The organism is Cupriavidus sp. (genome assembly GCF_057315035.1).
On sequence record NZ_DBHKYV010000035.1, the window covers coordinates 1 to 95,443 of the forward strand.

The 95,443-nt window shown below is 64.7% G+C and carries 88 protein-coding genes; 38 read left to right on the top strand and 50 right to left on the bottom strand.

The window, feature by feature from the left end; genetic code table 11:
• The first annotated feature begins 436 nt into the window (after positions 1–436).
• From ACO550_RS29960 to ACO550_RS29980, 5 genes are all read left to right on the top strand, one after another.
• The gene (locus tag ACO550_RS29960; RefSeq protein ID WP_315598095.1) at positions 437–721 is read left to right on the top strand and encodes a type II toxin-antitoxin system HicB family antitoxin; all 285 of its coding nucleotides are present in this window, start codon (positions 437–439) and stop codon (positions 719–721) included.
• A complete protein-coding gene (locus ACO550_RS29965) occupies positions 718–1,143 on the top strand; it encodes a hypothetical protein (RefSeq protein WP_315598096.1) in 426 nt (141 codons plus the stop codon). The genes ACO550_RS29960 and ACO550_RS29965 overlap by 4 nt, the downstream gene beginning before the upstream one ends.
• A 1-nt stretch (position 1,144) precedes the next feature.
• Positions 1,145–1,450, top strand: coding sequence for a hypothetical protein (locus ACO550_RS29970; RefSeq protein ID WP_315598097.1), 306 nt, complete (start codon positions 1,145–1,147; stop codon positions 1,448–1,450).
• 575 nt (positions 1,451–2,025) lie between these two features.
• On the top strand, positions 2,026–4,647 hold the full coding sequence (gene mutS / locus ACO550_RS29975) for a DNA mismatch repair protein MutS (protein WP_315598122.1): 2,622 nt from the start codon (positions 2,026–2,028) through the stop codon (positions 4,645–4,647).
• The gene (locus ACO550_RS29980) at positions 4,644–5,705 is read left to right on the top strand and encodes a hypothetical protein (RefSeq protein WP_485995057.1); all 1,062 of its coding nucleotides are present in this window, start codon (positions 4,644–4,646) and stop codon (positions 5,703–5,705) included. The genes mutS and ACO550_RS29980 overlap by 4 nt, the downstream gene beginning before the upstream one ends.
• A gap of 146 nt (positions 5,706–5,851) precedes the next feature.
• Here the strand turns inward: ACO550_RS29980 and ACO550_RS29985 are convergent, their stop codons facing one another.
• Positions 5,852–6,385: a peptidylprolyl isomerase gene (locus ACO550_RS29985; protein WP_315598098.1), complete on the bottom strand. Its 534-nt coding sequence runs from the start codon at positions 6,383–6,385 to the stop codon at positions 5,852–5,854.
• Between the two features lie 11 nt (positions 6,386–6,396).
• Between ACO550_RS29985 and ACO550_RS29990 the strand changes: the two genes are divergently transcribed.
• Both ACO550_RS29990 and ACO550_RS29995 read left to right on the top strand, forming a co-directional pair.
• Positions 6,397–7,605, top strand: coding sequence for a cupin domain-containing protein (locus tag ACO550_RS29990; RefSeq protein WP_315598099.1), 1,209 nt, complete (start codon positions 6,397–6,399; stop codon positions 7,603–7,605).
• 199 nt (positions 7,606–7,804) lie between these two features.
• The gene (locus tag ACO550_RS29995; RefSeq protein ID WP_315598100.1) at positions 7,805–8,044 is read left to right on the top strand and encodes a hypothetical protein; all 240 of its coding nucleotides are present in this window, start codon (positions 7,805–7,807) and stop codon (positions 8,042–8,044) included.
• Positions 8,045–8,144: 100 nt separating this feature from the next.
• On the opposite strand, the gene ACO550_RS30000 is transcribed toward ACO550_RS29995, so the two are convergent.
• The 7 genes from ACO550_RS30000 to ACO550_RS30030 form a co-directional block, all read right to left on the bottom strand.
• Positions 8,145–8,933, bottom strand: coding sequence for an MBL fold metallo-hydrolase (locus ACO550_RS30000; protein WP_315598101.1), 789 nt, complete (start codon positions 8,931–8,933; stop codon positions 8,145–8,147).
• A 70-nt stretch (positions 8,934–9,003) separates the two neighbouring features.
• Complete coding sequence (bamC, locus tag ACO550_RS30005; protein WP_315598102.1) at positions 9,004–10,248, bottom strand: outer membrane protein assembly factor BamC; 1,245 nt, start codon at positions 10,246–10,248, stop codon at positions 9,004–9,006.
• Positions 10,249–10,306: 58 nt separating this feature from the next.
• Positions 10,307–11,191, bottom strand: a complete 885-nt coding sequence (gene dapA, locus ACO550_RS30010) for a 4-hydroxy-tetrahydrodipicolinate synthase (protein ID WP_315598103.1) — start codon at positions 11,189–11,191, stop codon at positions 10,307–10,309.
• 126 nt (positions 11,192–11,317) lie between these two features.
• On the bottom strand, positions 11,318–11,875 hold the full coding sequence (locus ACO550_RS30015) for a class I SAM-dependent methyltransferase (protein ID WP_315598104.1): 558 nt from the start codon (positions 11,873–11,875) through the stop codon (positions 11,318–11,320).
• Entirely contained in the window at positions 11,875–12,540 is a 666-nt protein-coding gene (locus ACO550_RS30020) for a site-2 protease family protein (RefSeq protein ID WP_315598105.1), read from the bottom strand. Before ACO550_RS30020 ends, ACO550_RS30015 begins: the two co-directional genes overlap by 1 nt.
• Positions 12,541–12,650: 110 nt before the next feature.
• Positions 12,651–13,286, bottom strand: coding sequence for an L-threonylcarbamoyladenylate synthase (locus tag ACO550_RS30025; RefSeq protein ID WP_315598106.1), 636 nt, complete (start codon positions 13,284–13,286; stop codon positions 12,651–12,653).
• 12 nt (positions 13,287–13,298) lie between these two features.
• Positions 13,299–14,144 (bottom strand): 3',5'-nucleoside bisphosphate phosphatase, encoded by an 846-nt coding sequence (locus ACO550_RS30030; protein WP_315598124.1) that lies wholly within the window; start codon positions 14,142–14,144, stop codon positions 13,299–13,301.
• 121 nt (positions 14,145–14,265) lie between these two features.
• On the opposite strand from ACO550_RS30030, the gene ACO550_RS30035 reads away from it, so the two are divergent.
• Positions 14,266–15,333 carry an FAD-dependent oxidoreductase gene (locus tag ACO550_RS30035; protein WP_315598107.1) on the top strand — a complete coding sequence of 356 codons (1,068 nt, stop codon included), beginning with the start codon at positions 14,266–14,268 and terminating at the stop codon, positions 15,331–15,333.
• A gap of 166 nt (positions 15,334–15,499) precedes the next feature.
• On the opposite strand, the gene ACO550_RS30040 is transcribed toward ACO550_RS30035, so the two are convergent.
• Positions 15,500–16,393 (bottom strand): alpha/beta fold hydrolase, encoded by an 894-nt coding sequence (locus ACO550_RS30040; RefSeq protein WP_315598108.1) that lies wholly within the window; start codon positions 16,391–16,393, stop codon positions 15,500–15,502.
• Positions 16,394–16,550: 157 nt separating this feature from the next.
• Here ACO550_RS30040 and ACO550_RS30045 point away from each other — a divergent pair, with 157 nt between their 5' ends.
• A complete protein-coding gene (locus ACO550_RS30045; protein WP_315598109.1) occupies positions 16,551–18,278 on the top strand; it encodes an acetate--CoA ligase in 1,728 nt (575 codons plus the stop codon).
• On the opposite strand, the gene ACO550_RS30050 is transcribed toward ACO550_RS30045, so the two are convergent.
• The gene (locus ACO550_RS30050) at positions 18,275–19,123 is read right to left on the bottom strand and encodes a DUF455 family protein (protein ID WP_315598110.1); all 849 of its coding nucleotides are present in this window, start codon (positions 19,121–19,123) and stop codon (positions 18,275–18,277) included. The two genes, ACO550_RS30045 and ACO550_RS30050, sit on opposite strands and share 4 nt — an antisense overlap.
• A 119-nt stretch (positions 19,124–19,242) precedes the next feature.
• Between ACO550_RS30050 and ACO550_RS30055 the strand changes: the two genes are divergently transcribed.
• The 3 genes from ACO550_RS30055 to ACO550_RS30065 all read left to right on the top strand — a co-directional run bounded on the left by ACO550_RS30055 (position 19,243) and on the right by ACO550_RS30065 (position 21,297).
• Positions 19,243–19,767, top strand: a complete 525-nt coding sequence (locus ACO550_RS30055; RefSeq protein WP_315598111.1) for a gamma carbonic anhydrase family protein — start codon at positions 19,243–19,245, stop codon at positions 19,765–19,767.
• 36 nt (positions 19,768–19,803) lie between these two features.
• Positions 19,804–20,808: an Hsp33 family molecular chaperone HslO gene (gene hslO / locus ACO550_RS30060; RefSeq protein WP_315598112.1), complete on the top strand. Its 1,005-nt coding sequence runs from the start codon at positions 19,804–19,806 to the stop codon at positions 20,806–20,808.
• Between the two features lie 84 nt (positions 20,809–20,892).
• Positions 20,893–21,297, top strand: a complete 405-nt coding sequence (locus tag ACO550_RS30065; RefSeq protein ID WP_315598113.1) for a hypothetical protein — start codon at positions 20,893–20,895, stop codon at positions 21,295–21,297.
• Here the strand turns inward: ACO550_RS30065 and ftsB are convergent, their stop codons facing one another.
• From ftsB to edd, 12 genes are all read right to left on the bottom strand, one after another.
• The gene (gene ftsB / locus ACO550_RS30070) at positions 21,298–21,639 is read right to left on the bottom strand and encodes a cell division protein FtsB (RefSeq protein WP_315598125.1); all 342 of its coding nucleotides are present in this window, start codon (positions 21,637–21,639) and stop codon (positions 21,298–21,300) included.
• 218 nt (positions 21,640–21,857) lie between these two features.
• Complete coding sequence (gene eno / locus ACO550_RS30075; RefSeq protein ID WP_315598114.1) at positions 21,858–23,147, bottom strand: phosphopyruvate hydratase; 1,290 nt, start codon at positions 23,145–23,147, stop codon at positions 21,858–21,860.
• A 100-nt stretch (positions 23,148–23,247) separates the two neighbouring features.
• Positions 23,248–23,538: a DUF1330 domain-containing protein gene (locus ACO550_RS30080; protein WP_315598115.1), complete on the bottom strand. Its 291-nt coding sequence runs from the start codon at positions 23,536–23,538 to the stop codon at positions 23,248–23,250.
• A 112-nt stretch (positions 23,539–23,650) separates the two neighbouring features.
• A complete protein-coding gene (gene kdsA / locus ACO550_RS30085) occupies positions 23,651–24,520 on the bottom strand; it encodes a 3-deoxy-8-phosphooctulonate synthase (protein WP_315598116.1) in 870 nt (289 codons plus the stop codon).
• A 24-nt stretch (positions 24,521–24,544) separates the two neighbouring features.
• Positions 24,545–26,197, bottom strand: coding sequence for a CTP synthase (gene pyrG, locus ACO550_RS30090; RefSeq protein ID WP_315598117.1), 1,653 nt, complete (start codon positions 26,195–26,197; stop codon positions 24,545–24,547).
• Between the two features lie 160 nt (positions 26,198–26,357).
• Positions 26,358–27,191 (bottom strand): alpha/beta hydrolase, encoded by an 834-nt coding sequence (locus ACO550_RS30095; protein ID WP_315598118.1) that lies wholly within the window; start codon positions 27,189–27,191, stop codon positions 26,358–26,360.
• A 94-nt stretch (positions 27,192–27,285) separates the two neighbouring features.
• Positions 27,286–28,089 (bottom strand): peptidase, encoded by an 804-nt coding sequence (locus ACO550_RS30100; RefSeq protein WP_315598119.1) that lies wholly within the window; start codon positions 28,087–28,089, stop codon positions 27,286–27,288.
• Positions 28,090–28,168: 79 nt separating this feature from the next.
• Positions 28,169–28,990: a transglutaminase N-terminal domain-containing protein gene (locus tag ACO550_RS30105; RefSeq protein WP_315598126.1), complete on the bottom strand. Its 822-nt coding sequence runs from the start codon at positions 28,988–28,990 to the stop codon at positions 28,169–28,171.
• Positions 28,991–29,074: 84 nt separating this feature from the next.
• On the bottom strand, positions 29,075–30,028 hold the full coding sequence (locus ACO550_RS30110) for an alpha-E domain-containing protein (protein ID WP_315598120.1): 954 nt from the start codon (positions 30,026–30,028) through the stop codon (positions 29,075–29,077).
• A 33-nt stretch (positions 30,029–30,061) separates the two neighbouring features.
• A complete protein-coding gene (locus ACO550_RS30115) occupies positions 30,062–31,537 on the bottom strand; it encodes a circularly permuted type 2 ATP-grasp protein (RefSeq protein WP_485995058.1) in 1,476 nt (491 codons plus the stop codon).
• A gap of 225 nt (positions 31,538–31,762) precedes the next feature.
• Positions 31,763–32,281, bottom strand: a complete 519-nt coding sequence (locus tag ACO550_RS30120; protein WP_315598011.1) for a gluconokinase, GntK/IdnK-type — start codon at positions 32,279–32,281, stop codon at positions 31,763–31,765.
• A 190-nt stretch (positions 32,282–32,471) separates the two neighbouring features.
• Positions 32,472–34,370, bottom strand: a complete 1,899-nt coding sequence (gene edd, locus ACO550_RS30125; RefSeq protein ID WP_315598012.1) for a phosphogluconate dehydratase — start codon at positions 34,368–34,370, stop codon at positions 32,472–32,474.
• Between the two features lie 306 nt (positions 34,371–34,676).
• Between edd and ACO550_RS30130 the strand changes: the two genes are divergently transcribed.
• Positions 34,677–35,672, top strand: coding sequence for a MurR/RpiR family transcriptional regulator (locus ACO550_RS30130; protein ID WP_315598013.1), 996 nt, complete (start codon positions 34,677–34,679; stop codon positions 35,670–35,672).
• Positions 35,673–35,679: 7 nt separating this feature from the next.
• Here ACO550_RS30130 and ACO550_RS30135 read toward each other — a convergent pair whose 3' ends face one another.
• The 4 genes from ACO550_RS30135 to ACO550_RS30150 form a co-directional block, all read right to left on the bottom strand.
• Positions 35,680–38,205: a DNA internalization-related competence protein ComEC/Rec2 gene (locus ACO550_RS30135; protein ID WP_315598014.1), complete on the bottom strand. Its 2,526-nt coding sequence runs from the start codon at positions 38,203–38,205 to the stop codon at positions 35,680–35,682.
• A 141-nt stretch (positions 38,206–38,346) separates the two neighbouring features.
• Positions 38,347–39,198, bottom strand: a complete 852-nt coding sequence (locus ACO550_RS30140) for a TatD family hydrolase (RefSeq protein WP_315598015.1) — start codon at positions 39,196–39,198, stop codon at positions 38,347–38,349.
• A gap of 21 nt (positions 39,199–39,219) precedes the next feature.
• Positions 39,220–39,933 carry an ABC transporter ATP-binding protein gene (locus tag ACO550_RS30145; protein WP_315598038.1) on the bottom strand — a complete coding sequence of 238 codons (714 nt, stop codon included), beginning with the start codon at positions 39,931–39,933 and terminating at the stop codon, positions 39,220–39,222.
• Between the two features lie 31 nt (positions 39,934–39,964).
• A complete protein-coding gene (locus ACO550_RS30150; protein ID WP_315598016.1) occupies positions 39,965–41,215 on the bottom strand; it encodes a lipoprotein-releasing ABC transporter permease subunit in 1,251 nt (416 codons plus the stop codon).
• A 102-nt stretch (positions 41,216–41,317) separates the two neighbouring features.
• On the opposite strand from ACO550_RS30150, the gene ACO550_RS30155 reads away from it, so the two are divergent.
• Positions 41,318–42,430 carry a hypothetical protein gene (locus tag ACO550_RS30155; protein ID WP_315598017.1) on the top strand — a complete coding sequence of 371 codons (1,113 nt, stop codon included), beginning with the start codon at positions 41,318–41,320 and terminating at the stop codon, positions 42,428–42,430.
• A gap of 24 nt (positions 42,431–42,454) precedes the next feature.
• Complete coding sequence (gene recJ, locus ACO550_RS30160) at positions 42,455–44,155, top strand: single-stranded-DNA-specific exonuclease RecJ (protein WP_315598018.1); 1,701 nt, start codon at positions 42,455–42,457, stop codon at positions 44,153–44,155.
• A 163-nt stretch (positions 44,156–44,318) separates the two neighbouring features.
• Here recJ and ACO550_RS30165 read toward each other — a convergent pair whose 3' ends face one another.
• Positions 44,319–45,038: a peptidoglycan DD-metalloendopeptidase family protein gene (locus tag ACO550_RS30165; RefSeq protein WP_315598019.1), complete on the bottom strand. Its 720-nt coding sequence runs from the start codon at positions 45,036–45,038 to the stop codon at positions 44,319–44,321.
• A 184-nt stretch (positions 45,039–45,222) separates the two neighbouring features.
• Here ACO550_RS30165 and prfB point away from each other — a divergent pair.
• The 5 genes from prfB (at position 45,223) to ACO550_RS30190 (ending at position 50,887) form a co-directional block, all read left to right on the top strand.
• Positions 45,223–46,327 (top strand): peptide chain release factor 2 gene (gene prfB / locus ACO550_RS30170; RefSeq protein ID WP_315598020.1). Its coding sequence is split into 2 segments (ribosomal slippage): positions 45,223–45,303 and positions 45,305–46,327, totalling 1,104 coding nucleotides; the frame shifts between segments, so codons are not numbered across the junction.
• A 125-nt stretch (positions 46,328–46,452) separates the two neighbouring features.
• Positions 46,453–47,223, top strand: a complete 771-nt coding sequence (locus ACO550_RS30175) for an SDR family oxidoreductase (RefSeq protein WP_315598021.1) — start codon at positions 46,453–46,455, stop codon at positions 47,221–47,223.
• Between the two features lie 46 nt (positions 47,224–47,269).
• Positions 47,270–48,817, top strand: a complete 1,548-nt coding sequence (gene lysS / locus ACO550_RS30180) for a lysine--tRNA ligase (protein ID WP_315598022.1) — start codon at positions 47,270–47,272, stop codon at positions 48,815–48,817.
• A 275-nt stretch (positions 48,818–49,092) separates the two neighbouring features.
• A complete protein-coding gene (locus ACO550_RS30185; protein ID WP_315598023.1) occupies positions 49,093–49,731 on the top strand; it encodes a glycine zipper 2TM domain-containing protein in 639 nt (212 codons plus the stop codon).
• 184 nt (positions 49,732–49,915) lie between these two features.
• Positions 49,916–50,887 carry a hypothetical protein gene (locus tag ACO550_RS30190; protein WP_315598024.1) on the top strand — a complete coding sequence of 324 codons (972 nt, stop codon included), beginning with the start codon at positions 49,916–49,918 and terminating at the stop codon, positions 50,885–50,887.
• Positions 50,888–50,950: 63 nt separating this feature from the next.
• Here ACO550_RS30190 and iscX read toward each other — a convergent pair whose 3' ends face one another.
• The 13 genes from iscX to uvrB all read right to left on the bottom strand — a co-directional run bounded on the left by iscX (position 50,951) and on the right by uvrB (position 62,162).
• Entirely contained in the window at positions 50,951–51,145 is a 195-nt protein-coding gene (iscX, locus tag ACO550_RS30195) for a Fe-S cluster assembly protein IscX (protein WP_315598025.1), read from the bottom strand.
• Positions 51,146–51,148: 3 nt separating this feature from the next.
• Positions 51,149–51,487 (bottom strand): ISC system 2Fe-2S type ferredoxin, encoded by a 339-nt coding sequence (fdx, locus tag ACO550_RS30200; protein WP_315598026.1) that lies wholly within the window; start codon positions 51,485–51,487, stop codon positions 51,149–51,151.
• A gap of 34 nt (positions 51,488–51,521) precedes the next feature.
• Complete coding sequence (gene hscA, locus ACO550_RS30205) at positions 51,522–53,387, bottom strand: Fe-S protein assembly chaperone HscA (RefSeq protein ID WP_315598027.1); 1,866 nt, start codon at positions 53,385–53,387, stop codon at positions 51,522–51,524.
• Positions 53,388–53,396: 9 nt separating this feature from the next.
• On the bottom strand, positions 53,397–53,915 hold the full coding sequence (gene hscB, locus ACO550_RS30210) for a Fe-S protein assembly co-chaperone HscB (protein ID WP_315598028.1): 519 nt from the start codon (positions 53,913–53,915) through the stop codon (positions 53,397–53,399).
• Between the two features lie 103 nt (positions 53,916–54,018).
• Positions 54,019–54,339 carry an iron-sulfur cluster assembly protein IscA gene (iscA, locus tag ACO550_RS30215; RefSeq protein WP_315598029.1) on the bottom strand — a complete coding sequence of 107 codons (321 nt, stop codon included), beginning with the start codon at positions 54,337–54,339 and terminating at the stop codon, positions 54,019–54,021.
• Positions 54,340–54,420: 81 nt separating this feature from the next.
• The gene (gene iscU / locus ACO550_RS30220) at positions 54,421–54,822 is read right to left on the bottom strand and encodes a Fe-S cluster assembly scaffold IscU (RefSeq protein WP_061956036.1); all 402 of its coding nucleotides are present in this window, start codon (positions 54,820–54,822) and stop codon (positions 54,421–54,423) included.
• Between the two features lie 55 nt (positions 54,823–54,877).
• Positions 54,878–56,098, bottom strand: coding sequence for an IscS subfamily cysteine desulfurase (locus ACO550_RS30225; RefSeq protein ID WP_315598030.1), 1,221 nt, complete (start codon positions 56,096–56,098; stop codon positions 54,878–54,880).
• 75 nt (positions 56,099–56,173) lie between these two features.
• Positions 56,174–56,728 (bottom strand): Fe-S cluster assembly transcriptional regulator IscR, encoded by a 555-nt coding sequence (iscR, locus tag ACO550_RS30230; RefSeq protein WP_315598031.1) that lies wholly within the window; start codon positions 56,726–56,728, stop codon positions 56,174–56,176.
• A 97-nt stretch (positions 56,729–56,825) separates the two neighbouring features.
• Positions 56,826–58,916 (bottom strand): site-specific recombinase, encoded by a 2,091-nt coding sequence (locus ACO550_RS30235; RefSeq protein WP_315598032.1) that lies wholly within the window; start codon positions 58,914–58,916, stop codon positions 56,826–56,828.
• A complete protein-coding gene (locus ACO550_RS30240; protein WP_315598033.1) occupies positions 58,916–59,395 on the bottom strand; it encodes an arsenate reductase/protein-tyrosine-phosphatase family protein in 480 nt (159 codons plus the stop codon). The genes ACO550_RS30235 and ACO550_RS30240 overlap by 1 nt, the downstream gene beginning before the upstream one ends.
• Positions 59,396–59,453: 58 nt before the next feature.
• Positions 59,454–59,693 carry a hypothetical protein gene (locus ACO550_RS30245; RefSeq protein WP_315598034.1) on the bottom strand — a complete coding sequence of 80 codons (240 nt, stop codon included), beginning with the start codon at positions 59,691–59,693 and terminating at the stop codon, positions 59,454–59,456.
• A 47-nt stretch (positions 59,694–59,740) separates the two neighbouring features.
• Positions 59,741–59,962 (bottom strand): hypothetical protein, encoded by a 222-nt coding sequence (locus ACO550_RS30250; RefSeq protein ID WP_315598035.1) that lies wholly within the window; start codon positions 59,960–59,962, stop codon positions 59,741–59,743.
• Between the two features lie 106 nt (positions 59,963–60,068).
• Entirely contained in the window at positions 60,069–62,162 is a 2,094-nt protein-coding gene (uvrB, locus tag ACO550_RS30255; RefSeq protein ID WP_315598036.1) for an excinuclease ABC subunit UvrB, read from the bottom strand.
• Positions 62,163–62,373: 211 nt separating this feature from the next.
• Between uvrB and ACO550_RS30260 the strand changes: the two genes are divergently transcribed.
• Positions 62,374–63,570 (top strand): aromatic amino acid transaminase, encoded by a 1,197-nt coding sequence (locus tag ACO550_RS30260; protein ID WP_315598037.1) that lies wholly within the window; start codon positions 62,374–62,376, stop codon positions 63,568–63,570.
• A 272-nt stretch (positions 63,571–63,842) separates the two neighbouring features.
• Positions 63,843–65,081, top strand: coding sequence for a polyhydroxyalkanoate depolymerase (locus ACO550_RS30265; RefSeq protein WP_485995059.1), 1,239 nt, complete (start codon positions 63,843–63,845; stop codon positions 65,079–65,081).
• 105 nt (positions 65,082–65,186) lie between these two features.
• Here ACO550_RS30265 and ACO550_RS30270 read toward each other — a convergent pair whose 3' ends face one another.
• Complete coding sequence (locus tag ACO550_RS30270) at positions 65,187–65,822, bottom strand: TetR family transcriptional regulator (protein WP_315598069.1); 636 nt, start codon at positions 65,820–65,822, stop codon at positions 65,187–65,189.
• A gap of 191 nt (positions 65,823–66,013) precedes the next feature.
• On the opposite strand from ACO550_RS30270, the gene rsxB reads away from it, so the two are divergent.
• Positions 66,014–66,832 carry an electron transport complex subunit RsxB gene (gene rsxB / locus ACO550_RS30275; RefSeq protein ID WP_315598070.1) on the top strand — a complete coding sequence of 273 codons (819 nt, stop codon included), beginning with the start codon at positions 66,014–66,016 and terminating at the stop codon, positions 66,830–66,832.
• Entirely contained in the window at positions 66,829–67,473 is a 645-nt protein-coding gene (gene nth, locus ACO550_RS30280) for an endonuclease III (protein ID WP_315598071.1), read from the top strand. The genes rsxB and nth overlap by 4 nt, the downstream gene beginning before the upstream one ends.
• On the opposite strand, the gene ACO550_RS30285 is transcribed toward nth, so the two are convergent.
• Positions 67,442–68,089 (bottom strand): TetR family transcriptional regulator, encoded by a 648-nt coding sequence (locus tag ACO550_RS30285; protein ID WP_315598072.1) that lies wholly within the window; start codon positions 68,087–68,089, stop codon positions 67,442–67,444. The genes nth and ACO550_RS30285 overlap by 32 nt on opposite strands.
• Positions 68,090–68,163: 74 nt before the next feature.
• On the opposite strand from ACO550_RS30285, the gene ACO550_RS30290 reads away from it, so the two are divergent.
• From ACO550_RS30290 to ACO550_RS30305, 4 genes are all read left to right on the top strand, one after another.
• Positions 68,164–69,681: an NAD(P)/FAD-dependent oxidoreductase gene (locus tag ACO550_RS30290; RefSeq protein ID WP_315598073.1), complete on the top strand. Its 1,518-nt coding sequence runs from the start codon at positions 68,164–68,166 to the stop codon at positions 69,679–69,681.
• Positions 69,678–70,655, top strand: coding sequence for an alpha/beta fold hydrolase (locus tag ACO550_RS30295; RefSeq protein ID WP_485995060.1), 978 nt, complete (start codon positions 69,678–69,680; stop codon positions 70,653–70,655). The genes ACO550_RS30290 and ACO550_RS30295 overlap by 4 nt, the downstream gene beginning before the upstream one ends.
• A gap of 24 nt (positions 70,656–70,679) precedes the next feature.
• Entirely contained in the window at positions 70,680–71,405 is a 726-nt protein-coding gene (locus tag ACO550_RS30300) for a Coq4 family protein (protein WP_315598074.1), read from the top strand.
• A gap of 152 nt (positions 71,406–71,557) precedes the next feature.
• Complete coding sequence (locus ACO550_RS30305) at positions 71,558–72,241, top strand: DUF1120 domain-containing protein (protein ID WP_315598075.1); 684 nt, start codon at positions 71,558–71,560, stop codon at positions 72,239–72,241.
• Between the two features lie 76 nt (positions 72,242–72,317).
• On the opposite strand, the gene ACO550_RS30310 is transcribed toward ACO550_RS30305, so the two are convergent.
• Positions 72,318–72,905, bottom strand: coding sequence for a malonic semialdehyde reductase (locus ACO550_RS30310; RefSeq protein WP_315598076.1), 588 nt, complete (start codon positions 72,903–72,905; stop codon positions 72,318–72,320).
• An 88-nt stretch (positions 72,906–72,993) separates the two neighbouring features.
• Positions 72,994–73,923 carry a DMT family transporter gene (locus ACO550_RS30315; RefSeq protein ID WP_315598077.1) on the bottom strand — a complete coding sequence of 310 codons (930 nt, stop codon included), beginning with the start codon at positions 73,921–73,923 and terminating at the stop codon, positions 72,994–72,996.
• Between the two features lie 92 nt (positions 73,924–74,015).
• Between ACO550_RS30315 and ACO550_RS30320 the strand changes: the two genes are divergently transcribed.
• Positions 74,016–74,447, top strand: a complete 432-nt coding sequence (locus tag ACO550_RS30320; RefSeq protein ID WP_315598078.1) for a DUF1841 family protein — start codon at positions 74,016–74,018, stop codon at positions 74,445–74,447.
• Positions 74,448–74,610: 163 nt separating this feature from the next.
• Entirely contained in the window at positions 74,611–75,951 is a 1,341-nt protein-coding gene (locus ACO550_RS30325; protein ID WP_485995061.1) for a phospholipase A, read from the top strand.
• Positions 75,952–76,023: 72 nt separating this feature from the next.
• Here the strand turns inward: ACO550_RS30325 and grpE are convergent, their stop codons facing one another.
• Entirely contained in the window at positions 76,024–76,584 is a 561-nt protein-coding gene (gene grpE, locus ACO550_RS30330) for a nucleotide exchange factor GrpE (protein ID WP_315598079.1), read from the bottom strand.
• A 284-nt stretch (positions 76,585–76,868) separates the two neighbouring features.
• On the opposite strand from grpE, the gene ACO550_RS30335 reads away from it, so the two are divergent.
• Positions 76,869–77,024 (top strand): hypothetical protein, encoded by a 156-nt coding sequence (locus ACO550_RS30335; protein ID WP_315598080.1) that lies wholly within the window; start codon positions 76,869–76,871, stop codon positions 77,022–77,024.
• A gap of 83 nt (positions 77,025–77,107) precedes the next feature.
• Here ACO550_RS30335 and ACO550_RS30340 read toward each other — a convergent pair whose 3' ends face one another.
• The 3 genes from ACO550_RS30340 to hrcA form a co-directional block, all read right to left on the bottom strand.
• Entirely contained in the window at positions 77,108–77,503 is a 396-nt protein-coding gene (locus ACO550_RS30340; protein ID WP_315598081.1) for an RNA-binding S4 domain-containing protein, read from the bottom strand.
• A 35-nt stretch (positions 77,504–77,538) separates the two neighbouring features.
• Positions 77,539–78,654, bottom strand: coding sequence for a ferrochelatase (hemH, locus tag ACO550_RS30345; RefSeq protein ID WP_315598082.1), 1,116 nt, complete (start codon positions 78,652–78,654; stop codon positions 77,539–77,541).
• Positions 78,655–78,750: 96 nt separating this feature from the next.
• Positions 78,751–79,800 (bottom strand): heat-inducible transcriptional repressor HrcA, encoded by a 1,050-nt coding sequence (gene hrcA, locus ACO550_RS30350; protein WP_315598083.1) that lies wholly within the window; start codon positions 79,798–79,800, stop codon positions 78,751–78,753.
• A gap of 100 nt (positions 79,801–79,900) precedes the next feature.
• Between hrcA and ACO550_RS30355 the strand changes: the two genes are divergently transcribed.
• The 4 genes from ACO550_RS30355 to mprA all read left to right on the top strand — a co-directional run bounded on the left by ACO550_RS30355 (position 79,901) and on the right by mprA (position 84,841).
• Entirely contained in the window at positions 79,901–80,818 is a 918-nt protein-coding gene (locus ACO550_RS30355) for an NAD kinase (protein WP_315598084.1), read from the top strand.
• A 43-nt stretch (positions 80,819–80,861) separates the two neighbouring features.
• Positions 80,862–82,598 (top strand): DNA repair protein RecN, encoded by a 1,737-nt coding sequence (gene recN, locus ACO550_RS30360; protein WP_315598085.1) that lies wholly within the window; start codon positions 80,862–80,864, stop codon positions 82,596–82,598.
• A 45-nt stretch (positions 82,599–82,643) separates the two neighbouring features.
• Complete coding sequence (locus ACO550_RS30365; RefSeq protein ID WP_315598086.1) at positions 82,644–83,087, top strand: hypothetical protein; 444 nt, start codon at positions 82,644–82,646, stop codon at positions 83,085–83,087.
• Positions 83,088–83,221: 134 nt separating this feature from the next.
• Complete coding sequence (mprA, locus tag ACO550_RS30370; RefSeq protein ID WP_315598087.1) at positions 83,222–84,841, top strand: MprA protease, GlyGly-CTERM protein-sorting domain-containing form; 1,620 nt, start codon at positions 83,222–83,224, stop codon at positions 84,839–84,841.
• A gap of 81 nt (positions 84,842–84,922) precedes the next feature.
• Here the strand turns inward: mprA and rrtA are convergent, their stop codons facing one another.
• Together rrtA and glnE are read right to left on the bottom strand one after the other, a co-directional pair.
• Positions 84,923–85,537, bottom strand: coding sequence for a rhombosortase (gene rrtA / locus ACO550_RS30375; protein WP_315598088.1), 615 nt, complete (start codon positions 85,535–85,537; stop codon positions 84,923–84,925).
• Positions 85,515–88,382 carry a bifunctional [glutamate--ammonia ligase]-adenylyl-L-tyrosine phosphorylase/[glutamate--ammonia-ligase] adenylyltransferase gene (glnE, locus tag ACO550_RS30380; RefSeq protein ID WP_485995062.1) on the bottom strand — a complete coding sequence of 956 codons (2,868 nt, stop codon included), beginning with the start codon at positions 88,380–88,382 and terminating at the stop codon, positions 85,515–85,517. Before glnE ends, rrtA begins: the two co-directional genes overlap by 23 nt.
• Positions 88,383–88,615: 233 nt before the next feature.
• Between glnE and ACO550_RS30385 the strand changes: the two genes are divergently transcribed.
• The 3 genes from ACO550_RS30385 to tldD all read left to right on the top strand — a co-directional run bounded on the left by ACO550_RS30385 (position 88,616) and on the right by tldD (position 95,350).
• Entirely contained in the window at positions 88,616–92,935 is a 4,320-nt protein-coding gene (locus ACO550_RS30385; RefSeq protein ID WP_315598090.1) for a YhdP family protein, read from the top strand.
• A gap of 54 nt (positions 92,936–92,989) precedes the next feature.
• Positions 92,990–93,820, top strand: coding sequence for a nitrilase-related carbon-nitrogen hydrolase (locus ACO550_RS30390; RefSeq protein ID WP_315598091.1), 831 nt, complete (start codon positions 92,990–92,992; stop codon positions 93,818–93,820).
• Between the two features lie 69 nt (positions 93,821–93,889).
• Positions 93,890–95,350, top strand: coding sequence for a metalloprotease TldD (tldD, locus tag ACO550_RS30395; RefSeq protein WP_315598092.1), 1,461 nt, complete (start codon positions 93,890–93,892; stop codon positions 95,348–95,350).
• The last annotated feature ends 93 nt before the right edge of the window (positions 95,351–95,443 follow it).

Sequence of the window (95,443 nt, forward strand, 5' to 3'; positions counted from 1 at the left end):
CGGTGCAGTGCCTGCCGCCGCGGCACGCACTGCACCGGCACCCACCCCGCCGCTGCGACCCTCCCCGCCCCTTTTCCCGTCTGGCTGCTTTTCATATGCGACCCGTGCTGTTGCCGGCCTCTGCGTGCCGGTATGGCAACAGTACCCAAGGATCGTGCCAGCGCTACGGGACGAAAAAGTGACAATTTCTGGTTGAAACATCCAGTTACAAACAGCGCTGACTGACAAGTTTGGCGTGGTGGGCCACTGCGACTGACAAATCTCGTCGTTCGGATCGATTCCTTCGGCCCATTTTCAGAATCGGGCACGAGATTTTGCGTTTCAGGTTCTCTAGGATCGGTGGCGACGCTTACATCCGCTTGCGGGCGCCTCACAAAGTGCATCAAGCCACCCTTTAACCACGCATACGTCACTTTTTCCCATTGTCAGCCTGATCATGGAATTCCCGATTGCTATACACAAGGATCCGACCAGCACCTTTGGTGTGACGATCCCCGACTTGCCCGGCTGCTATTCGGCGGGTGAGACCATTGAGGATGCCGTCTGCAATGCGCACGAGGCCATCATCTGCCACTTGCAAGCGCTCCTGTCACGGCAAGAAAGGCTCACGCTGGCGTCCACACCGATCGCCACGCTGGCAACGCAGCCAGAATTCGCCGATGCGATCTGGGCCCTGGCCGGTGTCGACATAAGTGTCCTCAAAGTGAAGCGTCGGAGATGACCGTTTTCTTCTACATCCTCCTCGAGGTGGTGATCCCACTTGCAATGGTTGTTCTAATTTACTGGCCAGGGGGACAGACCTTGTTGCTTGGAGAGCCTCACCTCTACTACAAGATCTTCAGCTCAGGCGACCTTATAGGTATGTGTGTGGCAATCGCGTTGAGCACCTACGTACACCTGGATCAAAGCCCCGTGAAATCCTGGACCTCAGTTGGGAAGGCAATTCTCTTCGCTGGCGGGCTGATCATGATGTTCATGTATGCGTGCATTAAGATCGTAGTGATGAAATACAGCTTCCCCGACGCCACGGGCACTGTCAGCGAAAATATACAGGATTATGCATTGTGGAATTTTTGCACCATTGCCGTCACGGCAATGGTGGGCATTGCAGCCAGAGTAATGACTCGACAAGGATACGAATAAAATGGAAGAACTACTTAGGATTCTATCGATCACCTTAGTTATCCTAGGCGTTATCTTCGTGATCATCGCCACAATGGATCTGGATTTAACGCGCTTTTTTTACAGAAATTCAAAAAACCAATTAAAAAATAAAGCTGCAACAACGCATGTAAAGAACGATGAGGTAGTCCTCGAAGAATTGCTCCAGAAGTTAAAACTTAAATATCCCGAAATTACTACAGAGGGCGGCCCGGTCAATCCGTTCCTGGCGCGGTTCGACGACTATGAAATCCTTGCATTTGTGAAGAAACGAACACGCAACAGTTGAATTTCACACGTTTTTTGCCGATCAGCGTAAGCCCCCGATGTAACGCCTGCCGGCACGGGCCACGGCACGTACTGTACCGGCACCTGCCTTGCCGCCCGACCCTGCACAAGGATCGTGCCGGCACTACAAGACGAAAAAGTGACGAATTCGGGTGCCGCCGACGCCTGAGGCTGCACAAGAAAACGAAGATTCCCACTCAAAAATGAGAATCCGACACCGGGCGACTCGGTGGGCAGGCAGTAAAATGCCGCTTTGCGCCGCCGTCCGAATCTTCAGTGCCGACAGGAAGCCCCTGAGCGACTGAAAGACTGATCGATTGACCGACAGCCCGGCCGGCGGCAACCCATTACACCTGCCACACTGGCGGCCCGAGCGGGGCCGCCCGCGAGGAATGCATGTCCGCTGAAGCCCTTTCCAACCTTTCCACATCGACTACCGCAGATGAACACCAGGACGCCGGCGACGGCGCACTGTCCGTAGCGGCACTGGCCGCCGCGGAAGGCACCGGCGCACCGGCCCGTGCGGGAAAGGCCGACAAGGCTGGCAAAGCCGACAAGAGCGACAAACAAACGCCGATGATGCTGCAATACCTCGGCATCAAGAAGGACCATCCGGACACGCTGCTGTTCTACCGGATGGGCGACTTCTACGAACTGTTTCACGACGATGCGGAAAAGGCCGCACGCCTGCTTGATATCACGCTGACGTCGCGCGGCCAGTCCGGCGGCGTACCGATCCGCATGGCCGGCATCCCGTTCCACTCGGTAGACCAGTACCTGGCGCGACTGGTCAAGCTGGGCGAATCGGTGGCGATCTGCGAACAGATCGGTGACCCCGCCACCAGCAAGGGCCCGGTCGAGCGCAAGGTCGTGCGCATCGTCACGCCCGGCACGCTGACTGACGCCGCGCTGCTGCCGGACAAGGTCGATACCTACCTGATGGCCGTGCACCAGCAGACCACGCGCAGGGGTGTCGGCAAGACCGGCCTCGCATGGCTGAATCTGGCCAGCGGGGAACTGCGTCTGATGGAATGCGATGCCGCGCAACTGTCGCGCGAACTCGAACGCGTGCGGCCTGCGGAACTGCTGTATGCCGACGGCTTCGACCTGCCGGCGATGACTTGTGCCCGCACGCGCCTGCCCGAATGGCATTTCGACCAGGATGCCGGCACGCGCCGCCTGCGCGAGCAGATTGGCGTGGCCAGCCTGGAGCCGTTCGGCTGCGCCGGACTCGGTGCCGCGCTAGGTGCAGCCGGTGCGCTGCTCAACTATGCGGCTACCACGCAGGGACAATCGCTGCGCCATGTACAGGGCCTGACCGTCGAACGCGAATCCGAATTCGTCGGGCTGGACACGGCTACGCGTCGCAACCTCGAACTGACCGAAACGCTGCGCGGCGGCGAATCACCCACATTGTTCTCGCTGCTCGATACCTGCGCGACCACCATGGGCAGCCGCGCCTTGCGTCACTGGCTACATCACCCGCTGCGCGACCCCGCACTGCCCCGTGCGCGACAGCAGGCCATTGGCGCACTGATCGCGCAAGGGCCCGATACGCTGCGGGCAACGCTGCGCAAGCTCAGCGACGTGGAACGCATCACGGCACGGCTCGCGCTGCTGTCCGCACGGCCGCGCGACCTGTCCTCGCTGCGCGACACGCTCAAGGCACTACCTTCGGTACAGGCTTGCATTGCATCCCCGGCCGATTCGCCGCTGCTGGCGCAGACGCTCGAAGAACTCGAAGTGCCGCAAGACTGCCTGGCACTTCTGATCGGTGCGGTGGCCGAAGAACCGTCGACGGTGATCCGCGACGGCGGCGTGATCGCGCGTGGCCATGACGCCGCACTCGACGAACTGCGCGACATCTCCGAGAACTGTGGCCAGTTCCTGATCGAACTGGAAACCCGCGAGCGCGAACGCACCGGCATCGCCAACCTGCGCGTCGAGTACAACCGCGTGCATGGCTTCTACATCGAGGTCACCAACGGGCAAGCCGACAAGGTGCCCGACGACTATCGCCGCCGCCAGACGCTCAAGAACGCCGAGCGCTACATCACGCCGGAACTCAAGGCCTTCGAGGACAAGGCACTGTCCGCGCAGGATCGTGCGCTGGCGCGCGAGAAGCAACTGTACGAAGCGCTGCTGCAGGCGTTGCTGCCTCATATCGGCAGCCTGCGCCGCGTGGCAGCCGGGCTGGCCCGCCTCGATGTGCTGGCCACGCTGGCGGAGCGTGCGCAGACGCTCGACTGGACCCAGCCAGAACGCGTGACGGAGAACGTGATCGACATCTCGCAAGGTCGCCACCCCGTGGTGGAAGGCCAGTTGGCAGCGGAATCCGTCGCATTTATCGCCAACGATTGCCAGTTGACCGAAGCGCGCAAGCTGCTGCTGATCACCGGCCCGAACATGGGTGGTAAATCGACGTTCATGCGCCAGACGGCGCTGATCGTGCTGCTGGCGTGCGTCGGCGCCTGGGTGCCGGCGCAATACGCGGTCATCGGCCCCGTCGATCGCATCTTCACGCGCATTGGCGCGGCCGACGACCTGGCCGGCGGACGCTCGACCTTCATGGTCGAGATGACCGAGGCCGCGGGCATCCTGCACAATGCCACCCCGGCCAGCCTGGTGCTGATGGACGAGATCGGCCGCGGCACGTCCACGTTCGACGGGCTGGCCCTGGCGTGGGCCATCGCGCGGCACCTGCTGTCGCACAATCGCAGCCATACGCTGTTTGCCACCCACTATTTCGAGCTGACCCAACTGCCGCAGGAATTTCCGCAGGCCGCGAACGTGCACTTGTCCGCCGTGGAACACGGTGACGGCATCGTGTTCCTGCATGCGGTGCAGGATGGGCCGGCCAGCCAGAGCTACGGGTTGCAGGTCGCGCAACTGGCAGGTGTCCCGCAACCGGTCATTCGCGCCGCGCGCAAGCATCTGGCATGGCTCGAACAACAGTCGGCCGATGCCACGCCCACGCCGCAGATGGACCTGTTCGCCGCACCGGCCACGCCGCTGGACGACGCGGAGGATTACGCCGAGGGTTATGGAACTGCTGGCGCCAGTGCGGCCGTGTCCGCCGAACAGGTCGCGGCACTCGATGCCCTGGCCGACATTGACCCGGACAACCTGTCACCGCGCGACGCGCTCGAGGCCCTGTACCGGATCAAGGCACTCGCGGAGCCTACGCAAAAGGCATGATGGCACGGCACACCGCCAACTTCGCCGCTCGCATCGTCGCCGCGGCGGCCTTGCTCGCATGCTGCGCCTGGCTTGCGGCGCCGGCTGACGTCCACGCGGCGCGCAGCAGCAAGATCACGCCGCCACCTGTGCCAACCGTAAAGGCCACGCGCATGGCCTTGATTGCGGACGTGCCCCAGTGGCCGGCCGCCGAGGCCAACACCGCGACGCTGTTCGACATGATGAATGCGCAGCAGGTGGCGTTGATCGTTCATGCCGGCGGCATCAAGGGCGATACGGAATCCTGCGGCGATGCGGTGCTTGCCTCGCGGCTGCGCATACTCGACGACTCGCCCGCGCCGTTGCTCTTCGTGCCTGGCGAAACCGACTGGGCGGAATGCCAGAAACCGGTCAACGGGAAGTTCGATGCCGTTGAGCGCCTGAACCGTCTGCGCGAGTTGTTCTTTCCGATCGATGCCACGCTGGGGCGACGCACGTTACCGGTGGTTCGCCAGTCGGACCAGGCAATGTTCCGCAGTTTCCGCGAGAACGTGCGCCTGGTGGCCGGTGATGTGATGGTCGTCGGACTGAATCTGCCCGGCGATAACAACCACTACCGCAGCGAAGGTGGACGCAATGGCGAATTCGAGGATCGGCGCGAGGCCAACAAGCAATGGCTGGGCCGCGCCTTCGCAGTCGCCGGGCAACGCGACCTGCCGGGCATCATGGTGGTTGTGCATGCCGACCCATTGTTCGGCAATGGTTGGGAGAAACGCGGCAAGCCATCGCTGCTCGACGGATTCCTGCGACGTGGTACGCGCGACGGCTATATCGAGTTCAAGCGTCAGCTACGCGATCTGACCGCGAAATATCCGGGCCAGGTCCTGCTCGTCCATGCGAGCGACAACGGCTTCAGCATCGACAAGCCGTTGCGCGATGCAGCCGGCAAGATCGTTGGCAACCTTACCCGCGTGGCGCTGCCGATGGGCTCGCCTTCGCAATGGGTCGAGTTGACCATCACACCCGGCACGCGTTCGGTGTTCCAGGTGGAACTGCAGGACGGCCCCAAGGGAAATTGACTCGCATCATGTACCGGTGATGCATGGCCGCGATCCATGCGACGAGCACGAAAACGAAAAAGCCGGCGGGAGTCACCTCCGCCGGCTTTTCCGTTTTGCGATGACCTGTCGCGTATCGCCCGGATTTGCTTGATTGGCTGTGCCGCTTAGTGCAGCGTGCGCGGGCTTTCGTCCTCGCCGTCTTCGTCTTCGTCAACGACTTCGATACCCGATGCGCCATGTGCGTGACCGTGCTCCACCTCTTCGGCCGTGGCTTCGCGCACTTCGGACACCTTGAGCCAGAAACGCAGCGACATGCCTGCCAGCGGGTGATTGCCGTCGAGCACCACCTTGTCTTCGGCCACGTCGGTCACCGTGTAGATGATCGAATCCTCGTCGTCGCCGTCTTCGGGCACGCCCTCGAACTGCATGCCGACTTCGAGCGGCTCGGGGAAGCGGTCACGCGGCTCCACCTTCACGAGTTCAGCGTCGTAGTCACCAAAAGCTTCTTCGGGTTCCAGCTGCAACTGGGTCTCGAAGCCGGCATCGTGACCGTCCAGCGCTTCCTCGATCTTGGGGAACGTGCCATCATACCCGCCGTGCAAGTAGACCATGGGCTCATCGGACTCTTCAATCAGATTGCCCTGCCCGTCCGACAGCTTGTACACCACGGACACCACCGTGTTCTTAGCGATTTTCAATTCTTGACTCCATGAGCGATTCCGCATTATACGCGCAGGCCCTGCCTGCGGGACCCATCGATCCCGACGCGCCGCTCACGCTGCTCGGGGGCATGACGCCCGCGGCCTTCATGCGTGACATCTGGCACCGCAAACCGTTGCTGATTCGACAGGCCGTGCCCGGAATCGTGCCCCCAGTGTCGCGCGAAGCGCTTTTCGAACTGGCCGACCGCGACGACGTCGAATCGCGCCTGGTGTCGTACTTTCGCAACCGCTGGAAGCTCGAACATGGCCCGTTCGCCGAAGACAACCTGCCGTCACGCAAGACTGGCAAGTGGTCACTGCTGGTACAGGGCGTGAACCTGCATGATCGCGCGGCGGCCGACCTGATGAGCCAGTTCCGTTTCGTGCCCGACGCGCGTCTGGACGATGTGATGATCAGCTACGCCACCGACGGCGGCGGCGTGGGCCCGCACTTCGACTCCTACGATGTGTTCCTGCTGCAAGTATCGGGCCGCCGTCGCTGGCGCATTTCGTCACAAACGAAACTGGACCTGATTCCGGACATGCCGCTCAAGATCCTGTCGGACTTCAGCGCGGAACAGGAATGGGTGCTGGAACCGGGCGACATGCTGTATCTGCCGCCGCAGTACGCACACGATGGCGTTGCCGAGGGCGAGTGCATGACCGCGTCGATCGGTTTCCGCGCGCCCGCGTATCGCGAACTGGCTGGACACTTCCTGGCATGGCTGTCAGAAACGGTGGAAGGCAACGAAGGGCTCGACGGCCGCTATGCCGATGCTGGCGAGACCGCGACCGCATCCCCCGCACAGTTGCCTGCTGGCCTGGCGCGCGCGGTAGCGGACCGCCTGCAATCACTGAAATGGAATGCAGGCATGGTGTCCGAGTTCCTCGGCTCGTATCTGTCGGAACCCAAGCAATCGGTACAGTTCGCGGAGATCGAGGAGATCACGCTGAAGCAATACACGAAGCTTGCAAAGGCGCATGGCGTGGTCCTTGCGCCAGCTTCGGTTGCGCTCTATGACCGCACGCACTTCTTCCTCAATGGCGAAGCGTACGAGCCGCCCGCCGCGCTGGCGCGATGGTTGCGTCGGCTCGCGGACCTGCGTCAGCTCACCGCGGAAGAAGTGGTAGCCTGCGCCTCGCTGCCCGACCTGATGGATACCTTTCATGACTGGGCCATGGAAGGCTGGTTGCAGATTGCGCCGGTACGCGTGTAATTTTGCGTAACAAAATGAACCGACAAATTTCGCCTATACACAAGGCGGGGAAACGCGGATATAATCGCCCGCTGGCTAGTACTGTGGACCACTGCACTGTCGGCACCCGGGAGAGCCTCATATTTGCAGTACAAGAGCGATAATTACCGGTAATTATTCATCGCCAGTTTTCGTTTTATTAAAAGTTAAAGGACGAACAATGAAGAAGTCTCTCCTGATCGCATCCCTGTTGGCTGCTGTTGCTCTGGCCGCTTGCGGCAAGAAGGAAGAAGCAGCTGCTCCGGCCGCTGACACCGCTGCTTCGGCTCCGGCCGCTGCTGCTGCTGACGCATCGGCTCCGGCCGCTGTTGCTCCGGCTGCTGACGCTTCGGCTCCGGCCGCTGCTGCCGACGCTTCGGCTCCGGCTGCTGACGCTTCGGCTCCGGCTGCAAAGCAGTAATCGGATTATTCCGATACAAGAAAGCCGACCTGCGGGTCGGCTTTTTTATTTCCCATTATCTGGATAGCCCCTGCATTAGAGGGGAATGCAGCATTCGCGATTATGGGCGCACCGGCTGCCAGTCCAACCCCTCTTCCTGATCCGCGATCAGGATTTCTTCCGGCGTCACGCCCAGCACCGTCGCCAGCGCACCCGACGCCAGTTCACGCGTATTGTTCTGCTTGCTCAGATGAGCCGCGACCACGCGCGACAACTGCGGATGCGTAACTTGCGCCAGGATACTGGCCGCGATTTCGTTGGCCAGATGCCCGAAATCACCGCCGATCCGACGTTTCAGAGAGTACGGATAGACGGAATTACGCAACATTTCGCGATCGTGGTTGCATTCCAGCACCAATGCGTGCACGCCTTTTAGTCGCGCCGTAACATATGGCGTCTCCATGCCTGCATCGGTCAGCACGCCTAGCCGCGCATCGCCATCGGACAGCACGAACTGCAGCGGCTCGCGCGCATCGTGCGGCACCGTGTAGGGATGAATCTGCAGCCCGCCAATCTCAAATACATGATCGGCGCAACATACGCGCACATCGGCCTGGTCCGCGCCTCGCATATGCGAGGTCGCCAGCCACGTGCCGTGGCTGGTATGTACGGGTAGCTTGTGGCGCGCGGCGAATGCGTAGGCCGAACCGACGTGATCGCCGTGTTCGTGTGTCACCAGCACTGCGTCGAGCTGGCCTGGCAAGACGCCCAACCGCTCCAGCCGCCGTGCCGTTTCCTTGATGCCGAAGCCGCAATCGAGCAGCACCCGCGTCACGGTCGTGCCATCGCCAGCTTCGATCAGCAGCGAGTTGCCCTCGCTGCCACTGCCCAAAAAAGCAAAGCGCATCATCGATGCGCTCGCCTGGCATGATGCCCGACGGCGGGCGCCGTCGGCATCGGTTGACTGCCGCTACCGAACATCAGTGAAGCTGTTCGTCGAGCAGCGACAGGATACGCTTGCTGATCTCAGTGTTCTCCGGTTGGCCGGCATCGTTCTGCACGGTCACCGTAGTGCCCGTACCATTGCCCTTCAACGACACACGGTACTTCTTCGCGGTCTTGCCGTCGTTGGCCTTGGTAAAGAGCTTCGAGAAGAAACCGCGATCATCCACGGCCTGCTTCGGATCGACGTAGCGCACGTAGTACAGGCCCTGCGCACGATCACGATCTTCCACGGTGAAATTCACGCGGTCGAGTCCCAGTCCGACCGAACGCCATGCGCGATCAAACGGCTCCGGCAGTTGCAGCGCCGGCGAACCATTGACCTGCGCCAGGAACGACTTGCTGTCGGCAGCCGATGCCGCGCCGGTTGCGGCGGCAGCACCAATGCCGGTGGCGGCAGCCGAAGGCGCCGGTGCGGCGGCAGCGGCCGAATTGCCGGTCGGCGTCGGATTCTTGGCCATCTGGTTGGCCTGGTCCTTCTGCACGCCCAGGCGTTGGGCCAGGCGCGACAGGAATTCGGCTTCCAGTTCCGGATCGGCCGGACGCGGCGTCCAGACCGTGTTCGACTTGTCCACGCCCGTCAGCTGTTCCTGCGCACCGCGGTGGCTGATGAACACTTCGAGCTGGCCATTCTGCGAACGCTCGACACGAGTGCGGAACTTGTCGCGCTCGGAGGTCGAGTACAGGCCATCGAACACCTTGCCGATCGTATTGCGGATGAAGTCCTGCGGAATCTTGGCGCGGTTTTCAGCCCAGTCCGTTTCCATGATGCCGGTCTGCGGCGAATCCTGCGTCAGCAGGAAACCGTTTTCCTGCCAGAAGCCACGCAGCGACTCCCACAGCTGGTCGGCACGCATGCCGTTGCTGATGACCAGCCAGCGCTGGTTGCCATCGCGTTCCATGCGGATGCCCTGGGCGGACGGCAGCACGTTGGTGGCCGGCTCCGCTTCACGGGTCTTGTTGGCTTGCTGGTAGTTCGACAGCGTCGAGGTGCCAGCGGCGTCAGGCACCGTGTAGCGACGGTCGCCATCGAGCTTGGTCAGATCCGGCGGAATATCCAGCGATGCAGTCTTCTTGCCCTGGGACTTGTAGTCGATCTTGTCAGGCTGCATCGCCTCGTTGATGCTGCTGCAGCCGGCAATCAGCGTCAGCGCCAGCATGGGCGCAACCACGGCGACACGGCGGATCTGCGTCGCGCCGCGACGGTTAAGCTTCTGTTTCATTGACACGTAATCCTGGTTTCAAGAATCGGCGAATAGCCAAACGTTCAGCCGGCGAATCTCAGCCCAGCAGGCCGGCCGCTGCCAGCGCGCGGCGCACGGTTTCGTGCTGGCCTTCCGCCAGCGGGGTCAACGGCAGGCGGATCCCGCCGGCCATCTTGCCCATCTGCTGGAGTGCCCACTTCACAGGGATCGGATTGGCCTCAACGAACATTGCACGGTTGAGGTCGATCAGTTCCATATGCAGGCGGCGTGCGGTCACGACATCGCCGTTACGCGCGGCCACGCACATCTCGTGCATCTTGCGCGGCGCCACGTTGGCGGTGACCGAGATATTGCCATGGCCGCCCAGCAGGATCAGCGCCACAGCGGTGGGGTCATCGCCGCTGTAGATGGCAAAGCTTTCGGGCGCATCCTTGATCAGCTGCGCGGCACGGTCGATATTGCCGGTGGCTTCCTTGACGCCCACGATGCCCGGCACCTGCGCCAGGCGCAGGATCGTCTCGTTGCTCATGTCCGCCACGGTACGGCCGGGCACATTGTAGAGCAGCACCGGCAGTTCCACGGCTTCCGCAATGGTGCGGAAATGGCGGTACATCCCTTCCTGGGTCGGCTTGTTGTAGTAAGGCACGACCTGCAGCGATGCGTTGGCACCCACTTTCCTGGCGAACGCCGTCAGCTCGATGGCTTCGCTGGTGGAGTTGCCGCCGGTGCCGGCGATGATCGGTACACGGCCAGCCGATTGCTCGACGGCGACGCGGATCAGCTCGCAGTGCTCCTCGACGCTGACCGTCGGCGATTCGCCCGTGGTACCCACGATCACGATGCCATCGGTGCCTTCCGCCGCATGCCAGTCGATGAGGTTGCGCAGGGCCGGGAAGTCCAGGCTGCCATCCTCATGCATCGGGGTGACGATGGCCACGATGCTGCCGGTAATCTGTGTCATAGCTCAGGAGAGTCGGAAATTCGAACAAACGGGATTGTACCGGAACCGTCAGGGCCTCCGGCCACCCCATCAATGAGGGAAAACGTTAGCGAGAGTAACGTGTGGCGCCGCCGTCTCGCCGACAGGTCACATTGGCAGCCGGTAGCGCGGCGGCATCGCACCATGTGCGGCAGCGGGATCCTCGCGTACCGCACATATGCGCTGCACGAACGCCACCCGCGGCACCTCGATCATGCCATCCTCGAAACCCACCACGCGCAGCGCGCCACGCGTCACTTCAAGCAATTCCCCGGGACGCAGCAGGAAATCGGGCCGCGATGGCTTGCCGACGGTCTCGTTGCCGGCCGCGAAGGTTTCATAGACCAGCACGCCGCCAGGGCTCAACGAGTCGATCAGGTGCGGCCACAGCGGCCGGTGCAGATAGTTGGTAACCACTACGGCGTCGAACCGGCCCGCATCGGCCAGCGGCCAGTGGCCCTGCTCCAGGTCGGCAACGCAACCGTCGACGCCCGCCGGCAACCCGGCGATGGCCTGCGCGTCACGGTCCACGCCCAGTACCGCAAACCCCTGGCCTGCCAGCCAGGCGGCATGACGGCCGCTGCCGCAGGCCAGGTCCAGCACCCTGCCGCCAGGACGAATCAGGTGGACCCAGCGGGTCAGCCAGGTGGAAGGCGCGCCCAGCATCAGCGCAGCACCATCAGCACCGGACGCAGCATCAGTTCGACGAGCGACAGCAGCGCGGTCATGACCGGCTGCATCCAGATCTGCGTGATCACGCCAGCCGCCACCAGCGCCAGCACGATGAAGATGCCGTAGGGTTCGATCTTGCCAACGGCGTCCGCCATGCGCCGCGGCAGGAACGCAGTCAGTACGCGGCCGCCGTCGAGCGGCGGGATCGGGAACAGGTTGAACGCCGCCACCACGGTATTGACCAGCACGCCGGCGCGCGCCATCTGGCTCCAGAACGGCTCCTGTACCTGGGCCAGCGCCAGCCCCACGGCCACGAGCGCCCAGATAAATGCCTGCACGACATTGCTGGCCGGCCCGGCCAGCGCCACCCACATGCCATGCCAGCGCGGATTGCGCAGGCGGTCGAACGCCACGGGCACCGGCTTGGCAAAGCCAAACACGAACTGTCCCGCGGTCAGGAAATACAGCAGCAGCGGCACCGCCACGGTCCCGATCGGATCGATATGACGGATCGGGTTCAGGCTGACGCGACCGAGCATCCAGGCCGTGTTGTCGCCAAAGTATTTCGCCACATAGCCGTGTGCGGCCTCGTGCAGCGTGATGGCGAACAGGACCGGTAAGGCGTAGACGGCGAAAGTCTGGATGAGCGAGGAATCCATGCGAGCTATTTTATCGGGCTGCCGGCCAACAAAGCTGTCCGGCATGTCCACGGATGTGCGGTATGTATCAGAACCGAAAGAATCTTCGACACGTTATTCGACCGGGCGGCTCAGGCGGTGGCGCGCAACCCGAACCGTTCGATATCGCCACGCCCCGCGCGAACCAGTTCCGGTTCGCCGCTGGTCAGGTCGATCACCGTGGTGGGCTGCGCCGGCGCGGCACCCCCACAAATCACGAGGTCGAGCCGTTTTTCCAGCCGCGCGCGAATCTCGGACGGATCATTCATCGGTGCCTCGTCGCCGGGCATCTGCAGCGTGGCCGAGATCAGCGGCTGTCCCAGCTCGGCCAGCAGCGCCAGCGGAATCGCATGGTCCGGCACGCGCACCCCGATCGTCTTGCGGGCCGGGTGCGACAACCTTCTGGGCACTTCCTTGGTCGCTTCCAGGATGAACACATACGGACCCGGCGTGGCGCCCTTGATCCAGCGGTACTGCCGGTTGTCGACCCGCGCAAAGTTGCCGAGTTCCGACAAATCGCTGCACATCAGCGTCAGATGGTGTTTTTCATCGATCTCGCGCAGGCGGCGCAACTGCTCTACCGCGTTCTTGTCGTCGAGCTGGCAGGCCAGCGCGTAGCTGGAATCGGTCGGCAACGCGATCAGGCCGCCCTGACGCACGATCTGCGCGGCCTGCTTGATCAACCGCGGCTGTGGGTTGTCGGGATGAATGTCGAAAAACTGGGACATGGCGCGCGGCGCTTACCAGTCGTACCAGACCGGCGTGACATCCGACGGCAACGGCGGCAGTGTGCCAAGCTCCACGCGGCCTTCACCAGGCCCATGGAAGTCCGAGCCGCGCGAAGCCAGCAGTCCGTAGTGGCGCGCCACATCGGCGTAGCGGCGAAACTGGTCAGGGGTATGGCTGCCGGTCACGACCTCCACGGCGCGGCCGCCAAGCTGGGTGAACTCGTCGAACAGCGCATCGTGCTGCAGGTCGGTGTAGTTGTAGCGGCCCGGATGCGCCATCACGGCAATCCCGCCCGCCGCACGGATCCAGCCCACGGCCTCCGAGAGCGACGCCCAACGGTGCGGCACAAACCCGGGGCGACCTTCGGACAGGTACTCGCTGAACACATCGCCAATGGTCTTGCAGCGGCCTTCGTCCACGAGCCAGCGGGCAAAGTGCGTGCGCGAGATCAGGTCGGGATTGCCGACGTGGCGCAGCGCGCCCTGGTATGCGCCGGGAATGCCGATCTTTGCCAGCGCCTCGCCAATGTCCTGCGCACGGCGCGCCCGGCCGTCACGCGTCTTCGCCAGGCCATCGATCAGGTCGGGATGGAACGGATCGATCTGCAAGCCGACGATATGCACGGTCTGGCTGGCCCACGTGACCGAAATCTCCACGCCGGGCACATAACGCATGCCCAGGGCCTCGGCCGCGGCGCGCGCTTCGGTCTGGCCGCCCACCTCGTCATGGTCGGTCAGCGCCCAGAATGCCACGCCGCCGGCGTGCGCCCGCGCGGCCACGTCGGAAGGCGCGAGCATCCCGTCGGACACGGTCGAATGGCAATGCAGGTCGGCGTTGATGGCATGGGCATTTTGCATGGGGTTCATTCTACTCCTGACGGGCTTTTTTAGCCCTGCCGTCAAAGGTGGCGTGTCCGGATTGCGAGGTCGTGCAAGGTATGATGGGGGCCTGATTCATCCCGCTTCCTTCCTGCTCGCCATGTCCACCTCCGCCGCCACCCCGCTTCCAGACACCATCAAGACCGACGTGCTGATCGTGGGTGCCGGCCCGGTGGGCCTGTTCGCGGCATTCCAGGCCGGTGTGCTCGGGCTCGGCTGCGAGCTGATCGATGTGCTGGATCGCGCGGGCGGACAGTGCACCGAGCTGTATCCGGAAAAGCCGATCTACGATATCCCGGCCGTGCCGGGGTGCCTGGCGCAGGATCTGGTCGACCGGCTGCTCGAACAGTGCGCGCCGTTCGCGTTTCCGATGCACTTCAACCAACGCGCGGAATCGGTCAGCGAAATTGCCGGCGCGGACCACCATCCGCGCCTGCTGGTGACTACCGACGCGGGCAAGCGCTTCGACGTGGCCGCGGTGCTGATCTGTGCCGGCGCGGGCGCCTTCGCACCGCAGCGCGTGTCGTTGCCCGAAGCCACGGCACTGGAAAACCGGCACGTCCACTACGCGGTGCGTGACGTATCGCGCTTCGCCGGCAAGCGCGTCATCGTGGCCGGTGGCGGCGATTCGGCGCTGGACTGGGCCCTGGCATTGCGCAAGGTTGCCGCGCGCGTGACGCTGCTGCACCGGCGCGAAGGCTTTCGCGCCGCCGACCACACGGTCAATGCCATGCGTGCGGCAGTAGCCGCCGGCGAGATGGACTTCGTGGTCGGCATGCTTGGCAGCCTGCAAACCAACGACTCCGGCGCGTTGACCAGCGCAGGCATCAAGTCGCGCGATGGGGACCAGACGATCGAAGCCGATGAACTCGTGGCACTGTATGGCCTGGTCTCCGAACCGGGTCCGATCGCCCAGTGGGACATGGACATGCGCGCGGGCCGCATCGCCATCGCCGACACCACGACCTACGAAACCTCGCGCCGCGGCATCTTCGCGGCCGGCGACATTGCGGTCTATCCGAACAAGCAGAAGCTGATTCTCTCGGGCTTCCACGAAGCCGCGCTGGCCTTGCGCAAGGCATACCACTATGCGTTCCCGGAAAAAGCACTCGTGCATGTGCATACGAGCAATAACGCAGCGCTGAAGAACAAGCTTACGCACGAGTGAACGAGTAATACTGGCAAACTGTCTGCTCCCCTCTCCCGCTCGCGGGAGAGGGGCTGGGGGAGAGGGCCAGCGGTTCAAGCGGAGACAAGTCGCAATTTGAACCTCAATGCCCTCTCCCCCGCCCCCTCTCCCGCCATGGCGGGAGAGGGGAGTAAACCAAACCCGCTTAGCAGAGGAAGTCCTCAATCATCTTCGCCACTACCTGTGGCTGGTCGTGATGGAGCATGTGTCCTGCGTCATCGACGAACACCTCGCGGAAATCGGGGAATGCGCGGAAGCGTTCCCTGAATTCCTCGAGGTCCTGCTTGTGGGCGATGTGCTTGAGCGTGGCCGAATCGCGTGCCTCCACATGCAGGATCGGCGCGGTGACCTTGGCCCAGATGGCCATGATCTCGTCGATGCGGTATAGCGTCGGGTTGGTCATCTTGTGCGCGGCATCGCCCAGGATTTCCCAGCGTCCATCGTCGTTGCGGCGCGACCAGTGCGCGGCCAGGAATGCCGCGCGGTCATCGGGCAGGCGCGGATTGGTTTTCTGCAGTCGCGCGGCCACCGCTGCCTCGCTTTCGTAGGTCTTGAGCACTGGCGCTTCGCGCAGTTCGTCCAGCCAGCGCGCCAGCCGGCCCGGCGCCTGTTCCGCGCGCGTGCGCGTCAGGCCGAAACCTTCCAGGTCAACCACGCGGCGCACCCGTTCCGGGCGCACGCCGGCATAGATGCACGCCACGTTGGCGCCCATGCTGTGGCCCACCAGGTCGACCTGCCCTTCCGGCTGGTAGTGATCGAGCAAGGCCTCGAGATCGGCCACGTAGTCGGGAAACCAGTACGAACGGGTACCCGGATAGCGGGTCGGGTAATCGCTCTCGCCAAACCCGCGCCAGTCCATGGCGATCACATGCCAGTCGCGCTCGAATGCGTCGACCAGGAACTGGAAGGACGCCGCTACGTCCATCCAGCCGTGCAGCATGAACAGCTTGCGCGCATCGGGTTGCCCCCAGTGCCGCACGTGCGTGCGCAGGCCGCGCAGCGTGATAAATTCGGAACGCGAAGTTTCCGTGATGGTCATGGTGTCTGCCCTCTGTGCCCGGGTCTTCTGATGCGCGCGCAGGCCATGTCTCCATTGCCCGCACGGCAGCCCGGATAAAAATAGAACGATCGTTCGCTTGCTGGATTATAGCCATATTGGCCAGTCCGGCGCAGACGAAAACATTGGAGACAACCGCATGACCGCCTTGCCGGCCACGCGTCGTGACGACTATCACGCGCTGCACGAAGCGTTCCACTGGAACGTGCCCGAGTTCTTCAACCTGGCCGAGGTCTGCTGCGGCCGCTGGGCGCGCGATCCGGCCACGGCGCAGCGCATCGCCGTGTACACCGAGCATGAGGACGGACGGCGCGCCTCTTACACCTACGCGCATATCCAGGCCGAGGCCAACCGCCTGTCGTGCGCGTTGCGTGACCTGGGCGTGCAGCGCGGCGACCGCGTGGCCATCGTGATGCCCCAGCGCATCGAGACCGTGATCGCGGGCATGGCCGTGTACCAGCTGGGCGCGGTTGCCATGCCGTTGTCGATGCTGTTTGGCCCCGAAGCGCTGTCCTACCGCATCGACCACAGCGAGACGCGCGTGGCGATTGCCGACGAAACATCGATCGACAACCTGTTGGCGGCCCGCCCCGAATGCGCGACGCTGAAGACCGTGATCGGCGTGGGCCAGGCCGTGGGCCGGGGCGATCTCGACTGGGACACGCTGCTGGCCGCGCAACTGCCTGAGTTCACGGCGGTGCAGACCAAGGCCGATGAAGCCGCGGTACTGATCTATACCAGCGGCACTACCGGCCCGCCCAAGGGCGCGGTCATTCCGCACCGCGCGCTGATCGGCAACCTGACCGGTTTTGTCTGTTCGCAGAACTGGTATCCGTACGATGACGACGTATTCTGGAGCCCCGCCGACTGGGCCTGGACCGGCGGATTGTGGGATGCGTTGATGCCGGCGCTGTATTTTGGCAAGCCGATCGTCGGCTACCAGGGACGCTTCTCCGCCGAGCGCGCGTTCGAACTGCTGGAACGCTATGGCATCACCAATACGTTCCTGTTTCCCACCGCGCTCAAGCAGATGATGAAGGCCTGCCCCGCGCCTGGGGAACGATACACGCTGAAGCTGCGCGCGATCATGAGCGCGGGCGAGGCGGTGGGCGAAACGGTCTTCACGTGGTGCCGCGATGCGCTCGGGGTCATCGTCAACGAGATGTTCGGCCAGACCGAGATCAACTACATCGTCGGCAACTGCACCGCGCAATACGACGACAGCCGCCTTGGCTGGCCCGCGCGGCCAGGTTCGATGGGGCGCCCCTACCCGGGCCATCGCGTCGCCGTGATCGACGACGAGGGCAAGCCGTGCGCACCGGGCGAGGATGGCGAAGTGGCGGTCTGCGCCACCGATATCCACGGCCATCCGGACCCCGTGTTTTTCCTGGGCTACTGGAAGAACGAGGCCGCCACCGCCGGCAAGTATGCGGAACACGACGGCCTTTGCTGGTGCCGTACCGGCGACCTCGCGCGCATCGATGCCGATGGCTACCTCTGGTACCAGGGCCGTGCCGACGATGTGTTCAAGTCATCGGGCTACCGGATCGGACCAAGCGAGATCGAGAACTGCCTGCTCAAGCATCCGGCGGTATCGAATTGCGCCGTGGTGCCGTCGCCGGACCCCGAGCGCGGCGCGATCGTCAAGGCGTTTATCGTGCTGACGCCGGCCGTGGCGCGTTCGTTCGACAACGATGCCGCGCTGGTCGCCGAGTTGCAGCAGCATGTGCGTGGCCAGTTGGCACCGTACGAGTATCCGAAGGCGATCGAGTTCATCGACCAGTTGCCAATGACCACCACCGGCAAGATCCAGCGCCGCGTGCTGCGGCTGATGGAGCAGGAACGCGCGCAGCAGAACGCGGGCTAGCCCGCGGAAGCCTCCAGCCACGCGAGCTCGTCCTCGTCGAATCCGGCGGCGCGACGGGCATCGAGGTTGAACGGACCGCGCAGCTTCGGCGCGCGGTACTGTTCGGCCAGTTGCGCATAGGTGGCTACCGGCTCGAGTCCGCGCTGCGCGCAAAGCCAGCGGTACCAGTGGTTGCCAATGGCCACATGCCCAACTTCGTCGCGCAGGATGATGTCGATGATCGCGGCGGCGGCGGCATCGCCCGCTTCGGCCAGCTTGGCGCGCACCGGTGGCGAGGCATCGAGCCCGCGCGCCTCGAGCGTGCGCGGTACCAGCGCCATGCGCGCGAGCACATCGTCCGAGGTCTTGTCGGTCATTTCCCACAGGCTGTTGTGTGCCGGGAAATCTCCATAGCTGGCACCGAGCGTGGCCAGGTGATCGGCCAGCAGCGAAAAATGGTAGGCCTCTTCGTCGGCCACGCGCAGCCAGTCGCGATAGTAGTCCACCGGCATGCCGGCAAAGCGCCAGGCAGCATCGAGCGCGAGGTTGATCGCATTGAACTCGATATGGCACAGCGCATGGATCATGGTCGCGCGGCCCGCAATGGTGTTGATCGAGCGCCGCCGCCCCACAAATTGCGGCGGCACCAGTTCGGGGCGCTCGGGACGGCCGGGAACCGTGTCCGGCTGGGCCACGAGGACTTCACCGGCATCGACCATGATCCGCTCATCGGCCTGCAGCGCCGCATACAGCGCGCGTGCTGCCGCGGCCTTGGCCCTGGCATCGGTCATGCATAGCACTTCGAGCGCGCGACGACGTGCGGAAAGTGGCGCGTCGGCGATGTCGGCAGGTGCAATCACTGGCATAGGCGTAAAATTCGGGAAGCCGCCATTGTAGAGCTTCGCCGGTACCCTGCCGGTGCCAGGTCTGGCTCTTTTAATCGGCGCGGCCATCCCCAATTACGCACATTCAGGCAGGAGACCCCATGGCGCTTTACCAGCTCGGCGATATCGCCCCGTCCATTCACGAACATGCCTATGTGGCGGCGGAAGCCACCATCATCGGCAACGTGACGCTCAAGGCGCGTTCCAGTGCGTGGCCCGGCGTGGTGATTCGCGGCGACAACGAGCCGATCGTCGTGGGCGAAGACACCAATATCCAGGAAGGCTCGGTACTGCACACCGACCCGGGCCGTCCGTTGACGCTGGGCGACAAGGTTTCGGTGGGACACCAGGCCATGCTGCACGGCTGCACCGTGGGCGAAGGCTCGCTGATCGGCATCCAGGCCGTGGTGCTCAATGGCGCCGTGATCGGCAAGGAATGCCTGGTTGGCGCGGGCGCCGTGATCACCGAGAACAAGGTGTTCCCGGACCGCTCGCTGATCCTGGGTGCGCCTGCCAAGGTGGTGCGTGAACTGACCGACGCCGACGTGGCCAACCTGTATCGCAATGCCGAAACGTATGCGAAGCGCCAGGCCGTGTACAAGACTGAACTCAAGCGAATTGGCTGAGACCCCGACTTAACCGCAAGAAAGACTGACAGAACCGTGACCGCTTCCTCCAATCCCGATACGCTCCAGAAATTCCTGTTCGACGCGGCGCCCGTGCGCGGCGAACTGGTACGCATGGAGGCCACCTGGCAAGAGGTGCTGAACCGCCACGCCTACCCGGCGCCGGTGCGGCGCCTGCTGGGCGAGATGATGGCGGCCGCGGCGCTGCTGTCAGCCAATCTCAAGTTCAACGGCGCGCTGGTGATGCAGCTCCATGGCGACGGCCCGGTGCGCATGCTGGTGGTCGAGTGCCTGTCCGACATGTCGCTGCGCGCGACGGCAAAAATCGCGGAAGGCGCCGAGATTGCCGATGATGCATCGCTCAAGCAGCTCGTCAACGTGCATGGCAAGGGCCGTTTCGCGATCACGCTCGACCCGCAGGACAAGCTGCCGGGTCAGCAGGCCTACCAGGGCATCGTGCCGCTGGCCGACGAACACGGCCCACTGGCCACCATGACCGAAGTGCTCGAACACTACATGCAGGCATCCGAGCAGCTCGACACGCGCCTCTGGCTGGCATCGAACGACCAGGTGGCGGCTGGCATGCTGCTGCAGAAGCTACCGTCGTACGGTGGCACGATCGAGGCCCAGGTTGGCGAAACCGGTGCACCGCTGGACGAGGAAGGCCGTGCGCAGGATCTCGATACATGGGACCGCGCGTGCCAGCTAGGTGCTACGCTGAAGCAAGACGAACTGCTGGCCGAAACGCCCGACACACTGCTGCGCCGCCTGTTCTGGGAAGAACTGCAGAACGCCGGCCTGCGTGTGTTCGAGCCGATGACGCCGCATTTCCAGTGCTCGTGCTCACGCACCAAGGTGGCGGGCATGCTGCAGTCGCTGGGCCAGGAAGAGATCGAGAGCATCATTGCCGAACGCGGCGAAGTCGAGATCCACTGCGACTTCTGCGGCCAGCGCTATGCGTTCGATCCCGTGGACGCCGCCCAGCTGTTTACCGCGCCGGTAGCCACCGGCGCAGGCGAAGGGGCAACGCAGCAGCATTGATGTTGGGTGGTGGGTTGCTCCCCTCTCCCGCGCGGGAGAGGGAGAAAGACGTTGGAGATTTGACCGTTTAAACCGGAGTCCGACATGACAGTCAGCATTCGTTGCACACGCCACCTGGCCAGCACGCTGGCACTGACTGCCCTGCTCGCCGGTTGCGCGGCGCCGGTACCGCGCGATGTCGATGGCTCGCCGGTTACGGCACGGCTTGCGCCCAATGCCATCCCGCCGGCACCGCTCAACGAAGCGGAACGCCAGAGGCTTGGCGCATTGAACCAGCAGATCTTGCGCGAACAGGCCGCCGTGGTAGCCAGCGAGCAGCAGGCGGCCGCGTGGAGCCGCGCGGCGTACGCTTACCCGAATACCAGCGTCAGCCTGTTCTATGGCGGCTGGGGTGGCGGGCGCTGGGGTGGCGGTGTCGGATTCAGCTCACCCGGCTATGGCTATGGCGGATACGGTGGTTGGGGTGGCTACCCCTACGGCTGGTGGTGATCAGTGGCCGCCGCGTCCAGCCACTGAATTGGCTGGCGGCGGCAGTGGCGGCGTGGCGCTCACCTTCGGGGCCGGGGCCACGAACTGCACGAAGACTTCACTGTCCTTGACCATGCCCAGCTCATAGCGGGCCCGCTCCTCGATGGCACCGGTGCCGTCCTGGAGATCCTTGACCTCCCCTTCGAGCTTGGCATTGCGCAGCTTCAGCGCCTGGTTGTGAGACGCCTGCTCGTTGACCTGGCGATTCAGGTCCCAGACACGCAGCCAGCCGCCCTTGCCCAGCCAGAGCGGGTACTGAATGGCGAGCAGCAGCACGAACAACAACAGGGAAATCAGGCGCATCGGGGCAAAAGGCGCTAAAGAGGCAGTGATCAGCGATTTCTGATCGGCAATGATCCACCAAGCAGCCAAAGATTGCAAAACAAAAGACGCTACAAAGCGCAACAACGGTGCAATAACCACACCCGGATCAAGCATCCGCCCCAAAAAAAACGCCGCCTCCGGATTCCGGGGCGGCGTTTTTGCGGGTGGACGGCCAGCCGTCCACCACGTCAGGACAATCAGCGCAGGTTGTAGAACGCGCTCTTGCCCGGGTACGTGGCGATATCGCCCAGGTCTTCCTCGATGCGGATCAGCTGGTTGTACTTGGCGATACGATCCGAGCGCGACAGCGAACCGGTCTTGATCTGGCCGGCGTTGGTACCCACCGCGATATCGGCAATCGTGCTGTCTTCGGTTTCGCCCGAACGGTGCGAGATCACGGCGGTGTAGCCGGCGCGCTTGGCCATTTCGATGGCGGCGAACGTTTCGGTCAGGGTACCGATCTGGTTGATCTTGATCAGGATCGAGTTGCCGATGCCCTTGTCGATGCCTTCCTTCAGGATCTTGGTGTTGGTCACGAACAGGTCGTCACCTACCAGCTGCACACGCTTGCCCAGCTTGTCGGTCAGCGTCTTCCAGCCATCCCAGTCGCCTTCGGCCATGCCGTCCTCGATCGACACGATCGGGAACTTGTCGCACAGGTTGGCCAGGTAGTCGGCGAATTGCGTCGACGACAGCTTCAGGCCTTCGCCTTCCAGCGCGTAGACGTCTTCGGCCTCGTGGTAGAACTCGCTCGCGGCGCAGTCCAGCGCCAGCAGCACGTCGTCACCCATCTTGTAGCCGGCCTTCTCGACAGCTTGCACGATCGTGTTCAGGCATTCCTCGTTCGACGAGAAGTTCGGTGCGAAACCGCCTTCGTCGCCCACGGCCGTGGACATGCCCTTGTCGGCCAGGATCTTCTTGAGCGCGTGGAACACTTCGGCGCCGCAACGCAGGGCTTCACGGAAGCTGGTCTGCGACACGGGCATGATCATGAATTCCTGGATGTCCAGGCTGTTGTTGGCGTGCGCGCCACCGTTGACGATGTTCATCATCGGCACCGGCATCTGCATTGCGCCCGAACCGCCGAAGTAGCGGTACAGCGGCAGGCCAGCCTCTTCGGCAGCGGCCTTGGCCACGGCCATCGACACGGCCAGCATGGCGTTGGCGCCCAGGCGGCCCTTGTTCTCGGTGCCGTCCAGCTCGATCAGCGTGCGGTCCAGGAACGCCTGCTCGGATGCGTCCAGGCCCATGATCGCTTCGGAGATCTCGGTGTTGATGTGCTCGACAGCCTTCAGCACGCCCTTGCCCAGGTAACGCGACTTGTCGCCGTCACGCAGTTCGATGGCTTCGCGCGAGCCCGTCGATGCACCCGACGGTACGGCGGCACGGCCCATCACGCCCGATTCGAGCAGCACGTCGCACTCGACGGTGGGATTGCCGCGCGAGTCCAGAACCTCGCGACCGATGATATCTACGATTGCACTCATATTTCCTCTCAGGACTGTTGAATCTTCGTGAATCTTCTATCTTCTACGTGCCAGATGACGATCAAAAGTATCGGGCGATCGGGATCACATGATCAGGCGATCAGACGCCTTCCACGACGATCATGTTCATCGTGGCCGCATGCTCGCGGGAGTTGCGGGCCGCCAGGTACTCCTCGCTGTCATAGAAAGCGCGGGCATCCGCGTAGCTCCGGAACTTCAGCACGACGACCCGCGTGGGCGCCCATTCGCCTTCGAGCGGCTCGGTCTTGCCACCGCGCACCAGCACTTCGGCGCCATGCGCTTGCATGGCCTTGCTCGAAAGCACCTTGTACTGCTCGTACTGCTGGGGATCCGTCACGTCGACGTACGCGATGATATAGCCGGCGGCCATGCGCTATCTCCGAATCTTTTGTATTGTCTTTCGATACCGTTTCGCCAGCATTGACGAATCCGGAAGCAACACCGCCCGCGACAGGGCGCGGGCGGTGGGTACGATAGCAGGCTCAGGCGCAGGCCGGCCAGCCGAAGTTGTCTTCCAGGAAGCCGGCGCGCTTGACCAGGGTATCGAGGTCCTTGAGTACGGACAACAATTCCTTCATGCGCGACAGCGGCACCGCGTTCGGGCCGTCGGACATGGCCTTGTTCGGATCCGGATGGGTTTCCATGAACAGGCCTGCCACCCCCGTGGCGACCGCGGCACGCGAGAGCACCGGCACGAACTCGCGCTGGCCGCCCGAGCTGGTGCCCTGGCCGCCCGGCAACTGCACCGAGTGCGTGGCATCGAATACCACCGGGGCAGCGGTCTCGCGCATGATCGCCAGCGAGCGCATGTCCGACACAAGGTTGTTGTAGCCGAACGAAACACCGCGTTCGCAGGCCATGAACACATCATCGGGCAGGCCAGCGTCGCGTGCAGCGTCGCGGGCCTTGTCGATCACGTTCTTCATGTCGTGCGGCGCCAGGAACTGGCCCTTCTTGATATTCACCGGGCGGCCGCTTTGCGCGCACGCACGGATGAAATCAGTCTGGCGGCACAGGAACGCCGGCGTCTGCAGTACGTCCACCACGGCGGCGACGGGCTTGATCTCGTCGATTTCGTGAATGTCCGTCAGCACCGGCACGCCGATCTCGCGCTTCACGGTGGCCAGGATCTCAAGACCCTTCTCCATGCCGAGACCGCGGAACGACTTGCCCGACGACCGGTTGGCCTTGTCGAACGACGACTTGTAGATGAACGGGATACCCAGTTCACCGGTGATCCGCTTGAGCTCGCCGGCCGTGTCGAGCGCCATCTGCTCGGACTCGATGACGCACGGGCCGGCGATCAGGAAAAACGGCTTGTCGAGGCCGACGTCGAATCCACACAGTTTCATCGCTAACTCCTTCGTCGCGACGCGTCAGGCGCCCTTGCGTTGCTGCGCGGCCAGCGCGCCTTGCACGTAGGCCTTGAACAGCGGGTGACCGTCACGCGGCGTCGAGGTGAATTCCGGGTGGAACTGCACGCCAACGAACCACGGGTGGATCGACTCGGGCAGTTCCATCATTTCCGGCAGGTTCTCCGTCGGGGTACGGGCCGAGATCACCATGCCGGCGCTTTCGAGCTGCGGCACGTAGTGATTGTTGACTTCGTAACGGTGACGGTGGCGCTCGTTGACCTCGGCGCCATAGATCTGCGCGGCCTTGGTACCGGCCTTGACGGGCACGCGTTGCGCACCGAGGCGCATCGTGCCGCCGAGGTCGGAATCGACGCTACGTTGCTCGACCTTGCCCTCGCGATCGACCCATTCGGTGATCAGCGCAACCACCGGATGTTCGGTGTCGAGGTTGAACTCGGTCGAGTTGGCATCGGACATGCCAGCCACGTGGCGCGCGAATTCGATCACGGCCAGCTGCATGCCCAGGCAGATGCCCAGGTACGGAATCTTGTTCTCGCGTGCATACTGGATTGCGCGGATCTTGCCTTCCGTGCCGCGCTTGCCGAAGCCGCCCGGCACCAGGATTGCGTCCAGCGGCTGCAGGACTTCGAGGTGCCCCGATTCCAGTTCTTCCGAATCGATGTACTCGATGTTCACGCGCGTGGCCGTGTGCATGCCGGCGTGACGCAGCGCTTCGATCAGCGACTTGTACGACTCGGTCAGGTCGACATACTTGCCGACCATGCCGATCTTGATCTCGTGCTCGGGATTTTCCTGCGCGTTGACCAGCTTCTGCCACATCGACAGGTCAGCCGGCTTCGGATCCAGGCGCAGTTCCTCGCAGATCAGGCGGTCCAGGCCCTGCTCGTTGAGCATCTGCGGGATCTTGTAGATGCTGTCGGCATCCCACACCGAGATCACGGCGTCCTGCGGGATGTTGGCGAACAGCGAAATCTTAGCGCGTTCGTCGTCCGGGATCGGACGGTCGGCGCGGCACAGCAGCGCGGTCGGCGAGATGCCGATTTCACGCAGCTTCTGCACCGAGTGCTGGGTCGGCTTGGTCTTCAGCTCGCCGGCGCTGGCAATGAACGGTACCAGCGTCAGGTGCACGAAGGCGCAATGGTTGCGACCCATGCGCAGGCTCATCTGGCGCGCGGCTTCGAGGAACGGCAGCGATTCGATATCGCCGACGGTACCGCCGATTTCGACCAGCGCCACATCGGCCTTGCCGTCATGCGACGCGGCGGCGCCGCGCTCGACGAACGCCTGGATTTCGTTGGTGATATGGGGAATGACCTGCACGGTCTTGCCCAGGTACTCACCGCGGCGCTCCTTGCGGATCACCGACTCATAGATCTGGCCAGTCGTGAAGTTGTTCGACTTGCGCATCTTGGCCGATACGAAGCGCTCGTAGTGGCCAAGATCCAGGTCGGTTTCCGCGCCATCCTCGGTCACGAACACCTCGCCATGCTGGAAAGGACTCATCGTGCCGGGATCGACATTGATGTAGGGATCGAGCTTGAGGAGGGTGACTTTGAGGCCGCGCGACTCGAGAATGGCCGCGAGCGAAGCAGCAGCGATGCCCTTGCCGAGAGAAGAGACGACGCCACCGGTGACGAAGACGAATTTGGTCATAAACCGAGCTTGCCGGGGAAATCGGGATTATACATGAGAGCCCGACTGCCGCCGACCCGGAATTTGTGACAGCACGGTGTTTCTACAGTCTTCTTACAGTGCCCTGAAGATGTCTTGACGATGTTCGCGCACCGCTGCGGCGCATGCGCCGCTCCGCCCATCAGCGCTTGGGCGCGTGCAGCTGCTCCCGCATCTGGTTGATCAGGTCGCACACGGTCCGGGCCGTCTCCAACGGGCGTTCCATCGGGTACAGATGCCCGCCTTCGACATAGCGCAGGCGGTCACCCACCAACTTGCGCGTGGCGCCAAGCCCGACCTGCCTGACCTCGCGCGACTTCGTGCCGGCAACAAAGCCAACCGGCACCGGCGCGCCATGCGCCACCCGCCGGCCCAGGCTGGTCGGCAGCGTGCGATAGATGGTGTATTCGACATCCCGATCGAAGCGCAGCTTGCGCTCGGCCGCACGCCCGGTGGGCTCGGTGCCATGTTCGGCGTAGTCGCGCAGCACCTCGGGATCCCATACCTGGAAATTGCGCTTGGCCTGGAAGTGGGTCCATACCGACTCGGCGTCGGGCCAGTGGGTGCGGCGTTTTTTGGTCACGGCTGCCGGACTTGGCTTTTCATCGAGCCCCAGTACCTGCGATGCACGCAGCAGCGAGGCACGCCATCCGGCGATGATCGGCGAATCGAGCATTACCACGCCGTGTACCCGCTGCGGCTGCCGCAGCGCTGCCATCAACGACAGGAAGCCGCCGAGCGAATGCCCCACCAGCCAGACCTTCCTGGTATCGGCGCCGCCGCGCGCCGCGCGCTCGATCTCGCGCAGCAGTTCCTCGACGAGGTTCGGCCATTCGCGCGTCACCGGATACTTCGGATCATGGCCGTAACGCTCGACCGCACGGATCTCGAACGAGTCTTCCAGCGCGCCGAACAGCTTGCGATAGGTCGGCACCGGAAAACCGTTGGCATGGGAGAACAGCAGGATGTCACGCATATGCGGGCGAAGAAGTATGCAATCGCCGCAGAGTGTACTGCGGCGGGCCCGCGCATTCGACGCCCCGAGCCACGAATGGCGTAGGGGTTTCCTTCTACCTGTCGCGCCGCGCCCGCACGGGCTGTCCCCAGCGGTCCGCCTCGTCTCGTGCAAGCGGAAACTCGGCCGGTTCGGCGGCGTCCCATTCCGGATTGCAGATCTCGCCGAACACCTGGCGCAGGCGGTGCCCCCAGGTATCGCGAATCATGCGGAAGTAGGCATTCTTCTCGTCGATATTGACGAAGCGCGTCACGCGCAGCGAGTCGCCCTCGTAGACCAGCAGGTCAAGCGGCAGGCCCACCGAGATATTCGACTTCAGCGTCGAGTCCATCGAGATCAGCGCGCACTTGGCCGCCTCGCCCAGCGGCAGCGACGGCGATACCACGCGGTCGATGATCGGCTTGCCGTACTTGGCTTCGCCAATCTGGAAATAGCAGTTCTCGGGCGTGGCTTCGACGAAGTTGCCGGCCGCGTAGATATTGAATAGCCGGGTGCGTTCGCCGCGGATCTGCCCGCCAAAGATCATGCTGACATTGAATTCGATACCGGCTTCGCGCAGCGCGTGGGCATCGCGCTTGTGTACGGCGCGCACGGCCTCGCCAACGATCGTGGCGGCCTCGAACATGTCGCGCGCGGTCCACAGCGAGCGCTTTTCGTCGCGCGCTTCGGCCAGGCACTGGCGCACGGACTGGCTGATGGCCAGGTTGCCGGCCGTCATCAGCACCATCACACGATCACCGGGCTCTTCGAACACGGTCATCTTGCGGGCCGTGGAAATGGCATCCACACCGGCATTGGTTCGGGAATCGGACAGGAATACCAGCCCGGCATCCAGTCGCATGGCTACGCAGTACGTCATCTAGGGATCTTTTCTTGGGGCGACGTCAAGCTTGCATTCTAGCTGGTTGGCAAGCACCGACATCGTTTGAACACTGCTTTCAGGGCAGGGGCGTAATCGCAATATCGACTTCCAGCGTTTCGCCGGCGCCGCCTTCGAGGATGCCCCGAATCGGTGCGGCCGAGGCATAGTCACGCCCCACGGCGAGTCGTACATGGCGATGGTCTGTCACGCAACGGTGCGTGACGTCGATACTGCACCAGAGCCCCTGGTCGGCATCGAGGCAGACGTCGGCCCAGGCATGACTCGCCAATGCCGTGGCAGCGGGATCAAAGAAGTAGCCGCTCACGTAGCGCGCCGGGATGCCGAACGCGCGGCAGGCCGCCACCATGACCTGCGCCTGGTCCTGGCAGACGCCGCTGCCTTGCCGGAAGGCGTCGGCGGCAGACGTGCCCACATCGGTCGTATTGGCCTTGTAGCGCACGCGCCCGGCAATACCATCGGCCAATGCCAGCAATGCCGGCATTTGCTGCCCGGCCGCCAGGTACGGCGCGGCGAATGCCTGCAACTCGGCTGGCGCCCGCGTAAGCGGCGTGCCGGTGACGAAGTAAAGCGGCGACATACGTACCTCGCCGGCCTCGGGTGCGTCGTGGAACGCATGGTGGCCGCCTGCCCCCGCCGTCACATCCACTTCTCCGGTAGCGGAGATGGCAATCGTACGGGTCGGGCCAGCCATGGTGAAGTTGTGGACGATATTGCCGAAGCCGTCACGTGCCTCCGACAGATTGCCGGGGGCGGACAGCTCCCATGCCTGCACCGCCTGCAGCGGCCCCGAGCGGGGCGCGAGGCGCAGTTCGTGCACGCTGCGGTGCACCGGTTCGGTGTAGCGATAAACGGTTTTGTGGTGGATCCGGTATTTCACAATGCTTGGTCGCGCCACCACACGCCCCCCTGCCACGGATGCCGCAGTGCCCGGCGCGTGATGCGCCGGGCACATGCAAAACGATCAGGCAGCCTGCAACGGCACAAGGAAGTCCCGGCTGATGCCATTGCCGAGATCGCCGATGCGCTCCAGGAAGCTGGTCAGGTAGGCGTGCAGGCCGACGGCGAAGATGTCGTCGATGCGCGCGTATTTAAGGTCGGCGTGGAGTTTACCAGCCTGGCGCTCGGTCTCCGACGATTGCTGGTTGGCCACCAGCGCCAGGATGGTCACCACCTCGTCCATGCTCGACACCAGCGACCGCGGCATGTCCGGGCGCAGGACCAGCAGCTCCGCCACGCGCTGCGGCGTGATCACGGCGCGATAGATCTTGCGATAGACCTCGAACCCCGACACCGAGCGCAGCACCGCCGCCCAATGGTAGAAGTCGTTTTGCTCGCGGTTCGGATCGCTGTCGTCGCGCCCCGAAGCCTGGAACTTGACGTCCAGAATCCGCGCGGTATTGTCGGCGCGTTCCAGGAACGTGCCGAGCCGCATGAAATGGAACGCGTCGTCCTTGAGCATGGTGCCGAACTGCACGCCGCGCGCCAGGTGCGAACGGAACTTGACCCATTCGAAGAAACGCGACGGGTCCTCGTGCAGTTCGCCATCGGCGATGATGCGCTGCACGTCGAGCCAGGTGGTGTTGATGGTTTCCCAGACTTCGGTGGTCAGCGATCCGCGCACCGCGCGCGCATTCTCGCGCGCCGCGCGCAGGCAGCTCATGATCGACGACGGGTTGGTCATGTCGCGGACCATGAAATCGATCACGTCGTCACGGTGCAACAGGCCGTACTTGTGATCGTAGGCCTGGGTCAGCTCGGAAATATCGAGCATCGCCCACCAGCCCTGCTCGGCCACTTCGGCCGACTGGGGCAGCAGCGAGGTCTGGTAGTTGACGTCAAGCATGCGCGCGGTGTTCTCGGCGCGTTCGGTGTAGCGGGCCATCCAGAACAGGTGGTCGGCGGTACGGCTCAGCATGATGGGGTCTCCCGGCGATCGAAGTTCATGGCATCAGCGCTCCAGCACCCAGGTATCCTTGGTGCCGCCGCCCTGCGAGGAATTGACCACCAGCGACCCTTCGCGCAACGCCACGCGGGTCAGGCCACCCGGAACCATGCGCACCTCCTTGCCCGACAGCACGAACGGCCGCAGGTCGATATGGCGCGGCGCGATGCCGGACTCCACATAGGTCGGGCAGGTGGACAGCGCCAGCGTGGGCTGGGCGATGTACTGCTCCGGCCGCGCCTTGACCACCTCGCGGAACTGGTCGATCTCGGCCTTGGTCGCGGCCGGCCCTACCAGCATGCCGTAGCCGCCGGCCCCATGGGTTTCCTTGACCACGAGGTCCTGCATGTGGTCGAGCACGTACTGCAGGTCGTCGGGGCGCCGGCACATGTAAGTGGGCACATTCGACAGGATGGCCTCCTCGCCCAGATAGAAGCGGATCATGTCCGGCACATACGGGTAGATCGACTTGTCATCGGCCACGCCGGTGCCGATCGCGTTGCTGATCGTCACGTTGCCCGCGCGATAGACCGACAGCAGCCCGGCCGCGCCCAGCGCCGAGTCGGGCCGGAACACCAGCGGATCGAGGAAGTCGTCGTCCACGCGGCGGTAGATCACGTCGATCCGCTGCGGCCCCTGCGTGGTGCGCATGTAGAGGTGATCGTCCTCGACGAACAGGTCGCTGCCCTCCACCAGTTCCACGCCCATCTGCTGGGCCAGGAACGCGTGCTCGAAGTAAGCCGAGTTGTACATGCCAGGCGTAAGCACCACCACGGTGGGATCGGCAATATTCTGCGGCGACACGCTGCGCAGCATGTCGAGCAACAGGTCCGGATAATGGGCCACCGGCGCCACGCGGTTGCGCGCGAACAGGTCCGGGAACAGGCGCATCATCATCTTGCGGTTCTCGAGCATGTACGACACGCCCGACGGCACGCGCAGGTTGTCTTCCAGCACGTAGAACTCGCCCTCGCCCGCACGCACCACGTCAATGCCGGCCACGTGCGCATAGATGTCACGCGGCACGTCGATGCCGAGCATCTCGGGCCGGTACTGGGCGTTGTTGTAGATCTGGTCGGGCGGGATCACGCCGGCACGGATGATGTCCTGCCCGTGATAGATATCGTGGATGAACCGGTTCAGCGCCGCCACGCGCTGACGCAGGCCGCGCTCCAGCGTGGCCCACTCGCTGGCCGGAAACACGCGCGGAATCACGTCGAACGGAATGGTCCGCTCGGTGCCGCTATTGGACTCGTCCTTGTCGCCGTAGACGGCAAAGGTAATGCCCACGCGGCGGAAGATCAGGTCCGCTTCCGCGCGCTTGTTGTCCATGGTGGCCGCGGACTGCCGGCCCAGCCAGTCCGCAAAGCTCCGGTAATGGGACCGGACCGTCCCCGGCGGCAACACCTGACCGGCCTCGATGGCCGTCACCGTGCCGTCCTCTCGCCCTTCCAGCATCTCGTCGAAAAACCGCGCCGCCATGATGGCCGCTCCTTCGTGGAAATGGGCGCCTGCCGCGTACCGTCTCCCGCCTGACTGCTTCTCGGCTACTGCCTGACGATAGCGCCGGCCTCCCGTTTATCGATGCCTTGTCGAGTCAACTCTTTCAGCATATCCGTACCGGCAAAACCCGCAAGGGGTTGCATGCGCGAGACATGCACCGGTACGCCAGAACGGTTTAGCAAGATGCTTGCCAGCCACGCCGTTTCAGTGGGCGGCCTTGCCCGCGCACGAGACCGACTCGGGCGGGCATTTGGCCAGGATGTCCTGGACCAGCGCCTCGGGCGAGCGGCGGATATCGAGCACCAGCGCATCGTCGGGCTCCTCGAGCGTATCAAACTGGCTTTGCAGCAGCGCCGGATTGAAGAAGTGGTCCGAGCGGGCCGACAGCCGGCCGCCGATCGTCGAGGCGTCGCCCTTCATGAACACGAAGGTCACCCCGCCGTCGGGCGGGCTCAGGCGGTCACGGTAGACCTGGCGCAATGCCGAACAGGTGAAGACATGGGTGCGGCCCTCGGCGCGGGCGGTGTCGATGGCGGCGCGCATGGCATCGAGCCACGGCCAGCGATCCTCGTCGGTCAACGGCACGCCGGCGTGCATCTTGGCCTTGTTGGCCTCGCTATGAAAGCAATCGGCATCATCAAAGCCACAATGCACCTGCTGCGCCAGCAGCTGGCCCACGGTGGTCTTGCCGCTGCCGGAAACGCCCATCAGGATATAGATCATGTCTGCTCCATCGATCATGGTGTCGGATGGTGTTGCCACCCTTGTCGGTAGCCGTCGCGCGCCGGTACCGGGTGGTACCGTGGCACGGCGGTGCCCCGGGCGCGCTGGCGTCCGGGGAAATCGGGATTACGCGGGTAACCTGGGTAACACGGGTAATGCGCGAACTGACGAAAGCTGCTCCTGACGCCGCCTATTGTGCGACGACAGGCGCCGTTTGGACAGCCAGTGCGGCATCGGCCTCGGAAAGGTCCAGCGCGCTGCCACCCTCCTCGGCAATCCGGGCATGGCGCCGGAACAGCCCGAACAGCCCCCGGCCCATGCTGAAGTTCACGAAATCGTCCACCGGCGCGGGCGCCGGCACGCGCGCCGCGAAGCCAGCCTGCGCGGCGGCATCGCCGACCAGTTCGAGCGTGCCGGCCACGGCATCGACGCGGATGACGTCGCCGTCACGCACGCGTGCCAGCGGACCGCCCACCAGCGCCTCGGGACCCACATGGATCACGGCCGGCACCTTGCCCGAGGCGCCGGACATGCGCCCATCCGTGACCAGGGCGACCTTGTGGCCGGCATCCTGGAGCGCGCCCAGCGCCGGCGTCAGGCGGTGCAGTTCGGGCATGCCGTTGGCATTCGGGCCCTGGAAACGCACCACGGCGATCACGTCGCGGTTCAGTTCGTCGGCCTCGAACGCGGCCTGCAGCGCTTCCTGCGAATCGAACACGCGCGCGGGCGCTTCCACCACGCGATGCTCGTCGGCCACGGCCGACACCTTGATCACGCCACGCCCCAGGTTGCCCGCCATCAGCCGCAGGCCACCCTCGGCCGAAAACGGCGCCGATGCCGGCGCCAGCACCGCGGTGTCGCCGCTCGTGGTCGGGCCATCGCGCCAGCGCAGCACGCCGTCGGTCATCACCGGTTCCTCGGTGTAACGTGCCAGGCCCTGGCCCGCCACGGTGTGCACATCCTCGTGCAGCAGGCCGGCGTCCAGCAACTGGGCAATGACATAGGCCACCCCGCCGGCCGCATGGAAGTGGTTCACATCGGCCGAACCATTCGGGTAGACACGGGCCAGCAGCGGCGTGACCGCCGACAGTTGATCGAAATCGTTCCAGTCGATGATGATGCCGGCGGCACGCGCCATGGCCACGAGGTGAATCGTATGGTTGGTCGAACCGCCGGTGGCCAGCAGCCCGACCATGGCGTTGACGATGGCGCGCTCGTCGACGATCTTTGCCAGCGGCGTGTATTCATGTCCGCGTGCGATCAGCGCCAGTGCGCGCTGGGCAGCCGCCACGGTCAGTGCATCGCGCAGGCCGGCATCCGGGTGCACGAACGCCGAGCCCGGCATATGCAGGCCCATGATTTCCATCAGGAACTGGTTGCTGTTGGCGGTGCCGTAGAACGTGCAGGTGCCGGCGCCGTGATACGCGGCGCATTCGGCTTCCAGCAAGGCGTCGCGCCCGACCTGCCCGGTGGCATAGAGCTGGCGCACGCGGGCCTTTTCCTTGTTCGACAACCCCGACGCCATCGGGCCCGCGGGCACGAACACGATCGGCAGGTGACCGAACTGCAGCGCGCCCATCAGCAGGCCCGGCACGATCTTGTCGCAGACCCCGAGCATCAATGCCGCATCGAACGTGTTGTGCGTCAGCGCCACGGCAGTGCTCATGGCAATGGCATCGCGCGAGAACAACGACAGTTCCATGCCGGCATTGCCCTGCGTGATGCCGTCGCACATCGCCGGTACGCCGCCAGCCACCTGCGCCACGGCACCGACCGCGCGGGCCGCTTCGCGGATCACGGCCGGATAACGTTCATAAGGCTGGTGCGCCGACAGCATGTCGTTGTAGGCGGTCACGATGCCAAGGTTCGGCGCATGGTCCACGCGCAGCTTGAGCTTGTCGTTGGCGGGCAGCGCAGCATAGCCGTGCGCGAGGTTCGCGCAAGACATGCCACGCAGTGGCCCCAGTTCCTGCTGGGCGCGCTCGCATCGCGCCAGATAGGCGGCGCGGCTGGCACGGCTGCGTTCGACGATGCGTTGCGTGACGGCCGATACTTCGGCCCGTGCGTTGCCGTTGGCGGCTTGGGACATGGCGGACTGGATCCTCGTGGGGCGACGTCGGGCGACAAAACGATCAACGATTGATCGAACGATTGATCGCCAGAGTCTGTAGATTTTCTACATTATAGCCACGAGGAATGGGCCACCGGAAGGTCAACATCCACCGATATATGGCTCAGTATGCGCAAATCCGGGTAAATCCTAAGGGATTCAGCGTAAACCCCGGGCTACGAAATGCGCAGACCGATGTGTAGAATATCTACAAACTTCAAAGGTGACGGCACTCGACTGCCCACCGGTACGACTCCCACGCACGCCTCCCGCCAGACCTTCACCATGCGCGACAGAATCCTTGCCGTCTACGACACGCTACGCCCGTCCGAACGCCGCCTGGCCGATTACGTGGCCCGCCACGGCGCCAGCGTCATCCGGCTGACCATGCCGGAACTGGCCGAGCGCGCCGGCGTTTCGCAGCCGACCATCGCCCGCTTCTGCGCCGCGCTCGGCTATGACGGCTTCAAGGAATTCAAGCTCCAGTTCGCCCAGAACGTTGGCGGCGGAACCCCGTTCGTGCATCAGGACGTCGAAGCCAGCGACCGCCCCGCCGACATCGCCGGCAAGGTGTTTGACCGCACCATCGCCACGCTGATGGCAGTCCGCAATGCGCTGTCGGCCGACCAGATCGAGCACGGCATCCGCCTGCTGGCCGGTGCGCGGCGTATCGAGTTCTACGGCTGCGGCAACTCCGGCATCGTTGCACTGGACATCCAGCACAAGTTCTTTCGCCTGGGCATCCCCACCACGGCTTACTCCGATCCGCACGTGTTCAGCATGTCGGCCGCGTTGCTGCGCCCCGGCGACGTGGCCGTGCTGGTATCGAACAGTGGCCGCACCTGGGACATGCTGACCGCCGCCACGCTGGCCCGCAGCAGCGGCGCCAGCGTGCTGGCGCTGACCCATAGCGGCTCGCCGCTGGCCAGGCTTGCCGACGTATGCGTGTTCTCCGACGTCGAGGAAGACAGCGAGGTCTACACACCAATGACCTCGCGCATCTGCCACCTGGTACTTGGCGACGTGCTGGCTGCCGGCGTGGCACTGGAACGCGCGGACTCGGTGGCGGAGGGCCTGCAGCGCGCCAAGGCGCATTTGCGCCAGCGTCGGATTGCGGGTGCGGAACCAGAGCCTCTGGTGGCTCAGGATGGCAAGGCCGACGCCACCGCACCGGCCGATAGCGCGAAGCCCGGGCGCAAGTCCCTGGCAAAGACCACAACGCGGCCTGCCCGCAAGGCGACAGCGACCAAAGCGCCTGCGCGCGCCACTGATCGGCCCTGACCGCACGCTAGCGCGGCGCTGGCGGCGCATCGCGCCAGTAGCGCCGATTCTGCTGCCGATAGGGCACCACCTGATAGGCGTTCCCGTGAGTAGAGATCGACAGGGCTCCCGTCTCGTCGGTCCGGTACCGCGCAATACCGGCGCGCTCGTAACGTCGCCAGACGTCCGCACGCGGATGCCGGTAGCGGTTGGCAAAACCCAGCTGGAACATTGCCATCTCCGGTTGCACTGCGCGCAGAAACTTCGCATGCGATGAGGTGCCGCTGCCATGATGCGGCACCAGCAGGATATCGGCGCGCAGCATCGCCGCAGCCTCGCGCTCCACCAGCCGCAGTTCCTCCCGCTCACCGATATCGCCAGTCAGCAGTACGCTGCGATGCGCCGTGGCAATGCGCAGCACGCAACTACGCGCATTGCTGCGCAGTCGCCCCGCTGACAGTTCATCGGCCGATGGATGCAGGATGTCGAACCGTACACCATCCCAGTCCCAACCCACGCCGCCGACACAGTGCTGCCAGCCAGCGCTGCCCCCAAGCATTCTGTGATCGAGGGGTGCTGCCGTGAGGCGTGCCGACACCGGTACCGCGCGCAGCACGTCGCGTACACCGCCCGCGTGATCGGCATCCTCATGGCTGATCATCAGCATATCGAGCGCGCGTATGCCAGCCGCCCGCAAATACGGCACGATGACCTGCCCGCCAGCAGTGGCTCCCGACGCATAGGCCGGTCCCGTGTCGTAGAGCAATGCATGGCTGTCGGTCTCTACCAGCACGGCATTGCCCTGCCCGATGTCGAGCACCGTGACCCGGATCTCGCCATACGCGACTGGCGCCCGCCCTGCCAGCAGCATCGGCAGCATCAGCAGGCCGCCACACCAGCGCGGCAGCCGTCGCAGTCCCGGCAACAGCGCGAGCACCACGCCTGCCAAGGCTAACGCCGTCACCCACCAGCGTGGATGCGCCGCCTCCCACACTGCCCATGTCGGCGCGGCCAGCCAGGACAGCCCATCGACCAGCCACTGCAACGCGACATGCGCAATGCCGAGCGCCAACCTGGCCAGCCCCTCGGGGAATACCGCCCCAGCCAGCGCCAACGGCGTGACCAGCAGACTCACCACGGGAATGGCGACGGCATTGGCCACCCCCGATACCACCGATACCTGCCCGAACAGCAGCAGCGTCAGCGGCACCAGCCCGACAGTCACGGCCCATTGCGTACGCGCCGCGCCGACGATGCCAGCCCGCATGCGCATCAGCCGCCCCGGCTTGCGGTGTCCATCATGTCGCGCCGAGCGCGCATCCCGCGCCGCTGCATCATCGTCGTGTGCATGGAGAAAGATCACCGCCACGGCGCCAAAGGACAGCCAGAAGCCCGGTGCCATCACTGCCCACGGGTCGATTGCCACCGCCACTGCCGCCGCCCATGCCAGCACCACCGACACCGGCGGCGCCCGTCCACCCCACAATGCAACTGCCGCGACGGTCAGCATCGTGACGGTACGCAGCGCGGGAATCTGCATGCCGGCGACCAGGCCGTAGCCGAGCGCGGCCAGCACCGTGACCACCAGCGCCGCGTGCTGTGCTGGCCAGACCAGCGGCAGCGGGCGGCGCAGCAGCCTCCCGATGCCGAACGAGTGCCGCCACAGCCATCGCGCCAGCGCACCTGCCACGCCAGCAATCATCGTGATATGCAGGCCAGAGATGCTGACCAGATGCGAGATACCGGTGCGCCGGAAAATCTCCCAGTCCGCCTGCGCGATGCCACGCTGGTCGCCAATGACCAGCGCGATCAGGACGGGTCCGTAGCGGGCGTCTGGCGCGAGCACGGCGCGCAGATGGTCACGTATGTCGGCGCGCCACATTGCGATGCGAACGGCCCATGGAATCCGCGCCTGGCCTGCCGCATCCGCGCCATTGCCCTGCCCCGACGCACCCGCCAACAACGTGCCTGCACGCGCATAGCCGGTTGCGTCGATACCCTCGGCCAGCAACCAGTATCCGTAGTCGAACCCGTGCGGATTCGCGAGCCCGCGCGGCCTGCGCAAACGCACCGTGAGCCGGTAGCGCTGCCCGGGCTGCACGCGCTCGGGCATCTCGCGCCACGTCAGCAGCAGCCGCGCCGGCATCGCGTGACCGCGCGTCGCGTCGTCACGCCCGGCAGGGTCATCGCGCCACCGCTCGGCGTTGAACACGAAGCGCGTGCCATGCTCGGCAACATCGGGTAGGCCCGCCACGATGCCTTCCACAACGAGGTCCCGCGCAGCCATCTCCGGCGCGAGCCAGCGGGTGATCCGGACTTCGGCCCGCCACGCGGCCCACGCGAATCCGATCATGCCCACCGCCGCCGCCGCGAGGCACCAATGCACGTACTGGATCCGCGGCGCGCGCTGCCGCACTGCCCCCAGCACCATGCATGCGATCACACCAACGGTGCAGGCTCCTGCCAGCCATAGCCACTGGCGCGCATCCGGCAAGTCGCCCTGTTGCTGCAGCAGCCAGCAGCCCGCCACGAATGCCAGCAACGCCACGCGCATCACGCCTCTCCCTCTGCCGTCTTGCAGGACCGAGGGCGTATTTGTAGCGGGGAAACAGGTGGAAAAACGTGTCCGAACGATGCGTCGGTGTGTCGATGTGTTAAATCGACCGGCAGTAGTCGGAGGGCGGGAAGACGCCAGTCAGCGCGGCGCCATGAGGTCCACGAAGGCGTTCAGGCGCGGCAGCGCGGCCACGGCATTGCGCCACATGATGTCCGCCAGGTCGCGCTCCGCCATGCCGCGCAGTTCGGCCATCACACGCGCCACCCCAGCCACCTCGGCCGGCGTATTGCGTGCCTTGTGCTGTTCGCCAAACTGGTCGTCAGACAGCCACGCGGGCGCAATGTCGGGGGCGTCCGTTTCCAGCACGATGGACTCGATCGGCAAGTCCACCGCAAGACGGCGAATCTGCCTGGCGCGCGAGAAGGTCACGTTGCCGCCGAAGCCAAGCTTCATGCCATGCTCGGCGTAGCGGCGCGCCTGTTCATGGCTGCCATTGAATGCGTGCGCGATGCCCTGGCGCACGCCCACGCGGCGCAAGCCGGCGTAGACCTGATCCTGCGACTTGCGCACATGCAGCAGCACGGGCAGGTCGAACTCGCGTGCGATCTTCAGTTGTTCGGTGTAGAGCCAGGTCTGGTGCGCGGCGTCGAGACCCGGCACGAAAAAATCGAGGCCGATTTCGCCGATGGCAACCAGTCGCTCATCGTCGATCGACGCCGCCACCTGCTGCCGCAACGCATCGAGATCGGCCTGCCCCGCGCCTGGCGTGCACAGCGGGTGGATGCCCAGCGCATAGACGCAATGGGTGCCACCGTTTGGTCCACCATAGGGACCGCCATGCGCCAGCGCGCGCACGGCCTCGAAGTTGGACACCGCCACCGCCGGCAGCACGATGCCCGTGACGCCGGCCGCAGCGGCGGCCGCGGTGACGCTGGCGCGGTCGGCCTCGAACTCGCCGGCATCAAGGTGGCAATGGGTGTCGATCCACATGGGGCTAACGCGTCGGAGCGCTCAACGTTCCTGATGCAGGTGACCGTCGCGCAGACGGTAGATCCGGTCGCAGCGGCCGGCCAGGTCCATGTCGTGCGTCACGATCACGAAGCTCGTGCCAAGCGTGCGCGACAGGTCGAGCATCAGGTCGTACACGCCACCAGCGGTGTGGTCGTCCAGATTGCCGGTCGGCTCATCGGCCAGCACGCAGGCCGGCTGCCCCACCAGCGCACGGGCAATTGCCACGCGCTGGCGCTCACCGCCGGACAACTCGCCCGGCCGATGCCTGGCGCGACCGCCCAGGCCAACGCGCTCCAGCACCGCCTGCGCGGCTTCGCGCGCCGCATGCTCCTTGAGACCGCGAATCCGCATCGGCATCGCCACATTGTCGAGTGCGGTGAACTCCGGCAGCAGGTGGTGGAACTGGTAGACAAACCCCAGAGAGCGGTTGCGCACGATATTGCGCTCTTTCTCGCGCAGTGCCGTAAATGGCTTGCCGAGCAGTGCCACGCGGCCCGCGTCGGGATTGTCGAGGCCGCCCAGCACATGCAGCAGCGTCGATTTGCCCGATCCCGATGCGCCGACGATGGCTACCTTCTCGCCGGCATTGACGCGTACGTCCACACCGCGCAGCACCTCCACATCGAGTCCGCCCTGGCTGAACCGCTTGGTCAGGCCCTCGGCCACCAGCACCGGCGCACCGGTCTGCGCCGCCAGCCCGGGCTGGTCGGGCATCGCCGACGATACTTCCTGCAGCAGCGTCGAATCACTCATAGCGCAACGCCTCCGCCGGGTTCACGCGGGCCGCACGCCAGCTCGGGTAGATCGTGGCCAGCGTGGCCAGTACAAAGGAAATGATGCCGATGGTGGCGATATCGTTCACGCGGGGATCCGAAGGCAATTCGCTGATGAAGTAGATGTCCTTGGGCAGGAACTGCACGTGCAGCACCCGTTCGATAAAGGGCACGATCACGTCGATATTGGTCGCAATCAGCGTGCCGCCCAGCACGCCGAGCACGGTGCCGATAAAGCCGATGGCCACGCCCTGCACGATAAAGATCTTCATGATCGAGCGCGGCTGCGCGCCCATGGTGCGCAGGATCGCGATATCGGCCTGCTTGTCGGTCACGGTCATCACCAGCGTGGAGACCAGATTGAACGCAGCCACCGCAATGATCAGCGTCAGGATGATGAACATCATGCGCTTCTCGGTCTGCACGGCGGCAAACCAGTTGCGGTTCTGCTTGGACCAGTCGCGCAGGTACAGGTCGCCGGTCATGGTGGTGGCCAGCTCCTGCGCCACCTGCGGCGCACGTTGCATGTCCTGCAGCTTAAGCCGCACGCCGGACGGGCCATTCTGGCGGAACAGCACTTCGGCGTCCTCCATGTTGACCAGCGCCAGCGCACTGTCGAACTCATAGTGCCCCGACGAGAACACGCCAACCACGGTGAACTGCTTGAGCCGTGGCAGGATGCCGGCCGGCGTGATGGTGCCTTGCGGCGCCACCAGCGTGACCTTGTCGCCAACCCGCACGCCCAGCGCATTGGCCAGTTCGCTGCCCAGCGCGATATCAAAGCCGCCCGGCACCAGCGCGTTCATGCTGCCCGCGCGGAACTGGCTGCCGATGTCTGACACCTTGGGTTCCTGGGCCGGGTCCACGCCACGCAGCAGTACCCCGCGCACGGCGTCGTCGCGCGTCAGCATGGCCTGCGCCGCCACATATGGCGCGGCACCCACCACTTCCTTGTTGCGCTCGGCTTCGCCAGCGGTTTTCTGCCAGTCCTGCAACGGACCGGCCCCGATGACTTCGATATGCGAAAGCACCGACAGCATGCGGTCGCGTACTTCCTTCTGGAAACCGTTCATGACCGACAGCACGACGATCAGCGCCGCCACGCCCAGCGCGATGCCGAGCATCGAGATCATCGAAATGAACGAAATGAACGTATTGCGGCTGGCGCGCTTGCTTGCGCGGGTATATCGCCAGCCGATCTGCCACTCGTAAGGAAAGTTCAAGAGGAGTCCTGTAGTTCTGGAAACGCGTCGGCGCCCTGGCTTGCCGCCACGGGTGACGGAAAACTGGCGCCGGCCAGCCGGAAGTTTACAATCTCGTCAACCATGATGACGCACCTGACCCTGATTGTGCCTTTTTCCGTCCCGCCTGGCGCCGGCGACGACGCCACGGACGATGTCGTCCCTGGCGCGCTGCTGCGCCAGTTGGAGTTGCCCGCGCTCGGAAAGTTGCTGACGCGCGCCACGCCGGGACCCCGCGAAACGCACGACGACCCCTATCTGCGCACGCTGCCGCAGGAGCGCTGGCTGGCCGGCCGCGCCGGTTTGGACACCCTGCAGGTGCCGACTGCGCCCTTTATGCGCCTGGCCGACCATGCCGCCGGCTCCCCGGCGGATCCGGCGCCCGAGGCGGGCTGGGCCTGCCTGCAGCCAGTGCATATCCATGCCGCGCGCGACCACCTGGTGCTGATGCACCCCGACCAGCTCGACATCCGTGCCGAGGAGTCCGACGCCTTGCGCGCCGCCATTGCCGACCTGTTGGTCGAATCCGGCATCGGGCTCGATGCACCGCACCCGGCGCGCTGGTATCTGCCCGCAGACACCTTTGGCGACCTGCTCGCCACCACGCCGGTACGGGCCACGGGCCGCAATATCGACATCTGGATGCAGGCCGGCCCGCGTGCCCGTGACTGGCGCCGGCTGCAGAACGAGATCCAGATGACCTGGCACGCCCACCCGGTCAACGAAGCGCGCGAGGCCGACGGCCGCCTGCCGGTCAACTCGGTCTGGCTGCATGGCGGCGGCATGGCCGGCAAGGTGGCCAAGCTGGCCGACACGGTACTGACCGACGATCCGTTCCTGACCGGCCTGGCACTGGCCGGCGGCAGCCAGGTCGGTGCGCAGCCGGCGCGTTTTGCCGATGCCGGCAATGCCAACGGCACCGTGCTGACGATGCTCGACAGTGCCACCGAAGCGCATATCGCCGCCGACTGGGGCCTGTGGCTCGACCGGATGCACACGCTCGATGCCGAATGGTTCCAGCCGGTGCTCGATGCGCTGACCGCGGGTCAGATCCAGTCGGTCACGCTGGTGCTGGGTGGCGAGAACCACTTTGCCGAGTTCAACGTGACACGTGCCGACCTGCGCAAGTTCTGGCGTGGCATGGGTACGCGTGGCGACTGGCGCGCACTGCTCTCGAACCTGGCCATGGCCGCCTGAGCCGAACCGAATACAGGACCTACCATGACCCGGATTGCCATCCGCTCCTATTCCGATGACCACGCGGGCGTGCTGGCCGCAGCCGGCCTGCATCCCACGCTGGCACGCATCCTGTCGGCACGCGGCGTGCTGCACCCGTCCGAGCTGGCCACCGACCTGCCGGAACTGATACCGCCCGCGGCGATGAAAGGCATCGGCCACGCCGCCGCATACCTGGCCGACGCGATTGCCGCCAACCGCAAGCTGCTGATCGTGGCCGACTACGACTGCGACGGCGCCACGGCCTGCGCCGTGGGTGTGCGCGGCCTGCGCATGCTCGGCGCGCGCGTGGACTACATCGTGCCGAACCGCTTCGAGTACGGCTACGGCCTGACGCCCGAAATCGTCGCACTGGCCGCGCAGCAACAGCCCGATGTGATCGTCACGGTCGACAACGGCATCGCCAGTGTCGATGGCGTGGCGGCAGCCAATGCACGCGGCATCGACGTGGTGGTGACCGATCACCACCTGCCGGGCGCCGAATTGCCCGATGCCGCGGTGATCGTGAACCCGAACCAGCCGGGGTGCGAATTCCCGAGCAAGAACCTGGCTGGCGTGGGCGTGATGTTCTACGTGCTGCTGGCGCTGCGCGCGGAACTGCGCAGCCGCGGCGTGTACACGCCGGCCACGCAGCCGCCGTTGCAAACGCTGCTCGACCTGGTGGCGCTGGGCACCGTAGCCGACGTGGTCAAGCTCGACACCAACAACCGTATCCTGGTGGCACAGGGCCTCAAGCGCATGCGCGCGGGGCGCATGCACCCGGGCGTGGCAGCGCTGTTCCGCGCTGCCGGCCGCGAGGCGGCGCGCGCCAATACGTTCGACCTCGGCTTCGGACTCGGGCCGCGCCTCAATGCGGCGGGACGGCTGGCCGACATGTCGCTGGGCATTGAATGCCTGCTGACCGACGACGCCAACCGCGCATGGGAAATCGCCCAGGAACTGGACGGCATGAACCGTGAGCGACGCGATATCGAGGCGGGCATGCAACAGGAGGCACTACAGATCCTGGAGCAGCCGCTGGCCGGGCTGGACCCGGCGTCGCGCTTCACGATCAGCGTGTTCCACGAGACCTGGCACCAGGGCGTGATCGGCATCGTGGCCTCGCGGCTCAAGGAAAAATTCCACCGCCCGACCATTACGTTCGCGCCGGGCGACGAAGAGCACGTCAAGGGCTCGGGCCGCTCGATTCCGGGATTCCACCTGCGCGACGCGCTGGACCTGGTGTCCAAGCGCCATCCGGGCCTGCTGGTGAAGTTCGGCGGCCATGCCATGGCAGCCGGCCTGACCGTGCGCGCCAAGGATTTCGATACGTTCGTGGCGGCCTTCGAAGCAGTGGGGCGCGAATGGCTCAACGAGGAACAACTGGCGCGCGTGATCGAAACCGATGGCGACATCGACGACGGCTGCTTCAGCCCGGAATTCGTCACGCTGCTCGAAGGCCACGTCTGGGGCCAGGGCTTTCCGCCGCCCACGTTCTCAGGTGAGTTCGAGGTACTGCGCCAGACCGTGCTCAAGGGCAAGCACCTGAAGCTGCAACTCGGACGCGGCAGCCAGCGCTTCGACGCGATCTGGTTCAACCACGCCGACGCGCTGGATGGCGCAAGCGCACTGGTGGCCTACCGGCTCGACAACAACACGTTCAACGGCGTGACACGCGTACAACTGGTGGTGGAACACGCGCAGTAACGTAGTGCGTGTGTGTGTTCTCTCCCCTCTCCCGCGCGCGGGAGAGGGGTTGGGGGAGAGGGCATGAGGTTCTGCTTGCCACAGTCGCTATTTGAACCGCTGGCCCTCTCCCCCTGCCCCTCTCCCGCCATGCGGGCGAGGGGAGCAAACCAGCAGGGTCGTTTCAGCGTGACGGCAGATAATTCGCCGGATTCATTGGCTTGCCGTTGCCGCGCACTTCGAAATGCAGTTCGCTGGCATTGGTCATGCTGCCGATGTCTTGCCCGGCCGCGACGCGCGCGCCTTCCTTTACCAGGGTCTTGTCGAGGTTGCCGTACACGGTCAGCCAGTCGTCGTTGTGCTTGACGATGACAAGCTGGCCATAGCCGCGCAGCGTGCCGACGTGGATCGCCCAACCCGCGGCAGCGGCGCGCACCGTGCCGCCGGCTGGCACCTCGATGCGCAGGCCCTTTTCGGCCGGCGGTGCATAGCGGCCCGTGATGCGGCCATCGGCCGGCCACTGCAGGCTGATCGCGCTGGCGGGTGGCTTCGACGGCGTGGTGTCCGGGCTGCGGGCGGGCGTGTCCACGACGGCAGGCTTGTCGGCAGCCTTGGCGGCCGACAGCCCGGCTCCAGCCGGTGGCTTGACGCGAATCAACTGCCCGACTTCAATCTGGTTGCTGTCGGGCAGGTTGCTCCAGCGCGACAGTTCCGCCACCGAGCGGTTGTGGCGCCGGGCAATCGAATACAGCGTATCGCCGCGCTCGACGCGGTAGTAGCCTTCGGGTGCCGGCTCGCTCGGCACGGTGCCGCAGGCGGCCAGCAGCGCGGCCATGGAAAGCGCGGCCAACCGGCCCAGCGCGCGGCGGCGGTACCCGCCCGTTCTATCGTGGTGTGCTGTCATGCGTCCGGTAATGCTCCTGATCGTGGGCGCTATTGTCGCCCAAGTCGCGCAAAGTCTTGCAATAGACCGTTCGCAACTCGAACAGTTCGCACGCATTGTGCGGGCAGCGGGCCGATCCGGTCCGGAAATGCTGCGCCGATCCGCTATAATTCAACGTTTTTCAAGCGCAGGAATCTCAATTTCAATGGAAGCAGAACGCCTCAACGCCATCTCCGGTGCCATCTCCGATCTCCGTTCGCGAACGGAAGATCTACGGGGGTATCTTTGACTACGATGTCAAAGAAAACCGCCTAGACGAAGTCAACGGACTGCTGGAAGACCCTGCGGTCTGGAACAACCCCAAGCGCGCCCAGGACCTGGGCAAGGAAAAGAAGGCCCTGGAAGCCGTCGTGCAGACGCTCGGCAAGCTCACCGACGACCTCAGCGGCACGGACGAGCTGTTCGAACTCGCGCGCGAGGAAGGTGACGACGAGACGCTCGAATCGATCGAAACGGACGTGCAGGGCTTCGAGGCCATCGTCGCGGACATGGAATTCCGCCGCATGTTCTCGGGCGAGATGGACCAGGCCAATGCGTTCATCGACATCCAGGCCGGCGCCGGCGGTACCGAGGCGTGCGACTGGGCCTCGATGCTGCTGCGCCAGTACCTGAAGTACTGCGAGCGCAAGGGCTTCAAGGCCGAGGTGCTGGAAGAGTCCGAAGGCGACGTGGCCGGCATCAAGAGCGCGACGATCAAGATCGAAGGCGAATACGCTTTCGGTTACCTGCGCACGGAAACCGGCGTGCACCGCCTGGTGCGCAAGTCGCCGTTCGATTCGTCGGGCGGGCGCCATACGTCGTTCTCGTCGGTGTTCGTCTACCCCGAGGTGGATGAGTCGTTCGAAGTGGAAGTCAACCCGGCCGACCTGCGTGTGGACACGTACCGCGCATCGGGTGCCGGTGGCCAGCACATCAACAAGACCGATTCGGCCGTGCGTATCACGCATATTCCGACCGGTATCGTCGTGCAGTGCCAGAACGACCGTTCGCAGCACCGCAACCGTGCCGAAGCCATGTCGATGCTGAAGTCACGCCTGTACGAGCATGAGATGCGCAAGCGCCAGGCCGAGGCCGACAAGCTCGAAGCCGGCAAGACCGATGTGGGTTGGGGCCACCAGATCCGCTCGTACGTGCTGGACCAGAGCCGCATCAAGGACCTGCGCACCAATGTGGAAATGTCCAACACGCAGAAGGTGCTCGACGGCGATCTCGATCCGTTCATCGAGGCCAGCCTGAAACAGGGCCTGTAAGCGCCGCAAGACCTGCGACAGACCCGCGAGGTAACGCCGCGCCAATGTCTCGATGCATTGGCGCGGCGTTACCGCAACGACCCAGCCATCCACCCGAAGCCGTTTCACAGAACAAGGTCCACCTCATGACCACCGGAACGCCCCGCTCCACCCACCTCTACATCGTCACCGGCTCCTCGCGCGGCCTGGGCGCGGCACTCGTGCGTGCGCTGCTCAAGCCGGGCAACCGCGTCATTGCTGTAGCCCGCAGCCGCAACACCGAACTCGAAGCCGAAGCAACGGCCAGCGGTGTGCCGGTAGCCTGGCACCTGCAGGATCTGTCGCAGCCGGGCCCTTCGGCCGGCTGGCTGGCCAGCGTGCTCGAGGCCGTGGACGATGCGCCGGCCAGCGTGACGCTGGTCCTGAACGCAGGCGTGGTGGAACCGATCGGCCCGATCACCGAGCTCCATGAGAATTCGCTGGTTCCGCATCTGCAGACCAACCTGGTCACGCCGATGACGATGACGGGCGCGTTTATCGAAGGCAGCGCGCGCTTCGATTGCCCGCGCAAGGTGCTGGCGATCTCGTCGGGCGCGGCACGCAATCCGGTACCGGGCTGGAGCGCGTACTGTGCCGGCAAGGCTGGCCTGGACATGTTCATCCGCTCGGTCAACGCCGAGTACGCGGGCCTGCCCGACGGGCGCGCGGTACGCGCCGTGGCACTGGCTCCGGGCGTGGTGGATACCGGCATGCAGGAAACCATCCGCGGCGCCGATTTCGCGCAGGTGCAGCGCTTCCGCGACCTCAAGGCCAACGACCAGCTGGCATCGCCGGTGGACGTTGCCCAACGTATCGTCACCTATCTCGACCGCGCCGATTTCGGCAAGACCGAACTCGACGACATTCGCAACTATTGAACCGACTGACGCGCGGGGCCCGCTCCGCGCGACCGAATCCCACATCATGACTGAACCGACCCGCACGCCAGCCGGCACGCCTGCCGCAGAAGCGCCTGCCGTAGACGAGAACAAGATCATCGCTGAGCGGCGCGAGAAATTGCAGGCCCTGCGCGAGCAAGGCATTGCCTTCCCCAACGACTTCCGTCCGACACACCAGGCCGGCGCCCTGCACGCCCAATATGGCGAGACCGACCAGGCAACGCTGGAAGCGAGCCCGGTTGAAGTGTCCATCGCCGGCCGCATGATGCTCAAGCGCGTGATGGGCAAGGCCAGCTTTGCCACCGTGCAGGACGGCAGCGGCCAGATCCAGTTCTACATCACGCGCGACAAGGTGGGCGAGGATGTCTACGCCGCGTTCAAGCATTGGGACCTGGGCGACATCATCAGCGCGCGTGGCGAGCTGTTCCGCACCAACAAGGGCGAACTGTCGGTACAGGTGCGCGAACTGCGCCTGCTGTCGAAGAGCCTGCGCCCGCTGCCGGACAAGTTCCACGGCCTGGCCGACCAGGAAACCAAATACCGCCAGCGTTATGTGGACCTGATCGTCTCGCCTGAAACGCGCGACACGTTCCGCGCCCGCACCAACGCCATGTCGTCGCTGCGCCGCCATATGGCCGATGCAGGCTTCATGGAAGTGGAAACGCCGATGCTGCACCCGATTCCGGGCGGCGCGGCAGCCAAGCCGTTCATCACGCACCACAACGCGCTGGACATGCAGATGTTCCTGCGCATCGCGCCCGAGCTCTACCTGAAGCGCCTGATCGTGGGCGGCTTCGAGCGCGTGTTCGAGATCAACCGCAACTTCCGTAACGAAGGGGTGAGCCCGCGCCACAACCCCGAGTTCACGATGATGGAGTTCTACGCGGCCTACACGGACTACCGCTGGCTGATGGACTTCACCGAGAACCTGATCCGCCAGGCGGCAATCGACGCGCGCGGCAGCGCCACGCTGACCTACCAGGACCGCGAACTGGACTTGTCGAAGCCGTTCCACCGCCTGACGATCTGCCAGGCGATCCAGAAGTTCGCACCGGAGTACACCGATGCGCAACTGGCCGATGCAGATTTCCTGCGTGGCGAACTGAAGGGCAAGTTCAAGATCAACACCGCCGCGCCGCAGTTCCTGAACGCGGGCCTGGGCACGCTGCAACTGGTGCTGTTCGAGGAAACCGCCGAATCGCAACTGTGGGAGCCGACCTTCATCGTCGACTACCCGGTTGAAGTGTCGCCGCTGGCGCGCGGTTCGGACACGCAGCCCGGCATCACGGAACGCTTCGAGCTGTTCATCACGGGTCGCGAGATCGCCAATGGCTTCTCGGAGCTCAACGATCCGGAAGACCAGGCTGAACGCTTCCGCAAGCAGGTCGAACAGAAGGATGCCGGCGACGAGGAAGCGATGTACTTCGATGCCGATTACATCCGCGCGCTCGAGTACGGCATGCCTCCGACCGGCGGCTGCGGCATCGGCATCGACCGCCTGGTGATGCTGCTGACCGATAGCCCGAACATCCGCGACGTGATCCTGTTCCCGCATCTGCGCCGGGAAGATTGAACGGCTTCTGCAGCAACGCGGTGCAATTCGCGATCTTTCGTTGATTGAACCGCTGACCCTCTCCCCCAGCCCCTCTCCCGCGTGCGGGAGAGGGGAGCTTTCAGCAGCAAGTGTTACATCATCGCTGCGCTTTCCCTCCGCACTCATCCAACACACTGATTTTCATAGGTTTTCTGGGCTACAGATCCTTACAAAATCAAACGGATTTCATTCGCCGATTCAGACAGACTTGAGATATCCGCTGCGCAACACGCAGTGAATCTGGAGAACAACAAATGTCTGGTCCGCAAACCCTTCCTACCCTGCCGCCATCGCGTCGCCTGCATCCGCTGCTGGGTGCGGCTGCCGTGGCCGTGGTAGTTGCCAGCCTGACCGCAGTAGCCGCTGTTACGGGCGTATTGCCGCTCGGCAATGCCACACAGGGCACGCGCGATGCCGGCCCGCAGTACAGCACCACGCAATCCACCGCACCCATGACCAGCCAGGCCCCGGCTCCGGGATCCACTACCCGCCCGCCGGCCTATGAGAGCCAGCAGGCCCAGGTGCAACCGCAGGCTGAACCCCGGCCCGCCGCAGCGCCGAGCCATACGGCCGGACACGTGACGGGCGTGCAGGTAGTGGAAGCAGAGAAGCCTACCAGTGGGCTCGGCGCGGTCGGTGGCGCGGTAGTGGGCGGCCTGCTCGGCAACCAGATCGGCAACGGCAATGGCCGGATTCTGGGTACCGTGGCCGGTGCGGCAGCGGGCGGTTTCGGCGGCAATTACGCCGAGAAGAAGCTGAATACCAACAAGTCGTACCGCGTCAGCGTGAAGATGGACGATGGCTCGCGCCGCACCTTCACTTACCAGAACCCTCCGGGAGTTGATGTGGGCCAGCGCGTGCACCTGGAGCGCGGGGTGCTCGTAACCGGCTGACACAGGCCGACACACTCAAAACCGCACGAAATATTCCGCGTTACCAAGCACACACAGAAGGCCGGCATTTTGCCGGCCTTCGTGGTTATGATGGCCTACTACGCGTATCTCCCGCGCCAATCGGCCAATCATGCAACCTGAAATCGCCTTTTCCAGATCGCAGCGCCTGTGCGCGAAGGTTTGCGTGACTGCATTGCTGTTGGGTACGTCAATATGGTCGACGACGGTGCGCGCGCAGGAAGCACTGGTACTGGGCGGACTGCAACGCACCGATACCGGCGGCGAAACCAGCTATGGCTATGCCTATAGCTACCAGCACAACCTGGCCGAAAACTGGTATGCCTCGTTCACGTACCTGAACGAGGGTCATGTCACGAATCACCATCGGGATGGCCACAGCGTACAGCTATGGTGGCGCTATCCATTTGCCGACCGGCACTTCAACCTGGCGGTCGGCGCCGGTCCCTACCGCTATTTCGACACTACCGATCGCAACGCCGATGGCAGTTCCGACGACCACCATGGCTGGGGCCTGCTGGCCAGCGTGTCGGCTACCTGGTATGTCAACGGTGGGCCGTGGATGGTACAGGCACGCTACAACCGCACGCAAACGCCGTCGAGCATCAAGACCAATACCTTGCTGGTCGGCGTCGGCTACCAGCTCGATCGCGGCGACCGGGGCGGGCCTGTGGTGCCCCCACCATCGCGCACTGACAAGGTCACGCAGAATGAGCTGACGGTGTTCCTGGGCCAGACCATCGTGAACACCTTCGACTCGCAGACGTCATTTGCCAAGGCTGTCGAGTATCGGCGCGGACTGGCCCGCTATGTGTCGGGCACGCTGAGCTATATCAATGAGGGGGAGAACTCTGCCCTGCGTCGCAATGGCTTGGCCGCGCAGCTATGGCTTGAACGTGCGTTCTTCGGCGATGCGTTGACGCTCGGCGTGGGCGCCGGGCCCTACTATGCGATCGATCTCAGCGAACGCGGCCGCAGCGGAACAGACGACCCTTCACGCTGGTCGGGCCTGCTGACGATGTCGGCAAGCTACCGCATCAGCCAGCACTGGCTGGCACGGGTATCGTGGAATCGGACGGTGACGGGATATGACCGGGACACGGATGTGTTCCTGGCAGGTGTGGGATACCGGTTCTGATATCCACCTTTCTCTCCCGCAGCGGCGGGAGAGAAAGAAAGCCTTGTGCAGGCTTGTACAGACTTACGCGGCTTCCTCGATCCAGGCAGCCTGGATGGCCTCGAGGATCTTCTCGCCCGAACGCTCGGGCAGGTCGCTGAAACCGTCGAGTTCCAGCACCCACTGGCGCAGTTGCGTGAAACGCACCATCACCGGATCGACATCAGGAAACTTGTCGTACAGTGCGGCGGCGATATCGTAGGTATCGGTCCATTTCATGGCTTAGTGACCTTCCTTGGCATGATTGATCGTGTACTTCGGAATCTCGACGGTCAGGTCGGTGTCGGCCACCAGTGCCTGGCACGACAGCCGCGACTTGGGCTCCAGCCCCCACGCCTTGTCGAGCAGGTCTTCCTCTTTCTCTTCGGCGTCCTCGAGCGAGTTGAAGCCCTCGCGCACCACCACGTGACACGTGGTGCAGGCGCACGATTTCTCGCACGCATGCTCGATGTTGATATTGTTGTTCAGCAGCGCGTCGCAAATGCTGGTACCGGTGCTGGCTTCGAACACAGCGCCTTCGGGACACAACTCGACGTGTGGCAAAACGATGATCTGTGGCATTTCTATCCTGTTCTCTCTGAAGCAGCAGCGGCGCTCAGCCGAGCTCCTGCACCTTCTTGCCGGCCAGTGCGCTCTTGATCGAGCGGTCCATGCGGCGTGCGGCGAATTCATCGGTACCGTGCGACAACTGCTCCACGGCGGCCTTGATCGCGTGATGATCTTCACCGCCGGCAATCTCGCGCACCTTGCCGATCAGCGCATCGACGGCTACGCGCTCGTCGGGTGACAGCAGATCGCCATCGACGTCCAGCGCACGCGTGGTGGCTTCGACCAGACGCTCGGCCTCGACGCGTTCCTCGGCCAGCGCGCGACTCTTCATGTCGTGTTCTGCCTCGCGGAAGCTCTCCTGCAGCATGCGCGCGATATCGTCGTCGGCCAGACCGTATGACGGCTTGACCGACACCGAGGCTTCCACGCCCGAATTGGTCTCGCGGGCAGACACCGAGAGCAGGCCATCCGCATCGACCTGATAGGTCACGCGAATGCGTGCCGCACCTGCCACCATCGGCGGAATGCCACGCAGCTCGAAGCGCGCGAGCGAACGGCAATCGCTGGCCAGTTCGCGCTCGCCTTGCAGCACGTGAATGGCCATGGCGGTCTGGCCGTCCTTGAACGTGGTGAATTCTTGCGCGCGCGCCACGGGAATCGTGCTGTTGCGCGGGATGATCTTCTCGACCAGCCCACCCATGGTCTCCACGCCCAGCGACAGCGGGATCACGTCGAGCAGCAGCCAGTCGTCGCCCGGAGCATGATTGCCGGCCAGCAGGTTGGCCTGCATCGCGGCACCGAGCGCCACTACCTTGTCCGGATCGAGGTTGGTCAGCGGCTGCTGGCCAAAGTACTCGCCCACGGCCTTGCGGATGGCCGGCATGCGCGTGGCACCGCCCACCAGCACCACACCTTTCACGTCGTCAGGGGTCACGCCAGCGTCGCGCAGCGCCTTGCGCACCGGCGCCAGCGTCTTCTGCACGAGGTTGGAGGTGATCCCGATAAAAGTTTCCGCGTCCAGGGGCAAGTGCACGATCTCGCCGCTCGTCAGCACGGCGTCGATGACCGTGCTGTCGCTGGACGACAGCGCTTCCTTGGCCGCGCGCGAACGCACCATCAGCAAACGCGTGTCTTCGGCCGACAACGGCTGCAGGCCGGCTTGCTCGACGATCCAGCACAGCAGGCGCTGGTCGAAATCGTCGCCGCCAAGCGCGGAATCGCCGCCAGTCGACATCACCTCGAACACGCCCTTGGTCAGCTTGAGCACCGAGATATCGAACGTGCCGCCACCAAGGTCGTACACCGCGTAGATACCTTCGGCGGCGTTGTCGAGACCGTAGGCAATCGCGGCCGCGGTCGGCTCGTTGAGCAGGCGCAGCACATCGAGCCCGGCCAGTTGCGCCGCATCCTTGGTGGCCTGGCGTTGCGCGTCGTCGAAGTACGCGGGCACCGTGATCACGGCACCGACCAGGTCATCGCCCAGTGAATCCTCGGCGCGCTGGCGCAGCGTGGCCAGGATCTCGGCGGACACCTCGACCGGGCTCTTGATGCCGGCCGCGGTCTTCAGCTGCAACATGCCCGGCGCATCGACAAAGTCGTACGGGCTATGCTCGATATTGGCCACGTCGCGCAGGCCACGGCCCATGAAGCGCTTGGCCGAGATGATCGTGTTCTTGGGGTCGCGCACCGCCTCGTCCTGGGCCTTGTAGCCAATGTGCGCGGTGCCGTTGGGCAGGTAGCGCACCACTGACGGCAGCAACGCGCGGCCACTTTCGTCGGGCAGGACTTCGGGAATGCTGTTGCGCACGGCCGCCACCAGCGAATTGGTGGTGCCGAGGTCGATACCGACTGCCAGCCGGCGCTGATGCGGCGCCGGGGACATGCCGGGTTCTGAAATCTGGAGCAGTGCCATGGGAATCTTCTAATCTTCGAGTCGATCGATCGCCTCGCTGGCGTCGTGCTCGATCTTCTCGATAAACATCAGCTGGCGTGCCGCGGCGCCGGCGGCATCGTTGTCGCCCGCGTCGAGCAGCGCGCCCAGCGCCGCGTGGCGTTCGCGCTTTTCCTGGCGCAGGCTGCGCAGCAGGCCGTCGAGCTGGTCCACCGCGCGCGCCTCTACCGCATCCTGCAACGCCTCGCGCCATTCCATCTGCTGCATCAGGAAGGCCGGCGCCATCGCCGTATTGCTTTCGGCCTGGATATCGACACCGCGCAGGTGCAGCAGGTAGATCGCGCGCTTCAACGGCTGGCGCAGCGTGCGGTAGGCCTCGTTGGCATGCGCGGCCCACTGCATGGCCACGCGCCGTTCGGCATCGCCGGCATTGGCGAAGCGGTCGGGGTGCGCCTGCGACTGGACCGTGCGATAGGCCGCGTCCAGCGCGGCCTCGTCCACTTCATAACGGGCAGGCAGCCCGAACAGCGAAAAGAAATCGTCTTTCAAAGCGCGTCTTTCAAAAGCTTTCCCAACAAAAAGGAGCGGCCATGCCGCCCCTTGTCGTGTTGCCGCGCCCCGCTTTGAAACAACGCGGGCGCGGCACAGGCCGTCAGACCCGGAACGACTCGCCGCAGCCGCACTCGTCCTTGACGTTCGGATTGTTGAACTTGAAGCCTTCGTTCAATCCCTCGCGTGCGAAATCGAGTTCGGTACCGTCGATATATGCCAGGCTCTTCGGATCCACGATCACCTTGATGCCATGCGACTCGAATACCTGGTCTTCTGGCTGAACCTCGTCCACATACTCGAGCTTGTACGCCAGGCCCGAGCAGCCGGTGGTCTTCACGCCCAGGCGCAGGCCCAGGCCCTTGCCGCGACGTTCCAGGTAGCGGGCGACGTGCTTCGCCGCCTTTTCGGTCATTGTGATCATCTTTGCCTTGCTGTCGAACGCCACGCGCGGCGGATCCCACCGCACGCAGCCACACCAACCATCTGAAGCGGAACGCGCCTGTCAGGCAGCCTTCTGCTCGGCACCGCCGTGCTTCTTCTTGTAATCCTCGACGGCCGCCTTGATGGCATCTTCCGCCAGGATCGAGCAGTGGATCTTCACCGGCGGCAGCGCCAGTTCCTCGGCGATCTGCGTGTTCTTGATTTCCAGCGCCTGGTCCACGGTCTTGCCCTTGACCCATTCGGTCACCAGCGACGACGACGCGATGGCCGAGCCGCAACCGTAGGTCTTGAACTTGGCGTCTTCGATCACACCAGCTTCATTCACCTTGATCTGCAGCTTCATCACGTCGCCGCAGGCCGGGGCGCCGACCATGCCGGTACCCACCGCGTCGTCGTTCTTGTCGAAAGAACCGACATTGCGCGGATTTTCATAGTGGTCGAGAACCTTGTTGCTGTAAGACATTTTGGCTACCTCTGACGAATCTTTATGGGGTTTTTCTTGTTGCTGCGGGCTGCGTTCAGTGCGCGGCCCACTGGATCGAATTCAGGTCGACGCCATCCTTGAACATTTCCCACAGCGGCGACAGGTCGCGCAGCTTGCCGATCTTGTTCTTGAGCAGCTCGACGGTGTAGTCGACCTCGGCTTCGGTCGTGAAACGGCCGACCGTGAAGCGGATCGAGCTATGCGCCAGCTCGTCGTTGCGGCCCAGGGCGCGCAGCACGTACGACGGCTCCAGCGAGGCCGAGGTGCAGGCCGAGCCCGACGACACGGCCACGTCCTTGATGGCCATGATCAGCGACTCGCCTTCGACGAAGTTGAAGCTGACATTGAGGTTGTGCGGCACGCGATGTTCCATCGAACCGTTCAGGTACACCTCTTCCATCGACGACAGGCCATTCCACAGGCGGTCACGCAGCATGCGGATACGCTCGTTCTCGGTGGCCATTTCCTCGCGAGCCAGGCGGAACGCTTCGCCCATGCCGACGATCTGGTGCGTGGCCAGCGTGCCCGAACGCATGCCGCGCTCGTGGCCGCCACCGTGCATCTGCGCCTCGATGCGCACGCGCGGCTTGCGACGCACGTACAACGCGCCGATGCCCTTCGGACCATAGGTCTTGTGGGCCGAGAACGACATCAGGTCGCACTTGAGCGTGGCCAGGTCGATCTTGACCTTGCCGGTGGCCTGCGCGGCGTCGCAATGGAAGATGATGCCCTTCTCGCGGCAGATCTCGCCAATCTGTTCGACGTCCTGGATCACGCCGATCTCGTTGTTCACCAGCATCACCGACACCAGGATCGTGTCCGGGCGGATCGCCTGCTTGAACACATCCATGTCGATCAGGCCGTCATCCTTGACGTCGAGGTACGTGACCTCGAAGCCCTGGCGCTCCAGCTCACGCGTGGTGTCCAGCACGGCCTTGTGCTCGGTCTTCACGGTGATGATGTGCTTGCCCTTGCCCGAGTAAAAATTGGCCGCGCCCTTGATGCCAAGGTTGTCCGACTCGGTCGCGCCCGACGTCCACACGATCTCGCGCGGATCGGCGCCCACCAGTGCGGCGACCTGCTCGCGCGCCTCTTCCACCGCGCGCTCGGCATCCCAGCCATAGGCGTGGCTGCGCGAGGCCGGATTGCCGAACTGCTCGCGCAGGTACGGAATCATCTTGTCCGCCACGCGCGGGTCCACCGGCGTGGTGGCCGAGTAATCCATGTAGATCGGGAAATGTGGGGTGGTGCTCATCGTTATGACTGCCTTATAGGGGTCGCTTATTGCGTAATGCCTACCGATAGTTTAGTGCGGCTACTGCAACCTTGCTCAGGACTGCGCAAGGCTGAATACCGAATTGACCATGCGGGGGTGGGCGGGCTTTTCCTTTTTATCGGATTTGCCACGCGACACGGCCACCGGTTGCTGCGCGGCGTCTTCGCGCATGTCGCGCAACACAGCGGGCTGGCGCTCGCGTTGCTGGTCAACCAGGTTCTTCAGGGAGACGGAATCGAGATACTCGACCATTTTCTGGTTCAGCGTGGCCCACAGCTCGTGGGTCATGCAGCGACCAGTGCCTTCGTCTCCGTTACAATTGCCCTTTCCACCGCATTGGGTGGCGTCGAGCGGTTCGTCCACGGCGATGATGATGTCCGCCACCGTGACGTCCTCCGCCTTGCGCGCAAGGCTGTATCCACCGCCCGGGCCGCGCACGCTTTCCACGATCTCGTGACGGCGCAGCTTGCCGAACAGCTGCTCCAGGTAGGAGAGGGAAATCTTTTGCCGCTGGCTGATGCCTGCCAATGTGACAGGTCCCTGATCCTGGCGCATGGCCAGGTCGATCATGGCGGTTACCGCGAAACGGCCTTTGGTGGTCAGTCTCATGATGCTCGGGGAGGGAATACTTGAGAATTTCGCTCGAGTTTAAATATCCCGACTAAATCAGTCAAGTACCTCTTGCTGCAATGCAGTGTTCCGCCAGCTATAACGATGGGGTCGCGGCCGGGTTCGAGCCGGTCTTCTGGCGCGGTGGCACCAGCAACGACAACGGGTGCCGGAGGATGCGCCGGCGCACCGCGGCCACGAGTGCCTTGCGGTCGACCCGACGCAGATTGCGTGAGCGCAGCGCCATATAGAAGGCCAGCGCAAAACTCACCACCACGTTCAACACGCCCATCAGCGCAATGCCGGCCACTGCCAGCCACAACGCCGGCATGCGCAGCGCATCGAGCCCCAGCACCCCTATCGCGGTCCCCACCGAACCGGTGGAAAGCGTCACGTGCCGCACCTCGACATGGGGCCCGACAAAGCTCAGGATCTCCGGCCCCAGGCCCAGCAGGAACCCGAGCGAGACATTGGCCGTGATGCCTGACACATTGCGCTTCCAGAAATCGGCCATGCGCATCGCGCCATGCTGGCCGAAGACATAGCGTAGCCGCCGGTTATAGGCCATCACGTCATGGACGCGATGGAGCGCGAACCAGTTGTCGGCCCAGCCGGCAATCAGGCTCGACAACCAGAGCAGCACCCCGGTGAAGATCGCGTAGAACGGCGTGGGCCCGAGGATCGAGAACGACTCGATCGTGGCAATCGCCTTGGCCGGCGTGATCAGGTTGGTGTTGAGCAGCTTGGCCGCCAGCCACTGGATGATCAGCGCCACCGGAAACACCACTGACAGGTTGCCGAAGATCGCGGCCGCATTCGAGCGGATCATCGCGATCGTGTCGTCGACAAACAGCTCGCGCCCTTCGGGCCGCCCCACCCCGTCGAGCCGATGCGCGAGCGCGGGCCCGGTCATGGCCGGCTGCTTGGTAGCCAGCGTGAAGTGCGCGAAATGGATCGCCAGGAAGCTGCCCGCGTAGTTCAGCGACGCCAGGAAGCCCTCGACGAACTTGTCGAGATGCAGGCCGTAGATCAGGAACTTCAGGTAGACCGTCAGCACGGTCACGAGTCCGCCACCGGCAGCCGCGCGCATCAGTTCGCCATATTCCTTGCGGTCGCGCGTGATGTAGTGCTCGCCAGTCTCGGCCGAACGCTCCACGACCTTGCGCGCCAGTTGCGCGAACGATGTGCCCAGCAGATGGCCGACACTGCGCCGGGCCTGGGTGGAACGGATCAGCTCGGCAACCAGGTGCGCGTGGCGCTCGTGATGCGACGGATCGACCCATGCGTTGAGCAGCAGGTCGATACGCGCCAGGCGGGCCTTCATCCGCTCGATCTGGAACACTACCTCGACCGATACGCCATTTTCCTCGAGGTCCTCGTAGACCTGGCGCGCCGCCGTCAGGCAGCCATCGAGCAAGGCGCGCAGATAGTTCAGGCGGTGCCCGAATACTTCATCGGTGTGCGTCAGCCCTTCTTCACACAAGGCCGCGACGGCCGTATCGAGCCGGAAGAATGGCGTCTCCTCCACGCGCCCGTGCAGACGCGAACGTATCGCCTGGCTGAGCCCGGTTGCCTTGACCTGGCTGACCAGCACCTGAATGCTGGTCAGCAGCGCGGCCTCCCGCGCCGTGCGGAAGCGCTCGGCGCCTTCTTCGGCTCCGGCCAGCACCGCGCCAGCCAGCCGTTCGACAAGTTCCTTGTCCAGCGCATCGACCCAGGCCGCATCGTTCTCGTCGAGGAAAACCTGCGCGAACAGCCCGGCCATATCGCCGCGATTCGGTGGAGGCGGCAGAAAATGGGCCTGCAGCCGGTCAAGCATCTCGCTCCAGATACCGGGGTGGGAGGCCACGCCGGTATCGCAGAACAATGAGGTGGGATCGTTATCGCGCACGATCGATCGTACGGTGCGCGCGAATGATTCGGCCCAATCCGGATGCCGCGCCAGCACCTGCAGCAGGTAGCGCAGGCGTACGTGCGCGGGATAGCTGCGTGCGCCGGACACCTCGTCAGCGGGCTCGCCGCCGAGCTGACCGTCGCGTCGCAGCCAGTAACCAAGTTCGATCAGCCACGCATTGCGGTCTGCCAGCGGCGCCTCGGCGTCGGCCGCGGCCAGGATGGTATCGAGTTGCAGGCTGGCATTGCGAGATTCGCGCCACTTGCGCCATTTGTGGAACAGCGAACGCACCATCAGGCCAACTTCTGCTTGAGCACGTCGACCAGGCCGTCGCAGGCATCCTCGATATAGTCGAGCACGCGCTCGAAGCCATCGCCCTCGCCGTAGTAGGGATCGGGCACTTCGTCGGCCCGGTGGTGCGTGGCGAAGCTCATCAGCAGGCGCAGGCGGTCCGGGCTGACCTCGGGATGCAGCCGGTGCAGCGCCGACAGATTGGCGTGGTCCATCGCCAGCACCAGGTCAAAGCGCTCGAGATCGGCCCGGCCCACCTGCCGCGCACGCAGCGCGGACAGGTCGTAGCCGCGCTGCAGCGCGTGGCGCTGGCTGCGCGCGTCCGGTGCACGGCCCACGTGATAGTCATGCGTGCCGGCCGAATCCAGCTCGACACGATCGGTCAGGCCCGCGGCCTGCAGTTTGGCGCGCAGGACACCCTCCGCCGTCGGGGAACGGCAGATATTGCCCATGCAGCACATCAGGATTGCGTATTTTTTCATCGGCGCCGATTTTACCGCCCGAAGGCCATCCGCAAAACTGACGCCGTGCAAGCCAACGCTAGAGTTGCTCCGCGAGTAGCTTGCCGCGCGCGAATCCGGCGACCTCGGCCTCCTCGGGCGTCTTGTAGTGTTCAGTGGGTGGGGCCGTTTCGACGAGCGTGCCGGCCGCGCGGATATTCGTCCCCTTGCGGCAGACCCGTACGGTGTAGTCCCATTCGATCGGTGAACGAGGTTTCACCAGCACCTGGATCTCGTGCGTTTCGTAAACCTTCTTCTTCCACTCGCTGCTATAGGCCATTCGTTGTCTCCTGGCCGGCTGTGTCTTATACCAACCCCAGGCCCGGGCTAGTTCACTTCGCCGGCATCTATGGTACGCATGGCTTCGGCTTCAGCCAGGGCAAGCGCTGCCTCTGGCGTTTCTGCCGCGCCGGTCTCTGTTTCAAACGTCGGTCCGCCCGGTTCGCCAAACGCATCGGCAATGGTCAACACCCCGGCAAAACCACCGCCCGCATGCGGAATTGCGCGGGCCACGACTGCATAACCACCATATTCGAACTGTGTCACCATGGCACGCTCCTGGTCGGTAATCGGGCGCCCTGCGCGTGGCGGGCTGCCCAATCACTATAGGATGCCGTGGCGCAACATGCGCACCGCGTGCCGCTCGGGAAAATCCTCAGCTTGACGGCGGAAGCAGATGGTCGCCCTCGGCACTCGCGCCAAACACCTGGGCACGCAGCTTGGCCAGCTGGTCGCGCACCTGTGCGGCCTTCTCGAACTCCAGGTTCTTGGCATGGTCGAGCATCTGCTTCTCCAGGCGCTTGATCTCCTTGGCCACCTGCTTCTCGCTCATGTCCTCGTATTTCGCCCGCTCGGCGGCGGCGCTCAGTTCGGCCTTGACCTCGTCGGCGTCGTACACGCCATCGATAATGTCCTTGATGCGCTTGACCACGCCACGCGGCGTAATGCCGTGCGCTTCGTTGTGCGCCATCTGCTTCGCGCGGCGCCGCTCGGTCTCCTGGATCGCGACCTTCATCGAGTCGGTCATGCGGTCGCCGTAGAGGATGGCGGTGCCATTGACGTTACGTGCCGCGCGCCCGATGGTCTGGATCAGCGAGCGTTCCGCGCGCAGGAAACCCTCCTTGTCGGCATCGAGAATGGCCACAAGCGACACTTCGGGGATATCGAGGCCCTCGCGCAGCAGGTTGATGCCCACCAGCACATCGAACGTACCGAGGCGCAGGTCACGGATGATCTCCACGCGTTCCACGGTATCGATATCCGAATGCAGGTAGCGCACCCTGATGCCGTTTTCCGACAGGAACTCGGTCAATTGTTCGGCCATGCGCTTGGTCAGCGTGGTCACCAGCACGCGCTCGTTGACCTTCAGCCGCTCATGAATCTCACTGAGCAGATCATCGATCTGCGTGGTAGCCGGGCGTACGTGGATGATCGGGTCGACCAGGCCGGTCGGACGCACCACCTGCTCCACCACCTGCCCCGCATGTTCCTTCTCGTAGTTGGCCGGCGTGGCCGTGACAAATACAGCCTGGCGCATCTTGCGCTCGTATTCGTCGAACTTGAGCGGCCGGTTGTCCAAGGCCGAAGGCAGCCGGAAGCCATACTCGACGAGCGTGGTCTTGCGCGCGCGGTCGCCGTTGTACATGCCATTGAGCTGTCCGATCAGCACGTGCGATTCGTCAAGGAACATCAGCGCATCGGGCGGCAGGTAATCGACCAGCGTCGGCGGCGGCTCACCGGGCTTTGCGCCGGACAGGTGCCGCGAATAGTTCTCGATGCCCTTGCAGAAGCCCAGTTCCGAAAGCATTTCCAGGTCGAAGCGCGTGCGCTGCTCGAGCCGTTGCGCCTCCACGAGCCGGTTCTCCTTATAGAAGAAATCGAGCCGCGCGCGCAATTCGACCTTGATCTCCTCGATCGCGCGCAGCACGGTTTCGCGCGGCGTCACATAGTGGCTCGACGGATAGACCGTGAAGCGCGGAATCTTCTGGCGCACGCGGCCGGTCAGCGGATCGAAGAACTGCAGCGAATCGATCTCGTCGTCGAACAGTTCCAGCCGCACCGCCATCTCCGCATGCTCGGCAGGGAAAATATCGAGCGTATCGCCGCGCACGCGGAACGTGCCGCGCTGGAAATCGGTCTCGTTGCGCGTGTACTGCATCGCGATTAGCCGCGCGATCACGTCGCGCTGGCTGATCTTGTCACCGGTGCGCAACGTCAGGATCATCTGATGGTATTCGCTCGGATTGCCGATACCGTAGATGGCCGACACAGTCGCCACGATGATCGTGTCGCGCCGTTCGAGCAGGCTCTTGGTGGCCGACAGCCGCATCTGCTCGATATGCTCGTTGATCGACGAGTCCTTCTCGATAAACAGGTCGCGCTGCGGCACATAGGCCTCAGGCTGGTAGTAGTCGTAGTAGCTGACGAAGTACTCGACCGCATTGCGCGGAAAGAACTCCCGGAATTCCGAATACAACTGCGCCGCCAGCGTCTTGTTCGGCGCGAACACGATGGCCGGCCGGCCCATGCGCGCGATCACATTGGCCATCGTGAACGTCTTGCCCGACCCCGTCACGCCCAGCAGCGTCTGGTACGACAGGCCGTCCTCCACACCTTCCACCAGTTGGCGAATGGCCTCGGGCTGGTCGCCGGCGGGCAGGTACGGCTGGTACAGGTGGAACGGCGACCCTGGAAAAGTGACGAATTTATCTTCGTCCAGGGGCGGGGCGACTTCAGCGAGATTCGTCATAAACGTAGGGGAAATACCTGAGGAAAACTGGCGGATACGCTAGAATCTTGGGGTTGCGCGGATCGGTTCAAGCCCAGTGTGCCCGAGGCTGCTGTCAGGTTCTGTCAGTAGTGTCAGGATGCTGCCGCAGAAGTGTTCCGCCGCAGCCACAGCGCAGTCCGAAGCATTCTACGCCCTCCGTTTTGTTACACAGCTGACCACGAGATCCCAAATGAGTTTGTTTTCTGCCGTCGAGATGGCCCCGCGCGACCCGATCCTGGGCCTGAATGAAGCATTCAATGCCGATACGCGTTCCACCAAGGTGAATCTGGGCGTTGGCGTGTACTTCACCGACGAAGGGAAAATCCCGCTGCTGCGCGCCGTACAGGAAGCCGAGAAGGCCCGCCTGACCACCGCCACCCCGCGTGGCTACCTGCCGATCGAAGGGATCGCCGCCTATGACCAGGCCGTGCAGACCCTGCTGTTCGGCAAGGAATCGGCGCTGATCACCGAAGGCCGCGTCGTGACGGCGCAGGCACTCGGCGGCACCGGTGCCCTGAAGATCGGCGCCGACTTCCTGAAGCGCCTGTACCCGAACGCATCGGTGGCCATCAGCGACCCGAGCTGGGAAAACCACCGCGCGCTGTTCGAAGCCGCCGGCTTCCCGGTCGTGAACTACACCTACTACGACGCCCCGACGCACGGCCTGAATTTCGCCGGCATGGTGGAATCGCTGAAGTCGTACCCGGCCAACACCATCGTCGTGCTGCACGCCTGCTGCCACAACCCGACCGGCGTGGACCTGAACGACGCGCAATGGAAGCAGGTGGTGGAACTGGTCAAGGAACGCAACCTGATCCCGTTCCTGGACATGGCCTACCAGGGCTTTGCCGAAGGCATCGAACCGGACGGCGCCGCAGTGCGCCTGTTCGCCGATTCGGGCCTGCCGTTCTTCGTGTCGAGCTCGTTCTCGAAGAGCTTCTCGCTGTATGGCGAGCGCGTGGGCGCCCTGTCGATCGTGACCACGGGCAAGGAAGAAGCCCAGCGCGTGATGTCGCAGATCAAGCGTGTCATCCGCACGAACTACTCGAACCCGCCGACCCATGGCGGCACCGTGGTAGCCACCGTGCTGAACAGCCCGGAACTGCGCGCCATGTGGGAGCAGGAACTGGCCGAAATGCGCGACCGCATCAAGCTGATGCGCAATGCACTGGTGGACAAGCTGGCTGCCAAGGGCGTGCCCGGCGACTTCTCGTTCGTGAAGGCCCAGCGCGGCATGTTCTCGTACTCGGGCCTGACCTCGGCCCAGGTCGATGTGCTGCGCAATGAACACGGCATCTACGCCGTGGGCACCGGCCGTATCTGCGTGGCCGCGCTGAACAGCCGCAATATCGACGCCGTGGTCAACGCGATCGCCGCCGTTTATTAAGCCGTAAGGCAATAGCGCCACACCGGGCGGTTGCACCAAAAAGCAACACCCGGATCGGTGGAACGACAAAAAGGCGCCCTGGAAGCCACTCCAGGGCGCCTTTTTTATCGATGCAGGTGGATGTCATCCGAATTTAGCGCCAATGTCCTATTGTCTTCCCCGCTTGCTGGCGTAACTTGGAAGTGTATGCTTCAAAGCACGATCGTTCGATTGCGGGCATAATCAGTTGCGCGACAAGCACTCGCGACAAGAAAGGCTAGACAGGTACCAGCATGCTTTACCAACTGCATGAATTCCAGCGCTCGATGCTGAACCCGCTGACCGCGTGGGCCCAGGCGACCGCCAAGACATTCCACAACCCCCTCAGCCCCCTCTCGCTGATACCAGGCGCGCCCCGGATGGCCGCGGGCTATGAGCTGCTATACCGGCTCGGCAAGGAATACGAGAAGCCGTCCTTCGACATCAAGAACGTGCGCTCCAACGGGCGCGATATTCCGATCGTCGAACAGACCGTGCTCGAAAAGCCATTCTGCAAGCTGGTGCGCTTCAAGCGCTACGCGGATGACCCGGCGACCATCAAGCTGCTCAAGGATGAGCCCGTGGTCCTGGTCTGCGCGCCGCTGTCAGGCCATCACGCCACGCTGCTGCGCGACACGGTCCGCACGCTGCTGCAGGATCACAAGGTTTATGTCACCGACTGGGTGGATGCGCGCATGGTGCCGGTGGAAAACGGCGCCTTCCACCTTTCGGACTACGTCTACTACATCCAGGAGTTCATCCGCCATATTGGCGCGGAAAACCTGCATGTGGTCTCGGTGTGCCAGCCCACGGTGCCGGTATTGGCCGCGATCTCGCTGATGGCTTCGGCCGGCGAGAAGACCCCACGCACGATGACGATGATGGGCGGCCCGATCGATGCGCGGAAGAGCCCCACCGCGGTCAACGGCCTGGCCACCAACAAGTCGTACGAGTGGTTCGAGAACAACGTGATCTACACGGTGCCGGCCAACTATCCTGGCCATGGCCGCAAGGTCTACCCGGGCTTCCTGCAGCACGCCGGCTTCGTGGCGATGAATCCGGACCGCCATCTGTCATCGCACTATGACTTCTACCTGAGCCTGGTCGAGGGCGATGCGGACGACGCCGACGCGCATGTGCGTTTCTACGATGAGTACAACGCGGTGCTGGACATGGCGGCCGAGTACTACCTCGACACGATCCGCGAAGTGTTCCAGGAATTCCGCCTCGCCAATGGCACGTGGGAAATCGACGGCGAGCCGGTGCGTCCGCAGGATATCAAGGGCACCGCACTGCTGACGATCGAAGGCGAGCTCGACGACATTTCTGGCGCGGGACAGACGGCCGCAGCGCATGACCTGTGCGAGGGCATTCCGAAAGCGCGTAAGCAACACATTACCGCGCCGAAGTGTGGCCACTACGGGATCTTCTCTGGCCGACGCTGGCGCGAGAATATCTATCCGGAGCTGCGCGACTTCATCCGCAAGCACTAAGCGGAACGTCGACCAGAACGAAGAACGCCTGCGCATATCGCGCAGGCGTTTTTGTTTGCAGCGGGCACCGCCGGGTTATCGGCGGCTATCGCGGGTTATCGCCGCTTATCGATTCGTCAGGTACGACAGCAGCATGTCGGTATGCAGTTCGGCAAAGCGGGCGTGCTCTTCCTCGGACGCCACGTCGCGGCCGATCACGGCACTGATGGTGTAGCGGTTCGACAGCACGTAGTAACCGAGCGCCGAAATCGTCAGGTAGAACTGCGGCACGTCGATATCGTCGCGGAATACACCCTGCTTCTGGCCACGCCGGATGATCTCCGCGAGCACATCCACTATCGGGTTGATCAGCTGGTTCAGTTGCGGTGATTTCTTCAGATGGCGCGCCTCGTGCAGGTTCTCGCTGTTCACCAGGCGGATGAACTCGGGGTGCGCGTAGTACCAGTCCCAGACAAAGCGGGCCAGCGTGCGGACTCCCGCCACGGGGTCCTCGTCGACGATATGCAGCTGCTCTTCCGCGGCGCGAAATTCGGCGTACTGCTTTTCGAGCACCGCCAGGAACAACCCCTCCTTGCTACCGTAGTAGTAGTACAGCATGCGCTCGTTGGTCTCGGCGCGGCGGGCAATCTGGTCGACGCGTGCGCCAGCCAGCCCCCCCTTGGCAAATTCCTCGGTGGCGGCGGCCAGAATGCGCCGGCGCGTGCCTTCAGGATCCCGCTTCGTTCTTGGCTCGTTCGACATGAATATCTGATCTGTCAGTTGCGCGGATTATGGCACAGCCCGTCACCCGCCCCCTGGTACCTCTCCCATACGGGTGACGCAGCATCATCGCCTTTTATGCACTGCGACGAAATCGGGGATAATCCTTGCCGCACACGCGTCCGGCAGAGACGCGCCAGATTCCAGTCGTCCCCCGATTCCGTCTTGCTGTCGTGACCAATACCCCCGCCAACGCCGCCAGTAGCCTGGCTGACCGCCTTGAAGCCCTGCTGCCACAAACCCAATGCACCAAGTGCGGGTTCGATGGCTGCCGTCCCTACGCCGAAGCCATGGCCCGGGGCGAAGCCGACAGCAACCGATGCCCGCCCGGCGGCGCCGAGGGCATTGTGCGGCTGTCGGCGGTGCTGGGCGTGGTGCCGCTGCCGCTGGACCCGGAAAGCGGTGTGGAACACCCGCGCGCGGTGGCCCGCATCGACGAATCGCTGTGTATTGGCTGCACGCTGTGCATCCAGGCCTGCCCGGTCGATGCCATCGTCGGTGCGGCCAAGCAGATGCATACGGTGCTGCCCGACTGGTGCACCGGCTGCGACCTGTGCGTGGCGCCCTGCCCGGTCGACTGCATCGCCATGATCCCGGTCACCGGCGCCGATACCGGCTGGGCCGCGTGGTCGCAGGAACAGGCCGATACCGCCCAGGCGCGCTACGTGGCGCGCAAGAGCCGGCTGGTGCGCGAGCGCGAGGAGAACGAAGCGCGCCTGGCCGCCAAGGCCGCGGCCAAGCTCCAGGCATTGCAGGCCGAGGCCGTTGCCAGCGACGCCGAACTGGCCGCGCAGGCGCGCAAGAAAGCGATTATCGAAGCGGCGATCGAACGCGCGCGCCAGAAGGCCGCCGCCGTCAAGCCACGTAATACCGAAAACGTGTCAGCCGCCGTGCAGGCGCAGATCGATGCGGCGGAAGCACGCCGGGCCCGGCTCGGCGCCATGCCGGCCAGCGACCACAAAGACAGCGACAAGAACGACCCTCAACGATGAACCCCGTCAAGCGCCTTGCCATTTTCGAAACCCTGCGGGATGTCAATCCGACCCCGGAGACCGAGCTCGAATACAGCTCGCCGTTCGAACTGCTGATTGCCGTGCTGCTGTCGGCGCAGGCCACCGATGTGGGCGTGAACAAGGCCACGCGCAAACTGTTTCCGGTCGCCCATACGCCGCAGCAGATCCTGGAGCTGGGCGAGGCTGGGCTGATCGACTACATCAAGACGATCGGGCTCTACAAGACCAAGGCCAAGCATGTCATGGAAACGTGCCGCATCCTGGTGGAACAGCACGCGGGCAAGGTGCCGCCGGTGCGCGAGGCACTGGAGGCGCTACCCGGCGTAGGCCGCAAGACCGCCAACGTGGTGCTCAACGTGGCGTTTGGCCATCCGACGATTGCGGTCGACACGCATATCTTCCGCGTCGCGAACCGCACGGGCCTGGCGCCGGGCAAGAACGTCGATGCGGTCGAGCACAAGCTGCTGAAGGTAGTGCCGAAGGAATTCCTGCATGACGCGCACCACTGGCTGATCCTGCATGGGCGCTATGTCTGCAAGGCGCGCAAGCCCGAGTGCTGGCATTGCGCGATCGAACCCTTGTGCGAGTTCAGGGAAAAGACCGCGGCGCCGAAGGCGTAGGGTTGGTCAGCACCAGCGCCAGTTGCAGCGCGGTGCGCGCCACGGTGTCGACATCGGGTGCGTAGCCGTTGCGGATCCAGTACAGCGCCACATGCACGATACCGCCTGCCACGCCGGCCGCCAGCATGGCATCGGTCGTGGCGCCCGGCGGTAGCAACGTGCGCGCCAGCAGTGCGCCGAAATCGCATAGCGAAACCGCCAGCGCTTCGTCCACGAGCTTGCTGACTCCGCGAATCTCTACCAGGAACACGCGCGCCGAGCGCGGCTCGCATTGCAGCGCACCAAAATAGGCGCGCAACATGGCCATCACGCGTTGTTCTCCGCCGCCCCCTGCCGCCTCGCCGGCCTGCGCCAGCGTTTGAAGCAGCCGGTGCGTGACCGTTTCATACGACGCCAGCAGCAACGCTTCGCTATTCGCAAATGATTCGTAGAAGTAGCGCTCGGTCAGGCCCGCGGCTTCGCACACGGCCTTGACCGTGGCGTTCTGGTAGCCGCGCTCGCCATATACCCGCACGGCGGCGGCAATCAGCTGCTCACGCCGCTGGGCGCGGCGCTCTTCGGCCTCGGCGCCGCGATAGCGGCGTGCGGGAGATAGCTCGGTGGTCATGGCGGCCATTATGACATTCCCTATTGTCAGATTGCTTCTGACAATCTATGTTGTCAGAAACGCAACTCATCCGGGTTCCCGTCATGACCGCCCCTTTTTCCGAAGACGCAGTCCTTGATGTCCTGATCGTGGGTGCCGGCCTGTCCGGTATCGGCGCTGCCCGCCAACTCCAGGAACGTTGCCCCGGCAAGCGCTACGCCATTCTGGAAGCACGCCAGGCGATTGGCGGCACGTGGGACCTGTTCCGCTACCCCGGCATCCGCTCCGACTCCGACATGTACACGCTGGGCTACCGTTTCAAGCCCTGGCGCGGTGCCAAGGCGATTGCGGACGGTCCGTCGATTCTGGCCTACATCCGTGAAACCGCCGAGGAGGCGGGCATCACGCAGCACATCCGCTTCGGGCACAAGGTAGTGGGCGCGAACTGGAACAGCGACGACGCATGCTGGACCGTCGAGGCGGAACGCGCGACCGACGGCACCCGGCAACGGCTGCGGGCACGCCTGCTCTATGTCTGTGCCGGTTACTACAGCTATGCCGAAGGCCATCGTCCGGCGTTTCCCGGCGAGGAAAATTTCCGTGGCCGCATCGTGCATCCGCAGTTCTGGGACCCGTCGCTCGACTACACCGGCAAGCGCGTGGTGGTGATCGGCAGCGGCGCCACCGCGGTCACGCTGGTGCCGGCCATGGCGCCCACCGCCGCGCACGTAACGATGCTGCAGCGCTCGCCGACATATATCGTCACGCGGCCCGGCGAAGATGCCCTCGCACACAAGCTGCGCCGCGTATTGCCCGAGCGCCTTGCCTACCGCGCCACGCGCTGGAAGAACGTGCTGCTGGGCATGTTCTTCTTCCAGCTGGCGCGCCGCCGGCCCGAAAAGGTCAAGGAGCGCATGATCGGCATGGCCGCCGCGCAACTCGCGCCGGGCTTCGACGTCGGTACCCATTTCACGCCGCGCTACAACCCGTGGGACCAGCGTGTCTGCCTGGTGCCCGACGGCGACCTGTTCCGCGAAATCCGCGACGGCCGTGCCTCGGTGGTCACCGATACCATCGAGCGCTTCACCGAGAACGGCATCGAACTGGCGTCGGGCAAGCAGCTGCCGGCCGATATCGTCGTGGTGGCTACCGGCCTGAAGCTCAACATGCTTGGCGATATCGCGCTGAACGTGGACGGCCATGCGCGCCGCCCATCCGAATCGCTCGCCTACAAGGGCATGATGCTCAGCAACGTGCCCAACCTGGTACTGGCGTTCGGCTATACCAATGCGTCATGGACGCTCAAGGCCGATCTCACGGCCGAGTACGTCTGCCGCCTGCTGCGGTACATGGAGCGGCACGACTATCGCATTGCCGTGCCGCATGTCGATGCGGGCGTGGAAGGCGCGCCATTCCTGGATTTCACGTCGGGCTATGTGCAACGTGCCGCCGCCGTGCTGCCAAAGCAGGGACATCGCAAACCGTGGCGCGTGTACCAGAATTACCTGATGGACATGCTGACGATCCGCCATGGCCGTCTTGACGATGGCGTACTGCGGTTCGACCGCGTGCAATCCGCCACAATGCCGAACAACGATCCGCTTGCCGAGGCCCAATCTTGAACCTGCCACTCCTGCTTGCCGCCGTTGCGGTAGCGCTGTCCGTCGCGCTGTTCGCGCTATTCGCGCTGCTATTCCTGTTTACCTGGCACACCACGCGCAAGATCGAAGCCGCGCTGCCGCCCACCGGCCAGTTTGTCGAGGTGCCCGGCGCCCGGCTGCATGTGGTCGAGCGCGGCCAGGGCCCCACGATACTGCTGGTGCATGGCCTGTCGGGCCAGTTGGCCAACTTTGACTACGGCATGATCGAGCCCCTGTCGCGCGACTTCCGCGTGGTTGCCGTGGACCGCCCCGCGGCGGGCTGGTCCACTCGCACGGCGGGCGCCGCGGCAGACCTGCGCGCGCAGGCCGACACGCTCGCCGCATTGATCGACAAGCTCGGACTCGGGCAACCGCTCGTGGTGGGCCACTCGCTGGGTGGCGCGATCTCGCTGGCGCTGGCGACCTATCACCCGGAACGCGTGGGCGGGCTCGCGCTGATCGCGCCGCTCACGCATCCGCCCGAGGAAGTGTCACCCGTTTTCAAGGCGATGACGGTGCCAAGCGCATGGGTTCGCAAGCTGATCGCGTGGACACTGCTGATCCCGATGTCGATCCGCAACCGCGCACAGGTCATGGATATCGTCTTCGGCCCCGATCCCGTACCGCATGACTTCCCCACCCGCGGCGGCGGCCTGCTGGCGCTGCGGCCCAGCCATTTCCTTGGCGCGTCGGAAGACCTGCTCGGTGCCGCACATAGCCTGCCGCCGTTGTTGCCGCGTTATGCCGATCTGCGCGTGCCCGTCAGCATCCTCTATGGCCGCGAAGACCGCATCCTCGACTACGCGCAGAATGGCGAAGCCTTCGTTGCCAGGTTGCCTGGTGCCAGGCTGACGCTCGTGAACGGCGGACATATGCTGCCAGTCACTGCGGTCGATACCAGTGTCGCATTTGTACGCAGCGCGGCAGCCCGCCTGCATGAAGCCGTACCTGCCTGACCCACCTTCCAGAAAGGACTCGCCATGGCCTCCTCGACCGGTTTCAACCCATACAGGCGCGACCTGCCAACCGCTTTCCAGGCGATCCGCAAGCTGCTGGCGGACGGCAACGACACCGAGCAGGTATTCCGTATCATGCGCGCGCTGAATGGCCCCTCGATGCCGAGAAACTACAGGCGCCTGCTGGGCACGCCCGAAGGCCGGCGCATGGCCTATCAGCGCATCGAACTGGCCGAGAAACTATGCGATCCGGCATTCATTGCCAGCTTTGCGCCGGGCACCGTGGGTGCTGCCTATCGCGGTTTCCTGGAGAAGACCGGCTATAGCGCGGACGGGCTGGCCAAGGTTTCAAACCTGAACCAGGAGCCGATCGTTGAAGACGCCTATATGTGGTTTGGGCGCCGGACGCGTGACATCCACGATATCTGGCACGTGCTGACGGGCTATCGCGCCGACGAAAGCCTTGGCGAAGCCGCACTCGTGGCGTTCAGCTATGCACAGACCAGCGGCAAGGGCTGGGCGTTCATTGCGGTCGCCGCATCGCTGAAAAGCTGGCGCGTGACGCGCGGCCTGGCGTTCGCGCGCGCGGTGCTGGAGGGCTACCGGCTTGGGCGGCGCGCCAGCTGGTTGCTCGGCGAAGACTATGAAGCGCTGCTCAACGAGCCGATCGAAGCCGCGCGCGAACGGCTGGGCATTGCCCAACCGGTCCGCTATCTCGCGTGCAATCCGGCGCAGCAATGGACCGCGTGAGGCGCTGCCCGGATTCTTGACACACATGACGTCTATTTAATCGGACCGCTATTCCTCGCCAGTGCTCCAGTTGCCATAGTCCTAGGACCACTCAGTTTCTGCAAGGTCATCCAGGCAATTCGACTCGATACCACTCCCAAGCGAGGAGATCCATGGAAGCAACCCTGAAGTACTGTTCGGCCGCATTGATCGCTGCTTGTTCCGCCAGTGTCATGGCGAGCGATACAGCCCAAATCACCGTCAAGGGAAAACTGTCGCCGCACTCGTGCTCGATGAATATCACGAACAACGGCTCTGTCGATGTCACCCCGGCGGCGTCGGCGCTCATCCTCAACCAAACCAATGCCGCAGCACTGGAAGACAAGACCCTGACGCTGATGATCACCTGCTCCGCGCCGACCCGCTTTGCAATCAGCACCACGGACAATCGCGCCGGCACGCACACCGCACTGCACCCCTACACTCCCGAGCATGATCATTACGGACTGGGTACACAGGACGGCAAGAAGGTTGGCTCATACGTGCTTTCGCTGAGGACCGCCGGCTCCAGCGGCGATGGGCGTGATCTGGTCCACCTGCTCCGGAATGCTCCGTCAACCAGCACCAGCGCGTGGACGGTTGGCTTAGCGCCACCGCAGAGCGGAGGCGTCCGTACCGCCCCGGGCCATCGGCAGCATGCCTGGGCGGCACCGGGAGGCAACACGCCGAGTGCCTTCACAGTCGTCACCCTGCCGCTTTCCATCAAGACGCGTCTGACCAGCAAGAAGGAACTGGCGGATCTCAGCAACGGCCTGACCATCGACGGTTCCGCCACCATATCGCTGTTCTATCTCTGACCGGATGCCGCCCATCAACAGACAAAAAAAGCGACCCACCGGGTCGCTTTCTTCATGATGGCAATCGCCGTTGACGTCAGACGATCTTGCAAGCCTCGTCGAAAGCCAGACGCGGCAGGCGCGGATGCAGCTTGTCGACCTCACCGTAGCCCAGGTTGATCAGGAAGTTGACCGACCATTTGCCATCGGCGAAGAACGCGGCGTTGACCTTGGCGGCATCGAAGCCGGCCATCGGGCCGCAGTCGAGGCCCAGGGCGCGGGCGGCCAGGATGAAATAACCACCTTGCAGCGAGCTGTTCATCAGCGCGTCGCGGGCAATCTTCTCGGTGTTGCCGGCATACCACGAGCGCGCATCGGCGTGCGGGAACAGCTTGGGCAGTTGGTCATGGAACGCGTTGTCGAACGCGACGATGGCCGTCACCGGCGCGGAGCGCGTCTTCTCGACATTGCCCGCCGAAACGCAATCCACCAGGCGAGCCTTCTGCTCGGCCGACTTCACGAACACGATACGGGCTGGCGAACCGTTGGCGGCGGTCGGGCCGAACTTCATCGCTTCGTAGACCTGCTTCAGCAGCGCATCGTCCACATGCTTGTCTTGCCACACATTATGCGTGCGGGCTGCAGTGAACAATTGTGCAAGGACTGCCTGATCAACGGATTTCATTGCGCGTTTTCCGGATTCTGTGATGTAAGAAAGCGCGATTGTACCGAAGCATGCCGAGGCGCACCCACAAGCAGTTTGATGAAGCCGTTCAATTCCGTTCGTCGGAGGCGGCACTGCCCCCAGTGCGCCGGGTGAGCCACAATACACCGAGCAGGATCAGGCCGCCCCCGATGGCCTGCGTGGCGCCAATGTGCTCGCCGAGCAACGCTGCCGCCAGCACCACGGTCACAACCGGTTCGAGGGTCGACAGCATCGACGCCTTCGCGGCCCCAAGTTTCTGCAGTCCGGCGAAGAAGGTCAGGATGGCCAGCACGGTGGACACCAGCGCAATCGCCAGCAGGGCCAGCCAGCCGCCTGCGCTGGACGGAAACTGCGGCGGCATTCCGGCGCCCGTGCGCAGGATGCCGACGATCACATAGACCAACGCCGCGGCCGAGCAGATCACCGTGGTCGTGGCAATGGCATTGACGCCTGCCGTCACGCGGGCGCCCACCACGATATAGATCGAATAGATCACGGCCGCCGCAACACCCAGTGCAATGCCGAGCGGCGTGCCTTCGCCACCGCCCACGGTCAGCCCGGCGCCGACCGAACACAACACCAGCGCGATCACGGCCGAGGTAGTAAGCCGCTCCTTGAGGAAGATCGCCGCGAGGATCGTCACGAACAGCGGGTACAGGTAGAGCAGCAGCGCCACCAGGCTGGCCTGCGCGTGATTGAGGGCCGTAAAGAAGCAATACGACTGGCTGACGTAGCCAATGCCACCCATGGCGGCAAGCGCCAGGACGCGTCGCCACGGCGGCAAGGCAATGCCGCGCGTGCGCAAGACCACCGCCATCGCGCAGGCGGCCAGCACGAAACGCACTGCCAGCAGTCCATAGACATCGGCCCCGGCGGCATAGGCAAAGCGCGCAAAGATGGCCATGGCGCCAAATGCGCTGGCCGAGAGCGCGATCAGCAGCACGCCGGCGAGCTTGTCGCGGGCGTGGGCCAGGTTGCCGGTGGCGGAAGCGGTCATATCGGCGATAAGTCAGCGCAAAACCTGCATTCTACTGACGTGCGAGGCACGCGCGGCAGCGCCGGCGAGGCTGCACTACAATAGCGGCCATCATGTTCAATCCCTCAAGAGAAGAAGTCCGCCGTTTCTTCTGCGAAGCCTGGCAGAAGCGCGTCGCGGGCAATGTCCTCACGCCGCTCGAGGCCATCGCGGTCGACTGGATCGACCAGCATCCCGAATACCACGCGCTGCTGGACGACACCGAAGGCGCGCTGACACGCGACTACACGCCCGAGGACGGCCAGACCAACCCGTTCCTGCATCTGGCGATGCATCTGTCGATCTCCGAACAGGTGTCGATCGACCAGCCGCCGGGTATCCGCGCCGCCTGCGAAGCACTTAGCCGGCGGCTCGACTCGCCGCACGAGGCCCAGCACCAGATCATGGAAGCGCTCGGGCAGATGCTCTGGAATGCACAACGCAACGGCATGCCACCGGACGGGCAAGCCTATGTCGATGACATCAGGCGGCGCGCGGCAGGCTGACCGGTAGCCTCAACGCTGACTGCATTGCCAGACATCCACCGACAAGCGTGCTTTGCGGCACGTGCTAGGCTTGCGGACATCCTTGTCCTTGCTGCGTCGGGATCACTGGAGCGGAAATCGCCGCTACCGGTGATCAACCCTGCCGATGCGGCGCATCCTGCTCATGCATCACTCCGTGTCCGTTTCCGCCGGCGTTCGCCGTGCGGCCACGCCGTCCCTGTTGTCCGCGCTGGCCATGGCCTGCTTCACGCTGTGCATGCCCGGCGTGGCGCAAGCCGCGGTGGCGTTGCTGCAGCCTCCCCGCATCGTCGACGGCACCAAACCGTTGACGCTGACGTTGCTGATCACGGCTGACGACGACACGCGCCGGTACGCCGTGCCCGACACCTTGCAGGTCACCGCCGTCGGCGACCTTGCCGCACCGGTCCGCATGGATCTCAAACGCGTGGGCAAGGGACCAAACGTGCTGAACCTGCGGCGCGGAGAGAATCGCACCGTCAGCTATGTGGCCGACTGGCCGGTCGGCCTGCGCGGCCAGGTCCGGCTAGATGTGGCCGGCATCGATGCGGCCCCCGTGACCATTTCGCTGAACCGCGCGCCATTGCCGGGCGAGGCCACGCCCACCGCACCCGTGGTAGTCGCCAGGCCGACGGCGCCCGCATCCACGGCAGCCACGTCCGAAACCGAACTCGCAAATGCCCAGGGCACGCCGCAACCCGACGGCGCGGTCACGCCCGTGGTTTCGGCGGCCAATGGCGGTGCGCCGGGCCCCGCTCCGGCCGACCTGCGCGACGCCCAGCGCCTGTCGTTCAACGAGCCGATGTACATCATGTTCGGCGCCCACAACGGCGCCAACGCCAAGTTCCAGATCAGCTTCAAGTACCGGATTTTTGAAGGCGAGAACCCGAGCTCGAAATCGGTGCTGGACAACCTCTATTTCGCCTATACCCAGTTCTCGCTCTGGGACCTCGCGGGCGACTCCCGCCCATTCAAGGACACCAATTACCGGCCCAGCCTCTACTACTACCTGTCCGATACCGGCGTAAAGAACAGCGTGATCAGCCGCCTGTCGATCGCCACCGGCTTCGAGCACGAATCGAACGGCCGCGACGGCGCCGATTCGCGGGCGGTCAACACGCTGTTCGTCAAACCCACCATGTATTTTGGCGACCAGACCGACTGGCACTGGCGCGTGGCGCCGAAGATCTATGGCTACGTCGGCAAGAGCGACAACGAGGACATCGCCCACTATCGCGGCTACATGGACCTCAACGTCGCGTATGGCAGGCCCGATTCCTGGGAATTCGCGGCGACCCTGCGCAAGGGTACGCGCAAGGGCTATGGCAGCATCGATGCGCAGGTCACCTATCCGCTGGCGCGGCTGTTGCCCGGCACGGCCGGTTACCTGATGGCCGGCTACTTCTACGGCTATGGCGAAAGCCTGCTCTACTACAACCAGAAGACGCCGTGGCAGTTCCGCATCGGCTATGCGCTATCGCGCTAGGCCGGCTGAAACGACAACGCCCGGAGACCGTGCGGCCTCCGGGCGTTTTTTCATACTGTCGGGGCGTGCGTATCAGCGCGGCGCCGACACCGTCACCAGCGCCGGTCGCAGCACGCGGTCGGCAATCGTGTAGCCACGTTGCAGCACGCTGACCACCGTATTCGGCTCCTGCTCCGACGGCACCATTGAAATGGCCTGGTGGCGATGCGGATCGAACTTCTCGCCTACCGGGTTCAATTCGACGATCTTGCCGCGCTCGAATGCGGCGGCCAGTTGGCGCGCGGTCAGTTCCACGCCTTCGCGCAGCTTGGCCAGGTCGCCGGTATTGTCGGCCAGCGCGGCCTGCAGGCTATCCATCACGGGCACAAGGTTGTCCGCGAAGTTCTCGATCGCAAACTTGTGCGCCTTGGCCACTTCGTCCTGCGAACGGCGGCGGATGTTCTCGCCTTCGGCGGTGGCGCGCAGGAACATGTCGAAGTGTTCCTTGGCCTTGGCCTCCAGCTCGGCCACCTGTTGCGTCAGGCGGGCGATATCGTCACCGCCGGCGGCCGCAGCCTCGGGCGCCTGCGCACGCACGGCGTCATCGGCCGTCTGTTGCGTCTCTGGATTTGGCGTCTGATTCTGTTCTTCCATGTCGATTCGTATCAAAGCTAAAACGCGACCCGCGCTGACAGCGGGCCGAGGGATGGTTCGGGTGCCAAACCGGCAAGTCTAGCCGCACTTGGCGACGCCCCTCCAGTTTTTCAAGTGTGGAGATTCAGAAACGCCGAAATACGCCGTTACAAAGCCCTGTTTCATGAAATCTGGTGTTTATTGATTTGCTGCAACGCAAACACTAAGATTCAAGCAGGAAAAAATGACAAAAATAACGGGAGCCAGAGGTGGATCATTTTGGTGCATCCTTGGGACGATTCGCCATGCACAAGTTGCCTGTCGTGACGCTCTGCCTGCTTGCCGCGCTGACGGCAATGACGGCCTTTATCTGCCTTTCCGAGGCGTTCGCTCCGCGCGACACCGAGTATGGCAGCGGCAAGGCCGTGTTCAAGCATTACCTCATCCAGTACGTCCAGTAACCCTTCCCCTGCGACCCGCCGTGGCGCATCCGCCCTGGCGGGAAGCGTTTGTACGGCGAATTCGCCCGAGTTCCGCCTGATTCCTACTGCTTGAAATCGTCGATGCGGCGCCGGTCACGCTTGGTCGGACGCCCCTGCAATTGCGCCGCCGGTTCGGGCTGCAGGCGGCGCCGATCCGCCTCGATCTGGCGCCTGGACTGGCTTTGCCCGGTTTCCGCATAGGTAGTCTGGGCAATCGGTGCCGCACCGCGTGAGGCCGGAATACCCTTGACCTCCACTTCCCAGCGCTGCTGGTGCGCCTCCAGCACCACCATGTCGCCGGGCTTCACCTCGCGCGAGTTCTTGACGGCCTGTCCGTTCACCGTCACCCGGCCACGCTCCACCGCATCGGCGGCCAGCGAGCGCGTCTTGAAGAACCGTGCGCACCACAGCCATTTGTCGATGCGCATCCGCGCACCGGCTTCAAAATCCACTTGCATCGTCAACTCCTGCCTGCTTCCTGCCCCCAGCCATCTCAGGCTGCGGCGCCCCGTGTCTGCGCGCGCGTGCGCCGCGCTTCCAGATCATGCGGATGCGGCAATTTCAGTGGCCAACCCTGCAGATGCTGCAGGGCAATGTCGGCCAGGCCCGCAATCCATACCTCGGAATCATTCATGCATGGAATGAAATGGAACGCCTTGCCGCCCGCCACGCGGAACTCGGTCTGGCCTTCCATGGCGATTTCTTCCAGCGTTTCGATGCAATCCGCCGGAAAGCCGGGACAGAACACATCGACGCGTCCGGTGCCGACCTTGCCCAACTCGGCCAGCGTGGGTGCCGTATAGGGCTGCAGCCATTCCGCCTTGCCAAAACGAGACTGAAACGTCACCTGGTACTGCCCAAGCTGCAGGTCCAGCGCTTCACCAAGCAGACGGCCCGTCTTCAGGCATTCGCAATGATAGGGATCGCCGAGATCGAGCAACCGTCGCGGCAGGCCGTGGAACGACAAAATCAGCTTGTCGCCGCGCGCGAAGTCCGGCATGCCGTGCTGCAGCCAGTAACCGCGGACCTGCGCGGCCAGCGCGGCAATATAGGACGAATGATCGTGGAAATGCTTGACCAGCCGGATCTCGGGCTGGTTGCGCCAGTTCGACATGACGCGGAACACCTCGTCGAACGCGGTGGCTGTCGTGGTGCCCGAGAACTGCGGATATAGCGGCAGCAGCAGGATCTGTTCGGTGCCCTGGCGGCGCAGCGTCTCCATGACCGACTCGATCGACGGGTTGCCATAGCGCATTGCGCACGCCACGGTCACGTCATGGCCAAGTTTCTGCATCAGCAGTTGCAGCGCGTGCGCCTGGCGCTCGGTATGGACCAGTAGCGGTGACCCGGTCATATGCGCCTCGCGCAACCAGATCGACTCGTACTTGAGGGCCGACGCACGCGAGCGGAATGGCAGGATCAGCCCGTACAGGATCGGCAGCCAGGCGAGCCGCGGAATCTCCACGACACGCGGGTCCGACAGGAAGGCCTTCAGGTAACGTCCTACCGCCTTGGGCGTGGGGGCGTCGGGCGTGCCGAGATTGATCAGCAGGATTGCGGTGCGCGGCGGCTGGCCGTGCTGGTATGCCGGTTCAGGCGAAAACGTCATGGGGTTTCCGTTGCAAGGCCGGGGGCGCTGGCAAAAGCCGGGTTGTCGCCGGCCAGAGGATCTGGCCGGTATGGGAAAGACTGCCAGACCGGGCCACTAGTTCTGGCTGAGCGCGCTGGAAAGCAGCCGCGCGGTGATGTCGACGATCGGGATTACGCGCTCGTAGGCCATGCGGGTCGGGCCAATGACGCCGAGCGTGCCGACGATCTGGCCGTCCACCTCGTACGGCGCCGTGATCACGGCCATGTCCTCGATCGGCACGAGCTGGCTTTCGCCGCCGATGAAGATCTGCACGCCCTGCGCGTGGCTCGACACATCGAGCAGCTGCAACAGGCTGGTCTTGTGCTCGAAGACGTCGAACAGGCGGCGCAGCTTGTCCATGCTCGACGACAGGTCTTCCACTTCCAGCAGCTTGCGCTCGCCGGAGATGAATACCTGCTCGCCATTGTCCTCGGCCATGGCACTGCTGCCGGCCTCCACGGCCGCCTGCATCAGCGCCGACATGTCACGCCGCAGCGCCTGCAGTTCCACGCGCAGATGGTCTCGCACGGCGTTGAAGCTCATGCCCGCATAGTGCGCGTTGAAGAAATTGGCGGCCTCGATCAGCTGGGCCGGCGTGTACGACAGCTCGGTCTGGATGATGCGGTTCTGGACGTCGCCTTCCGGGCTGACGATGATCAGCAGGATGCGCTTGTCTGACAACCGCATGAATTCCACCTGCCGGAATGACTGGGCGCGCCGTGGGGTCATTACCACGCCGGCAAAATGCGAAAGGTTTGAGAGCGTATGCGCGGCCGCCGTGATCATGCGCTGCGGACCGAGTTGCTGGTTGGCCATCTGGCCCTGGATCTGGTCCGTCAGGTTGGCCAGCTCGGATGCCAGCCCGGACGCGCCCTCCAGCGGGCGTGCCGTCAGCATCGAATCCACGAACAGCCGGTACCCGCGCGGCGTGGGAATGCGGCCAGCCGACGTGTGCGGGCTGGCGATGAAACCCATTTCCTCGAGGTCAGACATCACATTCCGGATGGTCGCCGGCGACAGGTCCAGACCCGAGTACTTTGACAGGGTCCGCGAGCCCACGGGCTGCCCTTCGGCGATGTAGCGCTCGATCAGGGTCTTGAGAAGCGTTTTCGAACGTTCGTCCATGATGTCGGGATTTTAATCAAAACCGGAAGGTTCTGGCGTCACGTTGTGTGCGCATGACCCAAAGCTGACAACGGTCATGCCGGTATGGTCTAATCCCGCCATGTCTGCCCCCTCCAAGCCAGGCGCCCTGCGCGCCCCGTTCAAGACCGTCGCCCTGGTGGGCCGGTACTCGACCGCAGGTATCGAAGGCCCGCTCGAAGAGATCGCGTCCTGCATTTCCCGCAACGGCCAGGATGTGGTGTTCGAGCGTGAGACCGCGATGGCCACGGGCCTGACCGGCTATCCGGTACTGACCCCCGACGAGATCGGCCGGCAGGCCGACGTGGCGGTGGTGCTCGGCGGCGATGGCACCTTGCTGGGGCTCGCGCGCCAGCTGGCCGGCCACGACGTGCCCGTGATCGGCGTGAACCATGGCCGGCTGGGCTTCATGACCGATATCCCGCTGGAGGACGTCGCCACCGCGCTGCCCGAAATGCTGGCCGGCCGCTATGAGGCCGAGTCGCGCATGCTGCTCGAATCGCGTGTGATCCGCGACGAAGCCGTGATTTTCTCGGCGCTGGCATTCAATGACGTGGTGGTCAACCGGTCCGGCATCTCGGGCATGGTCGAACTGGCGGTCTCCGTCGACGGCTATTTCATGTACAACCAGCGCTCGGACGGCCTGATCGTGTCCACGCCGACCGGCTCCACCGCCTACGCGCTGGCCGCGGGCGGTCCGATCCTGCATCCGACGCTGTCGGGCCTGGTACTGGTGCCGATTGCCGCCCATGCGCTGTCGAACCGGCCCATCGTGTTGCCGCACGATGCCGAGGTCACGATCGAAGTGGCCAGTGCGCGCGATGTCAGCGTCAACTTCGACATGCAGTCGCTGGCGTCGCTGCTGCCGGGCGACCGAATCGTGGTGCGGCGTTCGGCCAAGACCGTCAACCTGCTGCATCCGGTGGGCTACAACTACTACGCCACGCTACGCAAGAAGCTGCACTGGCACGAGTACCCGACCGAAGACAACCGGCTCTGAGCCCCACCTGCGTCTCTCACGTCACGCCCACCCACCGCCCAAGATGCTGCGCAGCCTGTCCATCCGCGATTTCGTCATCGTCGATACGCTCGACCTCGACTTTTCGACCGGCTTCACCGTGTTCACCGGCGAGACCGGCGCGGGCAAGTCGATCCTGATCGATGCCCTGGCGTTGGTGCTTGGCGAACGCGCCGATGCCGGCGTGGTGCGCGAAGGCGCGGCCCGTGCCGGCATCAGCGCCACATTCCACACCCATGCGGTACTCGATGCCTGGCTGGCCGAGCGTGAGCTGGCGGGCGACGACGATACGGTGCTGTTGCGCCGGACCGTCGATGCATCGGGCCGCAGCAAGGCCTTTATCAACGGCGCGGCCGCCACGCTGGCGCAACTGCGCGAAGTGGGCGACCAGCTCGTCGACATCCATGGCCAGCATGCCCATCAGTTGCTGCTGCGCCCCGATGCCCAGCGCCAGCTGTTCGATGCCCATGCCGGCCTGATCGAACAGTCCGGTGCCGTTGCCGAGGCCTGGCGCGTGTGGCGCGCCTGCGTGAAGCAGCGCGAGGCGGTCGAGCACCAGTCACGCGAGATGCAACTTGAACGCGAGCGGCTGGAATGGCAGGTCGGCGAACTCGACAAGCTGGCCCCGCAGCCGGGCGAGTGGGAAGAGATCCAGTCCGAATACAACCGGCTGTCGCATGCGGCCGGCCTGATCGACGGCAGCCGCGCCGCGCTCGACGCGTTGTCAGAGTCGGATGGCGCCGTGACCTCGGTGCTCAATGGCGTGGTGCATCGGCTGCAGCAGCTGGCCGATGTCGACGTCGCGCTGCGCGACGTGCTGGCCGCGCTGGAACCGGCGCTGGTGCAGGTCGAAGAAGCCGCGCATTCCCTGAACCGCTACGTCGACCGGCTCGAACTCGATCCCGAACGGCTGCAGGCCGTGGAAGACCGCATGCAGGCGCTGCACGCCACGGCGCGCAAGTACCGCCTGCCCCCGGAGCAGTTGTCCGACGAACTGCTGGCCCGCAAGCAACAGCTCGACGACCTGCAGGCCGCCCAGGACATCAACAAGGTACTGGCGCGCGAGGCCGCCGCGCGTGCCGCCTACCTGACGCTGGCGCAACACCTGTCGGCCGCGCGCAAGATTGCCGCCGACGCACTGTCTGCAGCCGTCACCGATGCCATGCAAGGGCTGTCGATGGCGGGCGGGACTTTTGCCGTCGCCTTGAATCCGCTCGAAGAAGGCCAGAGCCACGGGCTCGAACAGGTGGAATTCCTGGTGGCCGGCCATGCCGGCGTCAGCGCGCGACCGCTCGCACGCGTGGCATCGGGCGGCGAACTTGCACGTATCAGCCTGGCCATCTCGGTCATCACCAGCGAAGCCGCGCCCACGCCGACGCTGATCTTCGACGAGGTCGATACCGGCATCGGCGGCGCGGTGGCCGAAGTCGTGGGACGTCGCCTGCAGGAACTGGGCCGGTCGCGCCAGGTACTGTGCGTCACGCACCTGCCGCAGGTGGCAGCGCAGGCCGGCACCCATCTGCTGGTCAGCAAGGAAAGCCGCGAAGACAGCCAGGGCGCGGTCACGCGCTCGCGCATCCGCGTGCTGGACGACGGCGGCCGCGTCGACGAAACCGCCCGCATGCTCGGTGGCGCGACCGTGACCGCCACAACCATGCAACATGCCAGGGAGATGCTGGCCCAGGGCGCGCGCGCCGCGGCGCAGGCGGCCAATGCCCCACGCGAAACCGGCGGCCGGAAATCGCGCCGCGCGGCGGGCTGAGGCTGTGCCACCCGTCATGAACCTAGTATCAGGAGTTTCAAACCGATGACTCATGGCAAACTGCCTTCGATCCACCGCCGACTCGCCGTGGCCACGTTTGCGGCGCTGACACTGGGCGCCGCAGTCTCGGGCTGCGCGTCGGAGTCGAAGTCGTTTGCGCCGCCGCGCGGCAGCATTACCGACGACCGCGCCATTGGCGATATCCTGGTCCAGTTCACGCCGCCCGAAGTGGTCGCGTCCGAGGATGCGGGCAAGCTGCTGGCGGCCGTCGCGGGGCCGGTGCGCTATGTGGTCAAGCGCCCAATGTCCGGCGGCGTGTGGCTGGTCACGGCCATCACGGCATCGGCCGACGTCACGCTCGACCAGGCGGTCGCCACCTTGCAGGCGGCACCCCGCGTGGCATCGGCCACGCCGGACCGCATGCTGAAGCCGCATCGCACGATGCCAGTCGGTCGCGACATGCCGAATCCTGAAACATCGAAGCCTTGAAGCCTTGAAGCCTTGAAGCCTTGAAGCCTTGAAGCCTTGAAGCCTTGAAGCCAGCGCCTTAACGTATCACCACATAAAGCATCGCCACATAATCAATCAGCAGTTCACATCACAAGATCTCCGCAGGAGTGCAGATGTCGTACGCCAAGCTGAAGTACCAAGGGTCAATCATTGCAGCACTGCTGGCCGTCGCTGGCGCGACGCTCGGCGTGCCCGGTGCCGCGCAGGCATCGGAGGCCGACACACCGGCACTACGCGCCGCGCCGGTCTATACGGGCAACTACATCGTACGGTGGCGCGATGGCAGCCAGACCGTCGACACCACTGCCGACACGACGCGCATGCGCCGCGTGGAAGCCAACACGGGCCTGACGCTATCGGTCAGGCGTCCCATGGCCAGTTCGCTGCAACTGCTGACCATCAAGGACAGCCGCGGTGACGATCCCGAAACGGTGGCCAAGCGGCTGCGTAACGATCCGCGCGTGGCGGACGCGGTGCCCGACCGCTGGCTGCGCCTGCATGACACGGTACCGAACGACACCGACTTCGCCAACCAGATCTATCTGGGCGCGCCGGCAACGGTCGCCGGTGGCGCCAACCTGCCCCGCGCCTGGGACCGCTCGCGTGGCAGCAGCAATGTCGTGATCGCGGTGGTCGATACCGGTTACCTGGCGCATCCCGATCTGGCGGGTAGGCTGGTGGCGGGCTATGACTTCATCAGCTCGACCACGGTGTCGGTCGATGGCGACGGCCGCGACAGCGATCCGACTGACCCGGGCGACTATGTGCCGACTGGCACCACGTGCTCCGATGGCACAGGCGCGTCCAACAGCACGTGGCACGGCACGCGCGTGGCCAGCGTGCTCGGCGCGGCAACCAACAACGCGCTGGGCATAGCCGGCGTCGACTGGACGGCACGCATCCAGCCGGTACGTGTATCGGGCCGCTGCGGCGCGCTGCTGTCCGATACCGTCGACGGCATGCGCTGGGCGGGCGGCCTGAGCGTACCGAATGTGCCAGCCAACCCCACGCCAGCCCGCGTGGTGAATGTCAGCCTTGGCGGCGGTAGCTGTTCGAGCATCGAGCAACAGGCCGTGAACGACCTGAACGCTGCCGGCGTGATCGTGGTTGCCGCTGCCGGCAATTCGGCCGGCGCGGTCGAGGCACCGGCCGATTGCAGTGGCGTGATCGCCGTGACGGCCCACGCCAACGATGGTGAGAATGCCAGCTATGCGAACATTGGCACGCAAGTCGCGCTCAGTGCGCCAGGGGGTGGCTGTGGCAATTCGAAGGTGGTGGTCACCGGCGGCGTGGCGACCTGCGCAGCACCGAGCGGCCAGTCGTTTATCCGCACGCTGTCGAACGCGGGCGCGGCCGGACCCACGACCTACAACATCGTCAATTCGCAGGGCACCAGCTTCGCCGCGCCGATGGTATCCGGCGTCGTGGCGATGATGCTGGCAGTCAATCCGTCGCTGACGCCGGCCCAGGTCACTTCCTTGCTGAAAAGCTCCGCACGCGCGCATCCGGCCAACACGTTCTGCACCACCGGCAGCAACGTCGGCAAGTGCGGCGCGGGCCTGCTCGATGCCGATGCCGCACTGGCTGCCGCACCGAATCCGCCGTCGTCGGGCACGACTTCGCAGAGTACTTCCGGCGGTGGCGGCGGTGGCGGCGGCGCATTCGCGCCGTGGAGCGCGGCGGTCCTGCTGGCGATCGGGCTGATGGGATTTGCTACGCGGCGGCGGCGTTAGAAGTCAGTCGCGGATCCAGCACTGGCCCTCTCCCCCGGCCCCTCTCCCGCTCGCGGGAGAGGGGAGCAACCCCAACGCATTTCATCGACGCCGCTGGCCCCACCACTCCTGCAGCAGCCAGCAGCCAAAGCCTGCCGCGGCGCCCGCCGCATGCGCGCCGCGCACGACGCCGAAGCCCCACGACGGATCCAACACAATCGCGGCCAGCCACGACTGCTCGATCCACACCTTGCCGAGCACGATCACGCAGGTCACCACGCCGATCACGCGTGACCAGCCGTCTGCCTGCAGCAGCCGTAGCGCAACCCACAACGCCAAGCCATGGGTGGCGCCCGACAATCCGCCGTACCAGCCGATGGCCGGCATGCGCAGCAGCACTGCCTGCACCACCAGCCCACAGACCATCAGTACCACCAGCATCTCGCGGATACGCACCACCCGGCCGGCCAGCAGCAACAGGCCTGCCGTGGCACCGATATCGGCCAGGTAGTGCTGCCAGTCCAGATGCACCCACATTGCCGTGGCAACACGCCACCACTGGCCATCGCGCAACACTGCGTCGCGCACATAGAGTCCGTGCGCGTAGCACCACGGCACGAATGTGAACAGCGCTGCCAGCGCGGCCACGCCAGCCACCGTGGCCAGCATCGCCGGCCAGCCCGGCAAGGTGGCTTCAGCCCTCACCGAAGACCGCATGCCACAGTGCACGCACCGGGGCCGTCTGTTCGACGACGCTGTCTGGTGGCACGCGCGCCTGGTCCTGGCCATCGAGCCGCAGCTTGTGCTGGCGCGCACGGAACACCCGGTAGGCATCTCCCGCGGCCAGGGCCAGTCCCGCATCGATCAGGTTCAGCACGCCGGCCATGCGCAGTAGCGCGATATTGCCGGCGTTGCGCGTCAACTCGGGGTGCGCGCCGCTATGCAACAGCACCAGGTATTGCACCGTGAATTCGATGTCGACCATGCCGCCCCGATCATGCTTGAGATCGAACAGCTTGGTCGGATTCGGATGGCCCTCGGCCACCTTGGCGCGCATCTGCCCGATCTCTTCGCGCAACGCGGCAGGGTCGCGCGGCTGGCGCAGGATCTCGTCGCGCAGATCCTCGAAACGGTTGCCAATCTCGCGATCCCCGGCACCAAAGCGCGCGCGTGTCAGCGCCTGGTGTTCCCAGACCCACGCGGTGTTGTCGCCTTCGCGCGATTGATAGCGCCGGAACGCGTCGAAGCTCGTCACCAGCAGCCCGGCCGCGCCGTTCGGGCGCAGGCGCGTATCGACATCGAACAGCATGCCCGCCGCGGTATGGCTGGTGAGCCAGGTGATCAGCCGGCGCGCATAGGCGGCGTAGACATCGGGCGCACGCTCATGGTCGTCGTCGTAGAGAAAGATCAGGTCGAGGTCCGATGCGTAACCCAGTTCCTTGCCGCCCAGCCGGCCATAGGCAATGACGGCGAAACGCGGCGTGTCACGATGCCGCGTCGCCAGCTGGCGCCACACCGCCTGCATCGTGACTTCCAGCATGGCATCGGCCAGGTCCGAGAGGCGGTCAGCCACCTGCTCCACCGTCAACAGGCCCTGCAGATCCTGCAGCAGGATCCGGAAGGTCTCGGCATGGTGCTCGCGGCGCAGGATGTCCATCTGCGTTTCGACCTGGCCATCGGAAGCATGCAGCCGCTCCGCCAGACGCTCGCGGAATGCGGCCCAGTCGGGCGCGCTGGCCAGCGCATCGCTGTCGAGCAGTTCATCGAGCAGTTGCGGATGGCGGGTCAGGTAGGTGGCGGCCCAGCGCGATGCGTGCAGGGTCTGGGCCACGCGATCCATCGCCTGCGGGTATTCGGACAGCAGCGACAGGTACGACGCGCGTCGGCTGATCGCATCCAGGAAATCCAGGAAGCGCGCAATGGTGCCATCGGCGTCGTCCTGCTTCGCGGCCAGTTCGAGCGCGCGATTGACAAGCAGGTCGAAGCGGCCACGGCTGGTTTCCGACAACGCGCGATAACGCATCGAGGTGCCGATCGCGCGCAGCCGGTCGTAGAGGCCCGTGCAATCGCGAAATCCCGCGGCCTGCAATGCCTGGCACGGTGACGATTGCGGATCGGTCTCGTCGGCGTCGCCGGGATTGTCCTGGGCCGCGCGCGAAGCCATTTCCTCACGCACCAGCGCCGGCCAGAGCGGCTCGCTTTGCGCGGCGTCGGGATCGGCGAACGGATCGGCAAACGTGGCTTCGAACTGCTGCGCCACCGGCTCCATCAACGTGTTCATCTGGGCCACCAGCGCATCCCAGTCCGCGCAGCCCATCATCAGCGCCACCGCCGCGCGTTCATCGTCGGACGTTGGCAAATGATGGGTCTGGGCATCGTCGCGATACTGCAGCCGGTGTTCCAGCTGGCGCAGGAAACGGTAGGCGTCGGCCAGTTGTCCGGCCTGGCCCGCCGGCAACAGGTTGCGCGCCACGGCCACGTCGAGCACTTCCAGCGTCGGGCGAACGCGCAGCGCGGGATCCTGCCCGCCGCGAATCAGCTGGAACACCTGCGCCATGAATTCGATCTCGCGAATTCCGCCACGCCCGAGCTTGATATTGAACGAGCGCTGGTTCACGCCATGCCCGGCCAGCCCGCCGCTGCGCTTGGCGGCTTCGGCGCGAATCTGGGCATGCAGCGAGCGGATCGCGGCAATCACGCCGTAGTCGAGATAGCGGCGAAACACGAACGGCGTGGTCAGGCGCCCCAGCAACGCGGCAGCGCGCGCGGCATGCGGGGTATCGACGGCCGACACCACCCTGCCCTTGATCCACGCGTAGCGCTCCCACTCGCGGCCCTGCACCACCAGGTATTCCTCGAGCATGCCGAAGCTGCAGACCAGTGGGCCCGCATCGCCGTTCGGACGCAGGCGCATGTCGACGCGAAACACATAGCCGTCGCCGGTCACTTCCGCCAGCAGCGTGATCAGCCGCCGCCCGAGCCGGATGAAATACTCGTGATTCGACAGGCTGCGCGATCCACCCTGCGTGTCGCCATCCTCGTCGTAGAGAAAGATCAGGTCGATGTCGGACGATACGTTGAGCTCGCGCCCACCCAGCTTGCCCATGCCCACCACCACCAGCTCCTGCACCTCGCCGCTCTGGTCGCCGGTGGGCTTGCCAAAGGTGGTGGCCAGGTCATCGCCAAGCACGCGCAGGCCGTACTGGATCGACAGCTCGGCCAGATCGGTCATGGCACCGGTGATCTCGGCCAGCGTGGCCAGCCCGCGCAGGTCGCGCTCGATCACCGCGCACATGACTTCGGCACGCAACCGGCGCAGCGCCTGGCCCGCGGCGGCCTCGGCATCGGCCGCCGGCGCCTGCAATGCCTGCAGCCGCGCCTCCATCCAGCCCCGCGTAAGCGGCCCCGCCGACGCCTCGGCAATGATGGCCGGCAGGCCCGGGCGGGCGGTCAGCACACGCCGCGCGTAATGGGAGTACGCCGCCGAGTACAATACGTGGCCTTCGCATTCGGCGGGGGCCAGTCCGTGCGCCGTCATGGTGGCAAAGGCCCCCTGGGCCATGTTGCCGCTTGGGCCGGCGGCCCCGGGTGATGCAAGGATCGAAGTGGTTCCGGCGCCATCCGTCGGGCGCTGCGGGTCGATCGAAGCCGGGGCATGGCCCGCGGCGGAACTCGTCGGATCAGGGACAGTCATTCCATTTACTTTTGCTTGTCCGGGCAGGCGCCGTGAGAGACCGCGGTGGCGCTTGCACGCACCACTTTGGAGAGCGGCTAGTATTGTCGGATAATCTGCGCATGTCCAGCCGCCCAGCCGCCCCGGACGACGGTACCGCATCCCCACGCACGGGCGGCGATGGCGCCGTCGCGGTCGCCACCCCTTCCTCGCCTGCCACTGCCGCGCCCGGCCGCGGCCGGCGCCTGCTGGCGCTCGTCCGCACCGGACTGCGCGCCTGCCTGCAGGGCATCCGCACACTGGCACGCCATCCGGCCTGGGGACGCCTCTGGCGCGTGCTGGTCCGGATTGCGCTGGCGCTGGCCGCGCTGGCCATCGTCGCGGTACTGCTGATCCGCTTCGTGCTCTGGCCCCAGGCCCATTCCGCGCGCCAGTGGCTCGAACGACAGGGGTCGGAAGCACTATCCGCACAACTGAGCATCGGACAGCTCGACACCTACTGGGACGGCTGGCGCCCTGCATTCCGCGCCCGCGACGTGCGCGCCGTCGATCGCCAGCAACGCACCTTGCTGGCGGCGGCATCGCTCGAAGGCAAGCTGTCGTGGCAGTCGGTGCCGGCCTTGACGCTGCAGTTCGCCAGCCTGACCGCCGACCGCACCGATGTGCTCGTGCGACGCACGCCCGAAGGCCGCCTGCTGGTGGCGGGCGTTCCGGTCGAGGCGACCCAGCGGTCCAGGGACAACGACCCCTTCCTGAACTGGCTGCTGACGCAGGGCCGCATCGAACTGGTCAGCGGCAACCTGCGCTGGCTCGACGAGAAAGCCAAGCTCCCGCAACTGGACGTAGCCGACATCCATTTCGTCGCCGAACGCCATGGTGCCCAGCACACGGTACGGCTGGAGGCGCACAGCGCTTCGCTGGCGGCCCAGCCACTGGTGTTCCAGGCCAACCTGCGGCACGACTACCTGCATGGCGCGGGCAACTGGCGCCACTGGGCCGGCCAGGCCAGTTGGGCATTCAACCAGTTGCAGTTGCCCGTGGTGCAGCGCTACCTGGCGATCTTCGACAACGTCAACAGCGGCGTCTTCAGCACCGATGGCACGGTCGACCTGCGCGGCGGCCACGTGCTGCGCAGCCAACTGCGCCTGCGTGCTACGGGCGTGGACCTGCAACTGTCGGGCGCACCGGCACCACTCAAACTGGCCAACGCCCAGGCCCTGCTGCTGCACAAGGGGGACCGGGCTGGCAACAACACGCTGACGATCGACACGCTGCTGTGGCAAGCCGAGCCACTGGCCGGACCGCCCTCGGCGTCAGACAGCTCGTGGCGCGAAGGCATGCGCAAGGTCACGGTCGGCTGGACGCGCGACAATGCCGGCCAGTTGCGCAAGTTCTCGTTGCGCGCGCCAACCTTCGACCTCAACACGGTACGCGCGCTGGCGGCCTCGATGCCGATCGATACGGCGGTGCTGCGTCAGTTGCGGGCACTGCAGCCGGCCGGAAATATCGACAACCTCGACGTGAGCTGGGCCCGCGAGCGCGCCAGCATGCTGTCGCGTCAGCCAGGGGCGCCTCACTACACGGTGCAGGGCACGCTGCGCGGCGTATCGGTCAACAGCCAGCCGGCAATGCCTGCCGTGGGCCCCGATGGCAAACCCCATGCGGGCACGCCCGGCTTCAGCAAGCTGTCCGGCAATTTCAGCTTTGACGATCGCCAGGGCACCGCGCGCGTGGACAGCAGCGGCGCCGCGCTGATGTTCCCCGGCGTGTTCGAGGATCCGGTGGTGCCGTTCGACCTGCTGCGCGGCGAGGTGCGCTGGACGCATGAAGGCGACACGCTCGTGGTTCGCACCGACGGCATCCACTTTGCCAATGCCGACACCGCTGGCAACTTGCGTGGCAGCTGGCGCGCCGGTGGCGACGGCAACAGCGGCATCGCGGACCTGTCCGGCGAACTGGAGCGCGCGCTGGCCAATCGCGTGCCCCGCTACCTGCCGCTGACCATGCCCGCCACGCGGCACTACCTGCAAGGCGCCCTGGTCGATGGCGAGGCCCATGACGTCAAGTTCCTGGTCAAGGGCGACCTGCACCACTTCCCGTTCCATCCGCCGTTTGCCAAGGCCGGCGATTTTCGCGTGGAAGTGCCGGTACGCAACGTGACCTACCAGATCGCCCCGCATGAGACCGGTACCAATATTGGCGGCAGTGCCCACGGCAATGGCACGGGCAATGGCACGGGCAATGGCGCCGCGAATGGTGCCGGCACCGCGTGGCCCGATTTCACCGATATTTCCGGCAACCTGCTGTTCGAGCGCAGCAAGATGTCGTTTGTGGCCCGGCAGGCGGGCGTAAAGGGCATCCCGGGTGTCACCGTGCGCGACGTCAACGGGCAGATCGACGACCTTGGCGATCATGGTCACCTGATGATCGATGGCTCGGCTTCCGGCACGGTGCAGGGTTTCCTGCGCTACGTCGCCGCCACTCCGGTCAACGGCTGGACCGGCAATATCACCGAGAACGCGCGCGCACCGGGCCATGGCGAACTCAAGCTCAAGCTCGACCTGCCATTGAGCCATGCGGCCGGGTCGAAGGTAAATGGCGAGTTCCGCTTCCCCGGCAACGACGTCACGCTGTTCCCCGACCTGCCCACGCTGTTCGGCGCCACGGGCGCGGTGGCCTTCGACGAACACGGCTTCCAGCTCAACAATGTGCGCGGCCGGTTCCTCGGTGGCGAGACCCGCATTACCGGCGGTACACAGCCCGATGGCACCACGCACGTGGCCGTGGGCGGCACCGCCACCGCACAAGGCCTGCGTGACGCGCTGGGCCCACGCGCGGCAGCGCTCGGCACACGCATCGACGGCGCGACGCCTTACAGCGCGGTGGTCGGCGTGCGCGACAAGCGCCTGCAGATCCAGGTGGCATCCGAACTCAACGGCCTGGCGCTGAACCTGCCTGCCCCGCTGGGCAAAGCAGCCGGCCAGGACATGCCGCTGCGTTTCGAGCTGCGGCCTTCGCCGAACCGCGCGGGACTTGACGATGTCACGCTGCAACTCGGCAACAACGCCAGCGCACGCTATGTGGTACGCCGGAACGAAAGCACCGAAGTCATTGCCGGCGGCATTGGCGTGGGGCAGCCCGCACCACTTCCCGCCAGCGGCGTCACGGCGGCGGTGACCGCCGAGCGGCTCGATGTGGATGCATGGCGCGGCGTGTTCGATACATCGTCGGGCGACCGCAGGCCGGCGGACGAAGTGGACCGCTCGTCGCCATTCCTGCCCGAGCGCGTGTCCGTGCGTACCAAGGTTCTCGACGCGTTCGGCCGCAGCCTTGACGATGTCCAGATCGACACGCGCCGCGAAAGCGGCGGCTGGAACCTGCAGGTCACCTCGCGCCAGATCGCCGGCACCGGCCAGTGGCGCCGCGATGCCAGCCATCCTTCGGGGTCGCTCGCGGTGCGGCTTTCACACCTGGATATCCCCGATGCCACCGACGACGGCCATATGACCGAAGCCATGACGCGCAGCATCGAGGAATTGCCCGCGCTGGACCTGGTGGTCGACAAGTTCGTGTTGCATGGCCGCGATTTTGGCAAGCTCGAAGTCAAGGCGCATACCAGTCACACCGACAACCAGCCGGTCTGGACGCTGGACAGCCTGACCATCGAACAACCGGGCGCAACGCTGACCGGCAGCGGCAGCTGGCGGCTGCCGCGCCGCCTGCGCGAGGCTGCGGCACAGGACAGCGCATCGCCCACCGAAGGCCGCCGCACGCTGCTGAACTTCAAGCTCGACATCCGCAACGCCGGCGACGTGCTGGACCGCATGGGCATGGCCCACACGCTGCGCGACGGCAAGGGCGTTCTCGAAGGCCGCATCGCATGGCGCGGATCGCCGATGTCGATCGACTATCCCACGCTGACCGGCAAGCTGTCGATGAAGCTCGAGAATGGCCAGATCCTCAGCGTGGACCCTGGCGCGGCGCGCCTGCTCGGGGTGCTGAGCCTGCAAAGCCTGTTGCGTTTTGCCACGCTCGACTTCCGCTCGCTGACCAGCAAGGGGCTGGTATTCGACGATGTCACCGGTTCCGGCACCATCGAGAACGGCGTGGGCAAGATCGAGGAATTCCGCTTCAAGGGCAGCCAGGTCATGGCGTCGATGACCGGCTCGGCCGATCTGCTGCATGAGACCCAGGACCTCGACGTGGCCGTGGTTCCGCGCATCAACGCGACCACCACGTCGGTGGCGGCGGCGTTCATCAATCCGGTGCTTGGCATCGGCACGCTGGCCGCGCAACTGATGTTCGCCGACGAATTCTCCAAGGTGTTCACGCAGCACTACCGCGTGAGTGGGTCGTGGGCCGACCCCAAGGTCACCAAAGTGGAGGACAATAAGTCGCGCCAGCCGCCGGTGCAGGAGCGTTCCGGCGCCTATCCGCGCTAACCCCCGCACCAGGTCCACCGGCCTTGCGCCGGCATGATCGAAAAGGAAGCCACGATGACCGCTCAGACACCGTTCCGCGTTGCCGCGATCCAGACCGTCACGGGGACGTCGCTCGACGACAACCTCGCACGTGCCGACCAACTGATCGCCGAGGCCGCAAACGGTGGAGCCGAGCTGGTACTGCTGCCCGAGTACTTTTGCCTGATGGGCCGGCATGAATCGGACAAGGTGGCCATCCGCGAACAGGATGGCGATGGCCCGGTGCAGCGCTTTCTTGCCGATGCCGCGCGACGGCACCGCATCTGGCTCGTCGGCGGCACGCTGCCGATGTGGTGTGGCGATGACAACCGCGTCTACAACACGTCGCTGGCGTTCGACCCGCGCGGCGAACGCGTGGCGCGTTACGACAAGATCCATTTGTTTGGCTTCACCAAGGGCACGGAAAACTTCGACGAATCGCGCACGATCCTGGCCGGCAAGTCGCCGGTGTCATTCAACGCGCCATGCGGCCGGGTAGCCATGTCGGTCTGCTACGACCTGCGCTTTCCGGAGCTATACCGCGGCCTGGCTGACGACAAGGCAGGCGACGGCATCAGCTTGATATTGATGCCGGCCGCCTTCACCTACACCACCGGGCAGGCCCACTGGGAAATCCTGCTGCGCGCGCGGGCCATCGAGAACCAGTGCTATGTGCTGGCCGCGGCACAGGGTGGCAAGCATGAGAACGGCCGGCGTACCTGGGGCCACTCGATGCTGGTCGACCCGTGGGGCGAACTGATGGGCGTCTTGCCCGAAGGCGAAGGTGTGGTATCGGGCGTGATCGATCCGGCCCGCCTTGCCGAAGTGCGCCAGAACCTTCCTGCGTTGCGGCATCGCGTGCTGTAGGATGCAGGGCATTACCGTTTGCATTTCACCGTGGCCTGCGCGCCACGGGGCTCAAGACCAAGGACAATCATGAACGCCGGAGATCTCGGAATCCGCAACCTGGCCACCGCGCAACAGCTGCTGCTGGCACCGTATGGTCTCGACGAGGCCAAACTACAGCGCGTACTGGCCGACATCTTCACGCACAAGGTCGACTATGCCGACCTGTACTTCCAGCACACGCGCAACGAGGCGTGGAGCCTGGAAGAAGGCATCGTCAAGTCCGGCAGCTTCAGCATCGACCAGGGCGTGGGCGTGCGCGCGGTCTCGGGCGACAAGACCGCCTTTGCCTACTCCGACGACATCAGCCTCGCGGCGCTGTCGCAGGCCGCCGCGGCCACGCGCACGATCGGCAAGGCCGGCAGCGGCCGGGTCAAGGTAGCTGGCGCCATGGCATCGCAGACTGGCCGCAACCTCTACACGCCGAACGACCCGCTCGACTCGATGACCGCCACCGAAAAGGTGGCCCTGCTGGAACGGATCGAGAAGATGGCACGTGCCAAGGACCCGCGCGTGGTGCAGGTCATGGCCGGGCTGGCCGGTGAATACGACGTGGTGCTCGTGGCCCGCAGCGACGGCGTGATTGCCGCCGACGTGCGCCCGCTGGTGCGCGTCTCGGTGACCGTGATCGTCGAACAGAACGGCCGACGCGAAATTGGCTCGTCCGGCGGTGGCGGCCGTTATGCATATGGCTACTTTACCGACGAACTGCTGCGCAAGTACGTGGATGAAGCCGTGTCGTCGGCACTGGTCAACCTGGAAGCGCGCCCGGCCCCGGCCGGCGCGATGACCGTGGTACTGGGCCCGGGCTGGCCCGGCGTGCTGCTGCATGAAGCGGTCGGCCACGGCCTGGAAGGTGACTTCAACCGCAAGGGCTCGTCGGCATTCGCAGGCCGCATGGGCGAGCGCGTGGCCGCCAAGGGCGTGACCGTGGTGGACGACGGCACGATTGAAAACCGCCGCGGATCGCTGAACCTCGACGACGAAGGCAACCCGACCCAGTGCACCACGCTGATCGAGGACGGCATCCTGACCGGCTATATCCAGGACACGCTCAATGCGCGCCTGATGAAGATGCCGGTCACCGGCAATGCGCGCCGCGAAAGCTATGCCGCGCTGCCGATGCCGCGCATGACCAATACGTACATGCTCAATGGCGACAAGGACCCGCAGGAAATCCTCGCCAGCGTGAAGCGCGGCCTCTACGCCGTGAACTTCGGTGGCGGCCAGGTCGACATCACCAATGGCAAGTTCGTGTTCTCGGCCAGCGAGGCCTACATGATCGAGGATGGCAAGATCACGTATCCGGTCAAGGGCGCGACGCTGGTCGGCAACGGCCCCGAATCCCTCAAGGACGTGACCATGATCGGCAACGACATGCGCCTCGATTCCGGCGTGGGCGTCTGCGGCAAGGAAGGCCAGAGCGTACCGGTGGGCGTAGGCCAGCCGACGCTGCGCATCGAAAACATGACAGTAGGCGGCACGGCTTAAAAAACCCCGCTGTTTTGCTCCCCTCTCCCGCACGCGGGAGAGGGGTTGGGGGTGAGGGCCAGCGGTTCAAATTGCAATCGCCGCGTCTTGATA

Excerpts from the sequence above, each read along its gene's own strand:
- ACO550_RS29960 (WP_315598095.1), top strand. The coding sequence starts at position 437 with ATGGAATTCCCGATTGCTATACACAAGGATCCGACCAGCACCTTTGGT.
- ACO550_RS29965 (WP_315598096.1), top strand. The coding sequence starts at position 718 with ATGACCGTTTTCTTCTACATCCTCCTCGAGGTGGTGATCCCACTTGCA.
- ACO550_RS29970 (WP_315598097.1), top strand. The coding sequence starts at position 1,145 with ATGGAAGAACTACTTAGGATTCTATCGATCACCTTAGTTATCCTAGGC.
- mutS (WP_315598122.1), top strand. The coding sequence starts at position 2,026 with ATGATGCTGCAATACCTCGGCATCAAGAAGGACCATCCGGACACGCTG.
- ACO550_RS29980 (WP_485995057.1), top strand. The coding sequence starts at position 4,644 with ATGATGGCACGGCACACCGCCAACTTCGCCGCTCGCATCGTCGCCGCG.
- ACO550_RS29990 (WP_315598099.1), top strand. The coding sequence starts at position 6,397 with ATGAGCGATTCCGCATTATACGCGCAGGCCCTGCCTGCGGGACCCATC.
- ACO550_RS29995 (WP_315598100.1), top strand. The coding sequence starts at position 7,805 with ATGAAGAAGTCTCTCCTGATCGCATCCCTGTTGGCTGCTGTTGCTCTG.
- ACO550_RS30000 (WP_315598101.1), bottom strand. The coding sequence starts at position 8,933 with ATGATGCGCTTTGCTTTTTTGGGCAGTGGCAGCGAGGGCAACTCGCTG.
- bamC (WP_315598102.1), bottom strand. The coding sequence starts at position 10,248 with ATGAAACAGAAGCTTAACCGTCGCGGCGCGACGCAGATCCGCCGTGTC.
- dapA (WP_315598103.1), bottom strand. The coding sequence starts at position 11,191 with ATGACACAGATTACCGGCAGCATCGTGGCCATCGTCACCCCGATGCAT.
- ACO550_RS30015 (WP_315598104.1), bottom strand. The coding sequence starts at position 11,875 with ATGCTGGGCGCGCCTTCCACCTGGCTGACCCGCTGGGTCCACCTGATT.
- ACO550_RS30020 (WP_315598105.1), bottom strand. The coding sequence starts at position 12,540 with ATGGATTCCTCGCTCATCCAGACTTTCGCCGTCTACGCCTTACCGGTC.
- ACO550_RS30025 (WP_315598106.1), bottom strand. The coding sequence starts at position 13,286 with ATGTCCCAGTTTTTCGACATTCATCCCGACAACCCACAGCCGCGGTTG.
- ACO550_RS30030 (WP_315598124.1), bottom strand. The coding sequence starts at position 14,144 with ATGCAAAATGCCCATGCCATCAACGCCGACCTGCATTGCCATTCGACC.
- ACO550_RS30035 (WP_315598107.1), top strand. The coding sequence starts at position 14,266 with ATGTCCACCTCCGCCGCCACCCCGCTTCCAGACACCATCAAGACCGAC.
- ACO550_RS30040 (WP_315598108.1), bottom strand. The coding sequence starts at position 16,393 with ATGACCATCACGGAAACTTCGCGTTCCGAATTTATCACGCTGCGCGGC.
- ACO550_RS30045 (WP_315598109.1), top strand. The coding sequence starts at position 16,551 with ATGACCGCCTTGCCGGCCACGCGTCGTGACGACTATCACGCGCTGCAC.
- ACO550_RS30050 (WP_315598110.1), bottom strand. The coding sequence starts at position 19,123 with ATGCCAGTGATTGCACCTGCCGACATCGCCGACGCGCCACTTTCCGCA.
- ACO550_RS30055 (WP_315598111.1), top strand. The coding sequence starts at position 19,243 with ATGGCGCTTTACCAGCTCGGCGATATCGCCCCGTCCATTCACGAACAT.
- ACO550_RS30065 (WP_315598113.1), top strand. The coding sequence starts at position 20,893 with ATGACAGTCAGCATTCGTTGCACACGCCACCTGGCCAGCACGCTGGCA.
- ftsB (WP_315598125.1), bottom strand. The coding sequence starts at position 21,639 with ATGCGCCTGATTTCCCTGTTGTTGTTCGTGCTGCTGCTCGCCATTCAG.
- eno (WP_315598114.1), bottom strand. The coding sequence starts at position 23,147 with ATGAGTGCAATCGTAGATATCATCGGTCGCGAGGTTCTGGACTCGCGC.
- ACO550_RS30080 (WP_315598115.1), bottom strand. The coding sequence starts at position 23,538 with ATGGCCGCCGGCTATATCATCGCGTACGTCGACGTGACGGATCCCCAG.
- kdsA (WP_315598116.1), bottom strand. The coding sequence starts at position 24,520 with ATGAAACTGTGTGGATTCGACGTCGGCCTCGACAAGCCGTTTTTCCTG.
- pyrG (WP_315598117.1), bottom strand. The coding sequence starts at position 26,197 with ATGACCAAATTCGTCTTCGTCACCGGTGGCGTCGTCTCTTCTCTCGGC.
- ACO550_RS30095 (WP_315598118.1), bottom strand. The coding sequence starts at position 27,191 with ATGCGTGACATCCTGCTGTTCTCCCATGCCAACGGTTTTCCGGTGCCG.
- ACO550_RS30100 (WP_315598119.1), bottom strand. The coding sequence starts at position 28,089 with ATGACGTACTGCGTAGCCATGCGACTGGATGCCGGGCTGGTATTCCTG.
- ACO550_RS30110 (WP_315598120.1), bottom strand. The coding sequence starts at position 30,028 with ATGCTGAGCCGTACCGCCGACCACCTGTTCTGGATGGCCCGCTACACC.
- ACO550_RS30115 (WP_485995058.1), bottom strand. The coding sequence starts at position 31,537 with ATGGCGGCGCGGTTTTTCGACGAGATGCTGGAAGGGCGAGAGGACGGC.
- ACO550_RS30120 (WP_315598011.1), bottom strand. The coding sequence starts at position 32,281 with ATGATCTATATCCTGATGGGCGTTTCCGGCAGCGGCAAGACCACCGTG.
- edd (WP_315598012.1), bottom strand. The coding sequence starts at position 34,370 with ATGTCCCAAGCCGCCAACGGCAACGCACGGGCCGAAGTATCGGCCGTC.
- ACO550_RS30130 (WP_315598013.1), top strand. The coding sequence starts at position 34,677 with ATGCGCGACAGAATCCTTGCCGTCTACGACACGCTACGCCCGTCCGAA.
- ACO550_RS30135 (WP_315598014.1), bottom strand. The coding sequence starts at position 38,205 with ATGCGCGTGGCGTTGCTGGCATTCGTGGCGGGCTGCTGGCTGCTGCAG.
- ACO550_RS30140 (WP_315598015.1), bottom strand. The coding sequence starts at position 39,198 with ATGTGGATCGACACCCATTGCCACCTTGATGCCGGCGAGTTCGAGGCC.
- ACO550_RS30145 (WP_315598038.1), bottom strand. The coding sequence starts at position 39,933 with ATGCCCGACCAGCCCGGGCTGGCGGCGCAGACCGGTGCGCCGGTGCTG.
- ACO550_RS30155 (WP_315598017.1), top strand. The coding sequence starts at position 41,318 with ATGATGACGCACCTGACCCTGATTGTGCCTTTTTCCGTCCCGCCTGGC.
- recJ (WP_315598018.1), top strand. The coding sequence starts at position 42,455 with ATGACCCGGATTGCCATCCGCTCCTATTCCGATGACCACGCGGGCGTG.
- ACO550_RS30165 (WP_315598019.1), bottom strand. The coding sequence starts at position 45,038 with ATGACAGCACACCACGATAGAACGGGCGGGTACCGCCGCCGCGCGCTG.
- ACO550_RS30175 (WP_315598021.1), top strand. The coding sequence starts at position 46,453 with ATGACCACCGGAACGCCCCGCTCCACCCACCTCTACATCGTCACCGGC.
- lysS (WP_315598022.1), top strand. The coding sequence starts at position 47,270 with ATGACTGAACCGACCCGCACGCCAGCCGGCACGCCTGCCGCAGAAGCG.
- ACO550_RS30185 (WP_315598023.1), top strand. The coding sequence starts at position 49,093 with ATGTCTGGTCCGCAAACCCTTCCTACCCTGCCGCCATCGCGTCGCCTG.
- iscX (WP_315598025.1), bottom strand. The coding sequence starts at position 51,145 with ATGAAATGGACCGATACCTACGATATCGCCGCCGCACTGTACGACAAG.
- fdx (WP_315598026.1), bottom strand. The coding sequence starts at position 51,487 with ATGCCACAGATCATCGTTTTGCCACACGTCGAGTTGTGTCCCGAAGGC.
- hscA (WP_315598027.1), bottom strand. The coding sequence starts at position 53,387 with ATGGCACTGCTCCAGATTTCAGAACCCGGCATGTCCCCGGCGCCGCAT.
- iscA (WP_315598029.1), bottom strand. The coding sequence starts at position 54,339 with ATGATCACAATGACCGAAAAGGCGGCGAAGCACGTCGCCCGCTACCTG.
- iscU (WP_061956036.1), bottom strand. The coding sequence starts at position 54,822 with ATGTCTTACAGCAACAAGGTTCTCGACCACTATGAAAATCCGCGCAAT.
- ACO550_RS30225 (WP_315598030.1), bottom strand. The coding sequence starts at position 56,098 with ATGAGCACCACCCCACATTTCCCGATCTACATGGATTACTCGGCCACC.
- iscR (WP_315598031.1), bottom strand. The coding sequence starts at position 56,728 with ATGAGACTGACCACCAAAGGCCGTTTCGCGGTAACCGCCATGATCGAC.
- ACO550_RS30235 (WP_315598032.1), bottom strand. The coding sequence starts at position 58,916 with ATGGTGCGTTCGCTGTTCCACAAATGGCGCAAGTGGCGCGAATCTCGC.
- ACO550_RS30240 (WP_315598033.1), bottom strand. The coding sequence starts at position 59,395 with ATGAAAAAATACGCAATCCTGATGTGCTGCATGGGCAATATCTGCCGT.
- ACO550_RS30245 (WP_315598034.1), bottom strand. The coding sequence starts at position 59,693 with ATGGCCTATAGCAGCGAGTGGAAGAAGAAGGTTTACGAAACGCACGAG.
- ACO550_RS30250 (WP_315598035.1), bottom strand. The coding sequence starts at position 59,962 with ATGGTGACACAGTTCGAATATGGTGGTTATGCAGTCGTGGCCCGCGCA.
- uvrB (WP_315598036.1), bottom strand. The coding sequence starts at position 62,162 with ATGACGAATCTCGCTGAAGTCGCCCCGCCCCTGGACGAAGATAAATTC.
- ACO550_RS30260 (WP_315598037.1), top strand. The coding sequence starts at position 62,374 with ATGAGTTTGTTTTCTGCCGTCGAGATGGCCCCGCGCGACCCGATCCTG.
- ACO550_RS30265 (WP_485995059.1), top strand. The coding sequence starts at position 63,843 with ATGCTTTACCAACTGCATGAATTCCAGCGCTCGATGCTGAACCCGCTG.
- ACO550_RS30270 (WP_315598069.1), bottom strand. The coding sequence starts at position 65,822 with ATGTCGAACGAGCCAAGAACGAAGCGGGATCCTGAAGGCACGCGCCGG.
- nth (WP_315598071.1), top strand. The coding sequence starts at position 66,829 with ATGAACCCCGTCAAGCGCCTTGCCATTTTCGAAACCCTGCGGGATGTC.
- ACO550_RS30285 (WP_315598072.1), bottom strand. The coding sequence starts at position 68,089 with ATGGCCGCCATGACCACCGAGCTATCTCCCGCACGCCGCTATCGCGGC.
- ACO550_RS30290 (WP_315598073.1), top strand. The coding sequence starts at position 68,164 with ATGACCGCCCCTTTTTCCGAAGACGCAGTCCTTGATGTCCTGATCGTG.
- ACO550_RS30300 (WP_315598074.1), top strand. The coding sequence starts at position 70,680 with ATGGCCTCCTCGACCGGTTTCAACCCATACAGGCGCGACCTGCCAACC.
- ACO550_RS30305 (WP_315598075.1), top strand. The coding sequence starts at position 71,558 with ATGGAAGCAACCCTGAAGTACTGTTCGGCCGCATTGATCGCTGCTTGT.
- ACO550_RS30310 (WP_315598076.1), bottom strand. The coding sequence starts at position 72,905 with ATGAAATCCGTTGATCAGGCAGTCCTTGCACAATTGTTCACTGCAGCC.
- ACO550_RS30315 (WP_315598077.1), bottom strand. The coding sequence starts at position 73,923 with ATGACCGCTTCCGCCACCGGCAACCTGGCCCACGCCCGCGACAAGCTC.
- ACO550_RS30320 (WP_315598078.1), top strand. The coding sequence starts at position 74,016 with ATGTTCAATCCCTCAAGAGAAGAAGTCCGCCGTTTCTTCTGCGAAGCC.
- ACO550_RS30325 (WP_485995061.1), top strand. The coding sequence starts at position 74,611 with ATGCATCACTCCGTGTCCGTTTCCGCCGGCGTTCGCCGTGCGGCCACG.
- grpE (WP_315598079.1), bottom strand. The coding sequence starts at position 76,584 with ATGGAAGAACAGAATCAGACGCCAAATCCAGAGACGCAACAGACGGCC.
- ACO550_RS30335 (WP_315598080.1), top strand. The coding sequence starts at position 76,869 with ATGCACAAGTTGCCTGTCGTGACGCTCTGCCTGCTTGCCGCGCTGACG.
- ACO550_RS30340 (WP_315598081.1), bottom strand. The coding sequence starts at position 77,503 with ATGCAAGTGGATTTTGAAGCCGGTGCGCGGATGCGCATCGACAAATGG.
- hemH (WP_315598082.1), bottom strand. The coding sequence starts at position 78,654 with ATGACGTTTTCGCCTGAACCGGCATACCAGCACGGCCAGCCGCCGCGC.
- hrcA (WP_315598083.1), bottom strand. The coding sequence starts at position 79,800 with ATGGACGAACGTTCGAAAACGCTTCTCAAGACCCTGATCGAGCGCTAC.
- ACO550_RS30355 (WP_315598084.1), top strand. The coding sequence starts at position 79,901 with ATGTCTGCCCCCTCCAAGCCAGGCGCCCTGCGCGCCCCGTTCAAGACC.
- recN (WP_315598085.1), top strand. The coding sequence starts at position 80,862 with ATGCTGCGCAGCCTGTCCATCCGCGATTTCGTCATCGTCGATACGCTC.
- ACO550_RS30365 (WP_315598086.1), top strand. The coding sequence starts at position 82,644 with ATGACTCATGGCAAACTGCCTTCGATCCACCGCCGACTCGCCGTGGCC.
- mprA (WP_315598087.1), top strand. The coding sequence starts at position 83,222 with ATGTCGTACGCCAAGCTGAAGTACCAAGGGTCAATCATTGCAGCACTG.
- rrtA (WP_315598088.1), bottom strand. The coding sequence starts at position 85,537 with ATGCGGTCTTCGGTGAGGGCTGAAGCCACCTTGCCGGGCTGGCCGGCG.
- glnE (WP_485995062.1), bottom strand. The coding sequence starts at position 88,382 with ATGGCCCAGGGGGCCTTTGCCACCATGACGGCGCACGGACTGGCCCCC.
- ACO550_RS30385 (WP_315598090.1), top strand. The coding sequence starts at position 88,616 with ATGTCCAGCCGCCCAGCCGCCCCGGACGACGGTACCGCATCCCCACGC.
- ACO550_RS30390 (WP_315598091.1), top strand. The coding sequence starts at position 92,990 with ATGACCGCTCAGACACCGTTCCGCGTTGCCGCGATCCAGACCGTCACG.
- tldD (WP_315598092.1), top strand. The coding sequence starts at position 93,890 with ATGAACGCCGGAGATCTCGGAATCCGCAACCTGGCCACCGCGCAACAG.